The following is a 115,343-nucleotide window of genomic DNA, read 5'->3' on the forward strand; positions in this document are numbered from 1 at the left end:
GGCCGGCAAGGTGGTCGGTATCGTGACCAACCGTGATCTGCGTTTCGAGACCAATCTCGATCAGCCGGTCAAGGCCATCATGACCCCGAAGAAGCGCTTGGTCACCGTCAAGGAAGGCGCCAGTGTCGACGAAGCCAAAGAACTGATTCGCAAGCACCGTCTGGAGCGTGTGCTGGTCATCGACGATGAGTTCAGCCTGCGTGGCCTGATCACCGTCAAGGACATCCTGAAGTCCACCGAGCACCCGCTGGCCAACAAGGATGCGACCGGTCGCCTGCGTGCCGGCGCTGCCGTCGGTGTCGGTGCCGGGACCGAAGAGCGCGTTGAGCTGCTGGCCGAAGCCGGGATCGACGTGATCGTGGTCGATACGGCGCACGGTCATTCCCAGGGCGTGCTGGATCGCGTCAATTGGGTCAAGAAGAATTTCCCGCATATCGAAGTCATCGGCGGCAACATCGCCACGGCCGATGCAGCGCGTGCTCTCGTTGATATGGGTGCCGACGGCGTCAAGGTCGGTATCGGCCCGGGCTCCATCTGTACGACCCGCATCGTGGCCGGTGTCGGTGTGCCGCAGATCACCGCCATTCAGAATGTCTCCGAAGCCCTCAAGGGATCCGGCGTGCCGATGATCGCCGACGGTGGCATCCGTTACTCCGGCGACATTGCCAAGGCGATCGCTGCCGGCGCCAATGCCGTGATGCTGGGTGGCCTGTTCGCCGGTACCGAAGAGGCGCCGGGCGAAGTCGAGTTGTTCCAAGGCCGTTCCTACAAGTCCTACCGTGGCATGGGCTCGCTGGGTGCCATGCAGGCCGGTTCTTCCGACCGCTACTTCCAGGACAACACCGCCAACGTCGACAAGTTCGTGCCCGAGGGCATCGAAGGCCGCGTGCCGTACAAGGGCTCGGTCCTCGCTGTCATCCATCAGCTGATGGGCGGCCTGCGTTCCTCGATGGGCTACCTCGGTTGCGCCACCATCGCCGATGTGCATGATCGTGCCTGTTTCGTCGAGATTACCTCGGCCGGCATTCGCGAATCGCACGTGCACGATGTGCAGATCACCAAGGAAGCACCGAACTATCACCTCGATTGATCGCTTCGGCATTCTGCAGGGCGGCTCAAGGAGCCGCCCTTTTCATTCAAGGATTCACTTTTCCGGATTTTTTCAATGAGCCACCAGAAAATCCTCATTCTCGATTTCGGTTCCCAGGTCACCCAGCTGATCGCCCGTCGCGTGCGCGAAGCCAAGGTGTTCTGCGAGATTCACCCCTACGACGTCTCTGACGATTTCATCCGCAATTACGGCGCTCAGGGCATCATTCTCTCCGGCGGTCCGAATTCGGTCACTGAAGGCGACACCCCGCGTGCGCCGAATGTCGTGTTCGAACTGGGCGTCCCGGTCCTCGGCATCTGCTACGGCATGCAGACCATGGCCCAGCAACTGGGCGGCAAGGTGATGACCGCCGAAGCGGCCGGCAAGGCCCGCGAATTCGGTTATTCCGAAGTCCGAGCCCACGGCCATACCGCACTGCTCAAGGACATCGCCGACTTCACCACGGATGAAGGCCACGGCATGCTCAAGGTCTGGATGAGCCACGGTGACTCCGTCATGGAACTGCCGCCGGGTTTCATCAAGATGGCCTCGACGCTGTCCTGCCCGATCGCCGGCATGGCCGACGAGTCGCGCAAGTTCTACGCCGTTCAGTTCCACCCGGAAGTCACCCACACCAAGCAGGGCCGTGCGCTGCTCGAGCGCTTCGTGCATGGCATCTGCGGTTGTGGCACCGACTGGGTCATGGGCGACTACATCGCCGAAGCCGTTGAGGCCATCCGCAAGCAGGTCGGTGACGAAGAAGTTATCCTCGGCCTGTCCGGTGGCGTTGATTCCTCGGTGGCTGCTGCGCTGATTCATCGCGCGATCGGCGACCAGCTGACCTGCGTTTTCGTCGATCATGGCCTGCTGCGCCTGAACGAAGGCGACATGGTCATGGACATGTTCGCCCGCAACCTCGGCGTCAAGGTTATCCGCGTCGATGCCGTGGACGACTTCATGGGCAAGCTGGCCGGTGTTTCCGATCCGGAACAGAAGCGCAAGATCATCGGCAAGGAATTCGTCGAAGTTTTCCAGGCCGAGTCGAAGAAGCTCTCTGCCGCGAAGTGGCTGGCCCAAGGCACGATCTATCCGGATGTGATCGAATCCGCCGGCAAGGGCAAGAAGGGCGCCCACACGATCAAGAGCCACCACAACGTCGGCGGCCTGCCGGAAGACATGCACCTCAAGCTCCTGGAACCGCTGCGCGAACTGTTCAAGGACGAAGTGCGTGAACTGGGCGTGGCGCTCGGCCTGCCGCGCGAGATGGTCTATCGCCATCCCTTCCCGGGCCCGGGGCTGGGTGTGCGCATCCTTGGTGAAGTCACGCAGAAGGCGGCGCAGCTACTGCAGCGTGCTGACGCCATTTTCATCGATGAACTACGGTCGACCGTGGCCACGGCGCATGATGCCGTGGCCGGCCTGTGCAGCGAAGAGGACGTTGGCAAGAGTTGGTACGATCTGACCAGCCAGGCCTTTGCGGTCTTCCTGCCGGTCAAGAGCGTTGGCGTGATGGGTGATGGCCGTACCTACGAGAACGTTGTTGCGTTGCGCGCAGTTGTTACCAGCGACTTCATGACCGCGCATTGGGCGCATCTGCCGTATGAGTTGCTGGGGCGCGTTTCCAACCGCATCATCAACGAAGTCCGGGGCCTGAATCGTGTGGTGTACGACGTTTCCGGAAAACCGCCGGCAACCATTGAGTGGGAATGACCGCAAGGGTTTGCTACTCCCTTGCTGCCCATGACCGTAATGACCCCTGGTAGTGCCCAGGGGTTTTTTTGCCTGGCGGTTTGTGTGGTTATATTACCGGGGGGGTAGTAGGATTCCTGCCGGATATTGTGGCGGAGTAAGTGGCAGTTGGCTTTCCGGTTGTTGCATCCCTGTTGGCCCATCGACATTGCCAATATGCAGTTCAGGGCGCCGATGCGTTTGCGCCCAGAAACTCCCTGGCTGGCTACTTGAGGCGAGGCCGAGCCGAGGGACAAGGCGCCGCAAAGCCGGGGCGCAGGGACAGCGATCAACTCCGCCGGGATGCAGGCTGAGCCAGGGGGCAGGCGTTTCAGATTGTGGTGCGGCTCTCGCGCAGGCGGTCAAGTTCGGAGACAAGCTGGTGCGAGGCATCGGTTAACTCGGGGAGCAGCAAATCCGCATCGCAAGACAGGCCGTTGCTGCTCAAGTCGATGATCTCGTTGGCTAACTGGTGAAAGCGGCGATCTGCCCGCTGCAGTCTGGCCACGATCTCGAGGTCGGAGGCGGTGTCGGGCTGGATGCCGCCCAAGGTGCGCTCAAGCAAGCAACTGCGATGTTCCGAGAGCGGCATGTCGGCATAGGCGCCGCCTGCAAAGGCATTGAGGAACTGGCGTCGCCATTGGGTGTGCTGGCGTATGGCCGCATCAATGTCGATACGCTTCATGGTGCAAGGTCTCCGTGGACTCGGTAGCTGGCCGAAAAGGCGCAATTATGCCTCACAGCCCGGGGGGAGCAAGACGGTATTTTCCCTCCGGTGCATGCTTAACCTATCATACGCCCCTCTTTGTTTATCCCTGCTGGAGTTGTCACATGTTGCCCCCTGAGTTTTTGTCACGTTTGGAGATGACTTGCCCCCCCGATCTGTTGTCGGGGGCGCTGGCTTCTTTTGCGGGCAAGGAGGCGGTGGCCTTCAGGATCAATCGCCTGAGTGTTGCGGCGCCCGAACCGGTGCTTGCCGAGTTGGCCGGGATGGGTATTGCGTGTGCGCCGGTGGCCTGGGCGCAGGCTGCTGGCGTGTGGGCCTATACCTGTCCGCAGGAGCAACGTGAAATCCTGACCTATTCCTCGGCAGCTAGTCTTGGCTCGATTTACATCCAGAGTCTATCAAGCATGCTGGCTCCTATCCTGCTGGCTCCCCAGCCTGAAGAATGGGTCCTTGATCTGGCCGCTGCTCCGGGGGGTAAAACCATTCTCCTGGCGGAAATGATGGGAAATGAGGGGAAAATCAGTGCGGTCGAGCCAGTCAGTGCCCGTTATCATCGGCTGAAGGCCAATCTGGCGCGGATGGGCGTCAGTAATACCCAGACCTATCTGAAGGATGGGCGCGTGGTCGGTAGTTTGAAGCCAGACTGTTTCGACCGGGTCATGCTTGATGCCCCGTGTTCTTCTGAAAGTCGCTTCAAGACTTGGGATCCTGGCTCTTGGGAACATTGGTCTCCAGCCAAGGTCAGCGAATGCGCCAAAAAGCAAAAACGCTTGATTTTGAGCGCTTTTGACGCGTTGAAGCAAGGTGGCACCCTGATGTATTGCACCTGTTCCTTTGCGCCGGAAGAAAACGAGCTGATTGTCGATCACCTGTTGAAAAAACGCGAGGGTGTCCGTTTGCTGCCGCTTTCGCTGGACTTGCCGAATGTGCGCCCCGGTTTGGGTGAGTGGAAGGGTAAGCCGCTGGCTGCGGCTTGCCAGGAAACCCGACGGGTTTGGCCAACCGGTGAAATGGATGGCTTTTACCTGGCGTTGATTGCCAAGGCTTAGGTGCTGGTGGGGGCAGGGGAGCTACCTTCGCCGGCGTCTTCGTCCTCGTCTTTTTTCTCTTCCTCGATCGACAGTGAAAAGCCGCTGCTATTGGCTGGTTCGCCACGTTTGCTCTTGAGCTTGATCGCGAGGCGCAGTTCATTGGCCGAATCGGCGTTGCGGATGGCTTCGTCGTAGGCGATGTGACCTGCATCGTAGAGGTCGAACAGGGCTTGATCGAAGGTCTGCATGCCGAGTTCGCGGCTCTTGTCCATCACCGGCTTGATTGCCGCCGACTGTCCTTTGGATAGCAGTTCGGCCACGGTTGGCGTGTTGAGCAGAATTTCGATGGCTGGCTTACGTTTGCCGTCGATCGTCCGGATCAGTCGCTGTGAAACCACCGCCTTCAAATTCGAGGCTATATCCATCAGCACCTGGGCTTTTCGTTCGTCGGGGAAGAAATTGACGACCCGGTCCAGCGTCTGGTTTGCGTTGTTGGCATGCAGGGTTCCCATGCACAGGTGGCCGGTCTCGGCAAAGGCCAGTGCATGTTCCATGGTTTCGAGATCGCGGATTTCCCCGATCAGGATCACATCCGGCGCCTGTCGCAGCGTGTTTTTCAGGGCGTTGTGCCAGGAGTGGGTGTCGACCCCGACTTCGCGGTGAGTGACCAGGCATTGTTTCGAGGTATGCACGTATTCGACCGGATCTTCGACAGTAATGATGTGTCCCGGGGCGGTCGCGTTGCGGTGGTCAAGCATGGCCGCCATGGTCGTCGATTTGCCTGAGCCTGTGCCGCCAACGACCAGAATCAGCCCGCGTTTGGTGGTGATGATTTCTTTGAGGACTTCGGGTAGGCCAAGCTTTTCGAGATTGGGGATTTCGCTGGTAATCGTCCGGATGACCATGGCCACCGTTTGCTGTTGCAGGAAGACATTGACCCGGAAGCGAGAAATGCCCGGTAGTGAAATTGCAAAATTGCATTCGTGTTCTCGTTCAAACTCCTCGCGCTGGGTTGGGTTCATCAGGGCTTGCGCCAATTTGCGGGCAATGTCCGGGGTCAGCTTTTGCGATGACAGCGCCTTCATCGTCCCGTGGACTTTCATGGTCGGTGCAAAATCCTTGGCAATGAACAGATCCGAGCCGCCGTGCTGAACCATTGCTTTCAGCAGTGCGTGGATATAGTTCTTGAGTTCGTCGCCGGGGGTGTCTTCCGCGCTCATGAGGGCTCCGCTGCCTGGGTGGGGAAAATCCGGGCTGGCCGGATGGGATGGCGGAAATTATGACTCAGGCGGAGATAAACGGGTGGACGGCAAAAAATCATTTGCAGCGGCAAGAATTGCCGCTGGGTTTTGCCGTGGTTTGTTTGGCTGCATGGTGCTGCAGCCTGTGCGGCGGTAGCTAACCGAATAAACCGGTTGTAGGGGGCTGAGTCAGCTGTCTTTCAGGCTTCGGCGCCACTGATGCGAGAGCGGCGGCGCCAGCAAGCTGGCAGGCGCAGGGGGCGATCATCGAAATTTTCGCGAGAAAAAACTTGTTTGGCCTGGCGATAGCGTTCGTATTCAAGCGGATCGAAGCCGGCGATTCGCTCAAACCACCTTTGCAGGTTTTTCATGGTACAGCGCTCCGTTAAATGACAGGAATGAATCCGTGCTCTCTGGCGGTTGGGGCCGTGTGACAGTTCCGGATTATACACACTACTGTTTTTTTGTACAGTATTTGTCTGGCGGGTGCTTTGTTGTGCGTAGCCCGAATTTTGTTTTTTTGACAAAAGCAGTATTCATGCCTGTTTGTGGAGAGCGACAATTCAGCCTAGTTTTCTGCTCTCCTTTTGCGGTTCGGAGGGGCGCGAATCTGCGGTATGATGCAGACCTTTGGCCGCAGAGCCGGATGGGCCGTTGGCAGCTTGACTGTCGCGTCTTTCGTATCACGCTGTTCTTCCCGGATTATTTTTTTCCTATGTTCGACCTCGTTCGCGATAACAAGAAAATCGTCCAGATTTTCCTGGCGCTGATTGCGCTGCCATTTGCCTTCTTTGGTGTCGATTCCTATGTCCGCAATGCGGGCGGCGACGATGTCGCGAAAATCGGCGATGCCCGTGTCACCCAGCAGCAATTCCAGCAGGCGCTGCGCGAACAACAGGAACGCCTGCGGGCGCAACTGGGGCAGATGGATCCGAAAATGCTGGATAACCCGGAGGCACGTAAAGCCATTCTTGATGACCTTGTTGATCAGCGTCTGCTGATGCTTGAAGCGAGCAAGCGGCGGATGTTTGCCTCCGATGATGCGGTGCGGCGTGCGATCGCCGGGATCGAGGTATTCAAGGTTGACGGGAAGTTTTCCAGTGAGCGTTATGAGGCGGCTCTGCGCGCCCAGGGAATGACTCCGGCAATGTTCGAAGCGCAGTTGCGGCAGGATCTGACCTTACAGCAACTGGCGGGGGCTGTCGGTCAGTCCGGCTTCGTGTCGAAGACGGTCGGCGAGCGCCTGATTGCACTGCAGACCGAAAAGCGCGAAGTGGTTGAGCACCGCCTGGGGCTGGATGCCTATCTCGGCAAGGTCAAGTTGGCCGAGAATGCGGCGAAGAAGTTTTACGAAGAAAACGGCAAGCAGTTCGAGACGCCCGAGCAGGCGCGGGTCGAGTATGTGGTGTTGTCGATGGATGCCGTGGCAAGCCAGCTCAAGGTGAGCGAGGAGGAGGTCAAGGCCTGGTACGAACGCAGCAAGGACCGCTACCGTCAGCCGGAAGAGCGGCGCGCCAGCCATATCCTGCTAGCGAACGACAAGCACGGCCAGGAAAAAGCCAAAGCCAGGGCCGAGGAGTTGTTGCAGCAAGTCAAGGCCAATCCTGCAGCGTTCCCCGAGCTTGCCAAAAAGCATTCGGATGATCCGGGCTCTGCAAGCAAAGGCGGCGATCTCGGCTTCTTTGGTCGCGGCATGATGGTCAAGCCCTTTGAGGATAGTGTGTTTGCCCTCAAGGAAGGCGAGATTTCGACTGTAGTTGAGTCACCGTTTGGTTTTCATATCATTCGCCTGACCGGCATTCATGCTGCCAAGGAGCGTCCGCTGGCCGAGGTGCGCGGCGAGATCGAGGAGGAACTCAAGAAAACGGCTGCCGGTAGAAAGTTTGCCGAAGCTGCCGAGGCTTTCAGCAATACGGTATATGAGCAGCCTGACAGCCTTAAGCCGGTGGCTGAGAAGTTTCACCTGACGATCAAGCAGTCTGACTGGATTGGACGCGCGGCCAATCCGGCTGCTGGTCCGCTGGGGAATGAAAAGGTACTGGCTGCCGTATTTGCCGAAGATTCGGTCAAGAACCGACGCAATACCGAAGCTATCGAGATCGGACAAAACACTCTTCTGGCTGCCCGTGTTGCTGATTACCGTCCGGTTGCCCGGCAGCCGTTCGATAGCGTGGTTGCCAGTATCGAAACCCTGCTCAAGCGCCAAGAGGCGCAGGCGCTTGCCCGTCAGGAAGGCGAGGCGCTGCTCACCAAGCTTCGCCAGGGCGAAGACAAGCTTGCCTGGGGGGCACCGAAACTGGTGTCGCGCATGGATGCCCGTCTACTCCCGCCGCAGGCTGCGAGCGCCGTGCAGCGAATGGATACCGGCAAACTACCGGCGTACACCGGGGTCGAGTTGCCGGGGAACGCCTATGCGCTGATTCGCCTGAATCGTGTCGAAGCTGGTCAGAAGCTCGATGATGCCCAGCAGAAGGCGATGCTTGGCCAGTTGGGGCGGATTGCGATGCAGGAAGACGTGCAGGCCTATCTGGCTGCTCTGCGCGCCCGCTACAAGGTTGAAATCAATCAGGCCTTGCTCGAAGCCAAGTAATTCCGGCGGTCAGGCGCTGAAAACAAAAACGGACCTGCGGGTCCGTTTTTGTTTGTCCTTGGCCACCTGGCTGCCGCCATGGATGGCCGCTTGCAGCTTCGCAGGTGAGGGGGTGGTTGAAGATGTTGATATAAAAAAGCCGACGGCACGGCGTCGGCTTTTTTGATTTTTCCGGCGTCGACCGTGTGTGACCACGGTCGACGCCGGAAGTGGTCGTGCGGGTCAGGCTGGTAGCGGCTCCGGGTTGCCGAGGGCGACGGTGTTCATGCCGCCGTCGACGTACATGATTTCGCCGGTGATGCCGGATGCCAGGTCGGAGAGCATGAAGGCGGCGGCGTTGCCGACTTCCTCGATGGTCACGTTGCGGCGCAGCGGGGCGTGGTGCGAGTTGTACGACAGCAGCTTGCCAAAGTTGCCGATCCCGGATGCGGCCAGGGTCTTGATCGGGCCGGCGGAAATCGCATTGGCGCGAATTCCTTCGGGGCCGAGGCAGAAGGCCAGGTAACGGGTGGCGGCTTCAAGGCTGGCCTTGGCCAGACCCATGGTGTTGTAGTTCGGCATGGTCCGCTCGGCGCCCAGGTAGGACAGCGCCAGCAGGGCCGACTTGCGGCCTTGCATCAGCGGGCGGGCCGCCTTGGCCAGAGCCGGGTAGCTGTACGACGAAATATCGTGGGCAATACGGAAGGACTCACGCGAGATACCTTCAAGGAAATCGCCCTCGATGGCTTCAGTCGGCGCGTAGGCAATCGAATGCACCAGGCCGTCGAGACCGTCCCAGTGCTTGCCGAGGTCGGCAAAAAGCTGGTTGATCTGTTCGTCGTTGCTCACGTCGAGCGGGAAGATCAGTTCGCTGTCGAACTCGTTGGCAAACTTCTTGATGCGATCTTCAAAGCGCTCGTTCTGGTAGCTGAAGGCCAGTTGCGCACCTTCGCGGTGGCAGGCTTTGGCAATGCCGTAGGCGATGGAATGCTTGGACAGCAGACCGGTAATCAGAATTTTCTTGTCGGCGAGAAAGCCCATTTGTATGTACTCCCTTGGGGGTCAAGCCCGCGATTATACGCGATCACATGTTGGGATAGGTGGGTCCTTCGCCGCCTTGCGGGACTACCCAGTTGATGTTTTGCGTCGGATCCTTGATGTCGCAGGTCTTGCAGTGCACGCAGTTCTGCGCATTGATCTGCAAACGCGGCTGACCTTCGTCCTGGCCGAGGATTTCATAAACGCCGGCCGGGCAGAAGCGCTGCTCGGGCGCGTCGTATTGCGCCAGGTTGACGCTCACCGGCACCGCCGTATCCTTGAGTTGCAGGTGGCAGGGCTGGTCTTCCTCGTGGTTGGTCGAGGACAGGAAGACCGACGACAGGCGATCAAAAGTGAGCACGCCATCGGGTTTCGGATAGTCGATTTTGGGGCACTCGCCGGCCGGCTTGAGCTTGGCGTGGTCGGGCGTGGTGTTGTGCAGGGTCCACGGCGCCTTGCCGCCAAAAATGATCTGGTCGATGCCGAACATCAGTGAGCCGAGCTTCAGGCCCTTGTTCATCCACGGTTTGAAATTGCGCGCCTGGTGGAGTTCGTCGTAGAGCCAGCTGTTCCTGAAGGCTTCCGGGTAGGCGGTGAGTTCGTCGCGCTGGCGCTCGGCTGCAAGCGCCGCGAAGCAGGCTTCGGCAGCCAGCGCACCGGTCTTGATCGCGCAATGCGACCCCTTGATCCGGGCCGCGTTGAGGAAGCCGGCATCGTCGCCGATCAGCGCGCCGCCGGGGAAGGTGAGTTGGGGGAGCGATTGCAGGCCGCCAGCCGTTAGTGCGCGGGCGCCGTAGGAAATGCGCTTGCCGCCTTCGAGGAACTTGCGGATTTCCGGGTGCGTCTTGTAACGCTGGAATTCCTCGTAGGGCGACAGGTGCGGGTTGCTGTAGCCGAGGCCGACGACGAAGCCGACGGCGACCTGGTTGTTCTCCAGGTGGTAGAGGAAGCCGCCGCCGTAGGTGTCCGGCTGCATCGGCCAGCCACCGCTATGAACGACCAAGCCAAGCTGGTGCTTGTCGGGCTGGATTTCCCAGAGTTCCTTGATCCCGATGCCGTAGGTTTGCGGGTCGGCATCGCGATTGAGGTCGAATTTTTCGATCAACTGCTTGCCGAGGTGGCCGCGGCAACCTTCGGCAAAGAAAGTGTACTTGCCGTGCAACTCCATGCCTGGCTGGAAATTGGGGCCTTCGGAACCATCGCGCAGGCGACCCATGTCGCCGGTGGCCACGCCCTTGACCGCGCCGTTTTCGTCGAACAGGACTTCGGCGCCGGCAAAGCCCGGGTAGATCTCGACGCCCAGCGCTTCGGCCTGTTCGCCCAGCCAGCGGCAGACGTTGCCGAGCGAGATGACGTAATTGCCTTCGTTGTGGAAGCAGCCGGGGAGCAGGGCGTTTGGCACCTTGGTCGCGCCAGTTTCCGAGAGGATGTAGAAACGGTCTTCCGAAACCGGGGCGTTGAGCGGCGCGCCGTCGGCCTGCCAGTTGGGCAGGAGTTCGCTCAGGGCGCGCGGGTCCATCACCGCGCCGGAAAGGATGTGGGCACCGATTTCGGCACCTTTTTCGATCAGGCAGACGCCCAGTTCGCTGCCTTTTTCGTTGGCCAGTTGCTTGAGCCTGATCGCTGCTGCCAGCCCGGCCGGGCCACCACCAACGATCACGACGTCGAATTCCATGGCTTCGCGTTCCATTTTGCTGTCTCCTGTTGTGTTTTTCCCGGATGCATCCAGGTTGGGAATATTTCGTTTTATTGTCGCACAGATTTCAATACGGTACAGTATGGAAGGCGACCCTAAACACGGAAAAATAGCAAATATGGAACATCGGAGAAAGCTGGTTCATGTCACGTCCATCCCGATTCGCTGGGGCGACATGGATGCCTACGGCCACGTCAACAACACCGTCTACTTCCGCTTCATGGAGCAGGCGCGGGTCGAATGGATTGAGGCGATGCAGGTTCTGGTCCGCCCCGGCGGCGACGGGCCGGTGATCATCAATGCCAGCTGTACCTTCCTCAAGCCGATGACCTATCCGGGGACGGTCGAGGTGCGGACTTATGTCGGCCATGCCGGCCGCTCCAGCGTGCCGACCCATGTCGAGATGCTGATCGACGGCGAGCTGTACGCCGAAGGCGCGGCTAAGGTGGTGTGGATGAACACCCAGAGCGGCAAGTCGGTGCCGATTCCCGAGCATGTGCGGGCCAGTTTCGAAGAGGATACCGCTGCCCCGACCTGAGCCGGGCAGGGTATCCTTGGTATCTTTCAGCCTTGCGCACAGCGCACCGCCGCATGGATCACCGTCAGATTTGGCAACAACTGCTTTCCGCCGAGCGCCTCGGCGCCGGCAAGGCGCCGCGTAGCCGCGAACGCACCGCGTTTCAGCAGGATTACGACCGCATCGTATTTACTTCGGCCTTCCGCCGACTGAAGGACAAGACCCAGGTCTTTCCCTTGTCGAAGAGCGATTACGTCCGTACGCGCCTGACCCACAGCCTGGAAGCCAGTTGCGTCGGGCGCTCGCTCGGTGCGGTAGTTGGGCGCGAGATCATCGCACGGCACCAGTTGCCGGAGGTCGAGTCGGGCGATTTCGGAGCGATCGTCGCTGCCGCCTGCTTGGCCCACGACATCGGCAATCCACCTTTCGGCCATGCCGGCGAGGATGCGATCCGCGAATGGTTCCGCACTTCCGGCCTGCTCGATCGGCATCCGCTGACCCCGGCGCAGCGGGCCGACTTCGAGCGTTACGAAGGCAACGCCCAGGGCTTCCGCATCGTCAGCCGGCTGCAAAGCCCGGCCAACCCCGGTGGTCTGCAACTGACCAGCGCGGTGCTGGCGACGTTTACCAAATATCCCCGGCCTTCCGCGGTCGACCGTGAATTACCGGGGAAAAGCGGCAAGAAATTCGGCTTTTTCCAGCAGGATGCCGCGCATTTTGCCCGCGTCGCCGAGGCCACCGGGCTGATCGAACGGATTCCAGGCACCGCCTGGCGGCGCCACCCGCTGGCCTTTCTGGTCGAAGTCGCCGACGACACCTGTTACCTGATTGTCGACATGGAAGATGCCGCCCGGCTCGGCTTTCTTTCTTACAAGGATGCCGAGTGTCTGCTCGGCGACCTGGCCGGCACCTCGGTCAGCGGTGGCCGGCTGGAGCGCTTGCACGACCCCAAGGAGCGGCTCGAATACCTGCGCGCCAAGGCGATCGGGCGGCTGCTCGAAAGTGCGGCGGCGGTTTTCCTGGAAAACGAGGATGCGATCCTCGCCGGCGAGTTCGACAACGAATTGCTGGCGCAGTCGCCGGTAGCGATTCCTTTGCAGGCGGTGCTGCAGGTGGCCAAGGAGACCATCTACACCGCCCGCCCGGCGCTGGAAATCGAAACCGCCGGTTTTGAGGTCCTCGGCGCCTTGCTCGAATTATTTACCCAGGCGGTGGAAGCTCGTGCCGGCGTGCCCGGCCTGCGTTTTACCACCCGCGAACGGATGCTGCTGCAACTCCTGCCAGCGCAATTCCTCGGCCATGGCGGCGAGCCGGACCCCGACCCGTATATCCGCCTGCTGCAGGTCGCCGATTTTGTCGCCGGAATGACCGATTCCTACGCGGTGGATATGTACCGCAAGCTCAAGGGTTTCGACCTGCCAACCTGAAAACGCATGATTTCGCCTCGCCGGCCTTGCCAAAAACCGGTGGCTGTATAAAAATACAGTTATTGGTTCCGCCGGAGCATGGCCATGAAACTCACCCCCCGTCAGCAGGAAATCCTCGATTTCATCAAGAATACCGTCGAAGTGCTGGGCGCACCGCCGACCCGGGCGGAAATCGCCACCGCCTTCGGCTTTGCCTCGCCCAACGCGGCCGAGGATCACCTCAAGGCCCTGGCCAAAAAGGGCGCGATCAACCTCGAACCCGGTTCGGCACGTGGCATTCGCCTGGTCGAACAGCTTGGTCTGCCGCTGATCGGCAGCGTCGCCGCAGGTTCGCCGATCCTCGCGGTCGAGAACGTGCAGGGGCGCTATGCGCTGGACGCCGGCCTGTTCACTCCGCGCGCCGATTTCCTGCTCAAGGTGCGTGGCCTGTCGATGATCGACGCCGGCATTTTCGACGGCGACCTGCTGGCCGTGCACAAAACCAACCAGGCCCGTGAAGGCCAGGTGGTGGTTGCCCGCATCGACGACGACGTCACCGTCAAGCGCTTCGAGCGTAAAGGCCAGCAAATCCGTCTGATCGCCGAAAACCCCGATTTCGAGCCGATCGTGATCAATCCGGGCGAAGTCGAATTCGCCATTGAGGGGATTGCCGTGGGCTTGATCCGGGGCACTGCCGGACAACTGTAAGCGGGCCGGGCAGGCTTGGTGCGCTAGGGAAATGGCGGTTTTCCACGGTCGACCGTGGAAAGTCGGCAAAACCCCTCTGTCTTGGCGCATGTTCGGCCGGATCAGTTCTCCGGCCGAGTCAGTGAGTGCCCGATGGCTGGAACGAAGGCGACACCAAGCCTGCTTAAAGGCCGCTACCGGTGATTGCCGTTCCATCCGGCTTCGGGTTTCTTCGCACATCGGCCAAGGGGGTTTTTATACCCATCGGCTGCACCGAATGGTTGCTGGTGACGTTGTCCATTTCCTTTTATTTGACTTGAATTTGCGGTTTTTCGGTCATGTCTGGCGCACTTTCCCTGTCCGAGGTACTGGCCCGTGGTGACGTCTGGCGCGGTGATGCGCTGGCGGCGCCGCCACAGCAGGCAATCGCCACCGGGCATGCGGCGCTTGACGCCGAGTTGCCGGGTGGCGGCTGGCCATGCGGCGGGCTGACCGAATTGCTCGGCGGAACGGGAGGGATCGGCGAATTGAGCCTGTTTTTGCCGGCCTTGGCGCGACTCGCCGCACAGGGTGGGCGGATTGCCCTGGTCGCGCCGCCCTGGCAGCCGCATGCGCCGGCCTGGGCCGCCGCCGGGATCGCCCCTGAGCATTTGTTGTTGGTGCAACCCGGAGCAGAGCCGGGGCAGGGGGCCTGGTGTCTGGAGCAATTACTCGGCAGCGGTGGTTTTGCCGCAGTGCTCGGCTGGGCCGAAACCCCTGCGCGGCGGTTGCAAGCACCGCAGATCCGGCGTTTGCAGGTCGCCACTGAAGGGCGGCCGGTGCTGGCCGTGCTCTGGCGTTCAAGTGCAGAGGCCGCGCAAGCTTCGGCGGCTCCGCTGCGCCTGCAGCTGGAAACATCGCCGCCGCCGGGCGCTGGCCGTCGGCTGCAGGTACGCATTCTCAAGCGACGTGGTGCCGCCGCCTCGCCGGTGCTGACGCTTAACCTCGCACAACCGGGAAAGGTGGACCATGCTGTGGCTGGCCCTCGAATTTCCACGCCTGCCCCTGCAAGCGCTGGCCTCGCCCTCGTCGCCTAGCGCGGTGGTCGAGCGCGGCCGGGTGCGGGTGGCGGATGCGCAGGCCGCTGCAGCCGGTGTCCAGCCGGGGCTGCGACTGGCGACGGCACTCGCGCTGGCCCCCGGCCTGCAGGCACTGGCTGCCGATTCCGGCCGCGAAGCCGCCGCCTTGTTGCAACTGGCCTGCTGGGCCGGGCGCTTCTCGCCGACTGTCAGTCTGGTGCCCCCGCAAACCGTGTTGCTCGAAATTGCTGGCTGCCTGCGGTTGTTTGGCGGGCAGGCGGCATTGTTGCAGGCTGCTTTGGCCGAATTGCAGGCGCAAGGGTGGACGGTCGCAGCTGGAGTGGCGCCGACGCCGCTGGCGGCCCGCTGGCTGGCGGCGGCCGCATTTGCAGCAAACCCAGAGGCAGCGGCCGGGCCGCCGCCGCTGCGCAACACGAATACGGCCGAGCTGGTTTCCGAGCTGGCCGGCCTGCCGCTGACCTTGATTGCCAGGGTCAGCCACTGGCCGGCAGCAGCCAGTGCGCGTCTGGCTGCCTGCGGCTGCCGGCAACTCGGCGATCTGCTGGCCTTGCCCACGGCCGAGTTGCGTCTGCGCATCGGCGAGGCGCCGGTAACGGACCTGCTGCGCGCGCAAGGCAGCCTGCCCGACCCACAAACCCCGTTTGTTTTCCCTGAGGTTTTTTCCCAACGGCTGGAGTTGCCGGGGCGGGTTGAGGTGGCAGAAGGGCTGCTGTTTGGTGCCCAGCGCCTGCTGGCGGCGCTGGCCGGCTGGTTGCAGGCACGCCAGCTGCTGCTGCGGACAGCAGTCCTGTCGCTGGAACATGAACATCGCAGCGAGGCCTGCTCGCGCATTCCCTTGCAGTTCGGCGAGCCCGGCTGCGATCCGGAGCGCTGGCTGCGTCTGCTGCGCGAACATCTGGCGCGGCGGCCTTTGCCGGGATCGGTGTTGGCGCTACGGCTGGAGGCCGAACAGGTCGTTGCCGCAGGCGGCGAGACAGCTGCATTGTGGGGTGACAAAAGCGGTGGCGAGGGTGCCAGCGCCTGTATCGAGCGTTTGCGCGCCCGTCTCGGTACGGCCGCAGTGCACAGCCTGACGCTGACGGCGGATTACCGCCCCGAATGTGCCACCGCCCCTTGCGAGCCTCTGCTGCCGGCAACCGCCGGTAGGGAGGCGAGCGAGGCGGCGAGCATGGCGAGGGCTTCAGCTTCCGGGCCGGGGTTGGGACCAATGACCCGCCCCTTGTGCCTGTTTGCACCGCCGCAAGCGCTGGCCGAGCGCCATGGGGTGCCGCACTGGCGTGGTCCGTTGCGCCTGCAGGGGCGCGGCGAGCGGATTGAAAGCGGCTGGTGGGACAGCGGCGAAGGTGCGGGCGACGTGCGCCGCGATTACTTCGTCGCCTGTAATCCGGCCGGGCAGTGGCTGTGGATTTTTCGCGCCGCCGACGGCTGGTTCCTGCACGGCCTGTTTGCCTGAGGCCGCCGGATGGGAGCAACTTCTGCCGCCACTGATCCGATGCATGCCCCGGCGAGCGACGGCGGCTTGCCCGGCTATGCCGAGTTGCACTGCCTGTCCAATTTCAGCTTTCTACGCGGTGCCTCGCATCCGGAAGAACTGGTCGCCGAAGCCGTGGCCCAAGGCTACCGGGCGCTGGCGCTGACCGATGAATGTTCACTGGCCGGCGTCGTGCGCGCCTATCAGGCCTGGCGCGCGCAGGCTGAGGTCGCCGGCCCGGTCGCTGAGCCGGAAAAAATGCCATTTTCTACGGTCGACCGTGAACAAGACGAAAAACCACCGCTGCAACTGTTGATCGGCAGCGAAATGACCACCGTCGATGGGCTGAAGCTGGTCTTTCTCGCCCAGAACCGCGAAGGCTACGGCAATTTATCGGCTCTGATCACCCTGGCCCGGCGACGGGCCGACAAAGGCGATTACTGCTTGCTGCGCCACGACCTGAACGCGCTGTCGCCAGGCGGTGCCTTGCCTGATTGTCTGGTGCTGTGGGTCGCCAACCCGGCAGAGGCCAACGCGGTCGAGCAGGGGCGCTGGCTGGCCGAGCGTTTTCCCGGTCGCTGCTGGCTGGCGGTCGAACTGCACGCTGGCCCCGACGATGCCGGGCAGCTGGCAGCATTGCGCGCATTGGGCACAGCCTGCGGGCTGCCGCTGGTGGCCGCAGGCGACGTGCACATGCACCAGCGCGGGCGGCGCCCGGTGCAGGACGTGCTCACCGCCTTGCGCCTGAAAACCACGGTTTTTGCCGCTGGCCAGGCCTTGTTCCCGAATGGCGAACGGCATCTGCGCAGTCGCCTGCGCCTGGCCCGCCTCTATCCTCCGGAGTTGCTCGCCGAGAGCCTGAAAATCGCCGCGCGGTGCCGCTTTTCGCTGGCCGAGTTGCGTTACGATTACCCGGAAGAAATCGTTCCCACCGGCCACAGCCCGGCTTCGTGGCTGCGTCACGAAACCGAGGCCGGCCTCTGCCGCCGCTATCCGCAAGGCGTGCCGGTCTCGGTCCGGGAGCGGATCGAGCACGAATTGGCGCTGATCGGCGAACTGGCTTACGAGGCTTATTTCCTGACTGTCTACGACATCGTCTGCTATGCCCGCAGTGTCGGGATTCTTTGCCAGGGGCGCGGTTCAGCAGCGAATTCGACGGTCTGTTTCGCACTCGGCATCACCGAGGTCGACCCGGCGCGGGCCGGCATGCTCTTCGAGCGTTTCATTTCCAAGGAACGCGGCGAGCCGCCGGATATCGACGTCGATTTCGAACACGAGCGGCGGCCGGAGGTGATCGCTTATATCTACCGCAAATACGGCCGCGAACGGGCGGCGCTGACCGCCGCGCTGATCACCTACCGAACCAAGGGCGCGCTGCGCGATGCCGGCCGGGCGCTCGGCTTCGAGCCAGCGACCATCGACGCGCTGACGGCTTCGCTGGCCTGGTGGGACCAGCGCGAGCAGCTGCCGCAACGTTTTGCCGAACTCGGGCTCGATCCACAGGCGCCACGGGTCGAAAAATGGCTGTGGCTGGCCGGGCAGTTGCGCGGTTTTCCTCGCCATCTGACGCAGCACGTCGGCGGCTTCGTGATCTCGCGTGGGCCGCTGGCCCGGCTGGTGCCGGTCGAAAACACCGCGATGCCGGAGCGCACGGTGATCCAGTGGGACAAGGACGATATCGACGCGCTCGGGCTGATGAAGGTCGATGTGCTGGCGCTCGGCATGCTCAGCGCCTTGCGCCGGACCTTGGCGATTTTGCAGCAGCGCGACGGTCGACCGTGGACCTTGGCCACGATCCCGGCCGAAGACCCGGCTACCTACGCGATGCTTGGCCGGGCCGACAGCATCGGCGTTTTCCAGGTCGAGTCGCGGGCGCAAATGGCGATGCTGCCGCGCCTCAAGCCCAAGAATTACTACGACCTGGTGATCGAAGTCTCGCTGGTGCGGCCGGGGCCGATCCAGGGCGACATGGTGCATCCCTACCTCAAGCGGCGGCAGGGGCGTGAGGCCATTGAAAAAATCTCGCCGGCGGTCGATGCGGTGCTGGCGCGCACCTGCGGCGTGCCGATTTTTCAGGAACAGGTGATGCAACTGGCGATTGTTGCCGCCGGTTTCAGTCCCGGCGAGGCCGATCGCCTGCGCCGGGCGATGGCAGCCTGGAAGCGCAAGGGCGGGCTGGAACCGTTCCAGGACAAGCTGCGTGCCGGGATGGCCGAGCGCGGGGTGCCGCCGGCTTTCGTCGAACGCATCGTGCAGCAGATTCAGGGCTTTGGTGAATACGGCTTCCCCGAGTCGCACGCCGCCAGTTTCGCACTACTGGTGTATGCCTCGGCCTGGCTCAAATGCCACGAACCGGCGGCTTTTCTCTGCGGCCTGCTCAACAGCCAGCCGATGGGCTTTTACTCGCCGTCGCTGCTGCTTCAGGATGCGCGCCGCCACGGCGTCGCAGTTCTGCCGCCCGATGTCTGCGCCAGCGACTGGGACAGCCGTTGTCTGGCCGATGGCCGCGTGCGCCTCGGACTGCGCGAGATTCGCGGGCTGACGGCTGAAATTGCGCAAAAAATCACGGTCGACCGTGAGTCCGGGCCTTTTTCCAGTCTTGCCGATTTTTCCGCCCGCATTCGTCCTGCCCGGCGCGATCTCGACCTGCTGGCGGCAGCCGATGCCTTGCGCAGCCTCAGCGGCCATCGCCGGCAGGCAGCCTGGGCGGTCGCCGCCCAGTTTGTCGCACCGCGCACGGCGGTGCAGGGCGATCTGTTTGCCAGTCCGGCCGGTGCCGCCGCCTTGCCGGAGCAGGGTGGGGCGCAACGCTGCCTGTCGGCGCCCAGTCCGGGAGAAGAACTGGTCGCCGACTACGCCACGCTCGGTCTCAGCCTGCGGCCGCATCCGCTCCACCTGCTGCGGTCGCAACTGGCTGCCCGTCGCTTCGTTCCGGCGAGCCAGCTGGCCGCCCACGGCGACCGGGCGCTGCTGCGCGCCGCCGGAATCGTGGTCGGCCGTCAGCGGCCGGGCACCGCCACCGGGATTGTTTTCGTTACGCTCGAAGATGAAAGCGGCCTGGTCAATGTCGTGGTGCGTCCGGAACTGGTCGCCCGGCAGCGGCGCGAACTACTCGCCAGCCGCCTGCTCGGGGTTTTCGGCCAGTTGCAGCTTGCTGACGGTGTCGTCCACCTGGTCGCCGGGCGGCTGGTCGATTTATCGAGTTGGCTGGGTGCTTTGCCAACCCATAGCCGGGATTTTCATTGAGCCGGGATTGCCTTGCGGCATTGATCTGCCTCAAGCAAATCGTGGTTTATGCCTTTTGGCTCTTGTCTTGTTTTTGCTATCGCAGCCATAATGCCCCGATAAACATAATGGAATAAATTGGTCGGTCGGGAAGTGCTTTCCGGTCGACGCAACGGGAGGCAGCATGAGCAGGCTCACCGATATGCTCTGGACCCGCTTGACCGGGATGATGCCCGGCGAACTGGATCGCTCCGAATTCATCTGGCTGTTGTCGCCGCACACTCATTTCCAGTTGCTGACCAGGCGCCGGGCGACGATGATTGTCAATCGGGTGCGCATCCTCGCCTTGCTCTTCGGGGTGTTGACGCCGCTGTGGACACTGATCGATTACTTCGTCTTTCCCACGGCCTTGTGGTTGTCGCTGGCTGCCTTGCGCATCTCGGCCAGCATTGCCTTCTTCGTCATCGTCGTCTGCTACAAACCGGCTGGCCGGATGGGCGACGCCTATCGCGCCATCGGCCTGCTGTTCGCAGTGCCAACCGTGTTCTACGTGGCTTCGCACCAGATGCTGGCCGGGATGCAGTTGAGCGGACTTTCCTCTGCCATCGCCACCGGCTATGCCTTTCTTCCTTTCGTTCTGCTGGCCGGATTGTCAATCTTTCCGCTTACCGTCGCTGAGAGCCTGATGGTTTCCAGTCCGATCCTGCTCGCCCATCTGCTCTCCGGTTACCTCAACTGGCCGACCCTGGAGTGGCCGTCCTACGCCGGAGCCTTCTGGTTGATGACCCTGATTACCGGCGTTTCGGCGTTGGCCGGGATCAGCCAACTGGCTTTCATGATCGCCCTGGTCCGGCAAGCCATCCGCGATCCGCTGACCGGTGCCTTTTCCCGCCGCAGCGGCGAAGAGATTCTCGAATTGCAATTCGCACTGGCCGAACGCAACAATCGTCCGTTTTCCGTGGCCTTCATCGATCTTGATCATTTCAAGAGCGTCAATGACAGTTTTGGGCACGAATCCGGCGACCAATTGTTGCGTGCAGCGGCGCAGCAGTTGGCCGGTGCGTTGCGGCGCTCGGATACTTTGGTCCGCTGGGGAGGGGAGGAATTCATCCTGATCCTGCAGGATACCCGCAGCGAGTGCGCTCATCAGTTCCTTGAGCGAATCCGTTCACAAGGGCTGGGGATGCGCCCCGACGGCTCGCCGGTAACGGCATCGATTGGAGTTGCCGAGCGGACTCAGGATCAATGCCACCATTGGCAGCAATTGCTGGAACTCGCTGACCGCCGGATGTACCACGCCAAAGCCTGTGGCCGGGATCGGGTAGTCGGCTATCTGGAACAGCCAGAAGCCTTGCCCGAGCCATGCCCTCAGGCCTCATGAATCTCCACTCACGTCTATCCCGAAAGCTTCCATGTTCAGACTGACCCAAATCGGCCGGCCGCTCGTAATGCTCTGCTTTCTGTTCGGCGGCAGCCTGTCGGCCTTCGCCGGGCATGAATCACCGCCCAAGCCGAAGACTGCACCCGCCTGGGGTTATACGGTGAATGGCGGCTGTGAATGTGGTAACGGTCGCTATTGCACCGGCCCCAAAGGAGGCAAGTACTGCCTTAAAAACGGCAGAAAGCAGTACTTGTAGCCTGCTCATTCGCAGCTTGCGGCTTTATTTCAGAGAAAACGCCTGGTTATAGTCCGCAATCGGCCCAGGCTAGCGGGTTCCCTCGGCGCAACGCGAGACGTAGCAAGGCGTTTGCTTCACTGCCGGAAAGTTGGTCCAGCCAGTCGGGCAGGGCACCGAAACGGTTTTCGTAAACACGGGAGAGATTGTCGCTGGAACGAGGGATCGGTAATTCGAGCGTAAGCACCATGATTGGCTCCATTCTCCCCGGGTGGTCCGGCGCAGCCGGCCCCAGGGAGAGTCGGGCAAGCGACGCTTTAGCCGGTATTGTTCCGCCCCGGCAAGTTATCGGTTAAATCCGGCGGTGTGGGGGTATTCTCAGCTGCTTTCCACGGTCAACAAAGACGATTTCGCTATTTCGATATGCTCGCAAGCGTTGATCATTTCTGCCGATAAATCTGGTCAAAGCTGCCCCCGTCAGAAAAATGCACCTGCTGGGCTTTGCGCCAGCCACCAAAAACTTCGTCGATGGTGACCAGTTTGAGCCGGGGAAACTGCTTGCTGTACTGGCTGGCAATTTTCGGATGTGTCGGTCGGTAGTAGTGGCGCGCGGCGATCTGCTGTCCTTCTTCGGAATACAGATAGTCGAGATAGGCTTGCGCTGTCAGCCGCGTGCCGCGTTTTTCAACAACCTTGTCGACGACTGCAACCGGCGGCTCGGCAAGCATCGAAATGCTGGGGTACACCAGTTCAAAGCGGTCCTTGCCCAGTTCCTTGGCGGCAAGAATCCCTTCGTTTTCCCAGGTGACCAGGACATCGCCAAGCCCGCGTTCGACGAAGGTCGTGGTTGCGCCACGCGCTCCTGAATCAAGGACCGGAACGTTCCTGAAAATTCCGCTTACCAGTTCCTTGGCCCGTTGCTCATTGCCGCCCGGTTGCTTTAGCGCCCAGGCCCAGGCCGCAAGATAATTCCAGCGGGCACCGCCGGAAGTCTTCGGATTCGGCGTGATTACAGCCACTCCCGGACGGGCGAGGTCGTTCCAGTCACGAATGGCTTTGGGATTGCCTTGGCGAACCAGGAAAACAATGGTCGAGGTGTAGGGCGAAGAATTGTTCGGAAAGCGCTTCTGCCAATCGGCTGGGATCAGCTTGCGATCGGCCAGCGCATCGATGTCGTAAGCCAGGGCCAAAGTCACTACATCGGCTTCCAGGCCGTCAGCGACCGAGCGTGCCTGTTTTCCGGAGCCTCCATGCGATTGCCGGACCTGGATATTCTGGCCGGTGCGCTCTTGCCAGTGACGATTGAAGGCGGCATTGAATTCGCGATACAGCTCGCGCGTCGGATCATACGAAACATTGAGCAAGCTGGTTTGGGCCAGAGCCGCTCCTGTTCCCAGCCACACAGCGAAGCCGGCGGCAAAAAAAGGTTTGAGCGAGAGCAGGGGGGATGTACGGCGCATCGGGAACCTCAGTATTCAATGATGAAAAGGAGCCCAGTCTAGGTCGCCGGGTTTATGGCTGGAACGATGAGTTTTTCAGATGCTTATCTATTTTATTTATAAGAAAAAGTTTTGATGTCCGCGCTGTTTATATCATTGGGTGATTAGCTTGGAATGATTTTGTCTTTCCGCTACGACTGGTGGCTCAGTAGACTCGCCCTGGCTTTGCTACCTAAGGAACCCAACCCGTGAATTTCCAGCAGCTTAGAATCATCCGCGAGACCCTCCGTCAGGATTTCAACCTGACGGAGGTGGCCAACGCGCTACATACCTCGCAACCCGGCGTCAGCAAACATATCAAGGATCTTGAGGATGAACTTGGGGTCGAGATTTTCATTCGGCGGGGCAAACGCTTGCTGGGGTTGACCGAGCCAGGAAAGGAACTCGCCGATGTGGTTGAGCGGATCTTGGTCGATGCCCAGAACCTGCGACGAATCGCTGATCAGTTTGCAAGTCGGGAAACCGGGCATTTTGTGGTTGCCACTACCCACACCCAGGCACGCTATGCCTTGCCGCAGATTATTCGCTGGTTCAAGGCGGATTATCCCAAGGTGCACCTCACCTTGTTACAGGGTAGCCCCGGTGAAATTACCGAGCTGCTGAGTAGCGGCCGAGCAGATGTCGGGATTGCGACTGAAGGACTGGAACGCTCTCAGGAACTGGTTTCTTTTCCGGTTTATTCATGGCACCACGCCATCATCGTGCCGCAAGGCCACCCGTTACTCGAACAGCCAGATGTCACTCTTGAAAAACTGGCCGAACACCCACTGGTGACTTATCACGAAGGCTTTACCGGTCGGGCTCAGATTGATCAGGCCTTTGCCGCCGCTGGCATCGTTCCGGATATCGTTCTTTCCGCCATTGATGCCGATGTGATCAAAACCTATGTCGCTTTGGGACTGGGCGTCGGGATTGTTGCCTCGCTCGCTTACGACCGGGAGCAGGATCGCAACCTCGAACTATTGCCGGCTTCGCACCTGTTTCCTGCCAACACAACCCGCCTGGCAGTGCGTCGGGGAACTTATCTGCGCAGTTATGCCCATGCGTTCATTGAAAAGCTATGCCCGGAACTCAGTGAGGAACATTTGCGGCCATTGCTCAAAAGCAGTCTGTCACCATTTGCCGAAACCGAAAATCCACTCTGAGGCAGAGTACAAGGATTTCAGCGCATCAGCGCTTTGCTTGATTATTTTACATAATACAAATTATACGAATTAACCGTTGTGCTTTCATCTGGCTCACCCTTTAGGTAGATTGGTCAAATCCTTACGTTGTCGTTGGGCTGTGGATTTCGCGCATATTTGCCTGATGGCCGAATCGGCTCGGCAATTGCACCCCTTGGGCTTGTGGCACGACGTATCATCATCAATGATTGATTGTTCGGAGGTATTGAAAATGCTGCTAGGTGTTCCGAAGGAAATCAAGAACCACGAATACCGGGTTGGCCTGACTCCGGGGAGTGTTCGCGAACTGACGCAACGCGGGCATCGGGTTCTGGTCGAAACCTCGGCCGGTGCCGGAGTCGGCTTTGCCGATACCGATTATCTGGTAGCGGGTGCTGAATTGGTGGCAAACGCTGCCGAGGTATTTGCCCGGGCCGAATTGATCGTCAAGATCAAGGAACCACAGCCTGACGAATGTCGGCAACTGCGTGCCGGCCAGATCCTGTTTACCTATCTGCATCTGGCACCTGATCCGCAACAGCTGGCCTTGCTGCTTGCTTCCGGGGTGACTGCGATTGCCTATGAAACCGTGACCGCACCCGGTGGCGGTTTGCCGCTGCTTGCGCCAATGAGCGAAGTAGCTGGCCGGATGGCGATCCAGGCGGGCGCCAGTTGCCTGGAAAAGTCGCGGGGTGGCGCCGGCATTCTGCTCGGCGGTGTGCCGGGAGTGGCGCCAGGGCGTGTTGCCATTCTTGGTGGTGGCGTGGTTGGGTACAATGCAGCGCGGATGGCACTCGGACTGGGAGCCGATGTGACCCTGATCGAGCGCTCGGGAGAGCGTCTGCGCTGGCTGGATGCACAATTTTCCGGGCGGGTCCGGACGCTGTTCGCAACCCGGGATAATATTGAAGCGGCTTGCCTGACAGCCGATCTGATCGTCGGCGCCGTGCTGATACCAGGTGCCGCAGCCCCTCGTCTGCTCGACCGCGAACAAATCAGCCGGTTGCATCCGGGGACCGTGCTGGTCGATGTGGCAATTGATCAGGGAGGATGCTTTGCGACGAGCCGGCCCACCACGCATGCCGATCCAACCTATAGCGTTGATGGTGTCGTCCATTACTGCGTTGCCAACATGCCGGGAGCCGTAGCGCGCACCTCGACGCTGGCACTCAACAATGCCACCCTGCCCTTTGTGATGGCGCTTGCCGACCTGGGGTGGGTTCAGGCCTTGCGGGCCGACCCGCACCTGCGCAACGGCCTTAACCTGCACGCCGGCCAGCTGACTTGCGCTCCGGTCGGAGAGGCGCAAGGGATTCCCACGGTCGACGCGGAGCAAGTGCTGAAAATTATCTAAGCCGGGGCATTGAATCTGCTTGAAAAATATTTAATTTCAATTTCTTATAGCTGATAGTTGAAGTTATTTATTTTGTTTTTCAGGGGCTGTATTGGAGTACCCGTAGCCGTTGGCTTGCACCTGCCCGGGTAGCTTCTGCGATGATAGCCAGGACCTGTTTGGAGTCAGTGCCCTATTTAGAAAAGCGGTAGTTCCTGTTGTCCTACCGGAGCCGACTCCCCTGCTCCAGCCGCCTCCAGGCCGCCGACGCGGACCCCGAGCAGACGCAGCCGACGGTCGAGGGCAACGCGTTTCAGGCATTCACCGGCCGCTTTGCGGATTCGCCCGGGGTCATCGACGGCCAGCGGCATGGTCAGGTCGCGGGTTGCGGTGCGGAAGTCGGCATAGCGCAGCTTGATGCCAATCGTCCGGCCACGATAGCCTTTGCGTTGCAGGTCGGCGGCAACGCGCTGGCAGAGGTCGGTAAAGATTTCCGATAGTTGTGCCCGGTCGGCACGCACGTCGAGATCGCGCTCAAAGGTGGTTTCGCGGCTGATCGACTTGGGTTCGCTGGCCAGTTCCAGCGGCCTGTCGTCGATGCCATGCGCCGCACGGTGCAGCCAGCGCCCGGTTTGCAGGCCAAAATGGGCGATCAGGGCATCCGGCGGCTGGGCCGCCAGTTGGCCGATGGTCTCAATGCCCAGCGTGGCGAGGCGTTCGCCGGTTTTGGGGCCGATGCCGTTGATCCGACGAACCGGCAAGGGCCAGATCCGGGTCGGCAGATCGTCGATACTGAGCAAGGTGACCCCGTCTGGTTTGTCGAGGTCGGAGCAGATTTTGGCCAGCAGCTTGTTTGGCGCGATGCCAATCGAACAACTCAGCCCGGTGGCTTGGTGCGCGGCTGCCTTGATCGTTTCAGCCAGCGGCCGCGAGGCTTGCGGTAGCTGGCTGAGGTCGATGTAGATTTCGTCAATCCCGCGATCTTCGATCAGCGGTGCGATTTCTGCGACAGCAGCCTTGAAGCGCCGGGAATATTCGCGATACGCGGCGAAGTTGGCCGGTAGCAGGATCGCATCCGGCGCCAGTTGGGCCGCCTTCATCAGTCCGATCCCGGAATGTACCCCCAGCTTGCGGGCTTCGTAAGTCGCCGTGGTTGCTACGCCTCGGCCGCGATAGTCGCGCAAACGGGCAAAGCCATCGCTGCCGCCAGTCGGTACGTTCCGCCCGCCGACCACGACCGGCTGCCCGCGCAACCCAGGATAATGCAGCAACTCGACCGAAGCGAAGAAGGCATCCATGTCGAGGTGGGCAATACGACGATAGCTGTTCATAAATACAGTATATCGCTTTTGCGCTAGAATGTTGCCGGTTTTCCCTTCCCCTTTTTCTTGCCGCAGGATCGCTGGCCGCGTGTCTGACAAACCCTGGTTCCTCTATTTGATCGAATGCCGTGACGGTAGTATTTATACCGGTATCACGGTTGATGTGGCGGCCCGTTACGCTGCGCATTGTGCCGGGAAAGGGGCGCGCTACACTCGTTCGCATCCACCGCAACAACTCCTGGCCTGGGCTGTTCATGGCGACCGCGCGGCAGCTGCCCGCGAGGAGTTCCGGGTCAAGCAGTTGAGTCCAGGCGAAAAGCGGCGCTATGCAGCAGTACTCGGACTGCCGACAATGCCTCCCGGGCCTGTGGCGGGGAGTGACTGATGGTAACTCGCACGGTCCTGTTCCGGCGTCTCTGGCTGGCGGGAGCGCTGCTTTTGGCGGCCTGGCCGTTGCTCGCCGCCGACCCTTGCGGCGAATTGCCCAAGCCCAGTGTTGACTTGCAACGACTGGACGAAGCGGTCAAGCAGGACGATCGCTATAGCTACCGTACCCTGACCAGCCTGGCCGGAGAACGGACTCGTCCGAACCAGACCGTACTCGGCCTGACACGGGGCAAGGTAGTGGCGCGGATTGCGTTGCGGGCACCGCGCCTGGTCGACCCCAGCGGCCGCTGGGAATGCCTGAGCCCGCAATTGCAGGTGAGTTTTGGCTATGCGCCGCTGACAGTGCACGTTGCCAGTGAATTTCCACCCGGCAGTTGCGCCTATCAGGAAATTTTGGCGCATGAGCAGAAGCACGTCGAGGCTTATCGCCAGCATGCCGTTGCAATCGAGCAGGAGCTGGCGGCCACCTTTGCCGCCCGCTTTACTGCCGATCCGCAGCCGTGGCGCGGAGCGGCCGGACAAGTGGGCGAACGTCTGCAAAAGGAACTTGACGAACGCTGGCTGCCCTTCATTCAGCGTCGGCTGGCGGCGGTTGAGGTGGCGCAAGCGGCGGTTGATGCCCCCGAGGAATATGAGCGGGTCAGTCAGTCATGCGATGGCGAAATCAGGAAGCGGCTGCAGGCCCCGGCCGCTCGGGGCGGAGCCAGACCGGCGCGGCCCTAGGCTGCCGTGGCAGTCAGCCGGCTGCGGATTGCCGCAGCCAGTCGAGCCGGGTCTTCGGCACCGACCACGGCAAGTTGCCGGTCGAGAATGAAGGTTGGCACGCTATTGACTCCGGCCAGGCGGAATTCGCGCTCGCTGGCTCGCAACTCGGCAATCCCCACGGTCGACGCGAGAAAATCGCAAATTTCCTCGCGTGGGTAGCCCAGCTCGCCGGCAAGATCGAGCAAGACCTCGGGGTCGCCGACGTTCTTCCCTTCGACGAATTGCGCGGCAAACAGGCGCTCGACCAGCGGCCGGGCATCCTCCCCGGCGGCCTGAACCCGACCAATCAAGCGGTGGGCAGCCAGGGTGTTGGCGCGGACCGCGATTTTTTCGAATTCGTACACCAGGCCATACACCGCGCCAGCCATACGGACCTGGGCAAAAATCGCCTCGACGCGCTCGCGGCTGCCAAACTTGTCGATCAGGAAAGGCAAGTAGGGTTCGCCGGCCGGCGGCGTATCCGGATTGAGGAAAAACGGCCGCCACAAAATGCGGCAAGCAAAGTCGGGAAACTCCTGGCGAATTTCGGCCAGCGCGGCATCGAGCCGGCGTGTGCCGATATAACACCAGGGACAGACGATGTCGGAAACAATTTCCAGGGTCAGCATGGCAGGCTCGGTCGGCGGAAGTCCTTAGCGGACCTCCAGGTCGACTGAACGACTGAAGCGGCCGCCAGCCTGGCGCAACACGTCGACGATGTCGGTATTGCCGCCGCGCAAGGCCAGGTCGGCAGCGGTATCGCCGGCCTCGGTGGTCAGCGCCACGTCGGCGCCGTTGGCAAGCAGCAGCTTGACCACCGGCAAGTGCCCGTTGCGGGCGGCGACGATCAGCGGGGTCATGCCGTTTTCGGCGGCAGCGTTAATATTCGCCCCGGCCTTGAGCAGCAGGCGGGCGATCTCCAGGTGGCCGGCGAAAGCGGCGTAGGCCAGCGGCGTCCAGCCCGGATTGTTCGGTGTCGCGCCGGCAGCCAGCAGCAATTCGACCACCTTTTGATGGCCGCGGAAAGCCGCCAGGCGCAAGGCGCTGTCGCCATCCGAATTGCGGGCATTGAGCTTGGCGCGCTGCTGGATCAGGATGTCGACGACCCCGGCGTGGCCATCGCGGGCGGCGAGCATCAACAGCGTGTTGCCGTCGATGTCGGTGGTGTCGACCGAAGCGCCGCGTGCGGTCAGGTTGGCGATTTCCTGAGCATCGCCCATCTTGGCGGCAGTAATCAGGTCGTCGTAAGTCGCAGCCTGGACGAAAAGCGGCAGGCTCAGCGCGATAACTACGGTCAACAGGCGTTTGGGGCTCATATCAGGCTCATTCAGCAGGGCGACGGGCGTGGGAGAAAAGTGTGAAGAAATTGTCGGTACTGGCGGCGATCACCTCGGCGACCGGTAGTTCACGCAGGCGGGCGATTTCTTCGGCGACGTAGCGGACATAGGCCGGTTCGTTCGGCTTGCCGCGATAGGGAACCGGCGCCAGGTACGGCGCGTCGGTCTCGACCAGCAGCCGGTCGAGCGGGCAACGGCTGGCAACCTCCTTGACGATGGTCGCGTTCTTGAAAGTGACGATGCCCGAAAACGACAGGTAAAAGCCGAGATCGAGCGCGCTGCGTGCAATTTCCCAGTTTTCGGTAAAGCAGTGCATCACCCCGCCAACCGCCTCGGCACCCTCCTCGCGCAACACCCGCAAGGTATCGTCCGCCGATTCGCGGGTATGCACCACCAACGGCTTGCCGCAGGCGCGGGCGGCTCGGATATGGGTGCGAAAGCGCTCGCGCTGCCATTCCGGCTGGTCCTTCTGCCAGTAGTAATCGAGGCCGGTTTCACCGATGGCGATCACCTTGGGATGGTCGGCCAAGGCCAGCAGACGGGCAAGGTCGGGCTCTTCGACATCGGTGTATTCGGGATGCACGCCAACGGTGGCGTACAGACGCTGATCCTGCTCGGCCAGTGCCAGCACCCGGGGGAAATCTTCGAGATTGACACCAATGCAAACGGCGGCGCCGACACCGTTTTCCTGCATCCGCTGCAGAACCTCCGGCAGGCGTTGGGCAAGGTCGGGAAAATCAAGGTGGCAATGTGAATCGACAATCATCTTTCAATCCGTACCGGGTCTGTCACCAGGCTAAAGAAGCGGCCAAGCACTCGGCTTGGCAAGGTCGTGGCTGTCGTTGAATGTTGCCAAAGACCTGTTAACTTCGATTTTTACATTAAAAACACAGTTTAACTATTTGTTTTTGCTTATTTCTACGGTCGACCGTGGAAATTCGAGAAAAGCAGCTTCCTGCCCGACTACAGGGTATGGGTCGGGCGCGAGGAACCGAGTACGCCGCCAAGCAAACCCTCAATCTTGCGCCGTGCATCCTGACCGCTCTCATCCTTGTTGAAATGGATGCCGACGCCTTGCGCCCGGCCGTTCTGGGCACCGCCCGGCGTCAGCCAGACGACGGTACCGGCGATCGGCAGCTTGGTCGGATCATCCATCAGCGACAGCAGCATGAATACTTCGTCGCCCAATTTGTACGGGCGGGTGGTCGGGATGAAAATTCCGCCATGCTTGAGATGCGGCATGAAGGCGGCGTAGAGGGCCGAACGCGAGTTGATGTTCAGCGACAGCACGCTGGGGCGGGCGGCAGGTTTGGTTTCGCTCATGGCAATCGACAGGGGCTCGGAACGGGACTCGGCTAACGCGGGACGAACAGCGCACGATATTCGACGAACAGGCTTTCCAGGAACAGGCGTGCGTTCAGCGGTTGTTCGGCCTCCTGGCGCCGGCTATTCAGCGCGCGGTAGGCCTGGATCAGCCGCACATCGGGAATCATAGCAGCGAGGTTGCGGATTGCCGCCTGTTGCGGCAGAAAATAGCGAACCGGCAGGTCGTTGGCAGCCAGCGTCAGGTCGATCAGCCATTTTTGCAGCGCCTCGACGATCTGCTTGAGCAAGAGTTTGCCCTTGGCATCCTTGATCGCCTTGTCAAACTCGCCGGCGGCGGCCAGTGGATCGAGCTCCCGGGCATTGCTCAAACGCCGGCACAGCTGGTCCAGCCAGGCTCCCTGCCCTGATGCCGCCAGTTCGCTGGCCAACAGCGGCGCGCCGCCGGCCAAGGCCAGCCAGCGCTCGGCCTCGGCCAGCCCGGCTTCGCTCAGCAGGCGCTCAGCCAGGGCGCTCGAAGGCAGCGGCACCGGAATTGCCTGGCAGCGACTGCGGATCGTCGGCAAGAGCCGGTTTGGTTCGCTTGAAACCATTAAAAACAATGTACTTGGCGCCGGTTCTTCAAGTGTTTTAAGAAGCGCGTTCGCGGAGTTGCGATTCATCGCCTCGGTCGGATGGACGAGGACGACGCGCAGGCCGCCGCGATGGGTGCCAACATTCAGAAATTCGTCGAGGCCGCGAATCTGCTCGATGGTGATCTGCTGGCTCGGCTTCTTTTTGCTTTCCTTGTTGTCGTCAGCCTCGCCTTCTTCGGCCAGTGCTTCCGGTTGCAAGAGGCGGAAGTCGGGGTGATTGCCCTGTGCAAACCAATTGCAAGCCAGGCACTGCCCGCAAGCGCGCCCGTCGGCTTGCGGCTTTTCGCAAAGCAGGCTGGCGGCAAAATGGCGGGCCAGGGCAAATTTTCCAATGCCGCGCTGACCGACCAGTAGCAGCGCATGGGGTAGCTTTTCGCGCCGTCCCTGAAGGCCTTTCCAGACTTTTTGATGAAGCTCTATTTCATTCATTTTCAGATACTTGAAACAATTTGTTCAAGTTCTTTACGAATCGCTTCAATGACCCGATCCGAGTTGATGACATGCATCCGCTCAGGGTGCAGCCGAGCCCGTTCGAGATAGGCGAGGCGGACCCGCTGATGGAATTCGGCGCGTTCCTGCTCGAAGCGGTCGAGATGGCGGTTGGCCAGCGCAATGCGCTCGCGGGCAACCTCCAGCGGCAGATCGAAAACCAGCGTCAGGTCGGGCTGGCGATGCCCATGTACCCACTGCTCCAGAACCTGGAGTTTGTGCCGGTCGAGACCGCGCCCGCCACCCTGGTAAGCATAGGTGGCGTCGCTGAAACGGTCGCAGATGACCCATTCGCCAGCGGCCAGTGCAGGCTCGATCAGTTTCGCCAGGTGTTCGCGGCGGGCTGCAAACATCAGCAGGGTTTCGGTTTCCAGGTGCATTTCTTCGTTCAGCAGCAAGCCCCGCAGCTTTTCGCCCAGTTCGGTGCCCCCCGGTTCACGGGTAACGCGTACGCTCAGGCCACGGCTGCGCAGCCAGTCGGCCAGCCAGTCGACGTGGCTGCTCTTGCCGGCACCGTCGATGCCTTCAAAGGTGATGAACTTGCCTGGCAGCGTGGGATTCGGCGCCTCCGGGAATTTCATGGTCGTTTTCCTCTCTGGTAGCGGTTAACCGCGCGATTGTGTTCTTCCAGGGTCCGTGAGAACTCGCTGCTGCCATCGCCGCGGGCGACAAAATACAAGGCATCGCTGCTGGCCGGATGCAGTGCGGCACGCAGCGAAGCCAGGCCCGGCATCGCAATCGGCGTCGGCGGCAAGCCAGCGCGGGTGTAGGTGTTGTAAGGGGTATCGGTCAGCAAGTCGTCCTTGCGCAGGTTGCCGTCGAAACGCTCGCCCAGCCCGTAGATCACGCTTGGATCGGTCTGCAGCCGCATCCCCAGGCGCAGGCGATTGACGAAAACGGCGGCGACCAGGCTCCGGTCGGCTTCGCGGCCGGTTTCCTTTTCGACGATCGAGGCCATGACCAGTGCCTCCTGTGGCGAACGGTACGGCAGGTTGGTGGCCCGTACCGCCCATTCGGCATCGAGCCGCTGCTGCTGCGCACGCCGGGCGCGGGCCAGCAGCTCAAGGTCGGAGGAATGCTTGTCGAACAGATAGGTATCGGGGAACAGCCAGCCATCGAGGCGCTCGCCCGGCAAGCCGAGGCGACGGGCCAACTCGGCCTCGGGCAGACCAGCGCTGTCGTGGCTCAGGTCGGGGTGAGCATCGAGCCGCTGCCGCCACTGGCGGAAGGTCCAGCCTTCGATCAGCACCAATTCGCCCTGGGTGACCTTGCCGCGCACCAGCTTGTCGAGCAATTGCAGCGGCGTGGTACCGGCGTTCAGCGAATAGCTGCCGGCCTTGATTCCGGTTTCCGCGCCCTGCAGCCGGGCCAGCGCCAGCAACGGCCAGGTCGGAACAGCGACGCCGGCCGCCTGCATCTGGCCAATCGCAGCGCGCAGGCTGCTACCTGCCGGAATCCGGAAATCGACCGGGGTCTGCCGCAACTGCAAGGGTGTTTGCAGCCACCACCAGGCCGCACCGCCAGCCAGCGCGACCAGTAGCAGCAGGAATAAAAACAGGCGAACGAAGAATCGAAACAGGGAAAACACGGGAACTCGCGACGGGCGGACCGGTCTGCCTCAGCCCGGAGGGCAGCAACACCGGAAACGGACAAAGGGCTGAGCCCAAGGCCGGCCCCCAAGGGACGATATAATAAGCGATGAACCCGCCCGTGGTCCCGGCCGGCTGCACGCAGTAGCGGATTTCTGCCGCTGCGGCACCCTTCCACGGTCAACCTTTCCTGACAGGAGTTTTCATGAATCCGAACTGGCGCAGTTTTCTCGAATCGGCCGAGGGCGAATTTTCTGCCGATGCCGCCGAACTGATCAGCTTTGGCGACCCTGCCGGCGAACTGCAGGCCGCCGCCGGCCAGACCGTCCTGGTCCCGCTGACGCATCTGGCGCAACTGGAGGCCCACGGCGACGATGCCAAGAGTTTCCTGCACAACCAGTTCACCAGCGACATCAATCACCTGCCTGCGGCGCACGCCCAGCATGCCGGCTGGTGTTCGGCCAAGGGGCGGATGCAGGCCAGCTTCCTGGTCTGGCAAAACGCCGACGCTTATCGCCTGCTGCTATCGGCCGATCTGGTCGAATTCACCCTCAAGCGCTTGCCGATGTTCATCCTGCGCTCCAAGGTCAAGCTGACCGCCTGCGCCGAGCGCGTCATGCTCGGTCTGGCCGGTCCGCAAGCCGGTGAGGCATTGGCTGATGCCGGTCTGCCCTGCCCGGCCGAGGATCTTGGGCTGGCGCTGGCAGGCGAGCACGAAGTGGTGCGCCTTGAAGCCGGGCGCTACCTGATCGCAACCCCGGTCAGCGCCCTTCCCGACCTGTGGCAGAAGCTCAGCGTCAAGGCCCGCCCGGCCGGCGTGCCGGTGTGGCGCTGGCTCGACGTACGTGCGGCTTTCCCACTGGTGACGCTGGCGACCAAGGAAGAATTCGTGCCACAGATGGCCGATTTCGAAAAAATTGGCGGCGTCAGCTTCCACAAGGGCTGCTATCCGGGCCAGGAAATCGTCGCCCGTACCCAGTACCTGGGCAAGGTCAAGCGCCACCTGTTCCGGGTCAGTTGCGCGGCTGAGTTCAAGGCCGGCGATGTACTGCATTCACCCGGCAACCCGGATCAGTCGGTGGGCCTGATCATGACCGCCGCCGCAGCCCCGGAGGGCGGTTTTGCCGGGCTGGCGGTGATTCAGTCCAGTCATGCCGGCGATGTGCATCTGGGCGCGCTCGACGGTCCGCTGCTGCAGGCGGTTGCAGTCAATCCCTGATCAAGAGCGCGCAGGCGGCAAACGATGTGCCTGATCGTGATCGGCTGGCGGGTACACCCCGACTATCCGCTGGTTGTTGCCGCCAACCGCGACGAGTTTTACGCGCGCCCGACCGCCGCCGCTACGCACTGGCCGGAATCACCGCAGGTGATTGCCGGCCGCGACCTGGAGGCCGGCGGTACCTGGCTCGGGATCACCGAGCGCGGGCGCTTTGCCGCCGTCACCAATGTCCGCGAACCCGGCCAGCCGCCTGGTCGCTACAGCCGGGGGCAATTGACCCGCGACTTTCTCTGCGGCGAGCAGGCGGCCCTGCCCTATTTGCAGGCTCTGGCCGGCGCCGACTACGCCGGCTTCAACCTGCTGGTCGCCGACGGCGAGCAACTCGCCTATTTTTCCAATCGCGGTGGTTCGCCACAAACCCTGGACCCCGGCGTTTATGGCCTGTCCAACCGCCTGCTTGACAGTCCTTGGCCCAAGCTGCTCAAGGCCCGCGAGCGGTTTGCCGCTGCTCTGCCGCAATTGCCGGACGAGCAGGTATTTGTCTCTCTGCTGGCCGACGATGAAATCGTTCCCGACCATGAACTGCCGCAAACCGGCGTTTCGCTGGAATGGGAGCGCCGCCTGTCGGCGATTTTCGTGCGTTCGGAAAATTACGGCACGCGCGCGTCGACCGTAGTCTGGCAGCGGGCCGACGGCATCGTGCAACTACACGAACAAAGCTACGGCCCGCACGGGGCCGCGCTTCAGTCCTCGCTGATTTCGACCAGCGTGTAACAGGGGACCTGCGCGAACAGTTCGACCAAGTCGGCGTTGCGCATGCGAATGCAGCCGTGCGAGCCGGGGCGGCCCATCTCGGCGCTGTCCGGGCTGCCGTGGATGTAGATATAGCGGCGCATGGTGTCGCAATCGCCGCCCCGGTTGAATCCCGGTTCGCAGCCGGAAAGCCACAGGATGCGGGTCAGGATCCAGTCGCGACCGGGATGGGCAGCAGCCAGTTCGGGCGTCCAGATTTCGCCGGTCGGCCGGCGGCGGACAAACACCGTATTTTCTGGCTGGCCGTCGCCGATCTTGGCGCGGATCAGGTGCCGGCCGCGCGGCGTGCGATAACTGCCCGGCACCTCGCCGACGCCGGCCGTTGCGGTCGACACCGAATATTCGCGTAAAACCCGGCCATCATCGGCAAGCAGGGTCAGCATCTGCCGGGCAACCGAAACCATGATCCTCATGCGCCAGTCTCCAGACGGGTCCGTTTTTGTTCCTCCTTGGCGGCGCGGCGGCGAGCGGCAAAAAAATCGGACAGCAGCCGGCCGCACTCCTCGGCGAGCACGCCACCTTCGACCTGGGTGTGGTGATTCAGCCGTTCGACCCCGAACAGGTCGACCACGCTGCCATGCACCCCGGTCTTGGCGTCGCGCGCGCCATAGACGACGCGGGCGATACGCGCATGCATGATCGCACCGGCACACATCGCACAGGGCTCCAGGGTGACGAACAGCTCGCAGCCGGGCAGCCGGTAATTACCGAGATTGCGCGCCGCATCGCGCAAAGCCGCAATTTCGGCATGCGCGGTCGGATCGTGTTCGCCAATCGGCGAATTGAAACCGCGCCCGACAATCTGCCCGTCCTTGACCACCACCGCGCCGACCGGCACTTCGCCGAGGCAGCCGGCGGCTTCTGCCAGCGACATGGCCTCGCGCATGAAAAATGCGTCATCAAGAACAGTCAGGATCAGGTCGGTCATCGGTTGTGGCAATCGGGTGGTCGGCAAACAGATCGCCTGCGCGGCGCCTGATCAAGGAATGGATCGGGCCGGTGGCGGGGCGCTATCTTAACCGAACTCATCACCGGCATCGGAGCTTGCCACCCTTCGGTTTCCTCGAAGCTTGCCTGCGGAAAAAGCCAATCCGACCAAAGTTATACTCGGGGCATGCCACCGGCTGTGCCGGCCAATCCGAGCCTGACCTGCAATGAGCTTTCCTTTTTCCGACCTGCTGACGCTATGTACAGCCATCGCTTTTGCGGCTTTGGGCGGCGAAGCCTTTGTTCGCGCCGTCGTCGGCGCGGCGAGCGCCTGGCGGATTCCCTCGGCAATTGCGGCAACGACGCTGGCCGCCTTTGCCACCTCCAGTCCCGAATTCACCGTTTCAAGCATCGCGGCGCTTGAAGGGGCGCCGCAAATCGGCCTTGGCGATGCTTTGGGCAGCAATGTGCTCAATCTCGCCCTGATTTTTGCTCTGGCCCTGCTGTTCGGCCCGATCCAGGCCGAACGTCGAGCCTTTGCCGGCGATTTCGCACTGGCACTGGCAATTCCGGCGCTGACCGGGCTGTTGCTGCTTGATGGGCAACTCGGACGGGGCGACGCCTTGCTTCTGCTTGCGCTGTTTGCCGGCTGGATACTGCACAAGCTGCGCCAGGCCCGGCGCGAACGAGCGCGCAGTGAAGCCCGCAGCGACAACGAGGCTCACAGCCAGCCTGTGGCGGGCTGGACTTGGTACGGCCTTGGTGGCTTGGCGCTGCTGGTGGCGGCCGGCCATCTGTTCGTCGGCAGCGCCAGCAACCTGGCGGCCACCTGGGGAATCAACAGTTACATCATCGGTGCGCTGATTGTTGCCTTCGGCACCTCGCTGCCGGAACTGGCCACCGTGCTGCTGGCGCGCTGGCGGGGCCACGACGATATCGGCGTCGGCACCCTGCTCGGCAGCAATTTGTTCAACGGCCTGTGCATCGTCGGCGTGGCCGCCGGCCTGCATCCGATCACTATTGCCGCCGCCAGCGTGCTGCCGGCCCTGTTCCTCGGCATGCTCTCGGTCGCCCTGCTGTGGCCCGCCGCCAACGGTTGGCTGCAACGCTGGCGGGCATTGCCGCTGCTGGCGATCTATTGCCTGTTCATCCTCTTCACCCTTGCCGGATAAAGCCATGCCCTCCCCGACATCTCCTTCTTTTCCCCAACCCGCCTGGCACGCGCAGGACAGCACCGAGGTGCTGGCGCAACTGACGGTCAGCCCCGAATCCGGCTTGAGCCCGGCGGAGATCGCGCAAAGGCTGGCGCGGCATGGCGAAAACCGCCTCGCCGAACGGCCACCGCGCCCGGCCTGGCTGAAATTCCTCGACCAGTTCCGCAGCCTGCTGGTGCTGATCCTGCTTGGCGCCGGCCTGCTCGCCGGCGCGGTCGGCGAGGTCAAGGATGCGGTGGTGATCGTGCTGGTGGTACTGCTCAACGCCTCGCTCGGCTTTTTTCAGGAACACCGGGCGGAGAATGCGCTCGCCGCCTTGCGCAACATGCTCGCACCGGTAGCGCGGGTGCGCCGTGGCGGCGAGGTGCAGCAAGTTGAGGCCGCGCAACTGGTGCCCGGCGACATTCTGCTGCTGGAAGCCGGCGACCGGATTCCCGCTGATGCGCGGGTGCTCGGCGCGCACGCCGCCGAAGTCGCCGAAGCGGCACTGACCGGCGAATCGCATGCGGTCGCCAAAACTCCGGCGGCCGTGGCTGCCGACGCGGTGCTGGCCGAGCGCAGCAACCTGCTCTTCATGAATACCGTGGTGACCCGTGGCCGTCTTGAGGCGGTGGTGGTGGCGACCGGGATGCAGACCGAGATGGGGCGGCTGGCCGGCTTGCTGGCCGAAACCGCCGAATCGGCAACGCCGCTGCAGCAACAACTCGATGCCTTGGGCAAAAAGCTGGCCCTGATCGCCAGCGGCGTCGTCGGCCTGATGTTCGTCGCCGGCCTGTGGCGCGGCGACGATCTGGTGCACACCGCGATGACCGCGATTGCGCTGGCGGTGGCGGCGATTCCGGAAGGCCTGCCGGCGGTGGTCACGGTCACCCTGGCGCTGGGCATGCACCGGATGGCCAAGCGCAACGCGATTGTCAAAAAGCTCGCCGCCGTCGAAACCCTGGGCTGCACCACGGTGATCTGCTCCGACAAGACCGGCACCCTGACCCTCAACCAGATGACCGCCAAGACGCTCTACTGTGCCGGTCAGCGCTATCAGGTCAGTGGCGACGGCTATACCGGCAGCGGCGACATTCGTTGCAGCGAAGGCACTGCCCTGCCCGCCAGCCAATTGGCGCAAGCCCTGCTGTCCGCCGCCCTGTGCGCCGATGCGCGGATTCGCGATGGCGAACTGATCGGCGACCCGACCGAAGGCGCCCTGCTGGCGCTGGCGGCCAAAGCCGGGCTCGACCCCTTGCGGCTCAACGAAGCAACGCCACGCATTGCCGAGATTCCCTTCGATTCGGCGCACAAGTTCATGGCCACCTTCCACCACGATGGCGACCAGGTCCGGGTCTGGCTCAAGGGTGCGCCCGACGTGGTCCTCGCCCGCTGCAGCCAGGTGCTCGGCCCGCACGGCAAGGTTCCGCTCGATGCCGCCGCTGCAGCCCTACTCCGCGACGAAAACGAACGCCTGGCCGGGGCGGCGATGCGGGTGCTGGCGCTGGCCGGGCGCAGCATCCCGGCGGCCGAGTTCGACCCGGCAGCACCGCCCGAAACCATGCTGCGCTGGGCCGAGGGGTTGACGCTGAGCGCTCTGGTCGGAATCATCGACCCGCCGCGCAGCGAGGCGCGCGAGGCCATCGCCGTCTGTGCCGCCGCCGGCGTCCGGGTCAAGATGATTACCGGCGATCATCCGGTCACCGCCGCCGCGATTGCCCGCGAACTCGGGCTGGTTGGCGAAACCCACGCCGGCCGCGAACTCGACGGCCTGAGCCCGGCCGCAGTCGCGGCGCTGGTCGAGCGCAGCGCGGTCTTTGCCCGCGTCGCGCCGGAACACAAGATGCGCATTGTCGAGGCATTGCAGGCGCAGGGGCAGGTCGTGGCGATGACCGGCGACGGGGTCAACGACGCGCCGGCGCTGAAAACCGCCGACATCGGCGTGGCGATGGGAATCACCGGCACCGAAGTGACCAAGGAAGCGGCGACCCTGGTGCTGACTGACGACAATTTCGCCTCCATCGTCCGCGCCGTCGAGGAAGGCCGCACCATCTACGAAAACATCGTCAAATTCGTCCGCTTCCAGCTATCGACCAACATCGGCGCCATCCTCACCGTACTCGGCGCGCCCTTCCTCGGGCTGGCCACGCCGTTCACCGCGATCCAGATCTTGTGGGTGAATATCATCATGGACGGCCCGCCGGCCATGACCCTCGGCGTCGAACCGGCGCGGCCCGGCATCATGCACGAAGCCCCGCGCGCCGGCGGCAGCGCCATCCTGTCCACCGGCCGCCTGGCGCGGGTCGCGCTGTACGGGCTGACCATGGCCGTCGGCACCCTCGGCCTCTACACCTGGGGCCTGCAACACGCCGGCGCCGCCACGGCCACCACGCTGGCCTTCACCGTCTTCGTGCTGTTCCAGTTCTTCAACATCTTCAACGCCCGCGCCGAACACGGCAGCGCCTTCAACCGCCAGTTCTTCAGCAACGGCAAGCTGTGGCTGGCGCTGTTCGCGGTCGTCGCGCTGCAAGTCGTTGCCGTGCATTGGGGGCCGGCACAAGCCATCTTCGACACCGTCGACCTCGACGCCGCCGAATGGGGGCTGTGCATCGCGGTGGCCTCAACCACCCTGCTGTTCGAAGAAGCCCGCAAGCTGGCGCTGCGCTTGCTGGGGCGCTGAGAGGGCGCTCAGAAAAGCGGCTTGCCACGGTCGACGCTGAAAATCAGCGTTTTTGCGGGTCGACCGTGGCGGGTGGCCAATGCGGTTGCCAAGGCGCACGCCGGACTACGGTATCCGCTAGCAGCACTCCTGTGATTGCCTCCAGCCCTGCTGCCGCTCAGGCCGGCGTTTTCTCCGCGCCATCGGTCACCGCTTCGTCGCGGGTGTAGCGGTCGAGGTAGAGGTAGATCACTGGCGTCAGGTAGAGGGTCAGCACTTGCGACAGCAGCAGCCCGCCGACGACGGCGAGGCCGAGCGGTTGGCGGACTTCCGCACCGGCGCCGATGCCCAGGGCAATTGGCAGGGTGCCGACCAGCGCTGCCATGGTGGTCATCATGATCGGGCGGAAGCGGATCACGCTGGCCTGGTAGATCGCGGTATAGGCGTCGGCGCCGTCCTTGCGGCGTTTTTCCAGCGCGAAGTCGATCATCATGATCGCGTTCTTCTTGACGATGCCGATCAGCAGGATCACCCCGACGAAGGCGTAGAGACTGAGGTCGACCTTGAACACCAGCAGCGTGATCAGCGCCCCGAGGCCGGCCGAAGGCAGGCCGGAGAGGATGGTCAGCGGGTGGATGAAGCTCTCGTAGAGAATCCCGAGCACCAGATAGACGACCAGCACAGCGACCAGCAGCAGCACGCCAAGGCCTTGCAGCGAGGACTGGAAGGCCTGCGCCGTGCCTTGCAGGCTGGTGGCGAGCGAGGCCGGGACGCTGATTTCGGACTCCAGGGCCTTGATCCGGTCGACCGCGTCGCCGAGCGAAACGCCGGGCAGCAGGTTGAACGAGATGGTGACCGAAGGCAGCTGGCCCTGGTGGTTGACCGTCAACGCCTGTGTTTTTTTGGTGAAGCGAGCCACCGTGTCGAGCGGGATCAGCTTGCCGCCGCGTACGTAAAGCCGCGACAGGGCTTGCGGGTCGGCCTGGTATTCCGGCGCGACTTCGAGGATTACCTGGTATTGCGCCGTACTGCCGTAGATGGTCGATACCTGGCGGGCGCTGAAGGCGCTCTGCAAGGCATCCTCAACCTGGCCGAAACTGAGGCCGAGCGCTGCCAGCTTGTCGCGGTCGACCTCGACGCCGACCACCGGACTGAGGTTATTGAGGTTGTTGGCGACATCGACAAAACCGGGCAGCTGGCGGATTTTCTGGGTCAGCGTTCCGGTCCATTGGTAGAGCTCGTCGAGGTCGGTGCTTTGTAGCGTGTATTGGTATTGCGCGGCGGTGACCTGGCCGCCGATGCGGATCACCGGCGGGTTCTGCATGTAGACCTTGATTCCCGGCACCTGCGCCAGCTTGGGGCGCAGCCGCTGGATGATCTGGTCCGGCGTCGAACTGCGTTCGCTGCGCGGCTTGAGAATCATGAACACGGTGCCGGTATTGGCCGTCGGGCGGATACCGCCGGCACCGACCGCCGACATGAAGGAGGCAATATCCGGGTCCTGCGCGACGATTTCGGCAACCATTCGCTGGTGCTGCACCATCGAGGCGAATGAGGCATCCTGCGCCCCTTCGGTAAAGGCGATGATCTGGCCGGAGTCACCGCTGGGCAGGAAGTCCTTGGGTACCAGGGTGAACAACCAGATGCTCAGGCCGATGGTGGCGAAAAAGCTGGCCAGCACGCTGCGCTTGTGCGCCAGCGACCAGCGCAGGGTTTTTTCGTAAGCCGCCAGCAGCGTGGCAAAAAAACGCTCGAAGAGCATGAAGACGCGGCCGTGTGCGTCCGGCTCGGCGTGCCGCACATAGCGGCTGCACAGCATCGGCGTCAGGGTCAGCGAAACGAAGCCGGAGACCAGAATTGCAACGCAGATGGTGACCGCAAATTCGTTCAACAGCCGGCCGACGATGCCCTGCATGAATAGCACCGGGATGAACACCGCGATCAGCGACAGGGTCATCGAGATGATCGTGAAGCCGATCTCCCCTGCCCCCTTGATCGCGGCCTGGAATGGCGTTTCGCCAGCTTCGACGTGGCGGATGATGTTTTCCAGCATCACGATGGCGTCGTCGACAACGAAGCCGACCGAGAGCGTCAGCGCCAGCAGCGACAGGTTGTCTAGGCTGTAGCCGAGCAGATGCATCACGGCGAAGGTGCCGACCACCGACAGCGGCAGCGCCAGGCTGGGGATTACCGTCGCCGACAGGTTGCGCAGGAAGAGCAGGATCACCATGATCACCAGGAAACCCGAGAGCACCAGGGTGAATTGCACGTCCTCGATGGCATCGCGGATCGAGTGGCTGCGGTCGAACAGGATTTTCATCGTCAGCGCCGCCGGCAGCTTGGCCTGGAAGGCGGGCAGCACGTTCTTGATCGCGTCGACGGTTTCGATGGTGTTGGCGCCGGGTTGGCGCTGGATGGCGAGCACGATGGCGCGCTTATCGACGTTCCAGCTGGCGATGCGGATGTTTTCAACGCTGTCGATCGGCGTTGCGACGTCTTCCAGGCGCACCGGTGCGCCGTTCCGCCAGCTGACGATCAGCGGCCGGTAGGCGGCGGCGTTGCTGAGCTGGCCGTTATCCTTGAGGGCGAAAGTCTGGCGGCTGCCGTCGAGCTGGCCGACCGGCTGGTTGACGTTGCCCTGGGCGATTGCCTGCTGCAATTCGTCGAGACCGATACCGCGCGCCGCCAGCTGGTCGGGGTTGGCCTGGACGCGGACCGCGTACTTCTGCGAGCCGTAAATCTGCACCTGGGCGACCCCGGGGATGGTCGACAGGCGTTGTGCCAGCTGGGTCTCGGCGTATTCATGCACCAGCGACAGCGGCAAGGTCTCGGACGACATCGCGATGTAGAAAATCGGCGAGTCAGCCGGGTTGACCTTGCGGAACGACGGTGGCGTCGGCATGTTCGGCGGCAACTTGCGCAAGGCCGCCGAAATCGCCGACTGCACATCCTGCGCCGCCGCGTCGATGTCGCGGCTCAAGGCGAATTGCAGCGTGATCGTGGTCGAACCCTGGGCACTGGTCGAGTTCATCGACTCCAGCCCGGCAATCGTCGAAAACTGGCCTTCCAGAGGTGTCGCCACAGCGGCGGCCATGGTTTCCGGCGAAGCCCCGGGCAGGCTGGCCGAAACCGAAATGGTGGGAAAGTCGACCGCCGGCAGTTCGGAAACCGGCAAGGCTCGGTAGCCAAGAATGCCGAAGACCAGGATCGCGGCCATCAGCAGCGTCGTCATCACCGGACGACGTATGCACAACTCGGGCAGATTCATCGCGATTCCTTAGCGGGCGGCAGCGTTGGTTGGCGCAGCCGCGCCCTTCCCGGCCGCCGGGTCAGCCTCCCTGGCTGGCGCGACAGCATGATCCGCCGGCTTGTCTGCTGCTTTTTCGGCCGCCTTCTCGGCGGTTTTGTCGCCGCCTTTTTCCTTGATCCGGATCGCAGCCCCCGGCGTCAGACGCAGCTGGCCGTCAGTGACCACCGTCTCGCCGGCGGCCAGCCCCTGGCCAATCGCCGATTTGCCCTGATGGCTGGCCAGCACCTCGATCTTGCGCATCTCGGCGGTGTCGTCGGCTTTGGCGACGTAGAGGAAGTTGCCATTCGGCCCTTGCTGTACCGCTTCGTTGGGCACCAGCACGGCATCGGTCAGCCGCTCCAGCGTCGCGCTGACATTGAGGAATTGCCCCGGCGTCAATTGGCCGCGCGGATTATCCACGACCGCCTTGAGCACAATGGTGCCGGTGGCCTGGTCGACCGCGTTGTCGATAAAGCGCAGCTTGCCGCTGAGGCCCTCGCCCTTGCTGCCCGGCAGATTCAGCTGTACGGTCAACGGCCCCTGGCCGAGACTTTGACGCAAGCGGCCAAGATGCCGCTCGGGTACCGAGAAGCTCACTTGCAGCGGATCGACCCGGTTGACCACGGCCAGCGCGGTATCGTTGGTTTTGACCGCCGAACCGGGAAATACCAGGCGGGCGCCGACTACGCCGGAAAACGGCGCACGGATGGTTGTGTAGGAAAGCTGCAGGCGGGCCAGATCGAGGGCGGCCCGGTCGGCCTTGAGGGTGGCGGCAACCGCCATTTCATTGGTCCGCATCTCATTCAGCTTTTCGTCCGAGACAAAACCCCGGGCCTTGAGCCCGGCGTAGCGTTCGACATCAGCCCGCGCCTTTGCCAATTGCGCCTCGTCCCGAGCAACCACCGCCTCGGCCTGCGCCACCTTGGCGGCAAAATCATTGGGGTCCAGCTGCAGCAGGACTTCGCCCTTCTTCACCGCCTGACCATCGGCGTAGGCCACCGCTACCACCTGACCATCGACCCGTGATTTGAGGGTCACTCCCTCCCAGGCCTCGGCCCGCCCGACGGTGTTCAGCAACAAGGGCATCTCGCCGCTTTCGGCACGTGCTACCGTGACCGGTACCGGCCCCGGTTTTGCCGTCGTCTTCTTGGCGTCACCGCCCTGGCGGCTGTACCAGACACCGCCTCCGGCAGCGAGAGCGGTGACAACCAGGGCAAGCAAAAGGCGGCGTGAGGGTGGCATGAGGTGTCCGGATTCAGGCAAAACCGTAATTAGACACAGAAAACCGATGGCCGAACAGCCGGTTTTTACAATTTGCAAAAGTCCGGTCGCCAACTGGTCTGCGGCGCAAGTGCATGGCTGCCGGAAAAGAGGTTGCGGCCACCATGGGTGGCAAGCAAACCAATGGGAGAATTCCTCCCTGAAAAGCAAAAAAGCCAATCAAAGGATTGGCCTGAATGCTTATATCGACTGGCGCGCCCGGAGCGATTCGAACGCCCGACCCCTTGGTTCGTAGTTCTTCATTCGATTGCAATACACTGTTTTTATTGATATTTACTAGCTGCCCGTTCCCCTAACAGTAGCTGTTCTGCACTCTATATCCCTATCAACTCCCCATAAAGCCCCCTTCTCTGTAGAAACAAAGAGCGAAGGGATGGGCGAGCAACATACCATTGGGTTATGATTTCCGCTTCCGGCCACAAGCGGTCCATCAGGAAAGTGCCATGTAGCTGACGTTGGCCGTATTTGTATGATTGATGATTGATTACGAGAGCCGGGCGAGGTAATCTCTATGTCATTGAAAATTCAGTCGTGTCCATATTAATGGCGGTAACGCTGACGTTTCTGCATCTGAATACTATTAGGCCTTCCGCTGAAATGTCAGCGCCACCAAACCTACATGAATGCAAAAAAGACAACCATGAATTTCCTTGAAGAAATCAGAGATAACTGGAAACTTGATGCAAAGTCAGAAAATACAGAACGATATTTTTATCACGTCAAGGAAGTAGAAAAAATTCTTTCCGGGAAAAGATCTTATGTTATCGGCCGCAAAGGCACTGGAAAGACCTCAATAACTCAATACATTGAGGGAATATCTGATCCAAATATATTCTCCGAGCAACTATCTTTCAAGAACTTCCCGTTCAATGAACTTTACAGCCTAAAAAATTCCGGATACACGCATCCGAATCAATATATCACTTTCTGGAAATACATAATATACAGCCACATTTGCAAAATGATGGCAAGAAACGAAGCAATTGATGGAGAGGTTTCTACCGCACTAAAGAAACTATACGCTCCAGAACCGATAAACACGTTGCAGCGTTGGATCAAGAAATGGACTGCAAATGATTTCTCGTTCCAGATATTAGGAACTGGTGGAAAAGTTGGATTCAAGGAAAACAACACTAGTGATACATGGATTGAGCGGGTCGATGCACTTGAATCAATTATTGCTGAATACATTGATACTTCAATATATTATGTATTATTCGATGAGCTTGATGAAGACTACAAAAATATTATCGAAAAAAGTCAATATGAAAACTATACACACCTGCTGACAGGGCTATTTAAGGCAGTTCAGGACATCAAGAGTACGTTTAAGTCGGAAAGATTTAAAATATTTCCGGTTGTATTCCTGCGAGATGACATATACAGCATTCTGACCGATGCAGACAAAACAAAATGGGATGACTTCAAGATTGAACTTGATTGGGATAAAAACAAAATAAAGGATCTGATCGCATTTAGGATATCACGGGCACTAAACGCCGATGGGCCAATTTTGAAATTTCAAGATGCTTGGAGCTCATTATTTAATCAAGCCGCGATTGGTGTTGGACACCGTCAGGGAAAGGAAATGTCAGCCTTCGAATTTATGTGTCGAAGCACTCATCTAAGACCTCGAGATTTTACAAAATACATCCAGGCTTGCGCCGAGGCTACGCGAGATAACGCGATAATTATTCCCGCCGAAACGATCAAGAGGGTTGATAAAACATTCTCCAACTACCTCAAAAGGGAGTTGATTGATGAAATTCATAGCGTAATACCAGACATATCTAACATCTTCGACGTTATATCTCAGATAAGGAAGCAGACTTTCTCGCACGAGGAGTTCAAAAGAGCACTTGACCAAAAAAACAAGGAAGGCACAGTCAAGGAAACGGACTCCGCTTTTGTCTTGCGAATTTTGTTCTTATTTAGCGTTATTGGGAATCAGCCCAAGCAAGTCAACCAGACTGTCTTCAGATACATTAACAAAGAGGCATCACCAAATTTCACAGAGAATTTCGTTGTGCACCGGGGGCTTCTAAAAGCACTACAGATTCTGTGATTTTGGTCCAGTCACTATATTTGCATCGATTCTGGCGGAAGAAGTAACTGGCAGATAAATCAATATCTGCATTTGAACCTACGACACCTGACCAATCGGTCGAAAAGCCCCCAGCATCAAACGTTCCTGAGAGGCTGCTTCGCCAAGTTCACTACTTCCGCTTTGGGTCGTAAGCAGATGACACAAAATCACCCATGCTAAAACTCCCGAAAGATTTAGCCCTGAATTTTGCAAAACATTGGACGCCAATCTACGCAGAAATCTTTCAAGAACTGAAGGCTGAAGGTGGGCGAATCCAAGCAGGGAAACGTTTTGCAGAGATTCGCCAAAAATTCGGTGTCTCTTATGTTTTGCTATATGACCATGAAAGAAAGCCAGGGATCGCAATTATGCTGGCTTTACTTGGGGAAGATGGGTTCAAACAATTTAACCAAGACTCTGCTACATGGTCAGAGCAAGAAATAAACAATTTTTTCAAAGAGATTGAAAGCCAGGAATTCCAGAAGGAATTACTCGATCATTTAAATCTTACAGAGACCGAAGCAGAATGGGCTGAACAGAAGACCCTGTTTGAATCGCTGCCAGAAGATCAGAAAACTGCCTCACAGAAAACAGCCGTTTTTTTATTTTCAGGTTTCTTTGCCCATTTTTTCAACACCATGGCGCTAATGACACATGGTGCAACGATGACCTCACTGATTGCGCAAGCGATGCAAGGCGATGACGAGGCATTTGGGAAAGCAGTTCAGGTAGATCGCTTCCTCCTGACGCATCACCCCGATTTTATGGCCCGCAAACAACGCGCCCAGGACGAAGGAGACAGGAGGTTCTTGAGCGCCCTTGCCTACCGTGAAAGCAATCCCAATCTAAAGGGAAAAATTCGCTATCCGGCGCTATTCATGCTCTTCGGTCTGTTGGAGTCATTCCAATGGCTCGACAGCCTCCGACACGAGGAAATTCTCGACCTCTGCGACGAAATTGGACTGGATCGTTTCCAAAATCGGATTGAGGATGTGAATTATCTGACGAAGCGCCTAATTGAGTACCGCAAGTTTCAGAAAACTGGCGGTCTGTCAATGCAGTGAATTTCAGTTTCACGGCATTAATCTACCTACCTCTGGTTCATAACATTCGTATCCACTTCAAGGCAGATCGGCTGCTTTGAGTCTTTCTCAAAGGAATGTGGATATGAAAAAGCAAGATCATGTCGCCCCTACCTCCCTCGGGCTGGCTGGCGGGGTGGCCGCGCGAGCGGCCAGACGCCAGCCAAACGAGGGAGGCCATGCGGCGATGGATGCCGCGCCATCGATTGATGGTGGCCCCAAGGGTGCGCCCCCTAGTAACACAGCACCCTATAACAGCAATTCAGGGCATGGTGTTTTCTTCAAGGCACTGCGTTGGGGGGTTGATAGTCTTTATCTCTCCTACCCCGGCGAACTCTTCCAGGATGCAGACAATCGCCTGAAGGCGTTAAAAGCCCTCGCCCAATCCCCTGACCCCAGCGAGGTCGCAAAAGCCCAGCTAGCGCTCGGGAAACACGTTTTTGAGGTGAAGGAGAAAGGCAGCTCCCTCTTTCCTTACATCATCGAAGATGGGGCGTTCCGCATCCAACTCTCCAGGGCTGGTAGAAAGGCCCCGATGGCTTACGTCAAGGTCTCGGCCAAGTTCCTCGCCCATGTCGGGCCAGTGGAGGCAGAGAAGCAGCTTTACGAATTGCTCTCGCAGCTGGGCGAGGTTAAAGAGGCGGCCAATGTGAGCCGGATCGACCTGTTTGTCGATTTCCAATCGTCGGCGGACATGGAAAGCTGGGATCGTCACGCCTGGGTGACTCGCGCCACTTCAATCAATGCCTATGCGGTGTCAGGGAAATTCTCTGGCTGGTCGATTGGTCTGGGCGGCGTGCTGTCTGCCCGCCTCTACAACAAGCTCCTGGAAATTGTGGTCAGCGGCAAGGATTGGATTCTCCCGTTGTGGCAGCAGGCCAGCTGGGACGGTCAGGGGGTAGTCTGGCGACTGGAGTTTGAATTCAAGCGCGAAGTGCTGACGCAAAAGGGCTTGTCAAAGCTCTACGAGGTGATGAATGCCCTCAACGGCCTGTGGAGCTATGCGACTACCGAATGGCTGCGTTTGACCTTGCCGAATCCTGCCGATCAAACGCGCTGCCGCTGGCCGATTCATCCGCTGTGGTGCTTGCTGGCAGCGGTTGATTGGGATGGGAACGGCGGCCCCCTTGCCAAGCGTTTTACGCCAACACGCAGCCCGCACAACAAACGCCTGTTTCAGATGGCCTGCAGCACGATTATGGCGTTCATGGCCAAGCATGGTTACAACGCCAAGCAGCTTTACGAGGCACACCAGGATTTGTTGGCACAGTTGATTGAGCACCTCGATGCGGAAGCCTACAAGCTGGGGCTGCCATTTGACGATTACATCGCTGAAAAGCTGGCGCTGAAGCGCCGCCAGTACAACACGGGGGTTAATGACCCCGATCAGGAGCGCCGGGCGCAAGAAAGCGAAGTCGCGGCCGAAGCACGGGCCTACCGGAAGGAAAGCAATGGATAAACGCGGATTCAATTGTCAGGAGGCCTTGCATTACCTGGGAATCAAGCGGCGGGCCTTCAATCAGTATTTCCGTCCCCTGCTCTCGCCCATTCGCATGGGAACCTCGGTCGTTTTTGATCGAATTGACCTTGATCGAGTATTGGAAGAACATAAATCCCGGAACGGGCGGCCCGTGGAGAAAGGAGTAAGCACATGGGCCGATCACAATCCGGCATCTACCAAGACCAGCGCGGTTTCTGGTGCATTGACAAGGTCTTCAAAGGAACCCGACTTCGCCAGCGTTTCGAACGCTTTGAAGAGGCGGAATCCTGGTTGATCTTGCAACTTGAGCAGCTACGGCAACGGCACCTGTTCGGCGTCCGCCCCAAATGGACCTTCGATCAGGCTGCCGCCAAGTATCTGCTCGACCACCAGGACAAGGTATCGCTACAAACCGATATCTACCTGCTGGAAAAGTTGATGCCGTTTATAGGCAAGCTCACGCTCGATCAGATTCACGATCAGACGTTGGCGGTCTATGTTGAGCAACGCAAAGCGGCGGGACGGTCAAACAAGACGATCAATCTCGGTTTGGGAATTGTTCGCCGGATACTGAATTTGGCAGCCCGCAAATGGCGTGATGAAGAAGGCCGCACATGGCTGGAAACGCCACCGCTGATTTCGATGTTGCCCCTCATAGGTTTTCAGCGTGAGCCTCGCCCGATTACCTGGGCTGAACAGCGGCAGTTGTTGCCGCATTTGGCCGACCATCTCGCCAAGATGGTGCTGTTCGATCTGAACACGGGTGCACGGGATGAGGTCGTTTGTGGTTTGAGGTGGGAATGGGAAATCTACATTCCCGAACTGGAACGGTCAGTCTTCGACGTCCCCAGGGAGAGCGTCAAAGGTAGGAAGCGTAGTCGTGTCCTGGTTTGTAATTCGGTTGCACAGAGCATCATCGAAGGGCAGCGCGGTTTGCATTCTGCGTATGTCTTCCCCTTCCGGGGCGACCGAATCGAAACCGTGAGTAACAGCGGCTGGCAACGAGCGAGGGAAGCAGCAGGTCTGCCCGATCTGCGGTTTCACGACTTGAGGCACACCGTCGGGATGCGGCTACGTGAAGCAGGGGTAAGGGAAGAAACGATTTCGGATATTCTTTGGCACACTCGCCGGGGCATGACGGCACATTACTCGGTCGCTCAGATTGAGGAACTGGTGGAAGCCCTGGAGCGGATTACCGACGAGCGGAGCCGAACGAATCGAAGCCTGGAGATGATTCGCAGGGAAATGATGGGGAAACGCACTCCCCCGTTTGTCCCCGCAGAAAGCAAAAAGGCCAATCAAAAGATTGGCCTAACTGCTTGATTCGACTGGCGCGCCCGGAGCGATTCGAACGCCCGACCCCTTGGTTCGTAGCCAAGTACTCTATCCAACTGAGCTACGGGCGCGCTGCGATACATCTACTACTGTTTATTGCTGATTTTCTGAATGGCGCGCCCGGAGCGATTCGAACGCCCGACCCCTTGGTTCGTAGCCAAGTACTCTATCCAACTGAGCTACGGGCGCGCTGTCAGAGCCGCGCATTATACGGGGCTTTGCCAAAAAAGCCAGTCCTTTTTCTGTTTTTTTCGAATTGCCTATCCTTTATGTCATTTGACTTGGTTTGGCCCTTTATATAGTGAAGGCCGGGTAAGCGGCTTTTATCCGGCCGCCGCTGATAAAATCCGCCCTCGACTTTTTTCGCGGCTTTTCCGCATGAGCGCTACGCAAACCCCTGACCTTGCCAAACATACGCCGATGATGCGCCAGTATCTGGCGCTGAAAGCGAATCACCCCAACACCCTGCTCTTCTATCGCATGGGCGACTTCTACGAGTTGTTCTTCGAGGATGCCGAGAAGGCGGCGCGGCTACTCGACATTACCTTGACCACCCGCGGGCAGACCGCCGGGGTGCCGATCAAGATGGCCGGGGTGCCTTTCCATTCGCTGGAGCCTTACCTGGCGCGGCTGGTGAAGCTGGGCGAGTCGGCGGTGATCTGCGAGCAGATCGGCGATCCGGCGACCAGCAAGGGGCCGGTCGAGCGGGCAGTGGCGCGGATCGTGACGCCGGGAACGCTGACCGATGCGGCGCTGGTCGACGACAAACAGGACCTGTGGCTGCTGGCGGTGACCACCCTGCGCAACACCGCCGGGATTGCCCGGCTCAATCTGGCGAGCGGCGAGTTCATTCTGATCGAGGTGCCGGCCGAACAGATTCCGGCGACGCTGGAGCGCATCCGTCCGGCGGAAATCCTTTATCCCGAAAGCTGGACGCCGACCTTTGGTTTTGACGGTGCCCGCACCCGCCAGCCCGACTGGTATTTCGATTTCGATTCGGCCCGCCGCCTGCTGTGCGAGCAATTCGAGGTTGCCTCGCTCGCCGGCTTTGGCGCCGAGGGCCTGAAGCCGGCGATTGCTGCCGCCGGTGCCCTGCTCCAGTACGCGCAGGCGACGCAGTCGGGCAAATTGCCGCATTTGCGCGGGTTGACCGTGGAAATCGAGGGCGCCTACCTGGGCCTTGATCTCGCCACCCGGCGCAACCTGGAATTGACCGAAACCCTGCGCGGCCAGCCGTCGCCGACGCTGTTTTCCTTGCTCGACAACTGCGTGACCAGCATGGGTTCGCGGCTGTTGCGCCACACCTTGCACCACCCGTTGCGCGAATGGATGATTCCCGCCGCCCGCCACGGCGCGGTCGAGGCACTGCTCGACGACTACGGTCGACTCGCCGGCGAGGCAAGAAAAGCCCTGCGCGGGATTGCCGACATCGAACGCATTGCCGGCCGCATCGCGCTACGCAACGCCCGCCCGCGCGACCTCGCCAGCCTGCGCGAATCGCTGACGCGGCTGCCGGAACTGCGAGCGCCACTGGTCGGCACCGCTTCGGCCCTGCTCGATCAGGCGCACGCCGAACTGGCGACGCCGGAGGCGGCGCTCGAATTGCTGGTCCGCGCCATCGCTGCCGAACCCGGCGCGCAGGTGCGTGACGGCGGCGTGATCGCGCCGGGCTTCGACCCGGACCTCGACGAACTGCGTTCGCTCAACGACAACTGCGGCGCCTTCCTGGTCGATATGGAGGTGCGCGAACGCGAGCGCACCGGCATCAGCAGCCTCAAGGTCGAGTACAACAAGGTGCATGGCTTCTACATCGAGGTCACGCACGCCAACGTCGACAAGATTCCCGACGACTATCGCCGCCGCCAGACGCTGAAAAACGCTGAGCGTTACATCACGCCGGAGTTGAAGGCCTTCGAGGACAAGGCGCTGTCGGCGCAGGAACGTTCGCTGGCGCGCGAAAAGCTGCTCTACGAACAGATTCTCGACGCACTGCTGCCGGTGGTGCCGACCTTGCAGACCATCGCCCGCGCCGTCGCCCAGCTCGACCTGCTCGCCGGTTTCGCCGAGGCCGCCTTGAAGCGCAACTGGTGCAAGCCGGAATTTGCCGCTGGCGACGAGTTGACCGCGCAATTGTTGATCGAAGGCGGCCGCCACCCGGTAGTCGAGAACGAACTGGCGCAAAACGCCGAAACCTTCATCGCCAACGACTGCCTGCTCGCCGACAACCGCCGCCTGCTGCTGATTACCGGCCCGAACATGGGCGGTAAATCGACCTACATGCGCCAAGTGGCGCTGATCGCCCTGCTCGCCCACATCGGCAGCTACGTGCCGGCCGACCGCTGCGTGCTCGGCCCGCTCGACCGCATTTTCACCCGCATCGGCGCCTCCGACGACCTCGCGTCCGGGCGTTCGACCTTCATGGTCGAGATGACCGAAGCCGCCGCCATCCTGCACCACGCCACCGCCAACAGCCTGGTCCTGATGGACGAAATCGGGCGCGGTACCTCGACCTTCGACGGGATGTCGCTGGCCTTTGCCATCCTCCGCCACCTGATCGACAAGAACCGCAGCCTGACGCTGTTTGCCACGCATTATTTCGAGCTAACCCGTCTTTCGCACGAATACCCGGAACTGGCCAACGTGCACCTCGGTGCGGTCGAACACAACGACCGCATCGTCTTCATGCACGCGGTCGAAGAAGGCCCGGCCAACCAGAGTTACGGGATCCAGGTCGCGGCGCTGGCCGGCATCCCGACCAGCGTGGTGCGCGCGGCGCGCAAGCAGTTGCGCGAGTTCGAGCAGCGGGCGGCGGTCGATCCGCTCCAGCCCGACCTGTTCGCGCAGGACTTTGCCGCACCCGAGATCGAGGCCAGCGAACCTGAGCCACACCCCGCGCTGGAGCAACTGGCCGGGCTCGACCCGGACAGCCTGACCCCGCGCGAAGCGCTGGACGCCTTGTACGCACTAAAAGGTTTGCTGCGCTGATGTTCACGGTCAACCTGCGTTTTGGCCGTTTTTTGCGGTCGACCGTAATCGGTGCCCTGCTCGCGCTGCCCGTGCTGGCGCCGGCTGAAACCTGGCGAGTCGCGCTGATTGGCGATACGCCCTACTCGGCCTTCGAGCGCGCCGAACTGCCAAAGATGCTGGAGGCAATTGCCGACAGCGGCAGCGAACTGATGATCCACGTCGGCGACATCAAGCACGGCAAGGACCGCTGCGACGACACCTTGTTCGCCGACCGCCGCGCGCTGTTCGACGCCAGCCGGATTCCCTTTGTTTTCGTCCCCGGCGACAACGAGTGGAGCGACTGTGAGCGCCTGTCGAACGGCGGCTACGCGCCGCTGGAGCGCCTCGGCGCCTTGCGCCGGCTGTTCTGGGCGCAGCCCGAGTCGCTCGGTCGCCAACGCCTGCCCTTGCAGCGGCAAAGCGCTGCTTATCCGGAACATGCGCGCTTTCGCGTCGGCCCGGTGCTGTTCGCGACCCTGAATATCCCCGGCGGCAACAACAACTGGGGCCTGCTGGAAACGCCCAGCCGGGAGTTCAGCGAGCGCAATCCGCAAGTGCTGGCCTGGGTGCGCGCGACTTTCCAGGTCGCCCGCCAGGAAAAACTCGCCGGCGTGGCCTTCGCAATGCAGGCCAACCCCGGCTTCAAGCATTTCGCGCAAGGCTTCCCGCACAGCGGCTACCGCGAGCTGCTCGAACTGCTGCGCATGGAGACCCAGAATTTCTCGGGCCAGGTTCTGGTAATCCATGGCGACACCCACCAAAGCCGCGTCGACCATCCGCTGCGTGATGCCGCCGGCAAGCCGCTGGCCAACTTCACCCGGATCGAAACCCATGGCTATCCGTTCATGGGCTGGACACAGTTACTGATCCGCCTGGATGGCCCCTCGCTGTTCCACAGCGAAGCCCACCCCTGGCCACCGCGCGAGCGCCCCTGAGCCACCGGAAGGTATTCGGCCGCCTGCAACTCACTCCTGTCGGTCTTGCCGGCACCTCTTCAGCCTCTACCCGAGCCCCCGGGTGCCACGACCTACCCGGTACATCGCCCCTCCCGGCAGAGATGGCTGAAAACCATCCCCAACTGCCGTTCCAGGCGCAAAAAAGCCCGCAACTTGCGGGCCTTGCGCGGGCGCAACCCGCTCGCTCAATCCGCGCACCGGATGGGCACGGCAGCGTTATCAGGTCATGTACAAGCCGCCGTTGCAGGCGAAGTTGGCGCCGGTGGTAAAACCGGCTTGGTCAGAGGCCAGCCAGCCGACAATCGAGGCGATTTCTTCCGGCGTCCCCAGGCGCTTGACCGGAATCGTGGCCACGATCTTTTCCAGTACATCCTCGCGGATGGCACGGACCATGTCGGTGCCGATGTAGCCGGGCGAAACGGTATTCACTGTCACCCCCTTGCTCGCCACTTCCTGTGCCAAGGCCATGCTGAAGCCGTGCATCCCGGCTTTAGCGGTGGAGTAATTGGTCTGGCCAAATTGGCCTTTCTGGCCGTTGACCGAAGAAATATTGACGATCCGGCCCCAACCCTGCTCAAGCATGCCGTCGATCACTTGGCGGGTGACATAGAACAACGAGTTGAGATTGGTGTCGATCACGGCTTTCCAGTCGTCCGCGCTCATCTTCCGGAAGACGCCATCCTTGGTGATTCCGGCGTTGTTGACCAGCACGGCAATCTCCCCAACTTCGGCCTTGACCTTGTCAAAGGCCGCTTTTGTGCTGTCCCAATCGGACACATTGCCTTCGGAGGCAATGAAATCAAAACCCAGCACCTTCTGTTCGGCCAGCCATTTGTCCTTACGCGGCGAGTTGGGGCCGCAGCCGGCGACGACCTGGAAACCATCCTTGGCCAGTTGCTGGCAAATCGCGGTTCCAATCCCGCCCATGCCGCCGGTAACGTAAGCTACTTTTTTGCTCATGAAACGCTCCTTCTAATAATTATTAATTACGATCTGGCACTCCCATGCCCTTGGAACAGTGCGGCAAATCCGGGAAGGCCAGCGGCGAATATACCCAAACTTCCGAATAAATAAAACCATTCACCTAAACGAAATGATAAATAAAAAACGGCCCATGCAGAGCCGTTCGTGAGCGCGTAGGCGGCTCAAGGCCGCCCTACTTGGCGGGATCAGGCTTCGCAATCCTCATCCGGACCGTGCACATGGCCGTGCTCTACTTCTTCGGCGCTGGCGGCGCGAACATTGGTGACCGTGCAGGTAAAGATCAACGCCATGCCGGCCAGCGGATGGTTGCCGTCGAGCACCACCTTGTCATCGGCAATTTCAGTCACACGGTAGATCACGAAATCCTCATCGCTGCCATCTTCAGGGCCGCCTTCGAACTGCATGCCGACCTGCAACTCTTTCGGAAAGTCCTTGCGCGGTTCGATCTGTACCAGTTCGGCGTCGTAGTCTCCGAAGGCTTCATCCGGCTGCAGCTTGATCTGCACCGATTCGCCAACAGCCTTGCCCTGCAGCGCTTCCTCGATCTTCGGGAAAATGTCGTCGTAACCGCCGTGCAGATAGACGATCGGCTCGCGACCTTCATCGACCACTTCGTTGTCGGTATCGGTGACGTGATAGTCGATGGTGACGACGGTGTTCTTGGCGACTTGCATGTTCATGAGTTGAGTTCCTTGACCAGGCGCAGCACGTCGAGTGCATGCCCCTTGTAATTGACGTTGTAGAGCGCGTGGCGGATGACGCCATCGCGATCAATGATGAAGGTCGAGCGGCTGACCCCGAATTTGCGATGCCCATCGACTTCGCGTGCCTGCCATACGCCGTAGCGCTTGCAGACTGCTCCGTCAGCATCCGACAGCAATTCGATCCCGATGCCCTCCTTGTCGCGGAATTCCGCATGTTTTAGGCAATCGTCGCGACTGATTCCGAGCAGAACGCAGTTCTGTGCTTCGAAATCGGCTTCGTGATCGGAAAAATCGGTGGCTTCGCGGGTGCAACAAGGCGTGCCATCCTTGGGATAAAAGAAGAGAACCACGTGGTTGCGACCACGAAATTCGGCCAGATCGACTTGCTTCATGTCGGCATCGGGCAATGCAAAACCCGGTGCCTGTTCGCCTATCCTGAGCTGCATGTTCGTCTCCTTGCCCTCTCGTAAAACGAAGGCATGCGGACGATTCTAGCGGAGGTCGGCGGCCACGGTCGACCAAATTTTTTGCTTATTTTCCGGCAGGCTTGTCGGGGATTTGCACAAAGCTTTCGTCTTGCCGGATCATCCCCAGTTCGAAACGGGCCCGCTCCTCGATCGCGTCATAACCCTGCTTGAGGTCGCGGACTTCGGCATCCAGGCCGGCATTGCGGATTTCCAGCTGGCGGGTGACTTCCTTCTGTTGCTGGAGTTGCCGGTCATAGTCCCAGACCTTGAGCCACCCCCCCTTGCCCACCCACAAGGGGTATTGCAGGAGGCCGATCAGGCATAGCAGGCCGAGGGTCAGCCAGCGCATCAGACCACAAAAAACGAGAGGAAGGCGGCGAGTTGCCTCGCCGCTTCCGGTTGAGCAAAGGTGATCATCGATCTCACCCGGCGCTTCCTCTCATCCTCCCGGCGCTTAGCGCAGGTTGTAGAAGGTCTCGCGACCCGGGTAGGAGGCGGTATCGCCCAGATCTTCCTCGATCCGGATCAGCTGGTTGTACTTGGCGATACGGTCGGAACGCGACAGCGAACCAGTCTTGATCTGGCCGGCATTGAGGCCGACGGCGATGTCGGCGATGGTGCTGTCTTCGGTTTCACCGGAGCGATGCGAGATCACGGCGGTGTAGCCGGCACGCTTGGCCATTTCGATGGCAGCGAAGGTTTCGGACAGGGTGCCGATCTGGTTGATCTTGATCAGGATCGAGTTGGCGATGCCCTTCTGGATGCCTTCCTTGAGGATCTTGGTGTTGGTCACGAAAAGGTCGTCGCCAACGATCTGGACCTTGGAACCCAGGCGCTCGGTCAGCAGCTTCCAGCCGTCCCAATCGCCTTCGGCCATGCCATCTTCGATGGAAACGATCGGGAACTGCTCGGCCAGGTTGGCCAGATAGTCGGTGAACTGGGCGGAGGTCAGTTCCAGGCCTTCGCCGGCCAGCTTGTACTTGCCGTCCTTGTAGAACTCGGAAGCGGCGCAGTCGAGGGCGAGCAGAACGTCCTGGCCCGGCACGTAGCCGGCATTTTCGATCGCTTGCATGATCAGCTGCAGGGCTTCGGCATGGCTGCCCAGGTTCGGGGCAAAGCCACCTTCGTCACCAACGGCAGTCGAGTGGCCCTTCTTGTCGAGCAGCTTCTTCAGCGCGTGGAAGATTTCGGCGCCGCAGCGGACGGCTTCGCGGAAGGTGTTGGCCGACACCGGCATGACCATGAACTCCTGGATGTCCAGGCTGTTGTTGGCGTGCTCGCCGCCGTTGATGATGTTCATCATCGGCACCGGCATCTGCATCGGGGCCATGCCGCCAAAGTAGCGGTAGAGCGGCAGGCCGGACTCTTCGGCGGCGGCCTTGGCGACAGCCATCGACACGGCGAGGATGGCGTTGGCGCCGAGACGGGACTTGTTGTCGGTACCGTCGAGCTCGATCATGGTCTGGTCAATGAAGGCTTGTTCTTGCGCATCAAGGCCAATGATCGCTTCGGCGATTTCGGTGTTGATGTTCTCAACCGCCTGCATCACGCCCTTGCCCAGGTAACGGGAGGCATCGCCGTCGCGCAGTTCGATAGCTTCGCGGGAACCGGTCGAAGCGCCAGACGGAACCGCTGCACGGCCCATCACGCCGGATTCGAGCAGCACGTCGGCTTCAACAGTCGGGTTGCCGCGGGAGTCGAGAATCTCACGCGCAATCACATCAACGATGGAACTCATATTTCTTCCTTGAAATCAAAAGGTTGAAAAAACTACTTAAAGTTAAAACTCAACACCGGAAATGACCAGCATGTTCATTTCGGCAATCTCTTTGCGCGCCTCGCGCGCCAAACCGTACTCGGGTGAATCATAAAAACGTCTGGCTTGTTCGACCGAGTCGAACTCGACGATTACCATCCGCTGCGGCGGTGTCCATTTGCCCTCGAGGATTTCAGAAGCGCCGCCACGGACGATGAACCGGCCACCATACTGCTGCACTGCTGCGGTCGATAGCTCGCGGTAGCGCGCCATCGCCTCGGGATTGGCGGTTTTTACCTCGGCAATGACGTAGCCTTTGGCGCTCACCGAAGTTCCTCGAAACCGGCCGCCTTGGCGGCGCGATCAAGCGCTACCAGAGTGCCCAGCAGGCTTTCCATGCGCGCCAGCGGCCACGAGTTGGGTCCGTCGGAAAAGGCCTTTTCCGGGCACGGATGGGTTTCCATGAACAGACCGGAAATCCCGACCGCCACCGCCGCCCGCGCCAGCACCGGCACGAACTCGCGCTGCCCGCCGGAGGAAGTCCCTTGCCCGCCCGGCAACTGCACCGAGTGCGTGGCATCGAAGACTACCGGGCAGCCAGTTTCGCGCATGATCGCCAGTGAGCGCATGTCGGAAACCAGATTATTGTAGCCAAAGGAAGCGCCTCGCTCGCAGACCATGATGTTGTCGGCGCCGCCATTCACCTCACGTGCCTTGTCGACCACGTTCTTCATGTCGCCCGGCGCGAGGAACTGCCCCTTCTTGATATTCACCGGCTTGCCGCAAGACGCCACGGCGTGGATGAAATCGGTCTGGCGACAGAGAAAGGCCGGCGTCTGCAGCACATCGACAACGCTGGCTACCTGGGGCACGTCCGCTGCATCGTGCACGTCGGTCAGTACCGGCACGCCGACTTGCGCGCGCACTGCTTCGAGAATCTTCAGGCCACCATTGATGCCGGGGCCGCGCACCGATCTGCCGGAACTGCGGTTGGCCTTGTCGTAGGAGGCCTTGAAAATGTACGAAACGCCGAGTCGACCGCAGATTTCCTTCATCTGTGCCGCCACGTCAACGCACAAGGCCTCGGATTCGGCCGTGCAAGGGCCGGCAATCAGGAAAAAAGGCTGGTCAAGACCAGCCTCGAAACCACAAAGTTTCATTACAGGGTACCCAGCTTGTGACCCAGAGCCGCTTTCACATAGGACGAAAACAGCGGATGGCCCTGACGCGGATTGGAGGTGAATTCCGGATGGAACTGGCAAGCCACGAACCAGGGGTGGACCTCGGCCGGCAGCTCGACCATTTCACACAGGTCGGTGCCCGGGGCGCGCCCGGAAACCACCAGGCCGCTGGCTTCGAGTTGGCTCAGCAGGGTGTTGTTCACTTCGTAGCGATGACGATGGCGCTCGGTGATCTCGGCTGCGCCGTAAATCTCGCGGGCCTTGCTGCCTTCCTTGAGCTGGCAGACCTGGGCGCCGAGGCGCATGGTGCCACCCAGATCGGAGTCCTCGTCGCGCTTCTCGACCTTGCCGGAGGCGTCGTGCCATTCGGTGATCAGGCCGATCACCGGGTACGGCGTATCCTGCACGAACTCGGTTGAGTGGGCGTCCTTGAGACCGGCAACGTTGCGGGCGAACTCGACCACCGCCATCTGCATGCCGAGACAGATGCCCAGGTAAGGCAACTTCTTCTCGCGGGCAAAGCGGATCGCTTCGATCTTGCCTTCGGTGCCGCGACGGCCGAAACCGCCTGGGACCAGGATGGCGTCCATGCGCTCTAGCACACCGGTGCCGTCCTTCTCGATGTTCTCGGAGTCGATGTACTCGATTTCGACCTTGCAGCGGGTATGGATGCCGGCGTGCTTGATCGCTTCGATCAGCGACTTGTAGGACTCGGTCAGGTCGACGTACTTGCCCACGAAGGCGATGCGCACTTCGTTGAGCGGGTTTTCCATCGATTCGATCAGCTTTTCCCAGACCGTCAGATCGGCGGCCTTGGCCAGGATGCCGAGCTTGTGGCAGACGATCTCATCGAGCATCTGCTCGTGCAGCATGCCGGGGATTTTGTAGATCGAATCGGCGTCGAGACACTCGATCACCGCTTCCGGCATCACGTTGCAGAACAACGCGATCTTGCGGCGTTCCTCGACCGGAATCGAGCGGTCGGCACGGCACAGCAGGATATCCGGCTGGATGCCGATTTCGCGCAGTTCCTTGACCGAGTGCTGGGTCGGCTTGGTCTTCAGTTCGCCGGCGGTCGGGATGTAGGGCAGCAGTGTCAGGTGGATGAAGCAGGTGTTGTTGCGCCCTTCTTCGATCCCCATCTGGCGGATGGCTTCCAGGAAAGGCAGCGACTCGATGTCACCGACCGTACCGCCGACCTCGACGATGGCCACATCGGCGCCTTCGGCACCGGCCATGAGCTTGGTCTTGATCTCGTCGGTAATGTGCGGGATGACCTGCACGGTCTTGCCCAGATATTCGCCGCGACGCTCCTTCTTCAGCACCGAGTCGTACACCTGGCCGGTGGTGAAGTTGTTGCGCTTGGACATCTTGGCGCTGGTAAAGCGCTCGTAGTGGCCCAGATCGAGGTCGGTTTCGGCACCATCGTCGGTGACGAACACTTCGCCGTGCTGGAACGGGCTCATCGTGCCCGGGTCGACGTTGATGTAAGGGTCGAGCTTGAGGTGGGTTACCTTGATGCCGCGGGACTCCAGAATGGCCCCCAGCGACGCTGCAGCGATGCCTTTGCCCAGGGAGGACACGACACCGCCCGTAACGAAAACGTATTTGGTCATGAATACACAGGCAGCGGGAAATTTGAATGATACCCGAAAAGTGACAATGCTCCAATCCCGTTACCGCCAACCCGAGCACTGCCGAGCCTGCGCCAGGTCTGGCCGACGGGGTTACAATCGCCGCCATCAACGCCTTCAATCATCGTAGCCACAAGGATTCCCATGTCTGAATTTGCCTTTGACGTCACCAAAGAAAATTTCCAGGAAAAGGTCGGCGAAGCCTGCATGCAGGTGCCGGTCGTCGTCGATTTCTGGGCGCCCTGGTGCGCCCCGTGCCAGACGCTGAAGCCGATGCTCGAAAAGCTGGCCGAGGAATTCAAAGGCCGCTTCCTGCTGGCCAAGATCAATTCCGACGAAAACCCGGAAATCGCCCAGTACTTCGGCGTGCGCAGCATTCCCTCGGTCAAGGTGCTGTTCCAGGGGCAACTGGTCGACGAATTCAACGGCGCGCTGCCGGAAAGCGAAGTCCGCGCCTTCCTCGAGCGCATCGCCCTCCCCGGTGCTGAAGCCAGCCTGCGCGAACAGGCTGCCGAACTGGTGGCCGCAGGCAATCTTGACGGTGCCCTGACGGTGCTGATCGAAGCCACCCGCCAACAACCGGAAGACGAAGCCACCCGCCTCGACGCCATCGACGTACTGATCCAGCTTGGCCGCAACGACGAAGCGCAGCAACTGCTCGCCGGCGAATACACCGCCGAAGCCGACCGCGCCAACACGCTGCGCGCCCGCCTTGCGCTGGCCGCCGGCGCTGCCGACGTCGCACCGCTGGAAGCCAGACTGGCAGCCAACGCCGACGACCATGCCACCCGTCTCGAACTGTCCGCCGCCTACGCTGCCCAGAGCCGTTTCCGCGAAGCGCTGGAAGCTGCGCTCGAAGTCGTGATCCGCGACCGTTTCTTTGACCAGGGTGCAGGCCGCAAAGCCATGCTCAATCTGTTCGAAGCGCTTTCCGGCGAGCAACACGACGATCTGGTCCGCGAATTCCGGCGCAAGCTGTCGGCAACGCTCAACTAGACCAGCCGGGCCACGCCCGTGCAGTTGTTCTATACCGACACCTTCGTGCTGCCGCTGCCGGCCGGGCATCGTTTCCCGATGGAAAAATACGCCCGGTTGCGGCAGGCGCTGCTGACCTGCGGCGATTTTTCCGAGGCCGATTTCAGATTGCCGCAGGCCGCCAGCGACGAAGAACTCGCCCTGGCTCACGACCGTGGCTACATTGAGCGCGTCAGCCACGGTCAACTCAGCGAAAAGGAACAAAAAGCCATCGGCTTTCCCTGGTCGCCTGCGACGGTCGAACGCTCGCGCCGTTCCGCCGGCGCCACCATCGGCGCCTGCCGCGCCGCACTGGCCGAAGGGGTGGCCGGAAACCTCGCCGGCGGCACCCACCATGCTTTCAGTGACCGGGGCGAAGGCTTCTGCGTTTTCAACGATGCCGCCGTCGCCGCCCGGCTGATGCTGGCCGAAAGCCGGGTCGAACGGATGCTGATCGTCGATTGCGACGTCCACCAGGGCAATGGCACCGCCAGCATCCTGGCCAACGACGAACGGGTATTCACGCTGTCGCTACACGGTGCCCGCAACTACCCATTCGCCAAGGAAAAGAGTGACCTCGACGTCGAACTGCCCGATGCCTGCGACGATGCGACTTACCTGGAACGACTCGACCATGCATTGACTCTGGCCTGGGACCTGGCCCGACCGCAACTGGTGATCTACCTGGCCGGCGCCGATCCGTTCCACGACGACCGTTTCGGCCGCCTGCAGTTAAGTCACGCCGGCCTGGCCGAACGCGACCGCCGCGTGCTGCAACTAGCTCGCGCCACGGCAACGCCGATTGCCTTGGCGATGGCCGGCGGCTACGCCCGCAATATCGCCGACACGGTAGCAATTCACTGCACCACACTGCGCCTCGCACAAGCCATCTGCCAACCGGGGCGGCACTCCTGAACCGTTCGCACGCAACCATTCACCTAGCCCCCGGATCATGCCCGCCCACTCATCGCCGCTCCACTTTGCCGCCAGCCTGCGCCAGATCGAGGCGCGTTTTGCCGATCAGCCGCTGATGGAGCGTGCCGGCGCCGCCGCCGCCGGGCTCTGCCGCGAATTGTTGGGCAACTGCCCCGGCCCGGTGTTGCTGCTGGCTGGCCCCGGTAACAACGGCGGCGACGCGCTGGTTGCCGCCCGGCTGTTGAGCGAACAAGGGATCGACTGTTGCGTGGTTTTTGCCGGCGATGCCGCCCGCCTGCCGGCCGATGCCGCCGCTGCGCATGCCCGCTTTGCCGCCGCAGGCGGCACGCTGCACGGCCACTTCCCCGCGCAAGCCTCCGGACATCGCTGGGCACTGATTGTCGACGGCTTGCTCGGCATTGGCCTGACCCGGGCACCGGAAGGCCGGATAAGCGAACTGATCGTCGCCGCCAACCGGCTGGCACAAACCGACGGCTGCCCACTGCTGGCGCTCGACTGCCCCAGCGGCTTGCTGGCCGATACCGGCGGCACGCCCGGCCACGTCATCCGCGCCAGTCATACGCTCAGCTTCATTGCCGGCAAACCCGGCCTATGGACCGCTAACGGGCCGGACTGCTGCGGTGAAATCCGCATCGCCGACCTTGATCTGCCTGGACTGCCGGAGTTGCCTGCCGACGGCCATTTGATCGACCTGTCCGACTTCGCCCAACGCTTGCAGCCGCGCCGTGCCAATACCCACAAAGGCAGCTTCGGCAGCGCCGGCGTACTCGGCGGCGGCAAGGCCATGGTCGGCGCCGCCCTGCTCACCGCCCGCGCCGCCCTGCACTTGGGGGCCGGCCGCGTCTATGTCGGACTGCTCGACCCGGAAGCCCCCAGCGTCGACCTGCAGCAGCCCGAACTGATGCTGCGCCGCCCCGAACACCTACTGCAGGCGGACCTGCAGGCCCTTGCCTGCGGCCCCGGCCTCGGCACCTCGGGCGATGCGGCACGGATGCTGGAGCAAGCACTGAAATGTCCGCTGCCGCTGGTGCTCGATGCCGACGCGCTCAACCTGCTGGCCAGCGACAGCCGGCTGGCCGGCCATCTCTGCAACCGCGTCGCCCCGGCCATCCTTACCCCACACCCGGCCGAAGCCGCACGTCTGCTCGAATGCAGCACCCGCGAAATTCAGGAGAACCGGATCGCCGCCGCCAACGAACTGGTCCGTCGCTACGGCTGTCAGGTGGTGCTCAAGGGCTGCGGCAGCGTCGTGGCCACGGTCGATGGTCGCTGGTGGATCAATTCCACCGGCAACCCCGGGCTGGCTACGGCTGGCTCGGGCGACGTACTCAGCGGCCTGATCCTCGCCCTGCTGGCGCAAGGCTGGCGCGTCCACGAAGCTCTGCTTGCCGGCGTACATTTGCACGGCGCCGCTGCCGACTGGTTGGTGGGCGAAGGCTGCGGCCCGGTCGGGCTGACTGCCGGCGAGTTAATCCCGGCGGCTCGCCGTTTGCTGAATTGCTGGCTGCAAGCGCCTTGGCGAACCGGGAAGGTTTAGCATTTCTGTCAGATTCCGCCTAAAATCCCGACCTAACCAAGAATGACAGAATCACCATGAGCCATCTGCCCAAGCCCGACGCCTCGCTATTCCTCGCCTCCTCCGTGCACGACATGAAAAATTCCATCAGCGTGCTGCAGGACACCATCCGTCGCCTGTTGGCCAAGGCCTCGCCCGACGAAAGCGGTGAATATCGCGAAATGTCGCAGATGCTCTACGAAACCCAGCGCATCAACGGCAATCTGATCCAGTTGCTGACGCTCTACAAGTTCGGCAACGACCTTTACCCGTTCAATCCGGAGACCCAGGAAATTGCCGAATTCGCCCGCTCGGCGGTGTCGCATGTCACGCCCTTGCTGACCTCGCGCCAGATCAGCCTGGAGGTCGAACTGGAGAACGATTGTTATTGGGAGTTTGATAGCGATCTGGTCAACGGCATTGTCGTGCACGCAATGAACAATGCCGTGCAATACACCCGCGATGCCTTGCACCTGCGGATTGCCTGCGTTGATGACGCTCTGGAAATCCGCATCGAAGACAATGGACGCGGCTTCCCGCAACATATGGTGGATGATGGCATTGCGGCGATGCGCGGGGTCAATTTCAGCACCGGCAGCACCGGCCTGGGTCTCTATTTCGCAGCGGTGGTTGCACAGATGCATGGCAACCGCAAGGAACGCGGCAGTATCCGCCTGGAAAACGGCGGCAAGCTCGGGGGTGGTTGCTTCATCCTGAGGTTGCCATGATTAGCGCGACCACTTTCGGCGGAGCAGACGTCGACACCCAGTTGATTGCCAAAAGCACCTTTTTGGTGATTGATGACTTTCTCGGCATGCGCGGCATGTTGAGTAGCGTGCTGCGCAATTGCGGCGCCAACCCCAAATCCATCGATACCGCGTCGAATGGTCCCGAGGCAATCCAGCAACTGGCAAAACGGCGCTACGACATCGTCCTCTGCGATTTCAACCTCGGTGCCGGCCAGAACGGCATGCAGGTTCTGGAGGAGGCCAAACACAAGAGCCTGATCGGTCCAAGTTGTTGCTGGGTCATGGTTACCGCCGAAAAAACCGTCGACACGGTGATGGGTACGGCCGAGGTCCAGCCGGATGCCTACCTGATCAAACCGGTGACCGAGGCCGTGCTGACCGCGCGGATTGCCAAGATCAAAGTCAAGAAGGAAGCCTTTGTCGATATCGACCGGGCAATCTCTGCGCGCGACTTCCTCAAGGCGATCCGCCTCTGCGAGGAGCGAGCCGCAGTCGACAAGGCCAATGCCATCGAATTGCTGCGCATCAAGTGTGACCTGCAGGTACAGTCTGGCCAATCGGACAAGGCCCGCCAGACCTACGAGAAAATTCTCGCCACCCGAGACGTGCCATGGGCGCAACTCGGTTTGGCCAAGGTCCACCAGCAGGCCGGGCGTCACGATGCCGCCAGCCAGCTGCTCGAGCAGTTGATTGAGCAAAACCGCAGCTATCTCGACGCTTACGACAGCCTGGCCGAAAGTTACCAGGCACTCGGTGAAAACGAAAAGGCCGAAAGCATCCTTGACCGCGCTGCTGCCCTGTCGCCCAATTCACATCACCGGCAGCGCATCATCGGCGAATTGGCGCTCAAGACCGGCAAGCTTGACCGCGCCGAAAAAGCCTTCCGCAAGACGCTCAAACTGGCCGAACACTCGGTGCGCAAGACCCCGGATGCCTACCTCGGCCTGGCCCGTACGGTCGGTGCCAAGGCCGACCCGCAGGAAGCACTGAATGTGCTAAGCCAGATGGGCAAGCTGTTCGACAACGACGAGGTTCGCCTGCGCAGCAAGTCGGTCGAAGGCTATGTCTATCACCAGAACGGCCTGACCCGGCAGGCTGCAGAAGCCGCCAAGGAACTATCCAGCATGCTCGACCGCAGTTCGGTCCGCCCCGATCCGCAAGCCACCCGCGAAATGGCCGAACTGCTGCTGGTGGCCGGTGATCGCGACAAAGGCGTGGCCCTGCTGCGGACCGAGGTGATGAACAACCCCGAGGACACGCAAACCGCCGATGCCGTCCAGGCGATTTTCCGCAAGGCCGGACTAGCCGACGAAGGCAGCAATCTGATCGAGACCTCGCGCAAGGAGGCCGGCGAACTGATGAACGCCGGCATCCTGCTGGCTCGTGCGGGCAACTTCCCGGACGCGCTGGAACGGATGCGCGCCGCACTCGAACGGATGCCGCGCAATGTTCGTCTGCTGCTCAACTCGGCGCACATCATGCTCAGCTACATGGAGCGCGACGGAACCCAGGCGGCTCTGCTGCGCGAAGCCAAGCGCAACCTGCAGCTGGCCAACCAGCTGGCCCCCAGCGAACCCCGTTTTGTTGAGCTGATGCAGCGCCTGGACGCGCTGCAAGGACGCTGATCTCGCCTTTTTTGCCACCGCCGGACCGATACGCAACATGCTGCAAATCACCTCGCTGCTCTCTCAGGAAGATGAAAACCGTTTCATCGCCAGCAGCAGCTTCCTGATCATTGACGACTTCTCGGGCATGCGCACCATGCTCAGCGGCATCCTGCGCAATTGCGGCGCCAATCCCAAGGCCATCGACTTTGCCGGCGATGGCCGCGAAGCCCTGCACCAGCTGGGTAGCAAGCGCTACGACATAGTCCTCTGCGACTACAACCTGGGCACCGGCCAGAACGGCATGCAAGTGCTCGAAGAAGCCCGCCATCGGCACCTGGTCGGCCCCAGCTGTTGCTGGCTGATGGTTACCGCCGACAAAACCGTCGAATCGGTGATGGGGGCCGCCGAAGCCATGCCCGACGCCTACCTGATCAAACCGGTGACCGAAGCCGCCCTGGTCACGCGGATCAACAAGATCAAGGTGCGCAAGGAGGCCTTCAAGGACATTGACCAGGCCATTCTCGGCCAGGAATATTCGCGGGCGATCCAACTCTGCGATGAACGCGCAGCCATCGACAAGGCCAACGCCATCGAATTGCTGCGGCTCAAGTGTGAATTGCTGATCCGCACCGGCCAGGCCGAAAAGGCCCGCAGCTTTTACGAGAAGCTGCTGGCGGCCCGCGAAATCCCTTGGGCCCAACTGGGTCTGGCTCGCACCTTCTTGCAAACTGGCGACCCCGATACCGCTTGCGAACTGCTCGAACAGCTGGTCAACCGCAGCCGCAGCTACCTCGAAGCCTACGATTGCCTGGCCGAAACCTACCGCCAGCTGGCGCTCGACGAAAAAGCCGAACACATCATCGAACGGGCGCTGACCCTGTCGCCGCGCTCGCATACCCGGCAACGAACGATGGGTGAAATGGCCTTGGCCAGCGGCAAGCTGGAGCGGGCCGAAAAGGCTTTCCGCCAGGCGATCCAGCTCGCCGAATTCTCGGTACACAAATCTCCGGACAGTTATCTCGGCCTGGCACGGGTGGTCAATAGCCGGGGCAATCCGCAGGAAGCCCTGAACATTCTCGACCAGATGAGCAAGGTCTTCACCGACGAACAGACCCACCTGCAGGCCAAGAGCGTCGAATGCCGGATTTTTGCCGACAGCGGCCAGGAAACGCAGGTCAAAAAATCGGCCAGCGAAATGCAGCAACTGCTGGAGCGCGCCGAATCCAGCCTGCTTGACCAAAGAACCGCCTTTGACATTGCCGAAACCCTGCTGATTCTGGGGGAAAGCGAAAAGGCCCTGCAGCTCCTGCGCACCGAGGTGATGAACAACCCGGAAGACCACGCTACCCTCGAAGCGGTGCGCCAGATCCTGCGCAAGCAGGGCTTGACCGAAGAGGGCAACGAGCTGGTCGAAAACTCCCGCCGCGAAGCCATCGAGATGATGAACAGCAGCGTGATGCTATTGCGTTCCGGAGATTTTCCGACCGCCATCAAAAAGGTCCGGCAGGCGCTGGAGATGATGCCGCGCAATATCCGTCTGCTGTTCAATGCGGTGCACATCATGCTTTCGCAGATGGAAAAAAACGGCCCCGAACCGCAACTCCTGCGCGAGAGCCGTCGCCATTTGAGCACCGCCAACCTGCACGCCCCCGGCGAGGCGCGCTACAACGAGCTGATGATCCGGCTTGAAGCCCTGAGCTCCGCCGAATAAAACCGGCGCCCCGGCCGGGGCGCCGCTGCGGCGCTCCCGGCGGAACCGCCGGCGCAAGTTTGAGCGGCCTCTTTTACCCCTGCTCAGCCCCCCATCGTCCGCGACTCCCGGTAAAATCCGCAGCCTTTCCATTCATCCGCAGCCCGCCCTCGCCATGAGCATCGAATTCGACTACCCGCTTGCCGAAGAAATCGCCCGTAACGTTGCCGCCGCGCTGACCGAAGATGTCGGCGCCGGCGACCTCACCGCCAGCCTGGTGCCCGGCGAGCGCCGCGTGCGCGCCACGGTGATCTCGCGCGAAGCCGGCGTGCTCTGCGGCCGCGCCTGGTTCGATGCCTGCGTTGCCGCCTGCGACCCGAGCGCGCAAGTGCGCTGGCAGGTCGCCGACGGCGAGCGCATCGCTGCCGACCAGCTGCTCTGCGAAATCGAAGGCAACGGCCGCGCCCTCCTCACCGCCGAGCGCAGCGCGCTCAACTTCCTGCAACTGCTGTCGGCAGTCGCCAGCAAGGTGCGCATCTACGCCGATGCGATTGCCGGCACCCGCGCGCAGGTGGTCGACACCCGCAAAACCCTGCCCGGCCTGCGTATCGCGCAAAAATACGCAGTCCGCGCCGGCGGTGGCGGCAACCACCGGCTGGCGCTGTGGGACGCGATCCTGATCAAGGAAAACCATATCCACGCCGCCGGCGGCATTGCCGCCGCGATGGCCGCCGCGCAGCAAGTTGCAGCGGCCGCCGCCGACCGCTGCAAGTTCATCCAGGTCGAAGTCGAAAACCTCGACGAACTCGACCAGGCGCTGGCCGCCGGCGCGACCATGATCCTGCTCGACAACTTCAGCCCCGAGCTGCTGCGTCAGGCGGTGGCCCGCAACGCCGGCCGGGCGATCCTCGAATCCTCGGGCAACGTCACGCTGGAAACCATTCGCGCCGTCGCCGAAACCGGCGTCGACCGCATCTCGGTCGGCGCGCTGACCAAGGACGTGAAGGCGCTCGACCTGTCGATGCGCTTTGTCGGCTGAGCGGGAACGACGATGACTACCATTTACCACAACCCGCGCTGCTCCAAATCGCGTGCGACGCTGGCCCTGCTCGAAGAACGTGGCCTGGCGCCGCAGGTCGTGCTCTACCTCGACACCCCGCCGGATGCCGCCACCCTCGCCGACCTGGTTGCCCGCCTCGGCCTGAGCAGCGCCCGTCAGTTGCTGCGCCAGGGCGAAGACGAGTACCAGACGCTCGGCCTGGTCAACCCGGCACTTTCCGAAGCCGAGATCATCGCCGCGATGGTTGCGCATCCGCGCCTGATCGAGCGGCCGATTGTCGTGCACGGCCCCCGCGCCGCGCTTGGCCGGCCGCCAGAAAACGTGCTGGCGATTCTCTGAGGCGATCGCGGCCTTCCGTGCCGCATTGCAACCAATTTTGCCCATTTTCACGGTCGACCGTGGCAATGGGCAAAATTGTCTGGTCCTGGCGAAAGGCGCTGCTTGCGGTGAATAACCTGGCCAATCGCCGCAAAAGCTGCGGTGATTAGCAGATTCGAGCGGCTGACTTCAGCATCCAAGCTCGCCGCCGCAGCGCCGGCCCTTTCGGCTCAAGCGCCGCTTTTGGCCGGCGCCCCTGCCCCGTGCATCACCACCCGCCCGACAAACCAGATCGCCAGCAGGTTGGCGGTCAGCGCGACGTAGCCGACGGCGGGATAGCCGACGATGCGGCCGTCGCTGCCGGTGCTGATCAGGAAGCCGGCCAGGGTCGTCGCCAGCGCCATCGCCAGCGACTGCACGGTGCCGTTGAGCGACATGAAGGTGCCGCGCAGGCGCGGCTGGGCGGCCGAGGCGATCACCGCCATCGCCGGAATCATCCGCCCCGAAATCAGCACGAAGAAGGCCGTGGTCACCACCAGCCAGGCGGCCAGCGGCCACTGCCCGGCGTGCGTCAGGACCAGCAGCGGCACGCTGGCAAGCAGTGCAATCCGCCGGTACACCTCGATCTTGCCGGCGCGGTCGGCCCAGCGGCCGATCAGGCGGGCACTGACGAAGGTCGCCGCGCCGCCGATCAGATACACCCAAGGAATATCGACCTGCGCAATGCCGACGTTATTGACCGCGAAAACGGTGATGTAGGGAATCACCGTGAATCCGGAAAAAATGATCAGCGCCGAGAACAGCAAGGCGCGGCGGTGGTTGGCCTCGCCGAGCACGGCAAAGCTCGCCGCCAGCGGATGCGCCGGCCGCTCGCCGGCCAGGTGGGCGCGCAAATCGGGCAACCAGCGCAGGCCGGCGGCGATGAACAGCAGGCTCAGCCCGGCGATCAGCAAAAACGGCGAACGCCAGCCGAAATGATTGGCCAGCCACAGCGACAAGGGCACGCCGGCAATCGTCGATAGCGAAAAGGCGCTCGACACCACCCCGCTCGCCCGCGCCCGCCGCGCAAACGGAATCGCGTCGCCGATCATGGTGTGGATCAGCGCCCCGAGAATGCCGCCAAACACCCCGGCCAACCCGCGCGCCACCAGCAGCGCCGAATAATTCGGCGCCAGCCCGCAAGCCAGCGTCGCCAGCGCAAACAGTAGCAGGCAGGCGAGCAGCAGCCGCTTGCGCTCGAAACGGTCGACAAAGGTCGCCGCCAGCAAGCCCGAAGCCGCCGCGCTGAAACTGTAGGACGCGACCAGCAAGCCGAATTCGTGCGTACCGATGCCCAAGGTCGCCATCAGGATCGGCCCCAGCGGCATCATGATCATGAAATCCAGCACATGCCCGAACTGGATACCGGCCAGGGTCAACAAAAAAAAGCGCTCGGCGCGCTGCGGGAGTTCGATGGACATGGAATGCGACCAACAAGGGGGGCGGACAGGATAAAGGGAATCGCGCGCCGAAGCACGCGAAAGCGGTGGTTGGATGCGCGGGCAAGAGATTGGTTCGCGGGGATGCGGGCGGGTAGCAGCCTTGGCTAAGTCGCAAGCGGTTTTTACCCATTTTCACGGTCGACCGTAAAAACGGGCAAAAATCGCCCGCCTCTCACCCCGCAACCCTCTCACCCCGCAACCCCCATCCGCCGCTCCCGCCCTATCTGCCGCAGCAACAGCAGCGCCAGCCAGAGGATCACCGGCAGCGCGGCGGTGTTGAGCCAGGCCCAGCCGTGGCGGTCGACCAGCGGGGCGGCGGCGAAGGTGGCGAGGGCGACGCTGGCGAAGACCAGCATGTCGTTGGTGGCCTGCAGGCTGGCACGGTGGCTGGCCGGGCAGCGTTCGACCAGGTAGCCGGTGGCGCCGATGTAGAGGAAGTTCCAGCCGATGCCGAGCAGGATCAGCGCGCCTTCAAAGTCGGCCAGGGTGCTGCCGCCGAGGGCGACGCCGATGCTGGCGACGGTGGCGGCGCAGCCGGCAAGCATCACCGTCGGCGCGCCCCAGCGGCGGATCAGCTGGCCGGTGAAGAAGGACGGCAGGAACATCGCGACCACGTGCCACTGGATCACCGTCGAACTGGCAGCGAAGTCGAGGCGGCTGCACAGCATGGCCAACGGGGTGGCGGTCATCAGCAGGTTCATCAGCGCGTAGCCGATTACCGCCGCCAGCACCGCCAGACGCAGGTCGCTGCGTTGGGCAAGCAAGGCGCGCAGCGGTTGCGGCGCGGCGGTGCCGGCGGCCGAGGGTTGGGCCTGTGCCGCTTTGGCCGGCAGACGCAGCCCACGCGCGAGCAAAGCGGCGAGCAGTGCCAGCCCGGCGAGCAGACCGAGGCTGGCGGCAAACTCCGGCGCCAGCAGGTGGCGGCTCCAGCGGGCCAGCGCAGGCCCGGCCAGCGCGGCGATCAGGCCGCCGCTCAGGGTCAGCGAGATCGCGGTGCTACGCAGTTCCGGCGCCACCGCGTCGGCGGCAACAAAGCGGTAATACTGGCCGACCGCACCAAAGGCGCCGATGGCGAGGCCGGCGAGCGCGAACAGCGCAAAGCTGCCGCTGGCGATGCCGAGCGCGGCCAGCGCAAAGCCGACGGCGCCGCACAGCGCGCCGCCGGCAAATACCGTGGCCGGGTTGCGCCGGACCAACAAGCGCGCCACCGGGTAGAGCGCGAACAGCGTGCCGAGGTATTGCACCGCCAGCGGCAGGCTGGCCAGCGCCGGGGTCGCCAGGCTTTTGCCGATCAGCGCCGAGGTCGCCAGCATCAGGCTGATGCAGGTCATCAACGCGGCTTGCGAGGCGGCGAGCAAGGCCAGGTTGCGCCAGGGTGAAGCCGGCAAGGCAGAGGAAGTGGCGGCAGCGCCCGCTGTTGCGCCGGGCGAGTTATCGGGCGTGGGGCCGGACTGAGGACCACGCCGGACGCCGGATTGAGGGGCAGATTGGCAGGCAGACGCCGGGGCGAGTGTCTGGCTGATTTCCTGGCCGCCGGTTTGGCTGACTGGCAATTGGGTTGAGGTAGCCGGGGCCGAGGCTACTGAGGACGAGGCAACGGGAAACGACATGGCTTGCTCCTGCGGAGATTGGACCTTGACGATGATCGCGAAAAGCCGCAATGTCGCAAATGACGTTAATCCCACCTTTTCTGCCACATCGCTACCACATCGGCAGATCAAGCCATTTCTCCCCTCGCCGCCCGCCCCGCCATGACCGCCCCTGCCCGCCTGCCGCTGCTCTTCGTCCTATACCCGCGCTTTCAATTGCTCGACGTGGCCGGGCCGGTAGCGGCTTTCGAGGCGGCCAACGACCTCTGCCCCGGCAGTTACGGCATCGAACTGGTCAGCGAAGCTGGCGGGCCGCTCGCCAGTTCCTCCGGCTTGACGCTGGCGACCCGCGCCTGGGCGGAATTGCCGCCGCAGCCGGTGGGCGAAACCCTGCTCACCGTCGGCGGCCACGGCATCAATGCCGCCAGCGAAGCGGCGCCGCTGCTGGCTTTTCTGCGTGCCCGCGCGGCCGGCGCCGAACGGCTGGCCAGCGTCTGTTCCGGCACATTTCTGCTGGCCGCCGCCGGCCTGCTGGAAGGCCGCACGGTCACCACCCACTGGCGGCGCAGCCAGGATTTCCGCCGCCGCTTTCCCGGCATTACGCTGGAGGCCGACCGGATTTACCTCCGCGACGGCCGCGTCTGGTCGTCGGCCGGGATCAGCGCCGGCATCGACCTGGCGCTGGCGCTGATCGGCCACGACCTGGGCGAGCAGATCGCCCGCCAGGTAGCGCGGCAACTGGTGGTCTATTACCGCCGGCCCGGCGGCCAGTCGCAGTATTCGGCGCTGCTGGAAATGAGCAACGCGCAGGGCCGTTTTGCCGACCTGCTCGACGCAATCCGCCAGCAGCCGCGCGCCGACTGGTCGGTCGAGGCGCTGGCCGCGCAGGCCTGCATGAGCCCGCGCCACTTCGCCCGCGCCTTCGCCAGCGAAACCGGCACCACCCCGGCCCGCGCGGTCGAACGCCTGCGCCTGGAAGCCGCAGCGGCACTGCTCGAAACCGGCACCCCGGTCCAGGTCGCCGCCGACCGCTGCGGCTTCGGCAGCGCCGAAACCCTGCGCCGCGCCTTCCGCCGCCAACACGGCCTGCCGCCCTCGGCCCTGCGCGGCAGCCTGGTCAGCGAAGCGGCATCCGGCGAACCGGCACCTGTTTGAGGAAAAACCGGGCAAATCGCGGGTTGACCGTGAAAATTGTGAAGTTTTGGGGGTAACCCAGCTACCCCCCTCGCTGGAAGGAAATTGTGGTCCGCAGCAGAGACGCGAGCAGGCAAAAATCGACCAGAAGTGGCTACGGCTCAAGGGAACCGAAAGCAACCGTATAATTCCATTGGCACGTTTGCGTGCTTGCAGGGTTTAACCGGATATTTAGCACTGTTTATGGATACAGTGCCACCACGAAGAACGAGACGGCAAGGGGGATTACAGGCATGAACCGCAGCAATATAGATCTCACGCAGGCGACAAACCCTGCAAAATTGATGTTCATTTCACGTTATGCCCCAAGGACACCAAGGAGAGCAGCTTGACGCCCGTTACCCAGAAAGTAAATGTCGCATGTGAGCTTCTCGAATGTGCTCTACGTCTGTACTACGAGGAGGGTTCAGACTTTGCGGCACTCCACTTAGCAGGTGCTGCCGAAGAGCTTCTGGGAATGCAGGTCGAAAGGATCGGCGGGAAATCCGAGTTCTCCGCGCTAAAAGATGGTGCTTTACGCATTTCGCCAGCTATTCGAGATGCGTACTTCAACGGGAAAGGTAATACGCCAACTAAGAAGACCATGGCAAAGGCAATCAACCACGCGAAGAACGCAACGAAGCACATGGATCCGTCCGATGTTGACTACGTAGCGTTTAATGCTCGCGCTGAAGCTCGCAAAATTCTCGAACGGGCAGTACATAACTTCCAAGAGGTCTACTCTGAAATGATTGAAGTTGAAATTAAGGAAACGGAGTTGATCCGCCGCTTCTTGCTTAGTCATGGGGCATAACCCTGCGGTCCACCGGACGCTGCGCGATAAAGCCGCGCAGCGCCGGTGACCTCCACGTTGAGCCTCATCGTGACGTCACACAAGACCCCTCAAGAATTTGTCGGCCCAAGCAAAGATGGATTCGAGCGTGACCCGTTTGGGTACGGTGCACTCGCATGGCACAAGTGGGCTATGGCACAAAACCTCGCCGGCTACTTTGTCGATTTAGAAGCTGGGCCAATCGAGGAGGATTTGAAGTCCCCTGTACTTTGGCTGTCTCATGCGCACGCAATGTCTGAAGCTGCTCGCGTATTGCTACAAGGGGCACCCAATCTTGAGGTAATGCCTGAAAGCATCCGTGGAGCTTGCCACTGTCAATATCACGCCGTCGCGCTAATGCTTGTTGGCTACAGCCTCGAAATCTGTCTCAAGGCCATGCTCATTATTAAGAATGGCATTACTGCTTACCAAGCAGAAGAGAAGAGGCATCGCCACCATAACCTCGGCAAGTTGGCTAGCTTTGTTCCTGGCTTGACCGATAAAGATCAGGCAACGTTGCAAGTACTCTCTCATTTCGTGCGTTGGGCAGGTCGCTATCCTGATCCCGGGTTTGGAAATCTTAGCCAAGCGGAGGAGATATTCACTCTCTCTGAAGGAAACCAAGTCAGCGCGAAGGAACTTTTTACGCTGGCCGCCAAAATCATGGCCTATTCCAATAACGTAGTTGCGGAGGCCTTGCCATGAGGCCGAACCTATCGCTCCGCCGGACCTTGCGCGAAAAGCCGCGCAAGGTCCGTGTTAGAAGTCTTAATCGGCAGCCGCAAAAAATTCCCCACCCGTTCTACAAACCCCCCGTTTTTCACGGTCGACCGTAACCAAAGACCTTTTCCCCCTTCAAAACCAAATCTCCGGATACCGCCGCGAGCGGGCCAGGTTGTTGAACAGCAGTGCGACCAGCAGCATTACCAGCGGGCCGACGGTGGCCGGGAGCAGGACGTACCAGAAGCCGAGGCGGTGGATTTCGGCCGAGCCGGTGACGGCGATCAGGGCGGTGGCGCCGCCGGGCGGGTGCAGGGTACGCGTCAGGTGCATCAGCGCGATGGCGGTGGCGACCGCCAGGGCTGCCGCCAGCCACGGTAGCGCCGCCAGCAGTTGCCAGCAGAGCACGCCGACCAGGGCCGACAGCATGTGGCCGCCAACCAGGTTGCGCGGCTGCGCCAACGGGCTGCGCACGGCGCCGAACAAGAGCACCGCCGAAGCGCCGAAGGAGCCGAGCAGCAGCACCCGGTCGGCCTCGGCAAAAAAGCTGTCGATCAGCCAGGCGAGCAGGCCGACGCCGACCAGGGCGCCGAGCCAGGAGAGGAAAACCTCCTCGTTGCTGACCCGTGGCGGGCTGCCGCGCGTGGTGCCGCGCATTTTTTTCCAGTAGTCCGACCAGCGGCGTTCCAGCATCAGGCTACCTCGTCGGCTTCGCCACGCTGTTCGGCGCGCAACCGGGCCACGGCATGGCGCCAGGCCAGGTGGTAGATGGTGCGGAAATCCTCGGTCGAAATGTCGATATAGCCGGGAATCTGGGTCAGCGCGTCGAGGATGTCCTCGTCGGTCAGTTCCAGTTCGGCCGGCTCGGCACAGCCGGCGCCAACGGCATCGGCAGCGGATGAGGTGGAGTGCGGGTTCATCGGTTCTCCTGCGTGGACCGCACAGCCTAAAGAAGGCGGTGGCCGGTCGCCATCGGCCTTTGGCCGGAGGCGCATCGGTCATCGGCACTATTGGCAAAATCATGCGCGTCCGTTCCCCGGCGGGACAATCGAGCGGCTGGCCGGCCCGACAAGCTGGCGGCGGCATGGCAGAATTCCGCCTCCTGCCTTGCTCCGAGTCTGCCGATGCCCCGCCCGCCCGTTTTACCTTCGGTTTGCCCGCACGATTGCCCGAGCACCTGCGCCCTGCAGGTCGAACTGTTGTCGCCCGAGCTCATCGGCCGGGTCCGGGGCGGCGCCCTGCCCTATACCGACGGCGTGATCTGCGCCAAGGTCGCGCGTTACGCCGAGCGCGTGCATCACCCGCAACGCCTGCTGCAGCCGTTGCGCCGGGTTGGCGCCAAAGGTTCGGGCGAGTTTGCGCCGATCAGCTGGGACGCCGCCCTCGACCTTGCGGCCGAAGCCTTCAGCACCTGCATGCAGCGGCATGGCGCGGAAGGCGTCTGGCCCTATCACTACGCCGGCACCATGGGGCTGGTCCAGCGCGCGGCGATCCGCCGCCTCGGCCACCTGGCCGGCTGGTCGCGCCAGCGCGAGAGTTTTTGCGTCGCACTGTCTGACGCCGGCTGGCTGGCCGGGATCGGCGCCAAGCGCGGCATCGCCGCCGAGGAAGTGCTCGATGCCGACCTGATCGTGATCTGGGGCGGCAACCCGGTGCATACCCAGGTCAATTTCATGAACTGGGTGCAAAAGGCACGCAAGGCACGGGGCAGCCAGCTGGTGGTGGTCGATCCCTACCGCACGCCGACGGCGGCCAAGGCCGACCTGCATCTGGCGCTGCGCCCCGGCAGCGACGGTGCGCTGGCCTGCGCAGTGATGCAGGTGCTGCTCGCCGAGGGCTATGCTGACCGCGATTATCTCGCCCGCCACAGCGATTTCTCACCGGCAGTCGAGGCGCATCTGCGCAGCCGCATGCCAGCCTGGGCGGCGGAGATCACCGGGCTGTCGGTCGAGCAGATCGTCGCCTTTGCCCGCCTTTACGGACGCCAGAAAAACAGTTTTCTCCGCCTCGGTTACGGCTTCACTCGCCAGCGCAACGGCGCGGCGGCGATGCACGCGGTGTCGTGCCTGCCGGCGCTGACCGGTGCCTGGCAAGTGCCCGGCGGCGGCGCGCTGTACAGCCAGTCCGGGCTGTACGGGCTGAACCTGCGCTTGGCGCACGGCCTCGATACGGTCACCCCGAACACCCGCCAACTCGACATGGGCCGCATCGGCGCGGCGCTCGCTGGCGAGGCCGCCGATCTGCACGGCGGGCCGCCGGTCGGTGCGCTGCTGATCCAGAACACCAACCCGGCCGTGGTCGCGCCCGACAGCGCGGCGGTGCGCCGGGGCCTGCTGCGGCCCGACCTGTTCGTGTGCGTGCACGAGCAGTTCATGACCGATACCGCCCACCTTGCCGACCTGGTGCTACCGGCCACCACCTTTCTTGAACATGCCGACCTTTATCAGGCCTCGGCGCATACCAGCCTGCAGGTCGCCAAGCCGCTCTTGCCACCACCCGGCGAATGCCGCTCGAACCACGTTTTCATCGGCCAGCTGGCCGCGCGGCTGGGAATCGCCGACCCGGCGTCGACGCTCAGTGACTGGGCATTGCTCGAACACATCCTCGCGGCATCCGGCCGCCCCAGTGGCGAGGAAATTTACGCCAGCGGCGGCCACGATTGCGCACCGGATTTTGCCGAGGCACATTTTCTTGACGGCTTTGGCCATGCCGATGGCCGTTTCCGCTTTGCCCCGGACTGGTCGGCGCATGGCGAGCGGCACGCAGCGATGCCGCGTTTTCCCGACCACCTGGCGGTGATCGAGGAGCGCAACGCGGAGCACCCGTTCCGGCTGGTCGCCGCGCCGGCCCGGCATTTTCTCAACACCAGTTTCAGCGAAACGCCGAGCTCGCAGGCCGCCGAGGCGCGGCCAACGCTGTTGCTGCACCCGACGGTCGCGGCCGAACACGGCATCGCCGATGGCGACCGGGTGCGCATTGGCAACCGGCGCGGCAGCCTCCTGCTGCACGCCCGTACCGCCGCCGGCATGCTGCCGGAAACGCTGGTGGTCGAAAGCCAGTGGCCAGCGAGTGCCTTCATCGAGGGCCAGGGGATCAACACCCTGGTCGGCGCGGAACCGGGCTTTCCCGGCGCTGGCTCGGCCTACCACGATACCGCCGTGTGGCTGCGTGGTGAGCGCGAAAAGTGAACAAACCCGGGATTTTTTGCGATTTCCACGGTCGACCGTCGCTATTTGGCAAAAACTCTGGTGTTTGATCTTGCTTAAATCCAGTACATTTCCAGCGTGTCAGGCTTATCCTGTTGCCTGTCCGGACCTTGCCCGAGCCTGCGCTGTCATGAAAAAACACAACAAAAAAACCAATGGCATGAACATTCGTCATGTTCTGGCCTGGCTTTTCGGACTGCCCCTGCTGTGGCTGCCGTTTGCATTAGCGGCAGGCGAACTTCCGGACGCCCACGTCCTGCTGATCAATTCCTACCACCCCGGCTATGCCTGGAGCGACCAGATTGAGGACGGCTTGCGCCAGGGACTGGAGCTCCCCGGCAAACGGATCGAATTGTCGATCGAATATCTTGATGCCAAGCGCTTTCCGCTCAGCCGGCAACAGCCCCTGCTCCGCAGCCTGCTGGCCAGCAAGTACGAAGGCTACCGGCCGGACCTGATTGTGGTATCGGACAATGCGGCCTACGAATTCATCCTGCAGGAACGGGAAAGCCTGTTTCCCGGCATCCCGGTGGTGTTTTGCGGCTATAACTACTACCGTCCGGAATTGCGCACGGCTTTCAAGCAACTGACCGGAGTCAACGAAGCTGCCGACATCAATGCCACCGTCGATACCGCGCTTGCGATTCATCCGCAGGTCCGCAATCTGGCTTTCATCATTTCAAGTAACGACAGCACCAACCAGGGGATTGCCGAGGAGGTTGAACAGAGCGTTCTGCCGCGCCTGAAAGCGGCTTACCAGCTGGAAGTCCTGCGCGATCCGACGCTGGCCGAAGTGCGCACCCGCCTGACGGCGATGCCGCCCAACAGCCTGTTGTTCGTCGCCGGGCAAGTTCGCGAGGAGGCCAACGGCCGGATGCTGACGCCATTGGAAAACGGGCGCTTGATTGCTACCGCCAGCCCCTGGCCAGCCTATAGTTTCTGGGATTTTTACATCGGCACCGGCATTGTCGGCGGGCGCATGCTCAATGGTCTGGATCAAGGGTTGGCCGCCGCTGCCCAAGCCCGGCGCATCATCGACGGCATCCCCGCCGATGAGATTCCGCTGCAAATGCAGTCGCCAACCTCGGCCTTGTTCGATTACCAGGCGCTGCAGCGCTTCGGAATCAGCCGGAGCAGCTTGCCGGTCGATGCCAAGATTATCGGCCAGCCGCGCACGCTGTGGCATGAGCACCGCGAAGAGGTCCTCTTCGGGCTGAGCCTGATCGCGCTGGAAACCCTGCTCATTTTCTGGCTGGTCCGGAGCATGCGCGAACGCCGCCAGGCGCTGCGCGAGCTGGCCCGGGAAAGACTGCAGCTGGAACAGACCGTGGCGCTGCGCACTGCCGACCTGCAACGCAACGAACGGCGGATGCGGGCGCTGCTCGATACCGCCCGGGTCGGCATTTTCGTGGTCAATAGCGACGGAGTGATCACCCATGCCAATCGCTACATGGCGGAATTGTTCGGCCGCAGCCAGGAGCAATTGCTGGGGAGCGAGTACGTTAGCCTGATTGCGCCGGAAGAGCGCGAAATCGGCCGGGAAAAAATGCTGCAGCTGATGCGTAGCCAGATCAGCGCGGTCGACCTCGACCGCCGTTACTGGCGACCGGATGGCAGCCAGTTCTGGGGCCATCTCAACGGCATCCGCCTGGCCGAGCAACCGGGCGGCACCAGTGACCTGATCGGGGTGATTGCCGACATCGACGAGCGCAAGCGGGCGCAGGAAGAACTGGAGGGTTACCGCGAGCACCTGGAGGCATTGGTGGCCGAGCGTACCGAAGCCCTGTTGCTGGCCAAGGAGGCCGCCGAAACCGCCAGCCGCGCCAAGAGCGCCTTCCTGGCCAACATGAGCCATGAACTGCGGACTCCGATGAACGGCATCCTCGGCATGCTCGCCCTGGCCCGCCGGCGGATCGGCGAGCACCCCGTCGGCGAACAGCTGGACAAGGCGCAGCTTGCAGCCCATCGCCTGCTGGTCGTGCTCAACGACATTCTCGATCTTTCCAAGATCGAGGCTGAACGCCTTGATCTCGATCTGCAACCGCTGCAACTGGGGGCGCTGCTCGATGGCGTGATTCACCTGCAAGCCCCGCTGGCCCGCGACAAGGGCTTACGCTTTGCCGTCGACATTTCTCCCGAGCTGGCGGCCCGGCCATTGCTTGGCGACAGCCTGAGATTGAGCCAGATTCTGCTCAACCTGACCGGCAACGCGATCAAGTTTACCCGCGAGGGCTCGGTCACCGTGCGCGTGCGCGCCACCGGGGAACAAGCCGAGACACTGACCCTGCGTTTCGACATTTGCGATACCGGCATCGGGATCCCGCCGGAGATACAGGCCCGGCTGTTCACCAGCTTCGAGCAAGGTGACAATTCAACTACCCGGCAGTATGGCGGTACCGGCCTTGGCCTCGCCATCTGCAAACGGCTGGTCGGCCTGATGCAGGGTGAAATCGGGGTACAGAGCGAAGAGCAGCACGGCGCCTGCTTCTGGTTTACGCTACCGCTCGGTAAAGGCCACCCCTTGCCGGCGACCGGCCTGGCAACCATGCCGAGCGGGGCCGAGGCCAGCCTGCGGCGCCAGCACGCCGGGCAACGGGTGCTGCTGGTCGAAGACGACCCCCTGAATGCCGAAATCACCTCCACCCTGCTGCGCGTTTTCGGCTTGCAGGCCAGCCTCGCCGAGAACGGCGCAGAGGCCGTGGCCTGCGCTGCCAGCGAGGATTTCGACCTGATCCTGATGGATGTCCAGATGCCGGTGATGAATGGACTGGCAGCGACCCAGGCGATTCGCCAGGGCAGCCGTAACCGGCAAACCCCGATCCTGGCACTGACCGCCAATGCGTTCGACGAAGATCGCCAGCGCTGCCTCGACGCCGGAATGAACGCGCATCTTGCCAAACCGGTCAGCCCGGAAACCCTTGCCCAATTGCTGCTGGCCTGGTTGCCGGAACGAACCGGCGATTTTTCCGGGGATCACCACGGTCGACCGTGAAAACGGCGAAAAACCGCGCTCAGCCGCCCGTTTGGCGCCAGCCCCGGCCCCAGGGCACCAGAGTCGGGACGATACGCGGGGCGTCGTGCCGCGAGGTCGGCGTCGACGGACGCCGGCTGGCGACGAACTCGACGCAGCCTTCGACAGTTTTCAGTGCCTGCGTCCGGCCGCCACTGCCGGCGGTCAGCACACAGGGCTCATCCTGCGCCTTGCGGTAGAGGCCATGCACCAGGCGTAGCGTTGAACTGCGCTGGCTGGCTTTGGCGGTATCGAGCAGGATGCGTTCGCCACGGGCCAGCACGTCAGCCCCGTGCTCGGCGAGGATGCGCACCATCTCGTCCTGGCCGTTGGTGATCGCCGAAAACAGCAACTCGCTGTCGTTCTCGCAAGGGTCGGCACCGGCCAGCAGCGCCCCGAGGGCTACCCGCACCTTGCCTTTGCGCACCGACCAGGGCAGCGCCGCTCGCGGCGTTGGCGCCTGGGTGTGCAAGGCGCAGATGTCGAGGACCAGTTCGCGCCAGCCACGGCGATAGGCGCTGCGCAGGGCATGCTCGTTGTGCAGCAGGTCAACACCGGCCAACTGCAGGTAGAACGAGGTCACCGGGTGGTTGTGGTTGAGTGCGAGGTAATAGGGAAAATCCTCGTCGCAATGCAGGTCGGCACCGAAGGCAACCAGGTCGACGACGCCCTGGACCTTGCCGGCAGCGGCAGCGGCTTCAAGCGAGGCGGCGGTATCGAGAAATTCGTAGACGCCGTTCTGCTTGAGATTGAAGAAGTAGCCGAGCAAGCGGCGATGACCGCAAAAAGCTGCCAGGTTCATCGCCTGTTGCAGCACGCCGGGGGCAAAGCGCCCGCTTTCGGCATGGCTGCGTACCGCCGCGAGATTATTGCCGCGGATCGCGGCAATAAAGCTCCGGCTATCGACAACGGGACTGCCTGCCTGCATCTGCATCGCCCTGCCCTCTCTCGGTCAGCCGGCACTGCCCAAGGCAGCGCCTTTTTCAGCCGATTATCTGCGGCAGGGGTGTGACTGGCAAGGGCGGCCAAAGTTTCGCCGGCGCGGCTCGCCCGCTGCAGGCTTGCGGCTTGCAAAAGCAATCGCTGGCGCTGTGCGCGGATTAGGCCTCGGGCTCGTCGAGGGGGGCTACCTCGTCGCTCTGTCCGGCGGCCTTTGCCTTGGCCTTCGCTGCGTTGTCGGCGGCCAGTTGCGCCATCCGCTCGGCGCGCAGCGCCGGGGTTTCCAGGCTGATCCTGCCAAGCGTGCCGGTACGGTAGTCGGTGAGCAGGATCGCCGAGGCCTTTTCCAGGTCGAACTCGCCGCCGCGCCCTTTCAGCAGGCAGCCGCGCTTCTTGGCGATGGTTTCGATCACCCCGACCGCATCCAGCGCGTCGGCCTGCAGCTTGTAACGTGCTTCGAGCAGCGCCGGATAGTGTTCAAGCAGGTAGCCGGCGAGCCAGGTCGCGACTTCCTCGTCGATGTAGGCATTGACCCCGACCGCGTGGCTGGCGGCGAGCATCAGGCCGTCGAGCGGGTGTTCGATCTTGGGCCACAGCATGCCGGGGGTGTCGTAGATGGTCAGCCGCGAACTGATGTCGATCCGCTGCTGGCTCTTGGTCACCGCCGGCTGGTCGCCGACTGCCGCCACCTTTTTCTTGACCAGCGCGTTCATCAGCGTCGATTTGCCGACGTTGGGAATGCCCATGATCATCAAGCGCAAGGGTTTGACTGCGTCGCAACGATGCGGCGCCAGCTTTTGCGCCAGCGAAGGAATCCTGGCTACGTCGCTGGCTTTCTTGCACGAGATCGCGACCGCGCTGACGCCGGGCTGCTGAGCAAAGTAATCGAGCCAGGCCTGGGTCATTTTCGGATCGGCGGCATCGGCCTTGTTCAGCAACTTGAGGCAGGGCCGCTGGCGGAAATTGCGCAGCTCGTGAATCATCGGATTGCTCGAAGCCATCGGCAGGCGTGCGTCGAGCACCTCGACGACGACATCGGCCATCGCCAGGGTTTCGGCGGCCTTCTTGCGCGCCGACGTCATGTGACCGGGGAACCACTGTATGGACATATTCAGGAATCGAGTAAGGGTTACAGCAAAAAATCAAAACGGGCGGCAGCCGCCGCCCACCAACAAACAGCCATCGTGCAATGCCGGCCTCAGCCGCCAGTCACCGGCGGGAAGAAGGCGACTTCGTCGCCATCCTTGAGTGGCGTCGCAGCCGGCACCATCTCCTGATTGACCGCGCAGCGCAGGTTGCGGGTGGTCGCCAGTACCGGCGCACCATTGGCGACCAGCCAGTCGCGCAACTCGCCGACGGTTTTGACCCCCTCCGGCAAGTCGACCGTGTCAACGCCACGCCCGAGGCTTTCCTTGAGGCTGGCAAAGTAAAGAATCTGAATGCTCACGACAGCAACTCCGCAAAGGGGATGAATTCGACCAGTTCGCCGCGCTGTACGGCCTGCCCCGGCACATTGGCGACCAGGCCGTCGCCCCAGACCAGTGAGGTGACGACCCCGGAGCCCTGGTGCGGATAGAGTTCGACCCCCCCCTGCTCGTTGAGGCGGGCACGCAGGAAATCGCGGCGGGCATCCGGGCGCGGCCAGTCGTAGTCGGCACGCAAGCGGTAGGTCTTGGGTTTGACCTCGACGACGCCCTGCAGGCGCAGGATGAAGGGGCGCACCAGCATCAGGAAGGTGACCATCGCCGAAACCGGGTTGCCGGGCAGGCCGACGAACCAGGCTTTGTCGGCGGCGTTGCCAGCGCGGTGGATTTCGCCGAAAGCCAGCGGCTTGCCCGGCTTGATCGCGATCTTCCACAGGTCGAGGCGGCCTTCGGCCTCGACCGCCGGCTTGACGTGATCTTCCTCGCCGACCGAGACGCCGCCGCTGGTGATCACCAGGTCGTTGTCGTCGGCGGCGCGGCGTAAAGCTTCGCGGGTCGCATCGAGACGGTCGGGCACGGCGCCGAGGTCGCGCACTTCGCAGCCGAGCCCTTCGAGCAGGGTACGCAGCGCGTAGCGGTTGGAGTTGTAGATTGCGCCCGGCGGTAGCGGCTCGCCCGGTGCCACCAGTTCGTCGCCGGTGAAGAAAATGCCGACCCGCACGCGGCGGAACACCGGCAGTTCCGGCAAGCCAGCGGTAGCGGCCAAGGCAATGTCTTGCGGCCGCAGTTTGCGCCCGGCGGCGAGGATTTCATTGCCGACGGCGATGTCCTCGCCGGCACGGCGAATGTTTTCGCCGCTGCGCGGCAGTTGCTTGATCAGCACGTCACCGGAGCCGTCGGCGGCGGCTTCGCAACGCTCCTGCATCACCACCGCGTCGGCCCCCGCCGGAATCGGCGCGCCAGTGAAGATGCGTGCGGCGCTACCCGGCTGCAGCGGCGTGCCGACCGTGCCGGCGGGAATCCGCTGGCTGACCGGCAAACGTACCGGCGTTCCCTCCCCGGCGGCAGCGAGGTCGGCGACGCGCACGGCGTAGCCGTCCATCGCCGAATTATCGAGCGGTGGCGCGTTGACCGTGGACGTCTGGGCCCGGGCCAGAACCCGGCCAAGGCAGCCGGTGAGCGGCAACGAACGCATTTCGCTGACCGGCTGGGCGGCAGCGAGCAGGGTTTCCAGGGCGTGTTCGAAGGAAAGCATGGTGCCTCCGGCGGATCAGTTCAGGGACAAATAGGAAACGATGAAGGCGGCGACCGCCTCGGCATCGTCGAGCGGCAGCAGCGGCCGATCGCAGACCAGCGGCGCGTTGCTGGCGACGGCGACAATGTCGGCGCGCTCCGGGTAGAGCACCGGCTTGCCGTGCTCGGGACGGTGAATTTCGAGTTTGGGCACCGGCTCCTGCTTGAAGCCCTCGATCAGCACCAGGTCGCAGGGCGACAGATGGCCGAGCAGCTCGTCCAGGGTCGGCTCCGGCTCGTCGCGGCGTTCGTGCATCAGCGCCCAGCGGTCGCCGCAGGAGAGCAGCACCTCGGTCGCGCCGGCCTCGCGGTGGCGGTAGGAATCCTTGCCCGGACGGTCAATATCGAAACCATGGTGCGCGTGCTTGACCACCGAGACCTTGAGGCCGCGCGCGCTCAGGCAGGGGATGACTTTTTCCAGCAAGGTGGTCTTGCCGGAGCCGGACCAGCCGGCGATACCGAAAACTTTCATGGCCGGCATTCTACCCGTTCACCCACCAAAGACCGGCGCAAAACCGCCGCCCGGGGTGCGGAAATTGGTGGTCTGACCCTGATACAGGCGGGCGGCAACCAGCTGGATTTGGCCGGCATAGACGTAGCAGCGGAAATCGGCCTTCATCGTCACCATCTCCTCGCCGACCGGCACCGGATGCTCGGAAGGCGGCGCGATTTCCTGCGCGATGTAGTCGCCGGCCAGGATTTCCTCGAACACCCGCTTGGTCAGCTTGTCGCCGCGATAGGCGGCGCGGCTGCCGAAACCGGCGGGTGGCTTGAAGAACCAGCGCTTCCTTTCGCTCCAGAATTTTTCGCCATTTTCCCGGTTGACCGTGATCGTCTGCGGCACGCCGCGCTGCAGGCAGTCCACAGTTGCCGCATCGACCCCAAGCGCGGCCAACGCCAGCGGATCGGAGAGCAGCATCAGGTTGCGCTTGTCGGCGTAAAGCGCGTGCCCCTGCGGATGCGGGGTGACAACCACGCCACCGGCCGCGAAGACCTGGCGCAAGGCAGCGCAGGCCGGGGTTTCGAGATAAAAATCGGTCAGCCGGGCATAGACCAGATCGACCTCTTCGCCGGCCTGCAGCAGGCGTTCGCCATCGGCCGCAAGCACCCGCTGCAATTCGGCCGGATCGGCGATCGCTGCGTCAATGCCGTGTTCGGCAAAAAGCTCGACGAAAAGCGCGAATTCGGGCGCCAGGAACTGCCCTTGCGGCGCCTCGTCGACAATCGCGATCCGCCGCAAGGGCGCATCACCGCGCGCCAGCCGCCATTCCTCGCGGAACATTTCGACAATCGCCAGGCGGGCAGCGCGGGCGGCAGTATCGTGGCCGTGCGCGGCAAGCAAGTAGGCGTTGAGCAGACCGCCGCCGGCGTTGGTGTTGATCTCGATCAGCCGGGGGCCGTCTGGTGTCAGGTGGAAGTCGTAGCCATAAAACACGCCTTGCGCCGCGCACGGCAGCTGCGCGATCGCCGGCGCCTGTGCCAGCACCTGCGCCCGGTAGGCGGGCAAGGCGAAGACCCGCTCAATCGCCGCGATCAGTTCGGCCATCGCTGTCAGCTGGGCGGGTGGCACGACGATGTCGGCAGCTGAAAAGAGTTGCGGCTGTTCGCGCAGCAGGCGCTCGAAAACGGATTTCATGGGCAGCTTCGAAATGAGATTGAGACAGAAAGTTGCATGCTCAAGGTTCCACGCGAAAATGAATCAGCTGCGCGACGCAGCAAAAAAATCGAGCACCACCTGCAGTTCGCGCGTTCGCTTCATCGGCGGCAGGCTCTGCCAGACCAGGCGGCCGTAGGGTTTGCCGGTCAGCCGGGGGTCGCAGATCATCAGTACGCCGCGGTCGCTTTCGTCGCGGATCAGGCGGCCGGCGCCCTGCTTGACGTTGATTACCGCGCGTGGCAGCTGGTAGTCGATGAAGGCGTTACGGCCTTCGCGCTTCATCTGCTCGATCCGCGCCGAGAGCACCGGGTCGTCGGGCGGCGCGAACGGAATCTTGTCGATCACCACCAGCGATAGCGCTTCGCCACGGACATCGACGCCTTCCCAGAAGCTCTGGCTGCCGACCAGCACCGCGTTGCCCAGGCGCCGGAAGCGTTCCAGCAACTCGGTCTTGCTCCCCTCGCCCTGGACCAGCAGCGGCAATTCGAGCCCCTCGTCTTCCAGCCGGGCCTTGAGCAGTTCATGCGTGCGGCGCATCGCGCGCAGGCTGGTACACAAAAAGAAGGCGCCGCCGCCGGCCGCCTTCAGCGCCGGAAATGCCGCGTCGACGACGGCGTCGGTGTAGTTCCAGGCATTCGGGTCGGGCATCCCGAGCGGTGCGTAGAGCACCGCCTGCTGGCCGTAATCGAAAGGACTCTGCCAGCAGGCGCTGTCCGGCTTGCCGAGTCCGAGTTCGGCGCAGTAGTGGACGAAACCGCCGCGTACCGCCAGCGTCGCCGAGGTGAAAATCCAGGCACGTGGGTGGCCGCCCATCTGCTTGCGGAAAATACTGGCGACGTCGAGCGGCGTCGAATTGAGTTGCAGCGACTGGGTGTAGGCTTCGGCCCAACGCACGTAGCCGGTATCGGTCAGGCTCTGCCAGGCGGCGAACATCTGCTGCAGTTCGAGCGCCCGCTGCCAGCATTTTTCCAGACCTTCGGAACGTTGCGCCTGGCCTTCGAGAATCTTGGCGAAGACCGCCAGTTCTTCGTCCAGCGTCTGCATCGCCGGCTCGAATTCGGCATGTTCGAGCAGTTGACCGTGGGAGAAGCGGCCGGTGTCGGCGCCAATCGCCAGGCGCAGGTCGCGCGCCACTTTTTCGACGCGCTTGCTGCCGTCCTGCAGGTCGAGGCAGTCGCGGGCGCTGAGCAGGCCCTCGGCACGGGTATCGCGGGCCAGGTCGACAACTTGCGAAGTGGACACGCTGTCGCCGAAGAACAGCGTCGCCACCTCGGGCAACTGGTGGGCTTCGTCGAAGATCACCGTGTTGCACATCGGCAGCAGTTCGGCCATACCCTCGTCGCGCAACATCACGTCGGCGAAGAAGAGGTGGTGATTGACCACCACCAGATCGGCTTCCATCGCCTCGCGCCGCGCCTTGAGCACGAAGCAGTCCTTGTTGTTCGGGCAGTCCTGGCCGAGACAGTTGTCGCGGGTCGAGGTTACTTGCGACCACACCGGCGAGTTTTCGTTGACCTCGATGCACTCGGCCTTGTCGCCGCTTTGCGTGGCCTTGGCGAAGGTCGAGATGCGGCGCGCGTCGGCGGCGTCCTCGCGGTTGAAGAAACGGCCATCGAGCAGCGCCCGCTCAAGGTGATAGGGGCAAACGTAGTTGGCCCGCCCCTTGAGCAGCGCGATCCGCACCGGTGCTTTCAAGGCCTGGCGCACCAGCGGCAAGTCCTTGTTGAACAACTGGTCCTGCAGCGTCTTGGTTCCGGTCGAGACGATCACCTTGCCGCCCGAGAGCAGCGCCGGCACCAGATAGGCAAAGGTCTTGCCAGTGCCGGTGCCGGCCTCGGCGATAAATACTTCATGACCCTTGATCGCGGCGGCGATGCGCTCGGCCATTTCCAGCTGCTGCGGGCGGATGCGGTAACCGCCAATCGACTGGGCGAGCGGGCCGGCGGGCGAAAAAATGTCGGACAGGGAAGCCAAGATGGTGAGCGCGTAAAAACGGAGGGTGACTGGGCGGCGGGATTCCCGGCGCCCCGCAAGCCGGGCAGCCAGAACGGGAAGCGCTACGGCCGCTTGGCGTAACGCCGGAGGAGCAGCACGCCGATGCGCTGGACGGCAGCCGGCGAAGGGAAAGCGAGGGCAAATTTTAACAGAAGCCCGGCCCCGACTGAGGCCAAATCTGGCCTACCCCGACGATTCATGCCACAATTACAGATTACCCGAAACGCCCGCCCGGCCCGTGCGCCCAGTGCTCTCCAGCCCCGCCCGATGCCGCCGCTGCCCGCGCTTTCCCCGAATTCATTCATTCCATCCTTGAAGCCGACGACCATGACCGACACCACTCCGGCCACTGCCCCGCAAGACGAGAACCAACTGATCGCCGAACGCCGCGCCAAGCTCGCTGAATGGCGCCAGGGCGGCCAGGCCTTCCCGAACGATTTCCTGCGCGAGAACGTCGCCGGCAAGCTGCACGAACTGTACGGCGAAAAATCCGGCGAAGAACTCGAAGGGCTGCCGGTTGAGGTCAAGGTCGCCGGCCGCATGATGCTCAAGCGGGTTATGGGCAAGGCTTCGTTCGCAACGCTGCAGGACGTTTCCGGCCGCATCCAGGTCTACGTTGCCCGCGACAAGGTCAATGAGGACGTCTACGCCAGCTTCAAGGGCTGGGACCTCGGCGACATTCTCGGCGTGGTCGGTACGCTGATGAAGACCAAGACCGGCGAACTGACCATCCAGGCCAGCGAAATCCGCCTGCTGACCAAGTCGCTGCGCCCGTTGCCGGACAAGTTCCACGGCCTCGCCGATCAGGAAATGAAGTATCGCCAGCGTTACGTCGACCTGATCATGAACGAGGAAACCCGCTTCACCTTCCGCGCCCGTTCGGCCATCGTCCAGTCGATTCGCAACTACATGTGCGGCCACGGCTTCATGGAAGTCGAAACCCCGATGATGCACCCGATCCCCGGCGGTGCCTCGGCCAAGCCCTTCATCACCCATCACAACGCGCTCGACATGCAGCAGTTCCTGCGCATCGCACCCGAGCTCTACCTCAAGCGACTGGTGGTTGGCGGTTTCGAGAAGGTTTTCGAAATCAACCGCAACTTCCGCAACGAAGGCCTCTCGCCGCGCCACAACCCCGAATTCACGATGATGGAGTTCTACGAGGCGTACGCGAACTACCACACGCTGATGGACTTCACCGAAGGCCTGCTGCGCCACGCCGCACGCGAAGCGCTGGGCAAGGAAGTCTTTGTTTACCAGGGCCGCGAACTCGACCTCTCCAAGCCTTTCCACCGCCTGACCATCTGCCAGGCGATCCAGCGCCAGCACCCGGAGTTTTCCGACGCCGAACTGGCTGATGCCGAGTTCCTCAAGGCCAAGATCAAGCACTTCGGTGAGCCGGTCAAGGCCGGCGGCCTGGGCAGCCTGCAGCTGCAACTGTTCGAAGCCTGTGCCGAAGCCCATTGCTGGGAGCCGACCTTCATCATCGACTACCCGGTCGAAGTCAGCCCGCTGGCCCGCGCCTCGGACAGCAACCCGGAAATCACCGAGCGTTTCGAACTGTTCATCGTCGGCCGCGAAATCGCCAACGGCTTCTCCGAGTTGAACGACGCCGAAGACCAGGCAGCCCGCTTCATGGAACAGGCCAAGGCCAAGGATGCTGGCGACGAAGAGGCGATGTATTACGACGCCGACTTCATCCGGGCGCTCGAATATGGCCTGCCCCCGACTGGCGGCTGCGGCATCGGGATTGACCGTCTGATCATGTTGCTGACGGATAGCCCGGCGATTCGTGACGTCATCCTCTTCCCCTCAATGCGCCCCGAGTGATACCCGGCTGCGCTTGCCAACTCGGCGTTGCCGGCGACCTTGCATAGCGCTGCTATGCGGCGGCCACCGGCGCCTTGATTTGGCTGCGCTCGCTCGGATATCGAATGATTGACTCGTGTTTAATCCCCCTGACAACAGTTCGTTGATTGCCGCCGCGCGCACTGCGCTGGCGGGTGGCAAGGCGCGGGCTCGGTTGTTCGAGCACGACGGGCGGCGCTATGTGGTCAAGCGGCTGGCCGAGCAGCCGCGCAGCTGGTTGCAGATCGTGTTCATGCGCTGGCTGGTACGGCGGGTGACCGGACAGGCCCTGCCCCTGCGCACGCTGGCGCTGTCGGAAGCGGCCGGCAGCATGGGTTACGAAGCCGGACGCTTGAAGCGGCTGGCAGCCGCCGGCGTGCGGGTGCCACCGGTGGTCGCCGAAGCCGATGACTTCTTTGTGCTCGATTACTGCGGCACGGTCGCGGCAAGCTTGCTGGAAAAATGGACGCCGGCCGAATGGCGGGCCGAGCTGCCGCGCCTGGCGCGCGAACTCGGCGAATTCCACGCCGCCGGCCACTGGCACGGCGGCGCCCAGATCAAGAACATCACGCTGCAGGCCGGGCAAAGCTGGCGGATCGATTTCGAAGAGAACTTCGGTGAATTCCTGCCGCTAGCGGCGGCGCAAACCACGGACCTGCTGCTGTTCCTGAATTCGATCTCGCTGGCCGGACCGATTGACGAGCCCGAAGCGCGGCAGTTACTGCCGCAGCTGCTGGCGGCCTATTTCCAGGCCCATCCCGAGCCGGAAATCCGCCGCATCATCGCCCGCGCCCATCCCCTGCTCCGCCGCCTGGCCAGCCTTGCCCGCCCCTTCCGGCGCTGGTCGAAAAAAGGCATCCGCCGCGTCGAAATTCTCGTCGATCTACTCGCCCGGGTTTGAATCATGCAATTGCGCCAACTCCAAGTTGCCAGCGACAGTATCCAGGACCGCCTGCTGCTGCGCTTTTCGACCTCGCAGAACGAAGAGGTCCGGGTCTGGCTGACCCGTCGCTTCCTGCGCCAGATCTGGCCTGCCCTGCTGCAGATGGCGGAACAGGTCGGCGAGCCGGCCAGCCTTGCCGGTGAAGAGGCCGACTCTGGCGATGCCGGCAGCAAGCGCGACGATGCCTCGTTCGAGCAGGCCTTTGTCGAAGACGATCCAAGCTACCCGTTGGGCAAGAAGCCGCTGCTCGCCAGTGAGGCCAAGCTCGACCTGCTCGAAGACCGCAGTCTGCGCCTGAGCCTGAGCGAAGGCCGCGAGCGCAGTTGTTCTCTGCACATGGACGGCGAACTGCTGCAGTTTTTCTGCGCCATGCTGCGCGCCGCCGAGCGTCAGGCCGAGTGGAATCTCGGCCTCGACTACGGCGAACAACCAGCCAAGGCTGCGCCGCAAAGCGTGCACACCGAAAGCAGCAGCGGCGGCAGCAAGTTGCTGCACTGATTCCCCGCCGATGAACGACGCTTCGCAGTTCGCCCCGGCCCGGCTCGAATTCGCTGCCGACGGCACCCCCTGGTCGGCGGCCTACGGCGACGTATACCACTCGACCCACGGCGGCCCGGAACAGGCCCGCCATGTCTTTCTAGCCGGCAATGACCTGCCTGAACGCTGGCACGGCCGCCACCGCTTCGTCGTACTCGAAACCGGCTTCGGCCTCGGGCTCAATTTTCTCGCCACCTGGGAAGCCTGGCGCAACGATGCGCAGGGTTGCCGACGGCTGCACTTCGTTTCCTTCGAAAAACACCCCTTTCCGGCCGCCGACCTGGCCCGGGCTCAAGCCGCCTGGCCCGAGTTCGGCACCCTGGCGGCCAGGCTGCAGGCAGCCTGGCCGCCGCTGACGGCGGGTATCCACCGGCTGCACTTCAGCGAGGCCGATGGCCGGCAACTGATCCTGACCCTGGTCTTCGGCGATGCCACACGCAGCTTGCGCACGGTCGACGCCAGCGTCGATGCCTTTTTCCTAGATGGTTTTTCGCCGGCAAAAAATCCCGAACTGTGGACGCCGGACCTCTGTCAGGCACTGGCTCGCCTCGCGGCACCCGCTGCGACGCTGGCCACCTGGTCGGTCGCCGGCCATGTTCGGCAAGCCTTGGCCGACGCCGAATTCGCCCTGGAAAAGCGCCCCGGCTTTGCCGGCAAGCGACAGATGCTGGTCGGCCGCTTTCGCTCGCGCCGCCCGGATCGCCATGCCCCGCCGCAGGACCGCCGGGCGATCGTGCTCGGCGCCGGCATTGCCGGCAGCACCAGCGCCCACGCGCTAGCCCGCGCCGGCTGGCAGGTTACGGTCATCGACGCCGCTGCGGCGCCCGGCTGCGGTGCCTCCAGCAACCTGGCTGGCGTCCTGCGCCCCTTGCCGAGTGCCGACGACAACCGCCTGTCGCGCCTGACCCGTGCCGGCTACCTGGCCACCCGCGCCTTGCTGCAGGAACTGCCGGAGGCCCGCTGGGACGCCTGCGGCGTGCTCCACCTGGGCCGCGAGGCGATCCACGAAGCCCAGCAGAAACGCACCGTCGAGCAACTCGGCTGGCCGCCGGAAATACTGCAATACCTCGACGCCGTCGCCGCTTCAGAACGTCTCGGCCACCCGGTCAGCACTGGCGGCTGGTGGTTCCCGCAAGGCGGCTGGGTACAACCGCCGTCGCTCTGCCGCGCCGCCTTGCAAGCCGGTGGCGAACACATCGCTTTTTTGCCGAATACCACGGTCGACCGTGTCGAACAGCAAAAAAGCGCCGACGGCACGCCCTTGTGGCAGGCGCTGGCAGCCGACGGCAGCCTGCTTGCCGAAGCCCCGGTCCTGATCGTCGCCAACGGTGCCGCCGCCACCCAACTGGCACCGCTGGCCTGGCTGCCACAAAAGGCCGCGCGCGGTCAGGTCAGCCATTTGCCGGCTGCCAAACTGGCCGGCGGCGGCCTGCCGCACGTCGTCTGCAAGCTAGGCTACGTGGCGCCGGCGGTCGATGGGCTGGTCCTGGCGGGCGCCACGCTGCAGCCAGGTGATCCGGATAGCGCCGAGCGCGTCGCCGATCACCGCGAAAACCTCGCCCGGCTGGAATTGATGCTGCCCGGCTTTGCCGCTGGCGAGGCTGGCCCGCTGGCGGCGGAAACGCTGCACGGCCGGGTCGGCTTCCGCCCGATGTCGCCCGACCGCCTGCCGATGGTCGGCCCGGTTCCCGATGTCGCCGCCGTGCGCCCCAACCAGCGCCTGCCGGCACAACCGAAACTGCCCGGCCTGTGGTGCGTGCTCGGCTTCGGCGCCCGCGGCATCGTCTGGTCGGCGCTGATGGCCGACCTGCTGCTTTCCCGTCTCGAAGGCGAACCGCTACCCCTTGAAAGCGACCTGGTCGACGCCTGCGACCCCGGCCGCTTCCTGCTCCCCCGGCGACCGGGCAAAAACGCTGCCGACGCCCGCGAGCCAGTTCACGGTGAGTAAGCAAACGTAAGGCTTTGTTTCCGCCGTCGCCGCCGGGCGCCGATGGCGCGTTATCCGCAGCATGATCGACACCGACCTGCCCAGGATAAATGCCATGAACACCCCGCTGCGCCCCATCCTTCGTAAAACCCACCCGATGCTGCTGGTCGCCGCCGGCGCGGTGACGCTCGCCAGCCTGACCGCAACCGCCACTTTGCTTGGCTGGTTACCGGCCAGCCATGCAACCACCGCTCAGAGCCTGGCGGCCGCTGCGCCGCCGGCCTCGTTGGCGAATGCCCTGCCAATCACCGCCGGCAGCCCGCCGGCCACCTCGCCCACGCTGGCGCTTCCGGCAGCAACGACTGCTGCGCCAGCGGCGAGCGCCCCCCCGCCGGCCAAACCGCACAAGCCGGCCAGCACAGCCAAGGTGAGCGCCAAATCGGCGGCCACAAGCCCGCCGCCGGCCTCCGAAAACACGCTGGCTCCGGCTGCTGCCTCGACCCTCCCGCCCGACGTGCTGCGCAGCACCGCCCCACCCGCACCGCCGCCCTGCGCCAATTGCGGCGAGGTCGAGTCGATGCGCGAACTGGCCCGCCCCGGCGAAGGCAGCGGCCTCGGCGCGGTTGGCGGCGCGGTTGCCGGCGGCCTGCTCGGCAACCAGATCGGCCGAGGTAAGGGCAACCAGCTGGCGACCCTGCTCGGCGTCGTCGGTGGCGCCTTCGCCGGCCACCAGGTTGAAAAGAATGCCCGTGCCGAACGCGATACCGAGGTGACCGTCCGCCTTGACGATGGCAGCACCCGCAGCATCGTCCATGACGGCGCCCCGGTCTGGCGCCGTGGCGACCGGGTCCGGGTGGTCAACGGCCAGCTGCAGTCGCTCTGATCTCCCCAAGCACCGCCCCGGTCCCGGCCGGGGCGGCTTCCTGCTAGACTCTCGGCTTCCACCACTACAAGAACAGCGAGACTCAAGCATGAAGATCGAAACCTTGGCCGTGCATGGCGGCTACAGCCCGGACCCGACCACCAAGGCAGTCGCCGTCCCGGTTTACCAGACCGCTTCCTACGCTTTCGACAGCACCCAGCACGGTGCCGACCTGTTCGACCTCAAGGTCGCCGGCAACATCTACACCCGGATCATGAACCCGACCCAGGACGTGCTGGAAAAGCGCGTCGCCGCCATGGAAGGCGGCATTGCCGCGCTGGCCGTGGCCTCGGGCATGGCTGCGATCACCTACGCGATCCAGACGATCTGCGAAGCCGGTGACAACTTCGTCTCCGCCTCGACCCTCTACGGCGGCACCTACAACCTGTTCGCCCACACCTTCCCGCAGTACGGCATCGAAGTCCGCTTTGCCGACTACCGCGATCCGGAAGCCTTCGAAAAGCTGATCGACAGCCGCACCAAGGCCATCTACTGCGAATCGGTCGGCAACCCGCTGGGCAACATCACCGACTTCGAAAAGCTCGCTGAACTCGCGCACAAGCACGGTCTGCCGCTGATCGTCGACAACACCGTGCCCTCGCCCTACCTGTGCCGTCCCTTCGAGCACGGCGCCGACATCGTGGTGCACTCGCTGACCAAGTACCTCGGCGGCCACGGCAATTCCATCGGTGGCATCATCGTCGATAGCGGCAAGTTCCCGTGGGCCGAGCACAAGGCCCGCTTCAAGCGCTTGAACGAGCCGGATGTCTCCTACCACGGCGTGGTGTACACCGAAGCCCTCGGCCCCGCTGCCTTCATCGGCCGCGCCCGCGTCGTGCCGCTGCGCAACATGGGCGCCGCGATCAGCCCGATGAACGCCTTCCTGATCCTGCAAGGCATCGAGACCCTGGCCCTGCGCATGGACCGCACCTGCGATAACACCACCGCGATTGCCAAGTTCCTGAAGAACCATCCCAAGGTCAGCTGGGTCAATTACGCCGGCCTCGAGGATCACAAGGATTTCCCGCTGGTGCAGAAGTACATGGGCGGCCGCGCTTCCGGCATCCTGAACTTCGGCGTCAAGGGCGGCCGCGACGGCGGCGCCCGCTTCCAGGACGCCTTGCAACTGGTCACCCGCCTGGTCAATATCGGTGACTGCAAGTCGCTGGCCTGCCACCCGGCCTCGACCACGCACCGTCAGCTGTCGCCGGAAGAACTGGTCAAGGCCGGCGTCTCCGAAGACATGATCCGCCTGTCGGTCGGTATCGAGCACATCGACGACTTGATCGCCGATCTCGACCAGGCGCTCAACGCTGCCTGATCCGGTAGGCGCAAGCAACAACGGGCAGCCTCGGCTGCCCGTTTTTCGTTCACTGCGGCAGCGCCGCCTGGGGTCTGGCGCCCTACTCCGAACCTTCGGCCTGACGGCCGAGCAGCGGCAGCAGGTTGTCGGCGAGCAGCAGGCCAACCGCGAGCAAGGCGCCGGTCAGCAGCATGTCGGTGAGCAGGCCGATACCGGCCAGGCTGTCGTGCCCGATCAGCGCGTGCAGGCCGCGAAAGCCCATGCTCCCGGGAACCAGCGTGATCAGGCCGGGAATCTGCACCAGCACCGCCGGCCGACCACTGAGCCGGGCATAGACGTGGCCGGCAGCAGCCACACAAAAGGACGCGGCAAAGGCGGCGAAGATCTCGCCCAGCGCGGCGCCAAAAAAGCTGTAGGCGGCCCAGGCGAGCAGGCAACCGCCGACCGAAACTGGCAGCGCCGACCACGGCGCCTGCACCACCGCCAGCAAGGACACGCCGAGCACCGCGACTGCCGGCCAGATCGCCCAGCCGGGCAAAACCTCGACCGGCAGGCTGGCCGCCGCCGGCCACAGCGCGACGGTCAAGGTGCTGCCGATCGCCAGTCCGGCGCCCATCAGGAACAGCAGGATCAGCGCCCCGACCAGCCGCCCGGTGCCGGCCAGATAGTTCTGCGTCGCCAGTTCCGACATCGCGACCGTTAGCGTGAACCCAGGCAGCAGCAGCGCCACGCCGGCCACCGCAGCGATCAGTGGCGAAGCCAGCGGCAATCCATGCGCCAGCCCCTGGGCCAGGATTGCCGCCAGCGCGCAGAGCAGCACCGGCACCGCCGGCGCCAGCCGCGGCACTCGCCCGCACAGCCGATGGAGACTGACGAAAACAGCGCCGATCAGGCCGCCGCAAAGGATTTCGCCAAGGCCGCCCCGCAGCAGGGCCGCCAGCGAAGCCGACAGCAGAAAGCCGAGGGCGGCGAAGCGCCAGCCACACCAGGGTGGCGGCGCCGCCATGATCGAGGCAAGGCGCTGGCGATAGCGCAGCAAATCCGTGGTCCCGCTAACTTCCCGACACAAGGCCTGCAGTTCGATCAGGCGCGCCATGTTGTAGTCATAGGCTGGCAGCCGCAGCATTTCGGTTTTCTGTGCTCCGGCCTGATCGTGTACGGTGAGCGCCAGGAAGGTCAGGACGGCATAGGCCTCGGCTTGCAGACCAAGCTGCCGCCCAACCTGTTGCAGCCACTGCTCCAGTTCATGGGCTGCGGCCCCGCTCTGATGCAGGGCCAGCCCGAGTTCGCGCAGAAAACTGGCCGGTTCGGCCAGCGCCGCCCCGGATGTGGTGGTCGGCCAGTGCCGCTCAGGCACGTTGCGGCCCCGCACCGGCAGCCCCCAGCCACTCCCCCGGAAAGTTCACCGGCTGCAGATTTTCAGCCACTTCGCGGGCAGCCGGTGAGGCCGCCAGCAAGTCTGCGAAAGGCGCAGGAGAAAAGAGGGTAAACAGTTTCTGCAACAGTGTTGCGCAGGCCTGGTAATACTCGGGGTCGAGACGGACATTGACGGCTCCTGCATCGCAGGCATCGAGATAAGCAGCGGCTATGGTCGCACTCTCTTCAAAAGACTTGCTGCAGGTGGCGGTCAGGGTTTTCATGCGGGCTTCTTTCGTGGTGGGTATGGGCCAAAAACGGCCACTACGGCCGGCCCCGACGGGACGGCAAGCGTCAACTCGATGACACCAAAGCAAAGCTCGTGCCTTGCTTCATGGTGTCACGCCAGCCTGTTACCCGTGGCTCGGGCTTGCCTCTGTCCCGACTTCGGGTTAGCTTGCGCCGCCTGACTCTTGGAGAAACCAATGCCATTCCTTCGCCCCAGCCTGCTTGCCACCCTGCTCTTTGCCGCTGCCGGTAGCCTTTTTGCCGCCCCGGCGGAAAAAACTGCCTCCGGCCTGATCTACGAATCGCTCAAGGACGGCCAGGGCGCGCAGCCCACGCCGCAATCGACCGTCGAGGTGCACTATCGCGGCACGCTGGCCAACGGCAGCGAATTCGACAGCTCTTACAAGCGCGGCCAGTCGACCAGTTTTCCGCTCAACCGGGTGATTCCCTGCTGGACCGAAGGAGTTGCCAAAATGCGCGAAGGTGGCAAGGCCAAACTTACCTGCCCGCCGGAAATCGCCTACGGCAGCCGTGGTGCCGGCAACGTGATTCCCCCCAATGCGACACTGACCTTTGAGGTTGAACTGCTTAAAGTAGTCCGCTGAACCCGGCAGCAAAAATGCCGATTTTTACGGTCGACCGTAAAAATCGGCATTTTTTTCCAAATCAACACTTTTGCAACTTGCTGCGGTTGCCGGAACCTACGCGAAATCGCATTTTTCCATGCCGGAACCCCATCGCCAGTGAAGCCGTCGTCACGCCCCGTATAATTAAAAATTAAAAACCACGAGTCGCCCTTCACCGCGACGGCGTAGCGATGAAGCAAATCCGTATCCACTGGCTGATCGACAGCAACTGCCAAAGCTCGCACATCCAAAATGCCCCGGAGCTGGCAACGGTCCGGGTTGTCCCAAGCAGCCAGGGGGCGCTGCTCGATTCGTTCAACGAATCAGCCTGCCTGGAGCCCGGGGTATTCATCTTTCACGCCAGAGTGATTTTTCGCCAGCCTGAACCCGGCGTCTGGACGCAAATAGGCGAATTTGCTTCCGAACTGGAAGAAGAGGCCTTGATGATCCGCTCGATTGAACGTGGGCGGTGTCTGCAAAGGGAGCGTTTTCCCGAAATCACTGTCGCTTGCGAGCCGGGGACCGATCTTTTTCGCTACGCCGACCGCTTTTCCTTCGTTGCCTCCTGCGACGCCGGCGGCGATGTCGACAGCACCAGCCTCTGCCTGTATCGCAGCCGCCTGCACGAATTGCTGGGCAGCGATCACAGCCAGGCCTTGTTGCAGGCGCTACAGCTGCAACAAACCCCGGCACTGCACGCCCATCCAATGCCGCGCCATGTCTCGTTGCCACTGCGCCAGGCAATGCACAACCCTTATCGCGGGCGGATGCGCCAATTGGCGGCCCAAGCCAAGGTCCTCGAATATTTGTGCGCCTTGAGCACCCATCTGCTCGACAACCGCAAGCCGCTGCCGGAGAAATGCCTGAGCCGCTCCGTTGTGCGCGACCTCCATCACAAACTGCTCGGCCTCGACGGTAAAGTGCCGCCACTCGCGGAAATTGCTCGCGAATACGATATTTCGGCACGAACCCTCAACGAGCAATTCAAGAAGGAGTTCGGTCTTTCGATTATTGCCTTTGTCACCGATTACCGCCTGCGAGCCGCCCACGCGGCGCTCAGCCATAGCCGGGTTGCAATCAAGACTCTGGCCGCCCGCCTCGGCTACGCGCATGCCAACCACTTTACTGCCGCATTTACCCGTAAATTCGGCTATCCTCCAGGCAAGTTGCGCCGAATTTCACACTAAAAAGCAAACACGCCAAACCGGGCAGGAAGCACCTTCCCGCCGCCACTCAGGCAGCCCGAAAACAAACCGCTGCCGTTGCCAAAAAAGGGAGAATTCATCATGCACCGACTCAAGCTGCAACATAAATTGATCCTGATTGTCGTCGCCGCGATGATCGGCATGTTGCTGATCGCCTTCCTCGGCGCCGTCAATGCCCGCAGCACGCTGCAGGCCAGCAACCGGGAACAGATTCGCCATGGGGTCCAGGGGATTTACCACATCGTCGCGCACTACCATGCCCTGGAAACCAGCGGCGAGCTCAGCCGGGCCGAAGCCCAGAAGCTGGCCGCCGCCGCAATCCGCAATGCGCGTTACGGCGGAGCCGACGGCAAGACCGAGTATTACTATGCCTGGACCGGCGAAGGCGTCGGAGTGGCCCACATCAAGCGCGAGTTCGAAGGCCAGAACATGATGGACAAGCTGAAGAACGCTCAGGGCCAGGCCACCCTGCCGCCCATCATCGGTGCGGTTGCCAATCAGCCGGAAGCCTTCCTTGAAACCACCTTCACCCGCCCGGGCGGCAACGAACAGGTGCCTAAACTGCTGTTCCTGATGAAGTTTGCCCCGTGGAACTGGGTGATCGGCAGCGGCATCTACCTCGACAACGAAGCCCAGGTCTTCCGCGAAAAACTGGTCAGTCAGGGCAGCATTTCGCTGATTCCGATCCTGCTGATCGGGATACTTTCCTTTGCCGTATCGCGCAGCGTGATGCAGCAGATCGGAGGCGAGCCGGCCGATGCCGTCGCGGTGATGCAGCGGGTTGCCGCCGGCGATCTCAGCCCGCAGGCCCGTAGCGCCCCGGCCGGCAGCCTGCTGGCGGCACTGGCGCAGATGACCGGCGCGCTGGCCGGGATGCTCGACGACATCCGCGAGAATGCGCGCACCCTCAACCGCAACGCGACCATCATCAGCCAGACGGCAGCCAATGTCAGCGATGCCGCTCTGCAACAATCGGAGGCCACCTCATCGATGGCCGCCGCAATCGAAGAACTGACCGCCAGTTCAGCCCACATTTCCGATAACGCGACCGATACCGAACAGTTCTCGCAGGAAGCCGTCCGCCTGGCCGGCGAAGGCACCCAACGGGCCCGCGATGCAACCGGCGCCATCCAGCAGGTGGCGCAGACAGTGACTCAGGCCTCCAGCAACATCCGCACGCTGGACGAGCGGGCCAACCAGATTTCCAGCATCGCCGGGGTGATCAAGGACATCGCCGGCCAGACCAACCTGCTCGCGCTCAACGCTGCGATTGAGGCCGCCCGTGCCGGCGAACAAGGGCGCGGTTTTGCGGTAGTTGCCGACGAAGTGCGCAAACTGGCCGAGCGGACCTCAACCGCTACCACCGAAATTGAACAGATGATCGCCAGCATCCAGCAGGAAACCGTCGATGCCGTACGCTCGATGGAAACCGCGTTGCCGGAAGTCGAGCACAGCGCCCGCCAGGCGACTTCGGCTGCCGATTCCCTGAGCGGCATCGAAAGCGGGGCCCATCAAACCCTGGAGCGCATCCGTGCGGTAGCCACCGCGACCCGCGAGCAGAGCCAGGCCTCGACCTCGATTTCGCAGCGCGTCGAGCAGATCGCCAACATGGTCGAAGGAACCAGCCACAACATGCAGGAAATGCGCGACTCGGCACGCCGTCTCGAAGCCGTTGCCAGCGAACTGGAAGGCATCGTCAACCGCTTCCGCACCTGATCTCGGCGGCCTATAAACGTCAAAGCCACGGACCCTTGCCGTGGCTTTGACGTTTTCTCTCCGCGATCAAGCCGCCGGAAGCGGGATCAGCGTGGCGCGACCAGATGCGGCTGTGCCATCACTTCGTTGCCGATCTCCTGCAGCATGGCCTGCGCTTCGTGAGCCGCTTCGCGCATTTCTTCTTCGGAGAGCGGGCGGGACAAGGCTTCAAGCTCGATCCGCTCGATATTCGGGCATTTATCGACCAGGCTGCCGAGCAGGCTGTCGACCTTCTTCGGCCCCAGCCCGAAGAGCACTTTTTCCTGCACGAACAGACGGACCAGGATGATGTCCGATTCGCCCTGCGCGGAAGCCTGCACGGCGTCGAGTTCGCGGCGCAGGTAACCGCGCAGCTTGAGCGGGGTAACCTCCGGCGGAACCTGCAGGATGGAATAGCGAAACTGGCCCTGGATCATGATGCAGCAACAAGGATGAAAGGCGGCGATTGTCGCAGAATCGCCGGTAGCAACCAAGCCGGCCGGCAATCTCGGGCTTTTTCACCGTTGCGCCGGTCGACCGTGGCGGAGGCCGACTGCAACAGAACGGTAACCTGCGGCGAACAGAATGGCGGTGGTGGTGGCTAACGGCCACCCGGCATATTCATTCCTGGAGAAAATCATGCGTCCCATCCTGACCGCCCTCCCCTTTGCCCTGGCCCTGAGTCTCGCCGCCTGCAGCAGCCAACCTCCCGCCACCCAAACCAGTAACGCGCCGGCGACCACCGCAAGCGCGGCCCCGGCAGCGACCAAAGCACCGCAGTGCTGGAACGGCGACCGGGGCCTGTTCATGGAAGTCGGCAGCACGGCGGTAATTTCAGGAGTTGAAGTCAGCTGCGAGAAGACTTCCGACGGCAAGAATGCCCAGTGGATGGGCAAGAAGCACTAAACGGACGCCACAGGCTCAACGCGCAGCGCCTGCCCGGCGCTGCCGCCACCAGCCATAACCGCTGACCACCGCCACCCCGGCCAGGACCAGCACGGTCCCGGCGACAAAGCTGGCCTCCAGCGGCTCATCCAGCAGCCAGACGCCGAAGAGCATGCCGAACAGCGGCGTCAGGAAGGAAAACACGCCTAGCCGGGACGCCAGATAACGCTTGAGCAGCCAGAACCAGGTCAGGTAGCTGAAAAAAGACACCACCACTGCCTGGAATAGCAGACTCAGCCAGGCTACCGGCGTCGAGTTGAAATGCCACTGCCCGAGCAGGCCGGCGGCGCCGATCAGCACCGCAAAGCCGCCCACCAGCTGATAAAGCAGCGTCAGCGTGGCCGGCGCCTGCGCCAGCCGCGACAGCCGTACCGCCACCGTCGTCGCCCCCCAAGCCGCACCGGCCAGCAAGGCCAGCAGATCGCCCCACAACACCCGGCTCCAGTCGGCGGGCGCCGCCTCGCCGCCACGCCCGGCAAAGGTGACCACGATGCCGACAAAGGCCAGCCCGATGCCCCCCCACTGCACCCGGCTCAGGCGCTCGGCCGGGAGTTTCCAGTGTAGGCCGAGGGCGACGAAAATCGGCGCGGTGTACAGCAACACCACCATATGCGCCGCCGAGGTAAAGCGCAGCCCCTCGCCGACCAGAACGAATTCGATCCCGAACAGGGTGCCGACCACCAGCCCCGGCCGCCACAGCGCCAGGTCGATTCGCTCGCCGCGCCAGCGCATCAGCGCCCACACCAGCAGCGCCGCCGCGCCAGAGCGCAGCGCGATCAGCATCAGCGGCGTCACATCGGGCGCTGCCATTTTCAACACCACCTGCTGCAAGCCCCAGATCAGGCAGAGCACGGTCATGATCGCGGCAGCCTTGCCGTCCAGCGCTTGTCGTGGGTCCATTGCTTGCATCCTTGTCGTCGCGGCAGGCCGGGCGCCCGCCAGGTTTTTTGCCTGTTGCCACGGTCGACCGTGAAAACCGGGATTTTCGTTGGCTCGTATTATCCGACTGACAGTTTCGCCTGATATAGTGAAAATCCGCCAAGTCATTGAGCAAAACCGCCATGTCCGCATCGACCGCCGACGCTGCTGCCATACCGCATCTCGCCGCCGGAGTGCTGGCCCGCCACCACCTGCCGGTGCCCTTTACCGACCAGCTGCCAGCGCCGATCTGGTTCCGCAGCGAGAGCATGCCGGCCGAAGCCAGCTATCCGCAACACCGCCACCCCTGGGGCGAATTCGTTTATTCGTTCAGCGGAGTTATGGAAATCAAGCTGGCCGACATGCACTACCTGGCACCGCCGCCCTACGGCATCTGGCTGCCGCCCGAGGTCGAGCATCGCGGGCTGAACCGCCACGAAGCCTGCCACTGCTCGCTCTACATCGCCGCCGAACACTGCCGGCAACTCCCGACCAGCCCCTGCGCCCTGACCGTCAGCCCGCTGCTGCGCGCCCTGCTCGAACATCTGCGCCAGCATCCGCCCGGCCTGCCGCGCAGCGAGGCTGAAAGCCGCCTGCTGCAAGTGTTGGTCGACCAGCTGGCCAGCGCCGACTGCGCCGGCAGCTACCTGCCGACCTCACGCGACCCCTTACTCGCCCCGGTCCTTTCCGCGCTCGAAGCCAACCCGGCTGACGAACGCTCGCTGCCGGAACTGGCACGCAGCGCCCATACCAGCGAACGCACCCTGCTCCGCCGCGCCCAGCGCGAACTCGGCATGTCGCTTGCCGAATGGCGGCAGCGCCTGTGCGTGGTCCGCGCCATGCCCCTGCTCGATGCCGGCAAAACCGTCGAAAGCATCGCCCTCGACCTTGGCTACGCCAGCGCCTCGGCCTTCATCGCCATGTTCCGCAAACTCACCGGCAAGACGCCGGACGAATTCAGGCGGCAGGCGGAAAACAGCTAGCCTCGAAGCCAGCGTGCCAGGCCAGCCCACACCACGATCCTGAGCCAGCCGGCGGGCAGATGGCAGGTGCCGTAAGCAAGATCGGCAATCGCGTCCCACTGCCTGATGATAAAAGACTGAACTCCCAGCCTTGCTCCTTTATCCCCAGGCTCATCGCGATCATGCGCCCTTCCACGACCTGGCTTCCCCCGCGCCCTTGAGCGGGACGCCCGCTGCCGGTGCCGCCGCAAACTCCGAGCTGGCAGACACTACGGAAACCGCCCAATAAGCCAGGAACGCCGCGAAAACCGGAAGCGCCCCCAAGCTTGTTGATTTTGACCAATACTCACGGTCGACCGTGAATATCGACTGATTTCCCGGCCTCTCTTACCACAGCCGGCTCAGATTCCGCAGGGGCGAAAGGCATATCGCAGCGGGTGACGATATCAATAGACGACACCGCTCACGTGCTTGCGGGTCAACTCGCGGTGAATGGGGCCGAAGATATTTTTGTTGACGACCCACCGCCCATTCAGCAAGGCTGAATTTGGTCTAAAATCAAACCGATTGATTCGCGGAGTACACCATGAAGCTCTCAACCCAAGTCAAACCGATCACCTACCTCAAGAGCCACGCTGCAGAAATCGCCAAAACCCTGCCAGAAAGCCGCGAACCCCTGCTGATCACGCAAAACGGCGAAGCCAGGCTGGTGGTGATGGATGTCAAAACCTATGAAGAGCAGGCAGAAACCCTGGCCATGCTCAAACTGCTCGCCCTCGGCAACAAGGAAATTGAAAGCGGGGAATTCCGCCCGGCCGCAGACGTTTTTGCCGATCTGGAGCGCGAGGACGTGGCGTGAGTTACAGCGTCGTTTTCCTCAAGGCAGCCGAACAAGACCTCAAGGAACTCAAGCAATACATCGTTCGCCACTTTGGCAACGCAACCTGGCAAGCCACCCTCGCTCAGCTCAAAACCAGCGTCCAGACCCTGCAAACCCACCCGCAGGCTGGCGGCATCCCCGACGAACTGCGCACGCTGAACCCCGGCCAGTACCGCCAAGTCCTCACCGGGATGAATCGGATAATTTACGAAATCCGCCAGGAAACCATCTACATCCACATCGTGTGCGACAGCCGGCGGGATATGCAGGGGTTATTGATGCGGCGAATGCTGCGGGGTGATTGAGCCGCGATCAAAAGCAAGCATTTTCCGATCTTTTATTGGATGATTAACGACAAGCCCGCCGAATCAAATTGACCAATTTATCAATCATTTCGCGTAGATCTAAAACATCCAGGTCAGCATCTTTGGCACAAACTGCACGCGCAACCTTGACCTTATCGACATCTTTGATCAGCTTTCCATTCGCATCGCGAAAAGGTAGCACATGGTCAAACTGCTTCTTTTTGTGTCTTTTATCAAAAGAGCGACAACATTCGCGCAACGCCTCCGTCATCAAGCACTCGCTAACGTAGTTCTCAATTTCCCGACCAGCAGTTATCCAACAGAGACCTGTGTCACTGTCAGTACGTAATTCATCAAAAATTCGCTGCTTGGTCTGATTAATCGGCTTCCCTGCCTCATCTCGGTCACTGTCAATTACAACGGCCAAATGGCGATTTAATTGACGCACGGCGATCAAGGACTGCACGTCAGTATCGCTATCCTCTTGGTCATCCGCACTCAGGTGGCTGAGTAATCGACCTCCGTAGAACATGATCGAATAATCAATCCCTTCCCGGAGTTCTGGCGCCAAGGCTTTAATCCAATGCTGGATGTAAATTCGATCCGAAGGGCCTTCGACCCAAACAACAGCATTGGCTTGAAGAATATCCGATGCTTTGTAACCAAGGTCGCGGCAAATATCGAACCTTGACGAATTATCCGTCGCCGCCGCTACCGTCGTCTGCCCATCTTTGTTGGCAACACGAAATACCGCCGCACCGGGCATATCAATAAAGCTGGCCGAGTGGGTGGCAATGAAATACTGATTATCGGTGCTTTCGTCGAGATACTGAATCAAGCGCCGCTGAAGCAACGGATGCAAATGAATTTCGGGTTCTTCAATACAAACGATCTGGCGCTCTTTCAGCGTACAAAACGTTGCCAGCATAACCACTTCATGAATCCCTGTTCCAAGTGAACTCAAGGGCAAAACTTTGTTGTCCATGTGCACCAGAATTGCATCCCGGTCATGGGGTATTTCGATGCGAGCCGAGGGATGGTCGGTAACCTTCTGCAAGAATTGATTGATACGCTCAAATTTCTCTAGCTCTTTGCGTTGCATCACGCCTGGATTCTGGAGACGAGCCAACTCGTCAATTAAGCCCCTTCCACTTAAGTCATCAAAAACTTCTCCCTTAGCAGAAATTTTACGAAAAGCTGGAACCACCGAGATTTCAATGGCATCCAATGGAGTATCATTAACAATATGATAACAAACATCTGGAAACCAATTTTCTTTGAAGCTCCCTCCTGTTTTATTGAAAAATCTTTCCCATATAATACGCCAGGCCATCAATTGCTCCTGACTTTTCTTTTGCAAATCTATATTAATCTGATTACAGTCGACTAGAGAAATTTTACAACCAATATTGCTCCGCCCAACCCATAATAAACCAGCAAAATCCAAATCACAAAAAACACTGTCAAAGCAATTGCCTAAATTAAAAACATCAAACATCTCATCATAATAAAGACGAAATCTTTCTTTGTATATCTCGACAGGCACAGCCACACCCGTTACCATTTGACTCTCATGTGCACCTAGGTAAATATCTAGTGGATCAATATTTCTATCAGCATTTACATTTTTTTTATTTAATACCAGTAAATTTAGATGACGAGCAATAAAATGTAGTAAACAGGACTTCCCCGCATTATTCGGTCCAACAAAAAAATTGAATCGCCGGAATGGTCCAATCCGCTGCAGTTTTTCACCAATACCACGATAGTTGGCCAGTGCCACACCATGCAGGAATACCAAGTCGTCCATTGTTCTGTGCCAAAAATATGCCAAGGACGAGATCATAAACAAAAAGGCCGGGATCGCTCCCGGCCTTGTTCATTTTTGACCGCTTTTCACGGTCGACCGTAAAAATCAGGCCTTTTTGTGCGTCGCCAGACGGGTCCAGGTGTCGACCACGGTGTCCGGGTTCAGGGAGATCGACGAGATGCCCTGGTCCATCAGCCATTCGGCCAGATCGGGGTGGTCGGACGGGCCTTGGCCGCAGATGCCGATGTACTTGCCGGCCTTGTTGGCGGCGGCGATGGCCATGCCGAGCAGCATTTTGACCGCCGGGTCGCGCTCGTCGAACAGGTTGGCAACCAGACCGGAGTCGCGGTCCAGGCCGAGGGTCAGCTGGGTCAGGTCGTTGGAGCCGATCGAGAAGCCGTCGAAGATCTTCAGGAAATCGTCGGCCAACAGGGCGTTGGACGGGATTTCGCACATCATGATCAGCTTCAGCTCGTTTTCGCCCTGCTTCAGGCCGTGTTCGGCCAGCAGATCGACCACCGCCTGGCCTTCGCCGACGGTGCGGACGAACGGAACCATCAACTGAACGTTGGTCAGGCCCATTTCTTCACGCACACGCTTCATGGCGCGGCATTCCATCTCGAAACAGTCGCGGAAGCTGTCGGCGATGTAACGCGAAGCGCCACGGAAGCCGAGCATCGGGTTTTCTTCTTCCGGCTCGTAGAGGTCGCCGCCGAGCAGCTTGCGGTACTCGTTGGACTTGAAGTCGGAGAGGCGAACGATCACCGGGTTCGGCCAGAAGGCGGCAGCGATGGTCGACACACCTTCCACCAGCTTTTCGACGAAGAAGTCCTTCGGCGTGGCGTAGCCGCGCGCACGGCGCTTGATTTCCTCGCGCTTGGAAGCCGGCAGGCGCTCGACGTCGAGGATGGCCTTGGGGTGGATGCCGATCACGTTGTTGATGATGAACTCGACACGGGCCAGACCCACGCCGGCGTTCGGCAGCTGGGCGAATTCGAAGGCCAGTTCCGGGTTGCCGACGTTCATCATCACCTTGACCGGCACGTCCGGCATCGCCGAGATGTCGCGGGTGGTGACTTCGTAGTCGAGGCGGCCGCGATAGACGTGGCCGGTATCGCCTTCGGTACAGCTGACGGTCACCACTTCGCCCTCGGTCAGGGTTTCGGTCGCGTCACCGCAGCCGACGATGGCCGGAATGCCCAATTCACGCGCGATGATCGCGGCGTGGCAGGTACGGCCACCCCGGTTGGTGACGATGGCGGAAGCGCGCTTCATCACCGGTTCCCAGTTCGGGTCAGTCATGTCGGCGACCAGCACGTCGCCCGGCTTGACCTGGTCCATTTCGCGCGGGTCCTTGACCACGCGCACCGGGCCGACGCCGATCTTCTGGCCGATGGCGCGGCCGGAAGCCAGCACCTTGGAGTAGGACTTGAGCTTGAACTTTTCCTGCTTGCCGGCGTGCGCCTGCGACTGCACGGTTTCCGGGCGGGCCTGCAGGATGTACAGCTTGCCGTCGACACCGTCCTTGCCCCACTCGATGTCCATCGGACGCTGGTAGTGCTTTTCGATGATCTGGGCGTAGCGGGCCAGTTCCATGACTTCTTCGTCGTTGATCGAGAACTGGTGACGCAGGGATTCTTCGACATCTTCGGTGATCGTGGACTTGCCGGCGACCTTCTCGGCGGCAAAGGTCATCTTGATCATCTTGGAGCCGAGGTTGCGGCGGACCACGGCCTTCTTGCCGGCGTCGAGCATCGGCTTGTGCACGTAGAACTCGTCCGGATTGACCGCGCCCTGAACGACGGTCTCACCCAGGCCGTAGCTGGAGGTGACGAACACGGCATCGCGGAAACCGGATTCGGTGTCGAGGGTGAACATCACGCCGGCCGCGCCCTTGTCGGAGCGGACCATGCGCTGGATACCGGCGGACAGGGCCACGTCGGCGTGCAGGAAGCCCTTGTGCACGCGGTAGGAAATGGCGCGGTCGTTGTACAGCGACGCGAACACTTCCTTGATCGCGTGCATGATGTTTTCCAGGCCGACGATGTTGAGGAAGGTTTCCTGCTGACCGGCGAAGGAAGCATCCGGCAGATCTTCGGCGGTAGCCGAGGAGCGCACGGCGAAGGACATGTCGGCGTTCGATTCGGCCACCAGGCGCTGGTACTGCTCGGTGATGGCGATGGTCAATTCCATCGGGAACGGGGTATCAAGCACCCACTGACGGATCTCGGCACCGGTCTTGACCAGGGCATTGACGTCTTCGACATCCAGCGCGTCGAGCGCGGCGTTGATCTTGGCGTCCAGGCCGGACTGGGCCAGGAAGATGCGGTAGGCGTGGGCAGTGGTGGCAAAGCCGCCCGGCACGCGTACACCGGTATCGGCCAGCTGGGAGATCATTTCGCCCAGCGAAGCATTCTTGCCGCCGACTTGCTCGACGTCCGTCATGCGCAGTTTTTCAAAGGGGATGACCAGGGCTTCCATCACGGGGTCCTTTCAGGGGTGAAATTAAAAGTCAGGAAGAGTGAAAATCGCTGCCGAGCCGACGTTCTGCCGTCTCGCGGCGAGCCACCGAACGCAGGGTTTGCGCCAGGGTCTCGCGGACAAAATCGATATGGGTTTCGGCGGCGCTGCGCGCGGCCTGCGGTTTCTTGTCACGCACCGCCTCGTAAATTGCCGTGTGCTGCGCAATCAGCAGCCGGCTGGCGGCCGGCACGCTTTTCAGTTCGCCGAGGTTGAGGCGGATGTTGTCGTTCATCAGGCGCAGCAAGGCGCCGGACAAATGGCCGATCAGTACATTGTGCGCGGCGTCGCCGATGGCTTGGTGAAAGGCAATATCAGCTTCGGAACGTTGATCGGTATCGTCGGATTCGAAGGTCGCCTGCAAGGCGGCAAAACTCTGTCCCAGGCGTTGCAGGTCGGCATCGGTGGCACGCTCGGCCGCCCATTCGGCGGCCTGCCCTTCGAGCATGCGGCGGAATTCGAGCATGTCTTCGCGCAAATTCGGATGGCCCACCATCATGTCGGCCCAAGGGTCGGAAAAGCTGGTTTCCAGCGCATCGGTGACGAAAGTGCCACCGCCCTGGCGGCTTTGCAACATGCCCTTCGACGCCAGTTTCTGGATTGCCTCGCGCAAACTGGGCCGCGACACCCCCAGTTCGACCGCCAATTCGCGCTCGGCGGGCAGGCGATCTCCCGGCCGCAACGAGCCTTCAAGAATGCGCCGCTCCAGTGTCGAAGCGATGGCATCGGAGATACGGGGAACCTGCAGTTTGCCGGGCATAATTAAATTGGTAAGACCACATTGATTGGTAAGACCAGGCCATTCTAGCCAGCGTTTTGCGAAAGTGCAAGCGTGGGGTTTTCCCTGATCTAAGCCTTGAATTCATTGACGAAGCCGTTACATTCCCGTACATTTCATCCTCAGAGAACAAGTGGTCTGACCATTTTACCTAAAGCAAACCAGACCCTTTTTTCAGTGAGCTTGCTCCCGATCACGCCACTGCCATACTGATCAGGACGGCCGCCCACCGCCGCCACACCATCGGAGACAACATGACCACTCCTTCTTCGCCTGCGACTGCACCGCGTCCGCGCGACGTCTATTTCTTCGCGACCTGCGTCGTCGACCAGTTCTTCCCGGGAGCCGGGATGGATGCCATCACCCTGCTTGAACGCGAAGGCATCCGCGTGCATTTCCCCGCTGACCAGACCTGCTGCGGCCAACCCGCCTATACCAGCGGTTTTGCCGACGAAGCACGCAAGGTTGCCGCGCACCAGCTGACGCTGTTCCCCGAAGACTGGCCGGTCGTCGTACCCTCTGGCTCCTGCGCCGGGATGATGAAGCACCACTATCCGACGCTGTTTGCCGCCGACCCGGCACGCAAAGCCGAGGCCGAAAAGCTGTCGGCGCGCGTTTATGAACTGACCCAGTTCCTGGTCGAAATCCTTGATTTCAAGCCGCAGGACTGCGGCAGCGACTGCACGGTGGTCTTGCATACCTCGTGCTCGGCCCGCCGCGAAATGGGGGTACACCTGACCGGCAAACAACTGCTCGCCGGCCTGAAAAACGTCCACATCGCCCAACAGGACCACGAATCCGAGTGCTGCGGCTTTGGCGGCACCTTCTCCGTGAAGCAACCGGAAATCTCCAGCGCAATGGTCGAAGACAAGGTCAAATCGCTCAAGGCAACCGGCGCCGAGCGCGTGGTCAGCGCCGACTGCGGCTGCCTGATGAACATCCTCGGCCATGCTGCCTGGAAAGACCTGCAGGAAGGCCGCAAGGAACCTTCGCTGCCCGGCGAACATATCGCCAGCTTCCTGCTGCGCCGCAGCGGCGGTCAGCCGGCTGAACTGGAGAGCCAACAATGAGCGCCCGTGACCGAATCCTCGCCAAATTACGTGCTGCGGCACCGTCGACCGTGAATGCGACACCGCAGGTTGGCGACTGGTACGCCCAGCATCGCCCCGTTGAAGATGCGGCCACCAAGGCGCAGCGTTTCCGCCATTTCATCGAACTGGCGCATGCCGAAGTACACACCGTCAATCGCGGCAACTGGATCCAGAAACTGTGGGAAGTATTGGCCACCAAGGAACTGCGCCGCCTGTTACTGGCACCTGAAAGCGAGCACGGCGCCCGCGCTTTCGAAGCGCTGACCGAACTGGGCGTTGAGTGCACCGCTTACCACCAGCCGATTGAGCAAGGCAAGGACGTGATGTTCCGCCATATTCCGGCCAGCCTGACCGGTGCCCGCGCCGCGATTGCCGAAACCGGCACCTTGATCCTGTGGCCGGACGCGCACGAACCGCGCTTGATGTCGCTGGTGCCGCCGGTGCATATCGTGCTGCTCGACGCGAGCAAGATTTACAACACCTTCTTTGAGGCAATGACCAGCGAAGGCTGGAACAACGGTTTGCCGACCAACGCCCTGCTGATTTCCGGCCCGTCCAAAACCGCCGACATCCAGCAGACGCTGGCCTACGGCGCGCACGGCCCGAAGGAGTTGGTCGTCCTGTTGCTGGAGGAGTCCGCACCATGAGCCAGAGCCACGAACACACCCTGCACTTCCGCCCGGCCGACGGTTTTCGCGAGCGGGCCGGCGAAGTGGTCGCCAATCCGTTCCTGCGCCAGAGTTTCCGTGGCGCGATGGATTTCCTGATGCAGAAGCGCGCGGCGCAGTTCCCCAATCCGGAGGAACTGGAAAGCCTGCGCAGCCTCGGCGAGCAGATCCGCCAGTACAACCTGAGCAAACTGCCCGACCTGCTCGAACAGCTGGAAGCCAACCTGACCCGTAACGGCATCCAGGTACACTGGGCGGAAACGCCGGAGGAAGCCAACGCGATCATCCTCGGCATCTGCCACCAGCACTCGGCCAAGCTGATGGTCAAAGGCAAGTCGATGGTCAGCGAGGAAATCGAGCTCAACCACGCTGCCGAAGCGGCCGGGATCGAAGCGCTGGAATCCGACATGGGCGAATACATCGTCCAGCTGGCGCATGAAAAGCCGTCGCACATCATCATGCCGGCGATCCACAAGACCAAGGAACAGATCGCCCAACTCTTTGCCGAGAACGTCCCCGGCGTCGAGTACACCGACAACGTCGATGCGCTGATCCAGATCGGCCGCCAGGTCCTGCGCGAAAAATTCGAAATCGCCGACATCGGCCTCTCCGGCGTCAATTTCGCCGTCGCCGAAACCGGCACCCTGTGCCTGGTCGAAAACGAAGGCAACGGCCGGATGTGCACCACCGCGCCGCCGGTGCATATTGCGATTACCGGCATCGAGAAGATCGTCGAAAAGCTGGAGCATGTGCCGCCGCTGTACTCGCTGCTGACCCGCTCGGCGACCGGCCAGAACATCTCGACCTACTTCAACATGATCTCCGGGCCGCGCCAGCCGGGCGAGAAGGACGGGCCGCAAGAGGTGCATTTGGTCCTGCTCGACAACGGCCGCAGCCAGGCCTACGCCGACGAACAGCTGCGCAAGACGCTGCAATGCATCCGCTGTGGCGCCTGCATGAACCACTGCCCGGTCTATGCGCGGATCGGCGGCCACGCCTACGGCACGACCTACCCCGGCCCGATCGGCAAGATCATCTCGCCGCACCTGCTCGGGCTCGAAGCCACTGCCGGCCTGACCACCGCTTCGTCGCTGTGCGGCGCTTGCGGCGAGGTCTGCCCGGTCAAGATTCCGATCCCGGAATTGCTGATCCGCCTGCGCGAAGAATCGTTCTCCGAACCGCAAGCGAACTTGGGTAAAACGCCGGCCATGCGCGGCCAGGGCGCCGGCTATTCACCGCTGATCTCGGCAATCTGGCGCGCCTGGGCCACGGTCTACGCTTCGCCGGCCTTGTATCGCGGCGTCTCCTGGCTGGGTAGCCGTCTGCGCTGGCTGGTACCGCGCCGGCAAGGCGGCTGGACCCGCGTCCGTACCCCGTTGCAACCGGCGCCCAAGCGCCTGCGCGACCTGTTGCAGGACCGTAACTAAATCCCTCTTCCCCGGAAGCCCGAACCACGGTTCGGCTTTCCGGGATTTTTTTGAGTGTTGTATTTGTCCGCTGCTCCGACTAACGCATTGCGCAGTCCTCTATAAGACAGAAGAGATCATGAGCCCACTGATTAGCGCCCTCGCCGCCCGCCTGCCTGAAACTCAGGTCATCACCGATGAACTGCGCCGCCTGGCCTATGGCACCGACGCCAGTTTCTACCGCCTGATTCCGCAAGTGATCGCGGTGATCGACAACGAAAGCCAGGCGCGCAGCGTGCTGGAAGTTGCCCGACAGCAGTGCACACCGGTCACCTTCCGCGCCGCCGGCACCAGCCTTTCCGGGCAGGCGATCTCGGGCGGGGTGCTGGCACTGATCGGCGAAGGCTTCGCCACCTACGAACTGGCCGACGACGCGAGCCAGGTCCGGGTCGGCCCAGGCATGGTCGGCGGCGAGGTCAATCGCCGGCTGGCGCCGCACGGACGCAAGATCGGGCCGGATCCAGCCTCGATCGGTGCGGCCAAGATCGGCGGCATCGCCGCCAACAACTCCTCGGGGATGTGCTGCGGCACTGCCCAGAACAGCTACAAGACGCTCGCCGGCCTGCGCGTGCTGCTTGCCGACGGCACCCTGCTCGACAGCGAGGACCCGGCCAGCGTCGCCGCCTTCAAGCAATCGCACGCCGCCCTGCTCGGCGAACTCGACCGCCTCGGCCGCGAAACCCGCGCCAACCCGGCGCTCGCCAACCGCATCCGGCACAAGTTCAAGATCAAGAACACCACCGGCTACAGCCTCAACGCGTTGGTCGATTTCGAAGATCCGATCGACGTCCTGGCGCACCTGATGATCGGCTCCGAAGGTACGCTTGGCTTCATCTCACGGATCACCTACCAGACTGTGGTCGAAGACCCGTGCAAAGCCTCGGCACTGGTCTTTTTCCCCGACATCCGCAGCGCCTGCGAGGCGGTGATCCGGCTCAAGCCGCAGCCGGTCGCTGCCGTCGAACTGCTCGACCGCCCGGCCCTGCATTCGGTCGAGAACAAGCCCGGCCTGCCGCCGGTGATTCGCGAACTCGGCGAGGAAGCCGCCGCATTGCTGATCGAAGTCCGC

The 115,343-nt window shown here is 62.3% G+C and carries 100 protein-coding genes and 2 tRNA genes (2 of these 102 running past the window's edge); 56 read left to right on the forward strand and 46 right to left on the reverse strand.

Going from position 1 to position 115,343, the window contains the following annotated elements:
* A protein-coding gene (guaB, locus tag VX159_RS07865) for an IMP dehydrogenase (RefSeq protein WP_371325420.1) crosses the window boundary here: on the forward strand, nt 1-1,090 show its 3' portion. It extends 374 nt beyond the left edge of the window; only the last 1,090 of its 1,464 coding nucleotides appear in the window; its start codon lies off the left edge, out of view; it ends in the stop codon at nt 1,088-1,090.
* A 75-nt stretch (nt 1,091-1,165) separates the two neighbouring features.
* Nucleotides 1,166-2,800: a glutamine-hydrolyzing GMP synthase gene (guaA, locus tag VX159_RS07870; protein ID WP_371325421.1), complete on the forward strand. Its 1,635-nt coding sequence runs from the start codon at nt 1,166-1,168 to the stop codon at nt 2,798-2,800.
* 349 nt (nt 2,801-3,149) lie between these two features.
* Here guaA and VX159_RS07875 read toward each other — a convergent pair whose 3' ends face one another.
* Nucleotides 3,150-3,503 (reverse strand): CZB domain-containing protein, encoded by a 354-nt coding sequence (locus VX159_RS07875; protein WP_371325422.1) that lies wholly within the window; start codon nt 3,501-3,503, stop codon nt 3,150-3,152.
* A 14-nt stretch (nt 3,504-3,517) separates the two neighbouring features.
* On the opposite strand from VX159_RS07875, the gene VX159_RS07880 reads away from it, so the two are divergent.
* On the forward strand, nt 3,518-4,594 hold the full coding sequence (locus tag VX159_RS07880; protein ID WP_371325423.1) for an RsmB/NOP family class I SAM-dependent RNA methyltransferase: 1,077 nt from the start codon (nt 3,518-3,520) through the stop codon (nt 4,592-4,594).
* On the opposite strand, the gene VX159_RS07885 is transcribed toward VX159_RS07880, so the two are convergent.
* On the reverse strand, nt 4,591-5,796 hold the full coding sequence (locus VX159_RS07885) for a PilT/PilU family type 4a pilus ATPase (RefSeq protein WP_371325424.1): 1,206 nt from the start codon (nt 5,794-5,796) through the stop codon (nt 4,591-4,593). The two genes, VX159_RS07880 and VX159_RS07885, sit on opposite strands and share 4 nt — an antisense overlap.
* Nucleotides 5,797-6,017: 221 nt before the next feature.
* Nucleotides 6,018-6,188: a hypothetical protein gene (locus VX159_RS07890; protein ID WP_371325425.1), complete on the reverse strand. Its 171-nt coding sequence runs from the start codon at nt 6,186-6,188 to the stop codon at nt 6,018-6,020.
* 344 nt (nt 6,189-6,532) lie between these two features.
* Here VX159_RS07890 and VX159_RS07895 point away from each other — a divergent pair, with 344 nt between their 5' ends.
* Complete coding sequence (locus VX159_RS07895; RefSeq protein WP_371325426.1) at nt 6,533-8,407, forward strand: SurA N-terminal domain-containing protein; 1,875 nt, start codon at nt 6,533-6,535, stop codon at nt 8,405-8,407.
* Between the two features lie 222 nt (nt 8,408-8,629).
* Here VX159_RS07895 and fabI read toward each other — a convergent pair whose 3' ends face one another.
* Together fabI and VX159_RS07905 are read right to left on the reverse strand one after the other, a co-directional pair.
* Entirely contained in the window at nt 8,630-9,427 is a 798-nt protein-coding gene (gene fabI, locus VX159_RS07900; RefSeq protein WP_371325427.1) for an enoyl-ACP reductase FabI, read from the reverse strand.
* A gap of 43 nt (nt 9,428-9,470) precedes the next feature.
* The gene (locus tag VX159_RS07905) at nt 9,471-11,114 is read right to left on the reverse strand and encodes an electron transfer flavoprotein-ubiquinone oxidoreductase (RefSeq protein WP_371325428.1); all 1,644 of its coding nucleotides are present in this window, start codon (nt 11,112-11,114) and stop codon (nt 9,471-9,473) included.
* Nucleotides 11,115-11,238: 124 nt separating this feature from the next.
* Here VX159_RS07905 and VX159_RS07910 point away from each other — a divergent pair, with 124 nt between their 5' ends.
* The 8 genes from VX159_RS07910 to VX159_RS07945 all read left to right on the forward strand — a co-directional run bounded on the left by VX159_RS07910 (nt 11,239) and on the right by VX159_RS07945 (nt 21,142).
* Entirely contained in the window at nt 11,239-11,658 is a 420-nt protein-coding gene (locus VX159_RS07910) for an acyl-CoA thioesterase (RefSeq protein ID WP_371325429.1), read from the forward strand.
* A gap of 53 nt (nt 11,659-11,711) precedes the next feature.
* Nucleotides 11,712-13,064 (forward strand): dGTP triphosphohydrolase, encoded by a 1,353-nt coding sequence (gene dgt / locus VX159_RS07915; RefSeq protein ID WP_371325430.1) that lies wholly within the window; start codon nt 11,712-11,714, stop codon nt 13,062-13,064.
* Between the two features lie 84 nt (nt 13,065-13,148).
* The gene (lexA, locus tag VX159_RS07920) at nt 13,149-13,751 is read left to right on the forward strand and encodes a transcriptional repressor LexA (RefSeq protein ID WP_371325431.1); all 603 of its coding nucleotides are present in this window, start codon (nt 13,149-13,151) and stop codon (nt 13,749-13,751) included.
* A gap of 317 nt (nt 13,752-14,068) precedes the next feature.
* Nucleotides 14,069-14,806, forward strand: coding sequence for a translesion DNA synthesis-associated protein ImuA (gene imuA, locus VX159_RS07925; protein ID WP_371325432.1), 738 nt, complete (start codon nt 14,069-14,071; stop codon nt 14,804-14,806).
* Nucleotides 14,739-16,262 (forward strand): DNA polymerase Y family protein, encoded by a 1,524-nt coding sequence (locus VX159_RS07930; protein ID WP_371325433.1) that lies wholly within the window; start codon nt 14,739-14,741, stop codon nt 16,260-16,262. The genes imuA and VX159_RS07930 overlap by 68 nt, the downstream gene beginning before the upstream one ends.
* 9 nt (nt 16,263-16,271) lie before the next feature.
* Nucleotides 16,272-19,526, forward strand: a complete 3,255-nt coding sequence (locus tag VX159_RS07935; RefSeq protein ID WP_371325434.1) for an error-prone DNA polymerase — start codon at nt 16,272-16,274, stop codon at nt 19,524-19,526.
* A gap of 163 nt (nt 19,527-19,689) precedes the next feature.
* Nucleotides 19,690-20,886 (forward strand): diguanylate cyclase, encoded by a 1,197-nt coding sequence (locus tag VX159_RS07940; RefSeq protein WP_371325435.1) that lies wholly within the window; start codon nt 19,690-19,692, stop codon nt 20,884-20,886.
* A 31-nt stretch (nt 20,887-20,917) separates the two neighbouring features.
* Nucleotides 20,918-21,142 carry a hypothetical protein gene (locus VX159_RS07945; RefSeq protein WP_371325436.1) on the forward strand — a complete coding sequence of 75 codons (225 nt, stop codon included), beginning with the start codon at nt 20,918-20,920 and terminating at the stop codon, nt 21,140-21,142.
* A 419-nt stretch (nt 21,143-21,561) separates the two neighbouring features.
* Here the strand turns inward: VX159_RS07945 and VX159_RS07950 are convergent, their stop codons facing one another.
* Entirely contained in the window at nt 21,562-22,581 is a 1,020-nt protein-coding gene (locus VX159_RS07950; protein ID WP_371325437.1) for a sulfate ABC transporter substrate-binding protein, read from the reverse strand.
* A 227-nt stretch (nt 22,582-22,808) separates the two neighbouring features.
* Here VX159_RS07950 and VX159_RS07955 point away from each other — a divergent pair, with 227 nt between their 5' ends.
* Nucleotides 22,809-23,765, forward strand: a complete 957-nt coding sequence (locus VX159_RS07955) for a CysB family HTH-type transcriptional regulator (RefSeq protein ID WP_371325438.1) — start codon at nt 22,809-22,811, stop codon at nt 23,763-23,765.
* Between the two features lie 250 nt (nt 23,766-24,015).
* Nucleotides 24,016-25,137 carry an alanine dehydrogenase gene (ald, locus tag VX159_RS07960; protein WP_371325439.1) on the forward strand — a complete coding sequence of 374 codons (1,122 nt, stop codon included), beginning with the start codon at nt 24,016-24,018 and terminating at the stop codon, nt 25,135-25,137.
* Nucleotides 25,138-25,313: 176 nt separating this feature from the next.
* Here ald and dinB read toward each other — a convergent pair whose 3' ends face one another.
* Nucleotides 25,314-26,447 (reverse strand): DNA polymerase IV, encoded by a 1,134-nt coding sequence (gene dinB / locus VX159_RS07965; protein ID WP_371325440.1) that lies wholly within the window; start codon nt 26,445-26,447, stop codon nt 25,314-25,316.
* 79 nt (nt 26,448-26,526) lie between these two features.
* Between dinB and VX159_RS07970 the strand changes: the two genes are divergently transcribed.
* Together VX159_RS07970 and VX159_RS07975 are read left to right on the forward strand one after the other, a co-directional pair.
* Entirely contained in the window at nt 26,527-26,823 is a 297-nt protein-coding gene (locus VX159_RS07970; RefSeq protein ID WP_371325441.1) for a GIY-YIG nuclease family protein, read from the forward strand.
* Complete coding sequence (locus tag VX159_RS07975; RefSeq protein ID WP_371325442.1) at nt 26,823-27,548, forward strand: hypothetical protein; 726 nt, start codon at nt 26,823-26,825, stop codon at nt 27,546-27,548. The genes VX159_RS07970 and VX159_RS07975 overlap by 1 nt, the downstream gene beginning before the upstream one ends.
* Here the strand turns inward: VX159_RS07975 and VX159_RS07980 are convergent.
* From VX159_RS07980 to mltG, 7 genes are all read right to left on the reverse strand, one after another.
* The gene (locus VX159_RS07980; protein ID WP_371325443.1) at nt 27,545-28,198 is read right to left on the reverse strand and encodes a DsbA family oxidoreductase; all 654 of its coding nucleotides are present in this window, start codon (nt 28,196-28,198) and stop codon (nt 27,545-27,547) included. The genes VX159_RS07975 and VX159_RS07980 overlap by 4 nt on opposite strands.
* A 24-nt stretch (nt 28,199-28,222) precedes the next feature.
* The gene (locus tag VX159_RS07985) at nt 28,223-28,885 is read right to left on the reverse strand and encodes an ankyrin repeat domain-containing protein (RefSeq protein WP_371325444.1); all 663 of its coding nucleotides are present in this window, start codon (nt 28,883-28,885) and stop codon (nt 28,223-28,225) included.
* 7 nt (nt 28,886-28,892) lie between these two features.
* A complete protein-coding gene (locus VX159_RS07990) occupies nt 28,893-29,672 on the reverse strand; it encodes a TatD family hydrolase (RefSeq protein ID WP_371325445.1) in 780 nt (259 codons plus the stop codon).
* Nucleotides 29,673-29,869: 197 nt separating this feature from the next.
* Entirely contained in the window at nt 29,870-30,229 is a 360-nt protein-coding gene (locus tag VX159_RS07995; RefSeq protein ID WP_371325446.1) for a PilZ domain-containing protein, read from the reverse strand.
* Nucleotides 30,230-30,261: 32 nt separating this feature from the next.
* Nucleotides 30,262-31,293, reverse strand: coding sequence for a DNA polymerase III subunit delta' (holB, locus tag VX159_RS08000; protein WP_371325447.1), 1,032 nt, complete (start codon nt 31,291-31,293; stop codon nt 30,262-30,264).
* Nucleotides 31,294-31,295: 2 nt separating this feature from the next.
* Nucleotides 31,296-31,934, reverse strand: a complete 639-nt coding sequence (tmk, locus tag VX159_RS08005) for a dTMP kinase (RefSeq protein WP_371325448.1) — start codon at nt 31,932-31,934, stop codon at nt 31,296-31,298.
* Nucleotides 31,931-32,932 (reverse strand): endolytic transglycosylase MltG, encoded by a 1,002-nt coding sequence (gene mltG, locus VX159_RS08010; protein ID WP_371325503.1) that lies wholly within the window; start codon nt 32,930-32,932, stop codon nt 31,931-31,933. The genes tmk and mltG overlap by 4 nt, the downstream gene beginning before the upstream one ends.
* A 215-nt stretch (nt 32,933-33,147) precedes the next feature.
* On the opposite strand from mltG, the gene VX159_RS08015 reads away from it, so the two are divergent.
* Both VX159_RS08015 and VX159_RS08020 read left to right on the forward strand, forming a co-directional pair.
* The gene (locus VX159_RS08015) at nt 33,148-34,161 is read left to right on the forward strand and encodes a folate-binding protein YgfZ (RefSeq protein WP_371325449.1); all 1,014 of its coding nucleotides are present in this window, start codon (nt 33,148-33,150) and stop codon (nt 34,159-34,161) included.
* A gap of 24 nt (nt 34,162-34,185) precedes the next feature.
* Nucleotides 34,186-34,935, forward strand: coding sequence for an NRDE family protein (locus VX159_RS08020; RefSeq protein WP_371325450.1), 750 nt, complete (start codon nt 34,186-34,188; stop codon nt 34,933-34,935).
* Here the strand turns inward: VX159_RS08020 and VX159_RS08025 are convergent.
* The gene (locus VX159_RS08025; protein WP_371325451.1) at nt 34,905-35,387 is read right to left on the reverse strand and encodes a L,D-transpeptidase family protein; all 483 of its coding nucleotides are present in this window, start codon (nt 35,385-35,387) and stop codon (nt 34,905-34,907) included. The genes VX159_RS08020 and VX159_RS08025 overlap by 31 nt on opposite strands.
* The gene (tadA, locus tag VX159_RS08030) at nt 35,384-35,902 is read right to left on the reverse strand and encodes a tRNA adenosine(34) deaminase TadA (protein ID WP_371325452.1); all 519 of its coding nucleotides are present in this window, start codon (nt 35,900-35,902) and stop codon (nt 35,384-35,386) included. The genes VX159_RS08025 and tadA overlap by 4 nt, the downstream gene beginning before the upstream one ends.
* 226 nt (nt 35,903-36,128) lie before the next feature.
* Between tadA and VX159_RS08035 the strand changes: the two genes are divergently transcribed.
* Nucleotides 36,129-37,073, forward strand: coding sequence for a sodium:calcium antiporter (locus tag VX159_RS08035; protein WP_371325453.1), 945 nt, complete (start codon nt 36,129-36,131; stop codon nt 37,071-37,073).
* 4 nt (nt 37,074-37,077) lie between these two features.
* On the forward strand, nt 37,078-39,774 hold the full coding sequence (locus VX159_RS08040; protein WP_371325454.1) for a cation-translocating P-type ATPase: 2,697 nt from the start codon (nt 37,078-37,080) through the stop codon (nt 39,772-39,774).
* Between the two features lie 157 nt (nt 39,775-39,931).
* Here the strand turns inward: VX159_RS08040 and VX159_RS08045 are convergent, their stop codons facing one another.
* Together VX159_RS08045 and VX159_RS08050 are read right to left on the reverse strand one after the other, a co-directional pair.
* Entirely contained in the window at nt 39,932-43,021 is a 3,090-nt protein-coding gene (locus tag VX159_RS08045; protein WP_371325455.1) for an efflux RND transporter permease subunit, read from the reverse strand.
* Nucleotides 43,022-43,030: 9 nt separating this feature from the next.
* Nucleotides 43,031-44,284, reverse strand: coding sequence for an efflux RND transporter periplasmic adaptor subunit (locus VX159_RS08050; protein ID WP_371325456.1), 1,254 nt, complete (start codon nt 44,282-44,284; stop codon nt 43,031-43,033).
* A 679-nt stretch (nt 44,285-44,963) separates the two neighbouring features.
* On the opposite strand from VX159_RS08050, the gene VX159_RS08055 reads away from it, so the two are divergent.
* From VX159_RS08055 to VX159_RS08070, 4 genes are all read left to right on the forward strand, one after another.
* On the forward strand, nt 44,964-46,388 hold the full coding sequence (locus VX159_RS08055; RefSeq protein WP_371325457.1) for a P-loop ATPase, Sll1717 family: 1,425 nt from the start codon (nt 44,964-44,966) through the stop codon (nt 46,386-46,388).
* A 194-nt stretch (nt 46,389-46,582) separates the two neighbouring features.
* The gene (locus VX159_RS08060; protein WP_371325458.1) at nt 46,583-47,473 is read left to right on the forward strand and encodes a hypothetical protein; all 891 of its coding nucleotides are present in this window, start codon (nt 46,583-46,585) and stop codon (nt 47,471-47,473) included.
* A 103-nt stretch (nt 47,474-47,576) separates the two neighbouring features.
* Nucleotides 47,577-48,950, forward strand: coding sequence for a replication initiation factor (locus VX159_RS08065; RefSeq protein ID WP_371325459.1), 1,374 nt, complete (start codon nt 47,577-47,579; stop codon nt 48,948-48,950).
* 192 nt (nt 48,951-49,142) lie between these two features.
* Complete coding sequence (locus tag VX159_RS08070; protein ID WP_371325460.1) at nt 49,143-50,294, forward strand: tyrosine-type recombinase/integrase; 1,152 nt, start codon at nt 49,143-49,145, stop codon at nt 50,292-50,294.
* 6 nt (nt 50,295-50,300) lie between these two features.
* Here the strand turns inward: VX159_RS08070 and VX159_RS08075 are convergent.
* Together VX159_RS08075 and VX159_RS08080 are read right to left on the reverse strand one after the other, a co-directional pair.
* Nucleotides 50,301-50,377: transfer RNA gene (locus VX159_RS08075), tRNA-Arg, on the reverse strand.
* 41 nt (nt 50,378-50,418) lie between these two features.
* Nucleotides 50,419-50,495, reverse strand: a tRNA-Arg gene (locus VX159_RS08080).
* A 189-nt stretch (nt 50,496-50,684) separates the two neighbouring features.
* Here VX159_RS08080 and mutS point away from each other — a divergent pair.
* Together mutS and VX159_RS08090 are read left to right on the forward strand one after the other, a co-directional pair.
* Complete coding sequence (mutS, locus tag VX159_RS08085) at nt 50,685-53,291, forward strand: DNA mismatch repair protein MutS (RefSeq protein ID WP_371325461.1); 2,607 nt, start codon at nt 50,685-50,687, stop codon at nt 53,289-53,291.
* Nucleotides 53,291-54,247 (forward strand): metallophosphoesterase, encoded by a 957-nt coding sequence (locus VX159_RS08090; RefSeq protein ID WP_371325462.1) that lies wholly within the window; start codon nt 53,291-53,293, stop codon nt 54,245-54,247. Before mutS ends, VX159_RS08090 begins: the two co-directional genes overlap by 1 nt.
* Before the next feature lie 240 nt (nt 54,248-54,487).
* Here the strand turns inward: VX159_RS08090 and VX159_RS08095 are convergent, their stop codons facing one another.
* The 8 genes from VX159_RS08095 to VX159_RS08130 all read right to left on the reverse strand — a co-directional run bounded on the left by VX159_RS08095 (nt 54,488) and on the right by VX159_RS08130 (nt 60,976).
* Nucleotides 54,488-55,228: a 3-ketoacyl-ACP reductase gene (locus VX159_RS08095; RefSeq protein WP_371325463.1), complete on the reverse strand. Its 741-nt coding sequence runs from the start codon at nt 55,226-55,228 to the stop codon at nt 54,488-54,490.
* Between the two features lie 209 nt (nt 55,229-55,437).
* Nucleotides 55,438-55,932: a peptidylprolyl isomerase gene (locus VX159_RS08100; protein WP_371325464.1), complete on the reverse strand. Its 495-nt coding sequence runs from the start codon at nt 55,930-55,932 to the stop codon at nt 55,438-55,440.
* Nucleotides 55,929-56,402, reverse strand: coding sequence for a peroxiredoxin (locus VX159_RS08105; RefSeq protein WP_371325465.1), 474 nt, complete (start codon nt 56,400-56,402; stop codon nt 55,929-55,931). The genes VX159_RS08100 and VX159_RS08105 overlap by 4 nt, the downstream gene beginning before the upstream one ends.
* 85 nt (nt 56,403-56,487) lie before the next feature.
* Nucleotides 56,488-56,772, reverse strand: coding sequence for a cell division protein FtsB (gene ftsB, locus VX159_RS08110; RefSeq protein WP_371325466.1), 285 nt, complete (start codon nt 56,770-56,772; stop codon nt 56,488-56,490).
* Nucleotides 56,773-56,877: 105 nt separating this feature from the next.
* The gene (eno, locus tag VX159_RS08115) at nt 56,878-58,161 is read right to left on the reverse strand and encodes a phosphopyruvate hydratase (RefSeq protein ID WP_371325467.1); all 1,284 of its coding nucleotides are present in this window, start codon (nt 58,159-58,161) and stop codon (nt 56,878-56,880) included.
* Between the two features lie 42 nt (nt 58,162-58,203).
* On the reverse strand, nt 58,204-58,506 hold the full coding sequence (locus VX159_RS08120) for a DUF1330 domain-containing protein (protein ID WP_371325468.1): 303 nt from the start codon (nt 58,504-58,506) through the stop codon (nt 58,204-58,206).
* On the reverse strand, nt 58,503-59,339 hold the full coding sequence (kdsA, locus tag VX159_RS08125; RefSeq protein WP_371325469.1) for a 3-deoxy-8-phosphooctulonate synthase: 837 nt from the start codon (nt 59,337-59,339) through the stop codon (nt 58,503-58,505). The genes VX159_RS08120 and kdsA overlap by 4 nt, the downstream gene beginning before the upstream one ends.
* Nucleotides 59,339-60,976 carry a CTP synthase gene (locus VX159_RS08130; RefSeq protein WP_371325470.1) on the reverse strand — a complete coding sequence of 546 codons (1,638 nt, stop codon included), beginning with the start codon at nt 60,974-60,976 and terminating at the stop codon, nt 59,339-59,341. Before VX159_RS08130 ends, kdsA begins: the two co-directional genes overlap by 1 nt.
* A gap of 162 nt (nt 60,977-61,138) precedes the next feature.
* Here VX159_RS08130 and VX159_RS08135 point away from each other — a divergent pair, with 162 nt between their 5' ends.
* The 8 genes from VX159_RS08135 to arsC all read left to right on the forward strand — a co-directional run bounded on the left by VX159_RS08135 (nt 61,139) and on the right by arsC (nt 69,944).
* The gene (locus VX159_RS08135; protein ID WP_371325471.1) at nt 61,139-61,990 is read left to right on the forward strand and encodes a tetratricopeptide repeat protein; all 852 of its coding nucleotides are present in this window, start codon (nt 61,139-61,141) and stop codon (nt 61,988-61,990) included.
* Between the two features lie 18 nt (nt 61,991-62,008).
* Nucleotides 62,009-62,923, forward strand: a complete 915-nt coding sequence (locus VX159_RS08140; protein WP_371325472.1) for a histone deacetylase — start codon at nt 62,009-62,011, stop codon at nt 62,921-62,923.
* Between the two features lie 37 nt (nt 62,924-62,960).
* Nucleotides 62,961-64,481 (forward strand): NAD(P)H-hydrate dehydratase, encoded by a 1,521-nt coding sequence (locus VX159_RS08145; protein ID WP_371325473.1) that lies wholly within the window; start codon nt 62,961-62,963, stop codon nt 64,479-64,481.
* 56 nt (nt 64,482-64,537) lie between these two features.
* On the forward strand, nt 64,538-65,227 hold the full coding sequence (locus VX159_RS08150; RefSeq protein ID WP_371325474.1) for a sensor histidine kinase: 690 nt from the start codon (nt 64,538-64,540) through the stop codon (nt 65,225-65,227).
* A complete protein-coding gene (locus tag VX159_RS08155; protein WP_371325475.1) occupies nt 65,224-66,873 on the forward strand; it encodes a tetratricopeptide repeat protein in 1,650 nt (549 codons plus the stop codon). The genes VX159_RS08150 and VX159_RS08155 overlap by 4 nt, the downstream gene beginning before the upstream one ends.
* A gap of 37 nt (nt 66,874-66,910) precedes the next feature.
* The gene (locus tag VX159_RS08160) at nt 66,911-68,566 is read left to right on the forward strand and encodes a response regulator (RefSeq protein WP_371325476.1); all 1,656 of its coding nucleotides are present in this window, start codon (nt 66,911-66,913) and stop codon (nt 68,564-68,566) included.
* Between the two features lie 154 nt (nt 68,567-68,720).
* Nucleotides 68,721-69,584: a carboxylating nicotinate-nucleotide diphosphorylase gene (nadC, locus tag VX159_RS08165; RefSeq protein ID WP_371325477.1), complete on the forward strand. Its 864-nt coding sequence runs from the start codon at nt 68,721-68,723 to the stop codon at nt 69,582-69,584.
* 12 nt (nt 69,585-69,596) lie between these two features.
* A complete protein-coding gene (arsC, locus tag VX159_RS08170) occupies nt 69,597-69,944 on the forward strand; it encodes an arsenate reductase (glutaredoxin) (protein ID WP_371325478.1) in 348 nt (115 codons plus the stop codon).
* Nucleotides 69,945-70,153: 209 nt separating this feature from the next.
* Here the strand turns inward: arsC and VX159_RS08175 are convergent, their stop codons facing one another.
* Entirely contained in the window at nt 70,154-71,383 is a 1,230-nt protein-coding gene (locus tag VX159_RS08175; RefSeq protein ID WP_371325479.1) for an MFS transporter, read from the reverse strand.
* Nucleotides 71,384-71,592: 209 nt separating this feature from the next.
* Nucleotides 71,593-73,014, reverse strand: coding sequence for an MFS transporter (locus VX159_RS08180; RefSeq protein WP_371322396.1), 1,422 nt, complete (start codon nt 73,012-73,014; stop codon nt 71,593-71,595).
* 141 nt (nt 73,015-73,155) lie between these two features.
* On the opposite strand from VX159_RS08180, the gene VX159_RS08185 reads away from it, so the two are divergent.
* The 3 genes from VX159_RS08185 (at nt 73,156) to VX159_RS08195 (ending at nt 75,703) form a co-directional block, all read left to right on the forward strand.
* Nucleotides 73,156-74,148, forward strand: a complete 993-nt coding sequence (locus VX159_RS08185) for a GlxA family transcriptional regulator (RefSeq protein WP_371322397.1) — start codon at nt 73,156-73,158, stop codon at nt 74,146-74,148.
* 367 nt (nt 74,149-74,515) lie between these two features.
* On the forward strand, nt 74,516-74,980 hold the full coding sequence (locus VX159_RS08190; RefSeq protein ID WP_371322398.1) for a hypothetical protein: 465 nt from the start codon (nt 74,516-74,518) through the stop codon (nt 74,978-74,980).
* 57 nt (nt 74,981-75,037) lie between these two features.
* On the forward strand, nt 75,038-75,703 hold the full coding sequence (locus VX159_RS08195) for a hypothetical protein (protein ID WP_371322399.1): 666 nt from the start codon (nt 75,038-75,040) through the stop codon (nt 75,701-75,703).
* A 150-nt stretch (nt 75,704-75,853) separates the two neighbouring features.
* On the opposite strand, the gene VX159_RS08200 is transcribed toward VX159_RS08195, so the two are convergent.
* Nucleotides 75,854-76,411 carry an HPP family protein gene (locus tag VX159_RS08200; RefSeq protein WP_371322400.1) on the reverse strand — a complete coding sequence of 186 codons (558 nt, stop codon included), beginning with the start codon at nt 76,409-76,411 and terminating at the stop codon, nt 75,854-75,856.
* Entirely contained in the window at nt 76,411-76,638 is a 228-nt protein-coding gene (locus tag VX159_RS08205) for a hypothetical protein (protein WP_371322401.1), read from the reverse strand. Before VX159_RS08205 ends, VX159_RS08200 begins: the two co-directional genes overlap by 1 nt.
* Nucleotides 76,639-76,842: 204 nt before the next feature.
* Between VX159_RS08205 and VX159_RS08210 the strand changes: the two genes are divergently transcribed.
* On the forward strand, nt 76,843-78,906 hold the full coding sequence (locus VX159_RS08210) for a molybdopterin-dependent oxidoreductase (RefSeq protein WP_371322402.1): 2,064 nt from the start codon (nt 76,843-76,845) through the stop codon (nt 78,904-78,906).
* Between the two features lie 148 nt (nt 78,907-79,054).
* Complete coding sequence (locus tag VX159_RS08215; protein WP_371322403.1) at nt 79,055-81,916, forward strand: ATP-binding protein; 2,862 nt, start codon at nt 79,055-79,057, stop codon at nt 81,914-81,916.
* A 19-nt stretch (nt 81,917-81,935) separates the two neighbouring features.
* On the opposite strand, the gene VX159_RS08220 is transcribed toward VX159_RS08215, so the two are convergent.
* The 7 genes from VX159_RS08220 to VX159_RS08250 form a co-directional block, all read right to left on the reverse strand.
* Entirely contained in the window at nt 81,936-82,868 is a 933-nt protein-coding gene (locus tag VX159_RS08220) for a hypothetical protein (RefSeq protein ID WP_371322404.1), read from the reverse strand.
* Between the two features lie 166 nt (nt 82,869-83,034).
* The gene (gene ylqF / locus VX159_RS08225; protein WP_371322405.1) at nt 83,035-83,982 is read right to left on the reverse strand and encodes a ribosome biogenesis GTPase YlqF; all 948 of its coding nucleotides are present in this window, start codon (nt 83,980-83,982) and stop codon (nt 83,035-83,037) included.
* 89 nt (nt 83,983-84,071) lie between these two features.
* Complete coding sequence (gene moaD, locus VX159_RS08230) at nt 84,072-84,320, reverse strand: molybdopterin converting factor subunit 1 (protein ID WP_371322406.1); 249 nt, start codon at nt 84,318-84,320, stop codon at nt 84,072-84,074.
* Nucleotides 84,317-85,552, reverse strand: coding sequence for a gephyrin-like molybdotransferase Glp (glp, locus tag VX159_RS08235; RefSeq protein ID WP_371322407.1), 1,236 nt, complete (start codon nt 85,550-85,552; stop codon nt 84,317-84,319). Before glp ends, moaD begins: the two co-directional genes overlap by 4 nt.
* A 15-nt stretch (nt 85,553-85,567) precedes the next feature.
* Complete coding sequence (gene mobB / locus VX159_RS08240; RefSeq protein WP_371322408.1) at nt 85,568-86,062, reverse strand: molybdopterin-guanine dinucleotide biosynthesis protein B; 495 nt, start codon at nt 86,060-86,062, stop codon at nt 85,568-85,570.
* 18 nt (nt 86,063-86,080) lie between these two features.
* Nucleotides 86,081-87,226 (reverse strand): hypothetical protein, encoded by a 1,146-nt coding sequence (locus tag VX159_RS08245; protein ID WP_371322409.1) that lies wholly within the window; start codon nt 87,224-87,226, stop codon nt 86,081-86,083.
* 63 nt (nt 87,227-87,289) lie between these two features.
* Nucleotides 87,290-89,221 (reverse strand): ATP-dependent DNA helicase, encoded by a 1,932-nt coding sequence (locus VX159_RS08250; RefSeq protein ID WP_371322410.1) that lies wholly within the window; start codon nt 89,219-89,221, stop codon nt 87,290-87,292.
* Nucleotides 89,222-89,569: 348 nt separating this feature from the next.
* On the opposite strand from VX159_RS08250, the gene lysS reads away from it, so the two are divergent.
* The 6 genes from lysS (at nt 89,570) to VX159_RS08280 (ending at nt 96,740) form a co-directional block, all read left to right on the forward strand.
* Nucleotides 89,570-91,072 carry a lysine--tRNA ligase gene (lysS, locus tag VX159_RS08255; RefSeq protein WP_371322411.1) on the forward strand — a complete coding sequence of 501 codons (1,503 nt, stop codon included), beginning with the start codon at nt 89,570-89,572 and terminating at the stop codon, nt 91,070-91,072.
* A 115-nt stretch (nt 91,073-91,187) separates the two neighbouring features.
* On the forward strand, nt 91,188-91,991 hold the full coding sequence (locus VX159_RS08260; protein ID WP_371322412.1) for a hypothetical protein: 804 nt from the start codon (nt 91,188-91,190) through the stop codon (nt 91,989-91,991).
* A gap of 3 nt (nt 91,992-91,994) precedes the next feature.
* Nucleotides 91,995-92,531, forward strand: coding sequence for a hypothetical protein (locus tag VX159_RS08265; RefSeq protein WP_371322413.1), 537 nt, complete (start codon nt 91,995-91,997; stop codon nt 92,529-92,531).
* A 10-nt stretch (nt 92,532-92,541) separates the two neighbouring features.
* Complete coding sequence (gene mnmC / locus VX159_RS08270; protein ID WP_371322414.1) at nt 92,542-94,518, forward strand: bifunctional tRNA (5-methylaminomethyl-2-thiouridine)(34)-methyltransferase MnmD/FAD-dependent 5-carboxymethylaminomethyl-2-thiouridine(34) oxidoreductase MnmC; 1,977 nt, start codon at nt 92,542-92,544, stop codon at nt 94,516-94,518.
* Between the two features lie 94 nt (nt 94,519-94,612).
* The gene (locus VX159_RS08275; protein ID WP_371322415.1) at nt 94,613-95,380 is read left to right on the forward strand and encodes a glycine zipper 2TM domain-containing protein; all 768 of its coding nucleotides are present in this window, start codon (nt 94,613-94,615) and stop codon (nt 95,378-95,380) included.
* An 88-nt stretch (nt 95,381-95,468) separates the two neighbouring features.
* Nucleotides 95,469-96,740: an O-acetylhomoserine aminocarboxypropyltransferase/cysteine synthase family protein gene (locus tag VX159_RS08280; RefSeq protein WP_371322416.1), complete on the forward strand. Its 1,272-nt coding sequence runs from the start codon at nt 95,469-95,471 to the stop codon at nt 96,738-96,740.
* A gap of 82 nt (nt 96,741-96,822) precedes the next feature.
* On the opposite strand, the gene VX159_RS08285 is transcribed toward VX159_RS08280, so the two are convergent.
* Both VX159_RS08285 and VX159_RS08290 read right to left on the reverse strand, forming a co-directional pair.
* Nucleotides 96,823-98,079 (reverse strand): threonine/serine exporter family protein, encoded by a 1,257-nt coding sequence (locus VX159_RS08285; RefSeq protein ID WP_371322417.1) that lies wholly within the window; start codon nt 98,077-98,079, stop codon nt 96,823-96,825.
* The gene (locus tag VX159_RS08290) at nt 98,072-98,362 is read right to left on the reverse strand and encodes a hypothetical protein (RefSeq protein ID WP_371322418.1); all 291 of its coding nucleotides are present in this window, start codon (nt 98,360-98,362) and stop codon (nt 98,072-98,074) included. Before VX159_RS08290 ends, VX159_RS08285 begins: the two co-directional genes overlap by 8 nt.
* A gap of 201 nt (nt 98,363-98,563) precedes the next feature.
* On the opposite strand from VX159_RS08290, the gene VX159_RS08295 reads away from it, so the two are divergent.
* From VX159_RS08295 to VX159_RS08305, 3 genes are all read left to right on the forward strand, one after another.
* Nucleotides 98,564-98,971 (forward strand): FKBP-type peptidyl-prolyl cis-trans isomerase, encoded by a 408-nt coding sequence (locus VX159_RS08295; RefSeq protein WP_371322419.1) that lies wholly within the window; start codon nt 98,564-98,566, stop codon nt 98,969-98,971.
* Nucleotides 98,972-99,183: 212 nt separating this feature from the next.
* On the forward strand, nt 99,184-100,179 hold the full coding sequence (locus VX159_RS08300; RefSeq protein WP_371322420.1) for a helix-turn-helix transcriptional regulator: 996 nt from the start codon (nt 99,184-99,186) through the stop codon (nt 100,177-100,179).
* Nucleotides 100,180-100,278: 99 nt separating this feature from the next.
* Nucleotides 100,279-101,913, forward strand: coding sequence for a methyl-accepting chemotaxis protein (locus tag VX159_RS08305; RefSeq protein WP_371322421.1), 1,635 nt, complete (start codon nt 100,279-100,281; stop codon nt 101,911-101,913).
* An 86-nt stretch (nt 101,914-101,999) separates the two neighbouring features.
* Here the strand turns inward: VX159_RS08305 and VX159_RS08310 are convergent, their stop codons facing one another.
* A complete protein-coding gene (locus tag VX159_RS08310; protein WP_371322422.1) occupies nt 102,000-102,368 on the reverse strand; it encodes a hypothetical protein in 369 nt (122 codons plus the stop codon).
* 202 nt (nt 102,369-102,570) lie between these two features.
* On the opposite strand from VX159_RS08310, the gene VX159_RS08315 reads away from it, so the two are divergent.
* Entirely contained in the window at nt 102,571-102,837 is a 267-nt protein-coding gene (locus VX159_RS08315) for a hypothetical protein (protein ID WP_371322423.1), read from the forward strand.
* A 15-nt stretch (nt 102,838-102,852) separates the two neighbouring features.
* Here VX159_RS08315 and VX159_RS08320 read toward each other — a convergent pair whose 3' ends face one another.
* Nucleotides 102,853-103,776, reverse strand: a complete 924-nt coding sequence (locus VX159_RS08320) for a DMT family transporter (protein ID WP_371322424.1) — start codon at nt 103,774-103,776, stop codon at nt 102,853-102,855.
* Nucleotides 103,777-103,937: 161 nt separating this feature from the next.
* On the opposite strand from VX159_RS08320, the gene VX159_RS08325 reads away from it, so the two are divergent.
* The 3 genes from VX159_RS08325 to VX159_RS08335 all read left to right on the forward strand — a co-directional run bounded on the left by VX159_RS08325 (nt 103,938) and on the right by VX159_RS08335 (nt 105,941).
* A complete protein-coding gene (locus VX159_RS08325; RefSeq protein WP_371322425.1) occupies nt 103,938-104,777 on the forward strand; it encodes a helix-turn-helix domain-containing protein in 840 nt (279 codons plus the stop codon).
* A 565-nt stretch (nt 104,778-105,342) separates the two neighbouring features.
* Nucleotides 105,343-105,615, forward strand: a complete 273-nt coding sequence (locus tag VX159_RS08330; protein WP_371322426.1) for a type II toxin-antitoxin system Phd/YefM family antitoxin — start codon at nt 105,343-105,345, stop codon at nt 105,613-105,615.
* The gene (locus tag VX159_RS08335) at nt 105,612-105,941 is read left to right on the forward strand and encodes a type II toxin-antitoxin system RelE/ParE family toxin (RefSeq protein WP_371322427.1); all 330 of its coding nucleotides are present in this window, start codon (nt 105,612-105,614) and stop codon (nt 105,939-105,941) included. The genes VX159_RS08330 and VX159_RS08335 overlap by 4 nt, the downstream gene beginning before the upstream one ends.
* Nucleotides 105,942-105,984: 43 nt before the next feature.
* Here the strand turns inward: VX159_RS08335 and VX159_RS08340 are convergent, their stop codons facing one another.
* The 3 genes from VX159_RS08340 to VX159_RS08350 form a co-directional block, all read right to left on the reverse strand.
* A complete protein-coding gene (locus VX159_RS08340) occupies nt 105,985-107,751 on the reverse strand; it encodes an AAA family ATPase (RefSeq protein ID WP_371322428.1) in 1,767 nt (588 codons plus the stop codon).
* 105 nt (nt 107,752-107,856) lie between these two features.
* Nucleotides 107,857-110,232, reverse strand: coding sequence for a phosphoenolpyruvate synthase (gene ppsA, locus VX159_RS08345; RefSeq protein ID WP_371322429.1), 2,376 nt, complete (start codon nt 110,230-110,232; stop codon nt 107,857-107,859).
* Nucleotides 110,233-110,263: 31 nt separating this feature from the next.
* Nucleotides 110,264-111,031, reverse strand: a complete 768-nt coding sequence (locus tag VX159_RS08350; RefSeq protein ID WP_371322430.1) for an FCD domain-containing protein — start codon at nt 111,029-111,031, stop codon at nt 110,264-110,266.
* 272 nt (nt 111,032-111,303) lie between these two features.
* On the opposite strand from VX159_RS08350, the gene VX159_RS08355 reads away from it, so the two are divergent.
* The 4 genes from VX159_RS08355 to VX159_RS08370 all read left to right on the forward strand — a co-directional run.
* Entirely contained in the window at nt 111,304-112,119 is an 816-nt protein-coding gene (locus tag VX159_RS08355; protein WP_371322431.1) for a (Fe-S)-binding protein, read from the forward strand.
* On the forward strand, nt 112,116-112,787 hold the full coding sequence (locus tag VX159_RS08360) for a lactate utilization protein C (RefSeq protein WP_371322432.1): 672 nt from the start codon (nt 112,116-112,118) through the stop codon (nt 112,785-112,787). The genes VX159_RS08355 and VX159_RS08360 overlap by 4 nt, the downstream gene beginning before the upstream one ends.
* On the forward strand, nt 112,784-114,235 hold the full coding sequence (locus VX159_RS08365; RefSeq protein WP_371322433.1) for a LutB/LldF family L-lactate oxidation iron-sulfur protein: 1,452 nt from the start codon (nt 112,784-112,786) through the stop codon (nt 114,233-114,235). Before VX159_RS08360 ends, VX159_RS08365 begins: the two co-directional genes overlap by 4 nt.
* 118 nt (nt 114,236-114,353) lie before the next feature.
* On the forward strand, nt 114,354-115,343 hold the 5' portion of the coding sequence (locus VX159_RS08370) for an FAD-binding and (Fe-S)-binding domain-containing protein (RefSeq protein WP_371322434.1). Its footprint extends 1,782 nt past the window's final position; only the first 990 of its 2,772 coding nucleotides appear in the window; its start codon is at nt 114,354-114,356; its stop codon lies off the right edge, out of view.

Origin of the sequence: Dechloromonas sp. ZY10, from assembly GCF_041378895.1 — a bacterium.
GTDB lineage: Bacteria > Pseudomonadota > Gammaproteobacteria > Burkholderiales > Rhodocyclaceae > Azonexus > Azonexus aquae.

Bases quoted from the DNA above. Each gene is read 5' to 3' on its own strand.
- guaA (WP_371325421.1), top strand. From the start codon at position 1,166: ATGAGCCACCAGAAAATCCTCATTCTCGATTTCGGTTCCCAGGTCACC.
- VX159_RS07875 (WP_371325422.1), bottom strand. From the start codon at position 3,503: ATGAAGCGTATCGACATTGATGCGGCCATACGCCAGCACACCCAATGG.
- VX159_RS07885 (WP_371325424.1), bottom strand. From the start codon at position 5,796: ATGAGCGCGGAAGACACCCCCGGCGACGAACTCAAGAACTATATCCAC.
- VX159_RS07890 (WP_371325425.1), bottom strand. From the start codon at position 6,188: ATGAAAAACCTGCAAAGGTGGTTTGAGCGAATCGCCGGCTTCGATCCG.
- VX159_RS07895 (WP_371325426.1), top strand. From the start codon at position 6,533: ATGTTCGACCTCGTTCGCGATAACAAGAAAATCGTCCAGATTTTCCTG.
- fabI (WP_371325427.1), bottom strand. From the start codon at position 9,427: ATGGGCTTTCTCGCCGACAAGAAAATTCTGATTACCGGTCTGCTGTCC.
- VX159_RS07905 (WP_371325428.1), bottom strand. From the start codon at position 11,114: ATGGAACGCGAAGCCATGGAATTCGACGTCGTGATCGTTGGTGGTGGC.
- VX159_RS07910 (WP_371325429.1), top strand. From the start codon at position 11,239: ATGGAACATCGGAGAAAGCTGGTTCATGTCACGTCCATCCCGATTCGC.
- dgt (WP_371325430.1), top strand. From the start codon at position 11,712: ATGGATCACCGTCAGATTTGGCAACAACTGCTTTCCGCCGAGCGCCTC.
- lexA (WP_371325431.1), top strand. From the start codon at position 13,149: ATGAAACTCACCCCCCGTCAGCAGGAAATCCTCGATTTCATCAAGAAT.
- imuA (WP_371325432.1), top strand. From the start codon at position 14,069: ATGTCTGGCGCACTTTCCCTGTCCGAGGTACTGGCCCGTGGTGACGTC.
- VX159_RS07930 (WP_371325433.1), top strand. From the start codon at position 14,739: ATGCTGTGGCTGGCCCTCGAATTTCCACGCCTGCCCCTGCAAGCGCTG.
- VX159_RS07935 (WP_371325434.1), top strand. From the start codon at position 16,272: ATGGGAGCAACTTCTGCCGCCACTGATCCGATGCATGCCCCGGCGAGC.
- VX159_RS07940 (WP_371325435.1), top strand. From the start codon at position 19,690: ATGAGCAGGCTCACCGATATGCTCTGGACCCGCTTGACCGGGATGATG.
- VX159_RS07945 (WP_371325436.1), top strand. From the start codon at position 20,918: ATGTTCAGACTGACCCAAATCGGCCGGCCGCTCGTAATGCTCTGCTTT.
- VX159_RS07950 (WP_371325437.1), bottom strand. From the start codon at position 22,581: ATGCGCCGTACATCCCCCCTGCTCTCGCTCAAACCTTTTTTTGCCGCC.
- ald (WP_371325439.1), top strand. From the start codon at position 24,016: ATGCTGCTAGGTGTTCCGAAGGAAATCAAGAACCACGAATACCGGGTT.
- dinB (WP_371325440.1), bottom strand. From the start codon at position 26,447: ATGAACAGCTATCGTCGTATTGCCCACCTCGACATGGATGCCTTCTTC.
- VX159_RS07975 (WP_371325442.1), top strand. From the start codon at position 26,823: ATGGTAACTCGCACGGTCCTGTTCCGGCGTCTCTGGCTGGCGGGAGCG.
- VX159_RS07980 (WP_371325443.1), bottom strand. From the start codon at position 28,198: ATGCTGACCCTGGAAATTGTTTCCGACATCGTCTGTCCCTGGTGTTAT.
- VX159_RS07985 (WP_371325444.1), bottom strand. From the start codon at position 28,885: ATGAGCCCCAAACGCCTGTTGACCGTAGTTATCGCGCTGAGCCTGCCG.
- VX159_RS07990 (WP_371325445.1), bottom strand. From the start codon at position 29,672: ATGATTGTCGATTCACATTGCCACCTTGATTTTCCCGACCTTGCCCAA.
- VX159_RS07995 (WP_371325446.1), bottom strand. From the start codon at position 30,229: ATGAGCGAAACCAAACCTGCCGCCCGCCCCAGCGTGCTGTCGCTGAAC.
- holB (WP_371325447.1), bottom strand. From the start codon at position 31,293: ATGAATGAAATAGAGCTTCATCAAAAAGTCTGGAAAGGCCTTCAGGGA.
- tmk (WP_371325448.1), bottom strand. From the start codon at position 31,934: ATGAAATTCCCGGAGGCGCCGAATCCCACGCTGCCAGGCAAGTTCATC.
- VX159_RS08015 (WP_371325449.1), top strand. From the start codon at position 33,148: ATGAATCCGAACTGGCGCAGTTTTCTCGAATCGGCCGAGGGCGAATTT.
- VX159_RS08020 (WP_371325450.1), top strand. From the start codon at position 34,186: ATGTGCCTGATCGTGATCGGCTGGCGGGTACACCCCGACTATCCGCTG.
- VX159_RS08025 (WP_371325451.1), bottom strand. From the start codon at position 35,387: ATGAGGATCATGGTTTCGGTTGCCCGGCAGATGCTGACCCTGCTTGCC.
- tadA (WP_371325452.1), bottom strand. From the start codon at position 35,902: ATGACCGACCTGATCCTGACTGTTCTTGATGACGCATTTTTCATGCGC.
- VX159_RS08035 (WP_371325453.1), top strand. From the start codon at position 36,129: ATGAGCTTTCCTTTTTCCGACCTGCTGACGCTATGTACAGCCATCGCT.
- VX159_RS08040 (WP_371325454.1), top strand. From the start codon at position 37,078: ATGCCCTCCCCGACATCTCCTTCTTTTCCCCAACCCGCCTGGCACGCG.
- VX159_RS08045 (WP_371325455.1), bottom strand. From the start codon at position 43,021: ATGAATCTGCCCGAGTTGTGCATACGTCGTCCGGTGATGACGACGCTG.
- VX159_RS08050 (WP_371325456.1), bottom strand. From the start codon at position 44,284: ATGCCACCCTCACGCCGCCTTTTGCTTGCCCTGGTTGTCACCGCTCTC.
- VX159_RS08055 (WP_371325457.1), top strand. From the start codon at position 44,964: ATGAATTTCCTTGAAGAAATCAGAGATAACTGGAAACTTGATGCAAAG.
- VX159_RS08060 (WP_371325458.1), top strand. From the start codon at position 46,583: ATGCTAAAACTCCCGAAAGATTTAGCCCTGAATTTTGCAAAACATTGG.
- VX159_RS08065 (WP_371325459.1), top strand. From the start codon at position 47,577: ATGAAAAAGCAAGATCATGTCGCCCCTACCTCCCTCGGGCTGGCTGGC.
- VX159_RS08070 (WP_371325460.1), top strand. From the start codon at position 49,143: ATGGGCCGATCACAATCCGGCATCTACCAAGACCAGCGCGGTTTCTGG.
- mutS (WP_371325461.1), top strand. From the start codon at position 50,685: ATGAGCGCTACGCAAACCCCTGACCTTGCCAAACATACGCCGATGATG.
- VX159_RS08090 (WP_371325462.1), top strand. From the start codon at position 53,291: ATGTTCACGGTCAACCTGCGTTTTGGCCGTTTTTTGCGGTCGACCGTA.
- VX159_RS08095 (WP_371325463.1), bottom strand. From the start codon at position 55,228: ATGAGCAAAAAAGTAGCTTACGTTACCGGCGGCATGGGCGGGATTGGA.
- VX159_RS08100 (WP_371325464.1), bottom strand. From the start codon at position 55,932: ATGAACATGCAAGTCGCCAAGAACACCGTCGTCACCATCGACTATCAC.
- VX159_RS08105 (WP_371325465.1), bottom strand. From the start codon at position 56,402: ATGCAGCTCAGGATAGGCGAACAGGCACCGGGTTTTGCATTGCCCGAT.
- ftsB (WP_371325466.1), bottom strand. From the start codon at position 56,772: ATGCGCTGGCTGACCCTCGGCCTGCTATGCCTGATCGGCCTCCTGCAA.
- eno (WP_371325467.1), bottom strand. From the start codon at position 58,161: ATGAGTTCCATCGTTGATGTGATTGCGCGTGAGATTCTCGACTCCCGC.
- kdsA (WP_371325469.1), bottom strand. From the start codon at position 59,339: ATGAAACTTTGTGGTTTCGAGGCTGGTCTTGACCAGCCTTTTTTCCTG.
- VX159_RS08130 (WP_371325470.1), bottom strand. From the start codon at position 60,976: ATGACCAAATACGTTTTCGTTACGGGCGGTGTCGTGTCCTCCCTGGGC.
- VX159_RS08135 (WP_371325471.1), top strand. From the start codon at position 61,139: ATGTCTGAATTTGCCTTTGACGTCACCAAAGAAAATTTCCAGGAAAAG.
- VX159_RS08145 (WP_371325473.1), top strand. From the start codon at position 62,961: ATGCCCGCCCACTCATCGCCGCTCCACTTTGCCGCCAGCCTGCGCCAG.
- VX159_RS08150 (WP_371325474.1), top strand. From the start codon at position 64,538: ATGAGCCATCTGCCCAAGCCCGACGCCTCGCTATTCCTCGCCTCCTCC.
- VX159_RS08155 (WP_371325475.1), top strand. From the start codon at position 65,224: ATGATTAGCGCGACCACTTTCGGCGGAGCAGACGTCGACACCCAGTTG.
- VX159_RS08160 (WP_371325476.1), top strand. From the start codon at position 66,911: ATGCTGCAAATCACCTCGCTGCTCTCTCAGGAAGATGAAAACCGTTTC.
- nadC (WP_371325477.1), top strand. From the start codon at position 68,721: ATGAGCATCGAATTCGACTACCCGCTTGCCGAAGAAATCGCCCGTAAC.
- arsC (WP_371325478.1), top strand. From the start codon at position 69,597: ATGACTACCATTTACCACAACCCGCGCTGCTCCAAATCGCGTGCGACG.
- VX159_RS08175 (WP_371325479.1), bottom strand. From the start codon at position 71,383: ATGTCCATCGAACTCCCGCAGCGCGCCGAGCGCTTTTTTTTGTTGACC.
- VX159_RS08180 (WP_371322396.1), bottom strand. From the start codon at position 73,014: ATGTCGTTTCCCGTTGCCTCGTCCTCAGTAGCCTCGGCCCCGGCTACC.
- VX159_RS08185 (WP_371322397.1), top strand. From the start codon at position 73,156: ATGACCGCCCCTGCCCGCCTGCCGCTGCTCTTCGTCCTATACCCGCGC.
- VX159_RS08200 (WP_371322400.1), bottom strand. From the start codon at position 76,411: ATGCTGGAACGCCGCTGGTCGGACTACTGGAAAAAAATGCGCGGCACC.
- VX159_RS08205 (WP_371322401.1), bottom strand. From the start codon at position 76,638: ATGAACCCGCACTCCACCTCATCCGCTGCCGATGCCGTTGGCGCCGGC.
- VX159_RS08210 (WP_371322402.1), top strand. From the start codon at position 76,843: ATGCCCCGCCCGCCCGTTTTACCTTCGGTTTGCCCGCACGATTGCCCG.
- VX159_RS08215 (WP_371322403.1), top strand. From the start codon at position 79,055: ATGAAAAAACACAACAAAAAAACCAATGGCATGAACATTCGTCATGTT.
- VX159_RS08220 (WP_371322404.1), bottom strand. From the start codon at position 82,868: ATGCAGATGCAGGCAGGCAGTCCCGTTGTCGATAGCCGGAGCTTTATT.
- ylqF (WP_371322405.1), bottom strand. From the start codon at position 83,982: ATGTCCATACAGTGGTTCCCCGGTCACATGACGTCGGCGCGCAAGAAG.
- glp (WP_371322407.1), bottom strand. From the start codon at position 85,552: ATGCTTTCCTTCGAACACGCCCTGGAAACCCTGCTCGCTGCCGCCCAG.
- mobB (WP_371322408.1), bottom strand. From the start codon at position 86,062: ATGAAAGTTTTCGGTATCGCCGGCTGGTCCGGCTCCGGCAAGACCACC.
- VX159_RS08245 (WP_371322409.1), bottom strand. From the start codon at position 87,226: ATGAAATCCGTTTTCGAGCGCCTGCTGCGCGAACAGCCGCAACTCTTT.
- lysS (WP_371322411.1), top strand. From the start codon at position 89,570: ATGACCGACACCACTCCGGCCACTGCCCCGCAAGACGAGAACCAACTG.
- VX159_RS08265 (WP_371322413.1), top strand. From the start codon at position 91,995: ATGCAATTGCGCCAACTCCAAGTTGCCAGCGACAGTATCCAGGACCGC.
- mnmC (WP_371322414.1), top strand. From the start codon at position 92,542: ATGAACGACGCTTCGCAGTTCGCCCCGGCCCGGCTCGAATTCGCTGCC.
- VX159_RS08275 (WP_371322415.1), top strand. From the start codon at position 94,613: ATGAACACCCCGCTGCGCCCCATCCTTCGTAAAACCCACCCGATGCTG.
- VX159_RS08280 (WP_371322416.1), top strand. From the start codon at position 95,469: ATGAAGATCGAAACCTTGGCCGTGCATGGCGGCTACAGCCCGGACCCG.
- VX159_RS08290 (WP_371322418.1), bottom strand. From the start codon at position 98,362: ATGAAAACCCTGACCGCCACCTGCAGCAAGTCTTTTGAAGAGAGTGCG.
- VX159_RS08295 (WP_371322419.1), top strand. From the start codon at position 98,564: ATGCCATTCCTTCGCCCCAGCCTGCTTGCCACCCTGCTCTTTGCCGCT.
- VX159_RS08300 (WP_371322420.1), top strand. From the start codon at position 99,184: ATGAAGCAAATCCGTATCCACTGGCTGATCGACAGCAACTGCCAAAGC.
- VX159_RS08305 (WP_371322421.1), top strand. From the start codon at position 100,279: ATGCACCGACTCAAGCTGCAACATAAATTGATCCTGATTGTCGTCGCC.
- VX159_RS08310 (WP_371322422.1), bottom strand. From the start codon at position 102,368: ATGATCCAGGGCCAGTTTCGCTATTCCATCCTGCAGGTTCCGCCGGAG.
- VX159_RS08315 (WP_371322423.1), top strand. From the start codon at position 102,571: ATGCGTCCCATCCTGACCGCCCTCCCCTTTGCCCTGGCCCTGAGTCTC.
- VX159_RS08320 (WP_371322424.1), bottom strand. From the start codon at position 103,776: ATGGACCCACGACAAGCGCTGGACGGCAAGGCTGCCGCGATCATGACC.
- VX159_RS08325 (WP_371322425.1), top strand. From the start codon at position 103,938: ATGTCCGCATCGACCGCCGACGCTGCTGCCATACCGCATCTCGCCGCC.
- VX159_RS08330 (WP_371322426.1), top strand. From the start codon at position 105,343: ATGAAGCTCTCAACCCAAGTCAAACCGATCACCTACCTCAAGAGCCAC.
- VX159_RS08340 (WP_371322428.1), bottom strand. From the start codon at position 107,751: ATGGACGACTTGGTATTCCTGCATGGTGTGGCACTGGCCAACTATCGT.
- ppsA (WP_371322429.1), bottom strand. From the start codon at position 110,232: ATGGAAGCCCTGGTCATCCCCTTTGAAAAACTGCGCATGACGGACGTC.
- VX159_RS08350 (WP_371322430.1), bottom strand. From the start codon at position 111,031: ATGCCCGGCAAACTGCAGGTTCCCCGTATCTCCGATGCCATCGCTTCG.
- VX159_RS08355 (WP_371322431.1), top strand. From the start codon at position 111,304: ATGACCACTCCTTCTTCGCCTGCGACTGCACCGCGTCCGCGCGACGTC.
- VX159_RS08360 (WP_371322432.1), top strand. From the start codon at position 112,116: ATGAGCGCCCGTGACCGAATCCTCGCCAAATTACGTGCTGCGGCACCG.
- VX159_RS08365 (WP_371322433.1), top strand. From the start codon at position 112,784: ATGAGCCAGAGCCACGAACACACCCTGCACTTCCGCCCGGCCGACGGT.